At 71.7% G+C, this 114835-nt stretch carries 102 protein-coding genes, 1 rRNA gene and 1 pseudogene (1 of these 104 cut by a window edge); 33 read left to right on the top strand and 71 right to left on the bottom strand.

All coding sequences use genetic code 11. The features are described from left to right. The 3 genes from ACFY3I_RS20720 to ACFY3I_RS20710 all read right to left on the bottom strand — a co-directional run. Nucleotides 1-658, bottom strand: the 5' portion of a protein-coding gene (locus tag ACFY3I_RS20720; RefSeq protein WP_390861894.1) for a hypothetical protein. The gene continues 68 nt to the left of window position 1, outside the view; 658 of the gene's 726 nt are visible here — the first part of the coding sequence; its start codon is at nt 656-658; its stop codon lies beyond the left edge, outside the window. Nucleotides 659-963: 305 nt separating this feature from the next. Continuing rightward, nucleotides 964-1581 carry a TetR/AcrR family transcriptional regulator gene (locus ACFY3I_RS20715; RefSeq protein WP_365288036.1) on the bottom strand — a complete coding sequence of 206 codons (618 nt, stop codon included), beginning with the start codon at nt 1579-1581 and terminating at the stop codon, nt 964-966. Nucleotides 1582-1599: 18 nt separating this feature from the next. Continuing rightward, on the bottom strand, nt 1600-2187 hold the full coding sequence (locus ACFY3I_RS20710) for a hypothetical protein (RefSeq protein WP_390861893.1): 588 nt from the start codon (nt 2185-2187) through the stop codon (nt 1600-1602). Between the two features lie 157 nt (nt 2188-2344). Here ACFY3I_RS20710 and hmgA point away from each other — a divergent pair, with 157 nt between their 5' ends. From hmgA to ACFY3I_RS20690, 4 genes are all read left to right on the top strand, one after another. Continuing rightward, nucleotides 2345-3700, top strand: coding sequence for a homogentisate 1,2-dioxygenase (hmgA, locus tag ACFY3I_RS20705; RefSeq protein ID WP_365288040.1), 1356 nt, complete (start codon nt 2345-2347; stop codon nt 3698-3700). Between the two features lie 26 nt (nt 3701-3726). Then, nucleotides 3727-4476, top strand: a complete 750-nt coding sequence (locus ACFY3I_RS20700; RefSeq protein ID WP_390861892.1) for a GntR family transcriptional regulator — start codon at nt 3727-3729, stop codon at nt 4474-4476. A 12-nt stretch (nt 4477-4488) separates the two neighbouring features. After that, nucleotides 4489-5643 carry a type ISP restriction/modification enzyme gene (locus ACFY3I_RS20695; RefSeq protein WP_390861891.1) on the top strand — a complete coding sequence of 385 codons (1155 nt, stop codon included), beginning with the start codon at nt 4489-4491 and terminating at the stop codon, nt 5641-5643. A gap of 63 nt (nt 5644-5706) precedes the next feature. Beyond that, on the top strand, nt 5707-6897 hold the full coding sequence (locus ACFY3I_RS20690) for a CaiB/BaiF CoA transferase family protein (protein WP_390861890.1): 1191 nt from the start codon (nt 5707-5709) through the stop codon (nt 6895-6897). A gap of 14 nt (nt 6898-6911) precedes the next feature. Here the strand turns inward: ACFY3I_RS20690 and ACFY3I_RS20685 are convergent, their stop codons facing one another. From ACFY3I_RS20685 to ACFY3I_RS20675, 3 genes are all read right to left on the bottom strand, one after another. After that, nucleotides 6912-7184 (bottom strand): hypothetical protein, encoded by a 273-nt coding sequence (locus ACFY3I_RS20685; RefSeq protein ID WP_365288048.1) that lies wholly within the window; start codon nt 7182-7184, stop codon nt 6912-6914. Between the two features lie 126 nt (nt 7185-7310). Then, on the bottom strand, nt 7311-8114 hold the full coding sequence (locus tag ACFY3I_RS20680) for an anti-sigma factor domain-containing protein (protein WP_390861889.1): 804 nt from the start codon (nt 8112-8114) through the stop codon (nt 7311-7313). Next, complete coding sequence (locus ACFY3I_RS20675; protein WP_390861888.1) at nt 8111-8653, bottom strand: sigma-70 family RNA polymerase sigma factor; 543 nt, start codon at nt 8651-8653, stop codon at nt 8111-8113. The genes ACFY3I_RS20680 and ACFY3I_RS20675 overlap by 4 nt, the downstream gene beginning before the upstream one ends. A gap of 206 nt (nt 8654-8859) precedes the next feature. Here ACFY3I_RS20675 and ACFY3I_RS20670 point away from each other — a divergent pair, with 206 nt between their 5' ends. Genes ACFY3I_RS20670 through ACFY3I_RS20655 form a run of 4 tightly spaced genes read left to right on the top strand, consistent with a single transcriptional unit; the run spans nt 8860 to nt 15321 of the window. Continuing rightward, nucleotides 8860-10383 (top strand): DUF4331 domain-containing protein, encoded by a 1524-nt coding sequence (locus tag ACFY3I_RS20670; RefSeq protein WP_390861887.1) that lies wholly within the window; start codon nt 8860-8862, stop codon nt 10381-10383. Between the two features lie 25 nt (nt 10384-10408). Then, nucleotides 10409-11965, top strand: a complete 1557-nt coding sequence (locus tag ACFY3I_RS20665) for a tetratricopeptide repeat protein (RefSeq protein ID WP_390861886.1) — start codon at nt 10409-10411, stop codon at nt 11963-11965. Beyond that, nucleotides 11962-13662: a nickel transporter gene (locus ACFY3I_RS20660; protein WP_390861885.1), complete on the top strand. Its 1701-nt coding sequence runs from the start codon at nt 11962-11964 to the stop codon at nt 13660-13662. The genes ACFY3I_RS20665 and ACFY3I_RS20660 overlap by 4 nt, the downstream gene beginning before the upstream one ends. A gap of 45 nt (nt 13663-13707) precedes the next feature. Next, the gene (locus ACFY3I_RS20655) at nt 13708-15321 is read left to right on the top strand and encodes a serine/threonine-protein kinase (protein WP_390861884.1); all 1614 of its coding nucleotides are present in this window, start codon (nt 13708-13710) and stop codon (nt 15319-15321) included. 55 nt (nt 15322-15376) lie between these two features. Here ACFY3I_RS20655 and ACFY3I_RS20650 read toward each other — a convergent pair whose 3' ends face one another. Beyond that, nucleotides 15377-16174 (bottom strand): SGNH/GDSL hydrolase family protein, encoded by a 798-nt coding sequence (locus ACFY3I_RS20650; protein WP_365288062.1) that lies wholly within the window; start codon nt 16172-16174, stop codon nt 15377-15379. A gap of 259 nt (nt 16175-16433) precedes the next feature. On the opposite strand from ACFY3I_RS20650, the gene ACFY3I_RS20645 reads away from it, so the two are divergent. From ACFY3I_RS20645 to ACFY3I_RS20625, 5 genes are all read left to right on the top strand, one after another. Next, nucleotides 16434-16880 carry a hypothetical protein gene (locus tag ACFY3I_RS20645; protein ID WP_390861883.1) on the top strand — a complete coding sequence of 149 codons (447 nt, stop codon included), beginning with the start codon at nt 16434-16436 and terminating at the stop codon, nt 16878-16880. Nucleotides 16881-17306: 426 nt separating this feature from the next. Further along, nucleotides 17307-18128 (top strand): glycosyltransferase family 2 protein, encoded by an 822-nt coding sequence (locus ACFY3I_RS20640; RefSeq protein WP_390861882.1) that lies wholly within the window; start codon nt 17307-17309, stop codon nt 18126-18128. After that, nucleotides 18125-19165, top strand: a complete 1041-nt coding sequence (locus ACFY3I_RS20635; RefSeq protein WP_390861881.1) for a glycosyltransferase family 2 protein — start codon at nt 18125-18127, stop codon at nt 19163-19165. Before ACFY3I_RS20640 ends, ACFY3I_RS20635 begins: the two co-directional genes overlap by 4 nt. Next, nucleotides 19158-19958 carry a polysaccharide deacetylase family protein gene (locus ACFY3I_RS20630; RefSeq protein ID WP_390861880.1) on the top strand — a complete coding sequence of 267 codons (801 nt, stop codon included), beginning with the start codon at nt 19158-19160 and terminating at the stop codon, nt 19956-19958. Before ACFY3I_RS20635 ends, ACFY3I_RS20630 begins: the two co-directional genes overlap by 8 nt. After that, a complete protein-coding gene (locus tag ACFY3I_RS20625; protein ID WP_390861879.1) occupies nt 19951-23736 on the top strand; it encodes a lipopolysaccharide biosynthesis protein in 3786 nt (1261 codons plus the stop codon). The genes ACFY3I_RS20630 and ACFY3I_RS20625 overlap by 8 nt, the downstream gene beginning before the upstream one ends. Nucleotides 23737-23763: 27 nt before the next feature. Here ACFY3I_RS20625 and ACFY3I_RS20620 read toward each other — a convergent pair whose 3' ends face one another. Beyond that, on the bottom strand, nt 23764-25185 hold the full coding sequence (locus tag ACFY3I_RS20620) for a xylan 1,4-beta-xylosidase (RefSeq protein WP_390861878.1): 1422 nt from the start codon (nt 25183-25185) through the stop codon (nt 23764-23766). A gap of 176 nt (nt 25186-25361) precedes the next feature. Here ACFY3I_RS20620 and ACFY3I_RS20615 point away from each other — a divergent pair, with 176 nt between their 5' ends. Both ACFY3I_RS20615 and ACFY3I_RS20610 read left to right on the top strand, forming a co-directional pair. Further along, complete coding sequence (locus ACFY3I_RS20615) at nt 25362-26456, top strand: DUF5925 domain-containing protein (protein WP_365288076.1); 1095 nt, start codon at nt 25362-25364, stop codon at nt 26454-26456. 15 nt (nt 26457-26471) lie between these two features. Then, complete coding sequence (locus ACFY3I_RS20610) at nt 26472-27242, top strand: DUF72 domain-containing protein (RefSeq protein ID WP_390861877.1); 771 nt, start codon at nt 26472-26474, stop codon at nt 27240-27242. Nucleotides 27243-27248: 6 nt separating this feature from the next. Here ACFY3I_RS20610 and ACFY3I_RS20605 read toward each other — a convergent pair whose 3' ends face one another. After that, nucleotides 27249-27617, bottom strand: coding sequence for a GntR family transcriptional regulator (locus ACFY3I_RS20605; RefSeq protein WP_365288080.1), 369 nt, complete (start codon nt 27615-27617; stop codon nt 27249-27251). A gap of 81 nt (nt 27618-27698) precedes the next feature. Here ACFY3I_RS20605 and ACFY3I_RS20600 point away from each other — a divergent pair, with 81 nt between their 5' ends. After that, nucleotides 27699-28628 (top strand): GNAT family N-acetyltransferase, encoded by a 930-nt coding sequence (locus ACFY3I_RS20600; RefSeq protein ID WP_390861876.1) that lies wholly within the window; start codon nt 27699-27701, stop codon nt 28626-28628. Beyond that, a complete protein-coding gene (locus ACFY3I_RS20595) occupies nt 28609-29109 on the top strand; it encodes a DUF402 domain-containing protein (RefSeq protein ID WP_365288084.1) in 501 nt (166 codons plus the stop codon). Before ACFY3I_RS20600 ends, ACFY3I_RS20595 begins: the two co-directional genes overlap by 20 nt. A 61-nt stretch (nt 29110-29170) precedes the next feature. On the opposite strand, the gene ACFY3I_RS20590 is transcribed toward ACFY3I_RS20595, so the two are convergent. Then, nucleotides 29171-29785, bottom strand: a complete 615-nt coding sequence (locus ACFY3I_RS20590) for a class I SAM-dependent methyltransferase (RefSeq protein ID WP_390861875.1) — start codon at nt 29783-29785, stop codon at nt 29171-29173. A 141-nt stretch (nt 29786-29926) separates the two neighbouring features. On the opposite strand from ACFY3I_RS20590, the gene ACFY3I_RS20585 reads away from it, so the two are divergent. Beyond that, a complete protein-coding gene (locus ACFY3I_RS20585; RefSeq protein ID WP_390861874.1) occupies nt 29927-30061 on the top strand; it encodes a hypothetical protein in 135 nt (44 codons plus the stop codon). Between the two features lie 26 nt (nt 30062-30087). Here ACFY3I_RS20585 and ACFY3I_RS20580 read toward each other — a convergent pair whose 3' ends face one another. The 18 genes from ACFY3I_RS20580 to ACFY3I_RS20495 form a co-directional block, all read right to left on the bottom strand. Beyond that, on the bottom strand, nt 30088-30537 hold the full coding sequence (locus ACFY3I_RS20580) for a GNAT family N-acetyltransferase (RefSeq protein WP_390861873.1): 450 nt from the start codon (nt 30535-30537) through the stop codon (nt 30088-30090). A 158-nt stretch (nt 30538-30695) separates the two neighbouring features. Beyond that, the gene (locus ACFY3I_RS20575) at nt 30696-31889 is read right to left on the bottom strand and encodes a tyrosine-type recombinase/integrase (RefSeq protein ID WP_390861872.1); all 1194 of its coding nucleotides are present in this window, start codon (nt 31887-31889) and stop codon (nt 30696-30698) included. Between the two features lie 65 nt (nt 31890-31954). Further along, the gene (locus ACFY3I_RS20570; protein ID WP_390861870.1) at nt 31955-32227 is read right to left on the bottom strand and encodes an excisionase family DNA-binding protein; all 273 of its coding nucleotides are present in this window, start codon (nt 32225-32227) and stop codon (nt 31955-31957) included. A gap of 113 nt (nt 32228-32340) precedes the next feature. Continuing rightward, nucleotides 32341-33597 carry a DUF3631 domain-containing protein gene (locus ACFY3I_RS20565; protein ID WP_390861869.1) on the bottom strand — a complete coding sequence of 419 codons (1257 nt, stop codon included), beginning with the start codon at nt 33595-33597 and terminating at the stop codon, nt 32341-32343. Continuing rightward, complete coding sequence (locus ACFY3I_RS20560) at nt 33594-33935, bottom strand: hypothetical protein (protein WP_390861868.1); 342 nt, start codon at nt 33933-33935, stop codon at nt 33594-33596. Before ACFY3I_RS20560 ends, ACFY3I_RS20565 begins: the two co-directional genes overlap by 4 nt. 206 nt (nt 33936-34141) lie before the next feature. Beyond that, nucleotides 34142-34795, bottom strand: a complete 654-nt coding sequence (locus tag ACFY3I_RS20555) for a hypothetical protein (protein WP_390861867.1) — start codon at nt 34793-34795, stop codon at nt 34142-34144. Nucleotides 34796-34928: 133 nt separating this feature from the next. Then, nucleotides 34929-35831: a bifunctional DNA primase/polymerase gene (locus ACFY3I_RS20550; protein ID WP_390861866.1), complete on the bottom strand. Its 903-nt coding sequence runs from the start codon at nt 35829-35831 to the stop codon at nt 34929-34931. 89 nt (nt 35832-35920) lie between these two features. Further along, nucleotides 35921-37201, bottom strand: a complete 1281-nt coding sequence (locus ACFY3I_RS20545; RefSeq protein WP_390861864.1) for a DNA cytosine methyltransferase — start codon at nt 37199-37201, stop codon at nt 35921-35923. An 89-nt stretch (nt 37202-37290) separates the two neighbouring features. Further along, nucleotides 37291-37746, bottom strand: coding sequence for a single-stranded DNA-binding protein (gene ssb / locus ACFY3I_RS20540; RefSeq protein ID WP_390861863.1), 456 nt, complete (start codon nt 37744-37746; stop codon nt 37291-37293). Between the two features lie 2 nt (nt 37747-37748). Beyond that, complete coding sequence (locus tag ACFY3I_RS20535; RefSeq protein ID WP_390861861.1) at nt 37749-37919, bottom strand: hypothetical protein; 171 nt, start codon at nt 37917-37919, stop codon at nt 37749-37751. An 11-nt stretch (nt 37920-37930) separates the two neighbouring features. Then, nucleotides 37931-38434, bottom strand: coding sequence for a hypothetical protein (locus ACFY3I_RS20530; protein ID WP_390861860.1), 504 nt, complete (start codon nt 38432-38434; stop codon nt 37931-37933). Between the two features lie 19 nt (nt 38435-38453). Next, the gene (locus ACFY3I_RS20525) at nt 38454-38645 is read right to left on the bottom strand and encodes a hypothetical protein (RefSeq protein ID WP_390861858.1); all 192 of its coding nucleotides are present in this window, start codon (nt 38643-38645) and stop codon (nt 38454-38456) included. Nucleotides 38646-39015: 370 nt separating this feature from the next. After that, a complete protein-coding gene (locus ACFY3I_RS20520) occupies nt 39016-41136 on the bottom strand; it encodes a hypothetical protein (RefSeq protein WP_390861857.1) in 2121 nt (706 codons plus the stop codon). Nucleotide 41137: 1 nt separating this feature from the next. Beyond that, nucleotides 41138-42706, bottom strand: coding sequence for a hypothetical protein (locus ACFY3I_RS20515; protein WP_390861856.1), 1569 nt, complete (start codon nt 42704-42706; stop codon nt 41138-41140). A gap of 297 nt (nt 42707-43003) precedes the next feature. Beyond that, nucleotides 43004-44002 (bottom strand): hypothetical protein, encoded by a 999-nt coding sequence (locus tag ACFY3I_RS20510; RefSeq protein ID WP_390861855.1) that lies wholly within the window; start codon nt 44000-44002, stop codon nt 43004-43006. A gap of 16 nt (nt 44003-44018) precedes the next feature. Beyond that, a complete protein-coding gene (locus ACFY3I_RS20505) occupies nt 44019-44384 on the bottom strand; it encodes an RRQRL motif-containing zinc-binding protein (protein ID WP_390861854.1) in 366 nt (121 codons plus the stop codon). Beyond that, on the bottom strand, nt 44384-44710 hold the full coding sequence (locus ACFY3I_RS20500; protein WP_390861853.1) for a hypothetical protein: 327 nt from the start codon (nt 44708-44710) through the stop codon (nt 44384-44386). Before ACFY3I_RS20500 ends, ACFY3I_RS20505 begins: the two co-directional genes overlap by 1 nt. Further along, nucleotides 44707-45000: a hypothetical protein gene (locus tag ACFY3I_RS20495; RefSeq protein WP_390861852.1), complete on the bottom strand. Its 294-nt coding sequence runs from the start codon at nt 44998-45000 to the stop codon at nt 44707-44709. The genes ACFY3I_RS20500 and ACFY3I_RS20495 overlap by 4 nt, the downstream gene beginning before the upstream one ends. Nucleotides 45001-46164: 1164 nt before the next feature. Here ACFY3I_RS20495 and ACFY3I_RS20490 point away from each other — a divergent pair. Further along, entirely contained in the window at nt 46165-47172 is a 1008-nt protein-coding gene (locus ACFY3I_RS20490; protein ID WP_390862162.1) for an XRE family transcriptional regulator, read from the top strand. Here ACFY3I_RS20490 and ACFY3I_RS20485 read toward each other — a convergent pair. The 4 genes from ACFY3I_RS20485 to ACFY3I_RS20470 form a co-directional block, all read right to left on the bottom strand. Next, a complete protein-coding gene (locus tag ACFY3I_RS20485) occupies nt 47156-47944 on the bottom strand; it encodes an NUDIX domain-containing protein (RefSeq protein ID WP_390861851.1) in 789 nt (262 codons plus the stop codon). The genes ACFY3I_RS20490 and ACFY3I_RS20485 overlap by 17 nt on opposite strands. A 520-nt stretch (nt 47945-48464) precedes the next feature. Next, entirely contained in the window at nt 48465-49199 is a 735-nt protein-coding gene (locus tag ACFY3I_RS20480; protein WP_390861850.1) for a hypothetical protein, read from the bottom strand. Nucleotides 49200-49638: 439 nt separating this feature from the next. Continuing rightward, complete coding sequence (locus ACFY3I_RS20475; protein WP_390861849.1) at nt 49639-50040, bottom strand: hypothetical protein; 402 nt, start codon at nt 50038-50040, stop codon at nt 49639-49641. Nucleotides 50041-50788: 748 nt separating this feature from the next. Beyond that, nucleotides 50789-51649: an esterase/lipase family protein gene (locus ACFY3I_RS20470; RefSeq protein ID WP_390861847.1), complete on the bottom strand. Its 861-nt coding sequence runs from the start codon at nt 51647-51649 to the stop codon at nt 50789-50791. Between the two features lie 477 nt (nt 51650-52126). Here ACFY3I_RS20470 and ACFY3I_RS20465 point away from each other — a divergent pair, with 477 nt between their 5' ends. Next, nucleotides 52127-55579 carry a DNA polymerase III subunit alpha gene (locus ACFY3I_RS20465; protein WP_390861845.1) on the top strand — a complete coding sequence of 1151 codons (3453 nt, stop codon included), beginning with the start codon at nt 52127-52129 and terminating at the stop codon, nt 55577-55579. A 370-nt stretch (nt 55580-55949) separates the two neighbouring features. Here the strand turns inward: ACFY3I_RS20465 and ACFY3I_RS20460 are convergent, their stop codons facing one another. The 6 genes from ACFY3I_RS20460 to ACFY3I_RS20435 form a co-directional block, all read right to left on the bottom strand. Then, nucleotides 55950-58037 (bottom strand): SpoIIE family protein phosphatase, encoded by a 2088-nt coding sequence (locus ACFY3I_RS20460; protein ID WP_390861844.1) that lies wholly within the window; start codon nt 58035-58037, stop codon nt 55950-55952. 145 nt (nt 58038-58182) lie between these two features. Next, on the bottom strand, nt 58183-59262 hold the full coding sequence (locus ACFY3I_RS20455; protein WP_390861843.1) for a S1 family peptidase: 1080 nt from the start codon (nt 59260-59262) through the stop codon (nt 58183-58185). Nucleotides 59263-59532: 270 nt separating this feature from the next. Continuing rightward, complete coding sequence (locus ACFY3I_RS20450; RefSeq protein ID WP_390861842.1) at nt 59533-60387, bottom strand: slipin family protein; 855 nt, start codon at nt 60385-60387, stop codon at nt 59533-59535. 122 nt (nt 60388-60509) lie between these two features. Then, entirely contained in the window at nt 60510-61409 is a 900-nt protein-coding gene (locus ACFY3I_RS20445; RefSeq protein WP_365288106.1) for a S1 family peptidase, read from the bottom strand. Between the two features lie 479 nt (nt 61410-61888). After that, nucleotides 61889-62704: an LLM class flavin-dependent oxidoreductase gene (locus ACFY3I_RS20440; protein ID WP_390861840.1), complete on the bottom strand. Its 816-nt coding sequence runs from the start codon at nt 62702-62704 to the stop codon at nt 61889-61891. An 81-nt stretch (nt 62705-62785) separates the two neighbouring features. After that, on the bottom strand, nt 62786-64564 hold the full coding sequence (locus tag ACFY3I_RS20435) for an FAD/NAD(P)-binding protein (RefSeq protein ID WP_390861838.1): 1779 nt from the start codon (nt 64562-64564) through the stop codon (nt 62786-62788). A gap of 934 nt (nt 64565-65498) precedes the next feature. Here ACFY3I_RS20435 and ACFY3I_RS20430 point away from each other — a divergent pair. Then, a complete protein-coding gene (locus ACFY3I_RS20430; protein WP_365288112.1) occupies nt 65499-65939 on the top strand; it encodes a cell division protein SepF in 441 nt (146 codons plus the stop codon). 37 nt (nt 65940-65976) lie between these two features. On the opposite strand, the gene ACFY3I_RS20425 is transcribed toward ACFY3I_RS20430, so the two are convergent. Then, the gene (locus ACFY3I_RS20425; RefSeq protein WP_365288114.1) at nt 65977-67170 is read right to left on the bottom strand and encodes an acyl-CoA dehydrogenase family protein; all 1194 of its coding nucleotides are present in this window, start codon (nt 67168-67170) and stop codon (nt 65977-65979) included. An 80-nt stretch (nt 67171-67250) separates the two neighbouring features. After that, nucleotides 67251-68852, bottom strand: coding sequence for an MFS transporter (locus tag ACFY3I_RS20420; protein WP_390861837.1), 1602 nt, complete (start codon nt 68850-68852; stop codon nt 67251-67253). Between the two features lie 259 nt (nt 68853-69111). Here ACFY3I_RS20420 and ACFY3I_RS20415 point away from each other — a divergent pair, with 259 nt between their 5' ends. Together ACFY3I_RS20415 and ACFY3I_RS20410 are read left to right on the top strand one after the other, a co-directional pair. After that, on the top strand, nt 69112-70443 hold the full coding sequence (locus ACFY3I_RS20415; RefSeq protein ID WP_390861835.1) for a hypothetical protein: 1332 nt from the start codon (nt 69112-69114) through the stop codon (nt 70441-70443). A gap of 238 nt (nt 70444-70681) precedes the next feature. Next, nucleotides 70682-71710: a phosphatase PAP2 family protein gene (locus tag ACFY3I_RS20410; protein ID WP_390861834.1), complete on the top strand. Its 1029-nt coding sequence runs from the start codon at nt 70682-70684 to the stop codon at nt 71708-71710. A 107-nt stretch (nt 71711-71817) separates the two neighbouring features. On the opposite strand, the gene ACFY3I_RS20405 is transcribed toward ACFY3I_RS20410, so the two are convergent. Together ACFY3I_RS20405 and ACFY3I_RS20400 are read right to left on the bottom strand one after the other, a co-directional pair. Further along, nucleotides 71818-72033: an I78 family peptidase inhibitor gene (locus tag ACFY3I_RS20405; RefSeq protein WP_365288122.1), complete on the bottom strand. Its 216-nt coding sequence runs from the start codon at nt 72031-72033 to the stop codon at nt 71818-71820. Nucleotides 72034-72496: 463 nt separating this feature from the next. Beyond that, nucleotides 72497-73189: a transglycosylase family protein gene (locus ACFY3I_RS20400; RefSeq protein WP_390861833.1), complete on the bottom strand. Its 693-nt coding sequence runs from the start codon at nt 73187-73189 to the stop codon at nt 72497-72499. A gap of 542 nt (nt 73190-73731) precedes the next feature. Between ACFY3I_RS20400 and ACFY3I_RS20395 the strand changes: the two genes are divergently transcribed. Together ACFY3I_RS20395 and ACFY3I_RS20390 are read left to right on the top strand one after the other, a co-directional pair. Continuing rightward, on the top strand, nt 73732-74514 hold the full coding sequence (locus tag ACFY3I_RS20395) for a hypothetical protein (RefSeq protein ID WP_390861831.1): 783 nt from the start codon (nt 73732-73734) through the stop codon (nt 74512-74514). Between the two features lie 132 nt (nt 74515-74646). Continuing rightward, the gene (locus tag ACFY3I_RS20390; protein ID WP_390861830.1) at nt 74647-75054 is read left to right on the top strand and encodes a hypothetical protein; all 408 of its coding nucleotides are present in this window, start codon (nt 74647-74649) and stop codon (nt 75052-75054) included. A gap of 57 nt (nt 75055-75111) precedes the next feature. Here the strand turns inward: ACFY3I_RS20390 and der are convergent, their stop codons facing one another. The 6 genes from der to ACFY3I_RS20360 form a co-directional block, all read right to left on the bottom strand. Beyond that, the gene (der, locus tag ACFY3I_RS20385; protein ID WP_365288130.1) at nt 75112-76590 is read right to left on the bottom strand and encodes a ribosome biogenesis GTPase Der; all 1479 of its coding nucleotides are present in this window, start codon (nt 76588-76590) and stop codon (nt 75112-75114) included. A 62-nt stretch (nt 76591-76652) separates the two neighbouring features. Next, nucleotides 76653-77360, bottom strand: a complete 708-nt coding sequence (locus tag ACFY3I_RS20380) for a lysophospholipid acyltransferase family protein (RefSeq protein ID WP_390861828.1) — start codon at nt 77358-77360, stop codon at nt 76653-76655. Continuing rightward, entirely contained in the window at nt 77318-78004 is a 687-nt protein-coding gene (cmk, locus tag ACFY3I_RS20375) for a (d)CMP kinase (protein ID WP_365288134.1), read from the bottom strand. Before cmk ends, ACFY3I_RS20380 begins: the two co-directional genes overlap by 43 nt. Before the next feature lie 96 nt (nt 78005-78100). Continuing rightward, on the bottom strand, nt 78101-79186 hold the full coding sequence (locus ACFY3I_RS20370) for a prephenate dehydrogenase (RefSeq protein ID WP_390861826.1): 1086 nt from the start codon (nt 79184-79186) through the stop codon (nt 78101-78103). Further along, a complete protein-coding gene (aroH, locus tag ACFY3I_RS20365; RefSeq protein ID WP_390861825.1) occupies nt 79183-79545 on the bottom strand; it encodes a chorismate mutase in 363 nt (120 codons plus the stop codon). The genes ACFY3I_RS20370 and aroH overlap by 4 nt, the downstream gene beginning before the upstream one ends. Before the next feature lie 226 nt (nt 79546-79771). Continuing rightward, nucleotides 79772-80167: a YidB family protein gene (locus ACFY3I_RS20360; RefSeq protein WP_390861824.1), complete on the bottom strand. Its 396-nt coding sequence runs from the start codon at nt 80165-80167 to the stop codon at nt 79772-79774. Between ACFY3I_RS20360 and ACFY3I_RS20355 the strand changes: the two are divergent. The 3 genes and pseudogenes from ACFY3I_RS20355 to ACFY3I_RS20345 all read left to right on the top strand — a co-directional run. After that, nucleotides 80142-80384 (top strand): annotated as a pseudogene (locus tag ACFY3I_RS20355) (hypothetical protein); the annotation flags it as partial. The gene ACFY3I_RS20360 and the pseudogene ACFY3I_RS20355 sit on opposite strands and share 26 nt — an antisense overlap. A gap of 97 nt (nt 80385-80481) precedes the next feature. Next, nucleotides 80482-80943, top strand: a complete 462-nt coding sequence (locus ACFY3I_RS20350; RefSeq protein WP_390861823.1) for a Rieske (2Fe-2S) protein — start codon at nt 80482-80484, stop codon at nt 80941-80943. 22 nt (nt 80944-80965) lie between these two features. Continuing rightward, on the top strand, nt 80966-81709 hold the full coding sequence (locus ACFY3I_RS20345; RefSeq protein WP_390861821.1) for a DNA polymerase beta superfamily protein: 744 nt from the start codon (nt 80966-80968) through the stop codon (nt 81707-81709). Here the strand turns inward: ACFY3I_RS20345 and ACFY3I_RS20340 are convergent. The 12 genes from ACFY3I_RS20340 to ACFY3I_RS20285 form a co-directional block, all read right to left on the bottom strand. Further along, a complete protein-coding gene (locus ACFY3I_RS20340) occupies nt 81635-82387 on the bottom strand; it encodes a DNA polymerase beta superfamily protein (RefSeq protein WP_365288146.1) in 753 nt (250 codons plus the stop codon). The genes ACFY3I_RS20345 and ACFY3I_RS20340 overlap by 75 nt on opposite strands. Nucleotides 82388-82391: 4 nt before the next feature. Next, nucleotides 82392-83414, bottom strand: a complete 1023-nt coding sequence (locus tag ACFY3I_RS20335; protein ID WP_390861819.1) for an ADP-ribosylglycohydrolase family protein — start codon at nt 83412-83414, stop codon at nt 82392-82394. Beyond that, a complete protein-coding gene (locus tag ACFY3I_RS20330) occupies nt 83411-84163 on the bottom strand; it encodes an NUDIX domain-containing protein (protein ID WP_365288150.1) in 753 nt (250 codons plus the stop codon). The genes ACFY3I_RS20335 and ACFY3I_RS20330 overlap by 4 nt, the downstream gene beginning before the upstream one ends. 136 nt (nt 84164-84299) lie before the next feature. After that, entirely contained in the window at nt 84300-85424 is a 1125-nt protein-coding gene (locus ACFY3I_RS20325) for a pseudouridine synthase (RefSeq protein ID WP_390861817.1), read from the bottom strand. Nucleotides 85425-85435: 11 nt separating this feature from the next. Continuing rightward, nucleotides 85436-86086 (bottom strand): SMC-Scp complex subunit ScpB, encoded by a 651-nt coding sequence (gene scpB, locus ACFY3I_RS20320; protein ID WP_390861816.1) that lies wholly within the window; start codon nt 86084-86086, stop codon nt 85436-85438. Next, complete coding sequence (locus ACFY3I_RS20315; protein ID WP_390861814.1) at nt 86083-87219, bottom strand: segregation and condensation protein A; 1137 nt, start codon at nt 87217-87219, stop codon at nt 86083-86085. The genes scpB and ACFY3I_RS20315 overlap by 4 nt, the downstream gene beginning before the upstream one ends. An 18-nt stretch (nt 87220-87237) precedes the next feature. Beyond that, the gene (locus ACFY3I_RS20310) at nt 87238-87861 is read right to left on the bottom strand and encodes a hypothetical protein (protein WP_390861812.1); all 624 of its coding nucleotides are present in this window, start codon (nt 87859-87861) and stop codon (nt 87238-87240) included. Then, nucleotides 87846-88973: a ParA family protein gene (locus tag ACFY3I_RS20305; RefSeq protein ID WP_365288160.1), complete on the bottom strand. Its 1128-nt coding sequence runs from the start codon at nt 88971-88973 to the stop codon at nt 87846-87848. The genes ACFY3I_RS20310 and ACFY3I_RS20305 overlap by 16 nt, the downstream gene beginning before the upstream one ends. A 411-nt stretch (nt 88974-89384) precedes the next feature. Beyond that, nucleotides 89385-90509, bottom strand: a complete 1125-nt coding sequence (ald, locus tag ACFY3I_RS20300) for an alanine dehydrogenase (protein ID WP_365288162.1) — start codon at nt 90507-90509, stop codon at nt 89385-89387. A 135-nt stretch (nt 90510-90644) separates the two neighbouring features. Beyond that, nucleotides 90645-92702: a tetratricopeptide repeat protein gene (locus ACFY3I_RS20295; protein ID WP_390861810.1), complete on the bottom strand. Its 2058-nt coding sequence runs from the start codon at nt 92700-92702 to the stop codon at nt 90645-90647. A 190-nt stretch (nt 92703-92892) separates the two neighbouring features. Further along, complete coding sequence (locus tag ACFY3I_RS20290; RefSeq protein ID WP_365288166.1) at nt 92893-93519, bottom strand: NUDIX hydrolase; 627 nt, start codon at nt 93517-93519, stop codon at nt 92893-92895. A 99-nt stretch (nt 93520-93618) separates the two neighbouring features. Then, nucleotides 93619-95289, bottom strand: a complete 1671-nt coding sequence (locus tag ACFY3I_RS20285) for a CTP synthase (protein WP_365288168.1) — start codon at nt 95287-95289, stop codon at nt 93619-93621. A 511-nt stretch (nt 95290-95800) separates the two neighbouring features. Here ACFY3I_RS20285 and ACFY3I_RS20280 point away from each other — a divergent pair. The 3 genes from ACFY3I_RS20280 to ACFY3I_RS20270 all read left to right on the top strand — a co-directional run bounded on the left by ACFY3I_RS20280 (nt 95801) and on the right by ACFY3I_RS20270 (nt 100788). Further along, nucleotides 95801-97603, top strand: a complete 1803-nt coding sequence (locus ACFY3I_RS20280; protein WP_365288202.1) for a glycoside hydrolase family 15 protein — start codon at nt 95801-95803, stop codon at nt 97601-97603. A 118-nt stretch (nt 97604-97721) separates the two neighbouring features. Then, nucleotides 97722-99104: an FAD-binding oxidoreductase gene (locus ACFY3I_RS20275; protein WP_390861809.1), complete on the top strand. Its 1383-nt coding sequence runs from the start codon at nt 97722-97724 to the stop codon at nt 99102-99104. Between the two features lie 43 nt (nt 99105-99147). Beyond that, on the top strand, nt 99148-100788 hold the full coding sequence (locus tag ACFY3I_RS20270) for a PucR family transcriptional regulator (RefSeq protein WP_390861807.1): 1641 nt from the start codon (nt 99148-99150) through the stop codon (nt 100786-100788). 184 nt (nt 100789-100972) lie between these two features. Here ACFY3I_RS20270 and ACFY3I_RS20265 read toward each other — a convergent pair whose 3' ends face one another. From ACFY3I_RS20265 to ACFY3I_RS20245, 5 genes are all read right to left on the bottom strand, one after another. Continuing rightward, complete coding sequence (locus tag ACFY3I_RS20265) at nt 100973-102106, bottom strand: glycosyltransferase family 4 protein (protein WP_390861805.1); 1134 nt, start codon at nt 102104-102106, stop codon at nt 100973-100975. Nucleotides 102107-102644: 538 nt separating this feature from the next. Beyond that, on the bottom strand, nt 102645-104363 hold the full coding sequence (recN, locus tag ACFY3I_RS20260) for a DNA repair protein RecN (protein ID WP_390862160.1): 1719 nt from the start codon (nt 104361-104363) through the stop codon (nt 102645-102647). A 162-nt stretch (nt 104364-104525) separates the two neighbouring features. Continuing rightward, nucleotides 104526-105431 (bottom strand): NAD kinase, encoded by a 906-nt coding sequence (locus ACFY3I_RS20255; RefSeq protein WP_390861804.1) that lies wholly within the window; start codon nt 105429-105431, stop codon nt 104526-104528. Then, a complete protein-coding gene (locus tag ACFY3I_RS20250; protein ID WP_390861803.1) occupies nt 105428-106243 on the bottom strand; it encodes a TlyA family RNA methyltransferase in 816 nt (271 codons plus the stop codon). Before ACFY3I_RS20250 ends, ACFY3I_RS20255 begins: the two co-directional genes overlap by 4 nt. A 7-nt stretch (nt 106244-106250) precedes the next feature. Continuing rightward, entirely contained in the window at nt 106251-106580 is a 330-nt protein-coding gene (locus ACFY3I_RS20245; RefSeq protein WP_390861802.1) for a hypothetical protein, read from the bottom strand. 42 nt (nt 106581-106622) lie between these two features. Here ACFY3I_RS20245 and ACFY3I_RS20240 point away from each other — a divergent pair, with 42 nt between their 5' ends. Next, nucleotides 106623-106970: a sterol-binding protein gene (locus tag ACFY3I_RS20240; RefSeq protein WP_390861800.1), complete on the top strand. Its 348-nt coding sequence runs from the start codon at nt 106623-106625 to the stop codon at nt 106968-106970. On the opposite strand, the gene ACFY3I_RS20235 is transcribed toward ACFY3I_RS20240, so the two are convergent. The 4 genes from ACFY3I_RS20235 to ACFY3I_RS20220 all read right to left on the bottom strand — a co-directional run bounded on the left by ACFY3I_RS20235 (nt 106954) and on the right by ACFY3I_RS20220 (nt 111114). Next, nucleotides 106954-107820, bottom strand: a complete 867-nt coding sequence (locus ACFY3I_RS20235; RefSeq protein WP_390861799.1) for an ABC transporter ATP-binding protein — start codon at nt 107818-107820, stop codon at nt 106954-106956. The two genes, ACFY3I_RS20240 and ACFY3I_RS20235, sit on opposite strands and share 17 nt — an antisense overlap. Then, entirely contained in the window at nt 107817-108884 is a 1068-nt protein-coding gene (locus tag ACFY3I_RS20230) for a FecCD family ABC transporter permease (RefSeq protein WP_390862158.1), read from the bottom strand. Before ACFY3I_RS20230 ends, ACFY3I_RS20235 begins: the two co-directional genes overlap by 4 nt. 41 nt (nt 108885-108925) lie before the next feature. Then, nucleotides 108926-109969 carry a FecCD family ABC transporter permease gene (locus ACFY3I_RS20225; protein ID WP_390861798.1) on the bottom strand — a complete coding sequence of 348 codons (1044 nt, stop codon included), beginning with the start codon at nt 109967-109969 and terminating at the stop codon, nt 108926-108928. A 116-nt stretch (nt 109970-110085) separates the two neighbouring features. Continuing rightward, nucleotides 110086-111114 (bottom strand): HAD-IIA family hydrolase, encoded by a 1029-nt coding sequence (locus ACFY3I_RS20220; protein WP_390861797.1) that lies wholly within the window; start codon nt 111112-111114, stop codon nt 110086-110088. Nucleotides 111115-111199: 85 nt separating this feature from the next. On the opposite strand from ACFY3I_RS20220, the gene ACFY3I_RS20215 reads away from it, so the two are divergent. After that, complete coding sequence (locus ACFY3I_RS20215) at nt 111200-112483, top strand: DUF1015 family protein (protein WP_390861794.1); 1284 nt, start codon at nt 111200-111202, stop codon at nt 112481-112483. A 61-nt stretch (nt 112484-112544) separates the two neighbouring features. Here the strand turns inward: ACFY3I_RS20215 and ACFY3I_RS20210 are convergent, their stop codons facing one another. Then, the gene (locus tag ACFY3I_RS20210; protein WP_390862157.1) at nt 112545-113372 is read right to left on the bottom strand and encodes a hypothetical protein; all 828 of its coding nucleotides are present in this window, start codon (nt 113370-113372) and stop codon (nt 112545-112547) included. Nucleotides 113373-114748: 1376 nt separating this feature from the next. After that, nucleotides 114749-114835: ribosomal RNA gene (gene rrf, locus ACFY3I_RS20205) — 5S ribosomal RNA — on the bottom strand; the annotation flags it as partial.

The following is a 114835-nucleotide window of genomic DNA, read 5'->3' as shown; positions in this document are numbered from 1 at the left end:
CCACGGCGGTGGCGGCGGCCAGGGGCGAGAACGCGGCCGCCGTGTCGGCGAGGCCGCCGCCACCCGCGTGCACACCGCCCTGCGGGCCGCCGTGGTCGTCGCCCTGCGTCCAGGAGTCGCCCCGCTGGTTGTCCTCGATCTGCCCGCCCGGGCCGCCGCCCTGGCCGTTCTGATCGTGCTGGCCGCCGGGGCCGTTCGGGCCGCCCTGGCCGTTCGGGCCCTGCGCCCCGTCCGGCTTGACGTCATGGCAGTTGACCCGGAAGACCTTCTCCTTCAGCGCGCCGCCCACGACCCACGCGATCTTGTACTGGCCGTCCGCCAGACCCAGCGGGTCGGTGTGCCCGGCACCGCCCGCGAGTTGGACGGTGCCGGCGACGGTGGCGGCGGTCGGCAGCGGCGGCTGCGGGGTGATGGTGTAGGCGATGGCGGTGAGGACGTCGAAGTTGACGGCGTCGAGGTAGAACCTGCAGACCGCCGGGTCGTCCTTCGAGACGCCGAAGGGCACGCCCACCCGGTGGATCCGGATGTCGCCGTTCTCCCCCTGCGCCATCGCGATCGGCGCCGCCACCCACGACGCGCCGGCCGCGGCGATGGCGGTGAGGACGACGGTGGCGCCCGCGCGGGTACCGGCGGCGCGTGGCATTGTGAGCGTGGGCATGCAAGCTCCTCCGAGTTAGACGATTTTCATACAAATCGACCTTTCGTCTGGACTGTCACCCATGCACTCCGCGACCCGCGGCAACGACATCCGACGCGCCGTCAGATATCGCTCAAGCGGCGCAACGCCGAGCCCCATGCCGAGCCCCCACGCCGCGGCCGCCGCGCCGGTCCGCGGTGCCGGACCGCCGTTCCGGCGCCCTCCGGCCGGCCCCCGTACCTGCCGGGCGCCATGGTGAAGTCCTCCGCGGAGCGGGCCGGACGGTCCCGGACACGATTCCCGCCCCCCCCGCCGACGCCGGGGGGTCAGTCCAGTACCCGCGCCAGGTAGGCCCGCAGCAGCTCCCGGGTCTCCGAGATGATCGTCTCGTCGCCCTCCGGGTCCATCCGGAAGGAGAGGTGGACCAGAGTGTCCGCGGTCTCCACGGCCACCAGGAAGGTGCGGCGCAGAGCCTCGTCCGGGGCCCGGCCGATGTAGCCGGAGAGCAGGTCGGTGAGGCGGTCGGCGACCCTGCGGTTGGGTTCGGCGTGGCGGGCGCCGACCGGGATCTGGTTGCCGAAGTCGACGAGCGAGAAGCCGGGCGCGGTGCGCTTCATCGCCAGGTACTCGTCCAGCACCGCGTCCATGGCACCCCGCCAGTCGCCCTCGGGCGCGTCCTTGAGCCGCTCGGCGACCTGCTCGGTGTAGCGCTCCAGGTTGCGCTGGGCGAGGGCGTCGACCATCTGCCGCTTGTTGCCGAAGAAGCGGTAGACCGAGCCGATGGGCACCCCGGCGCGCACCGCGACGGCCCGGGTGCTCAGCTCCTCGTAGCCCACCTCGTCGAGGAGGTCGGCGCAGGCGTCGAGAATCCTGGTCAGCCGTTCCGCGCTGCGGCGCTGGACGGGAGCTTTGCGAAGCGGGGGCGCTGGGGGCACGGGCTTCATGATGCCTTTCCGCGGGGATCAGGTGAACCTCGCCCCCAGGTACGGAGACGGATGGCCCATGCACTCATCCGGGCGGTGCGCCGCTGCCGCCGTCGGGGTGGCCCGCTCCGCGCCGGACGCCGTGATGTCCGCCGTGCTCTCCACCGGTTCGCCCCGGACCGCCCACACCGTGCCGTCGTCCGCGTAGAGGCGGGCGGTGACGCGGTGGGTGCCGTGCGGGACGAGCCCGGCGGGGAGGTGGTATCCGGGGGTGCGCAGCCGGGTCACCAGGCCGTCGTCCACGAAGAGGTAGGCGAGACCGCGCCCGGCGACCGCCCGCGCCGCGGTGCCGGCCCGGGAGAAGCGGAAGCGGTGCACGTCGAGCCGTACGTCCCAGCCTCCGGCGGCGTCGGGCGTGATCACCGTGTCCACCTCGGGCGCCTGCTTGCCGCCGGCCTCCCGGTAGTGGCGTCCGTCCTCGTCCGTGTCGTCGAGGATCCTGCCCACCGGCGAGGGCGACCCCGTCCCCCGCTCCCCGTGCGCCGCTCCGGACCCGCAACCCGCCGCCGCGACCGGCAGCAGCACGCAGACCGCGAGCGCGCCGGGCAGTCCGCGCGTCCACGACATGCCCGGGAGCGTAGAACAGCGCGCCGGAGACCGGATCCCCCTGGAGTCGGGTTCCCGCCGTCCCCCGCGGGGATGATCCCGGCCCTCTTGCACCTGCCCCGCCGCAATCCTACGGTGATGCATAGGAATCAGGTACGTACCGGTCCAAGGAGCGATCATGAGCGATGGGGGCACCTCCCGCGCGAGCGTGTTCGAGCGTGAGGAAGCGCGCAAAACCGCCGAGGGGCTGACGTACCTCTCGGGGTTCGGCAACGAGCACGCCTCCGAGGCCGTGCCGGGCGCCCTGCCCGAGGGCCGCAACTCCCCGCAGCGCGCCCCGCTCGGCCTGTACGCCGAGCAGCTCAGCGGTACGGCCTTCACCGAACCGCGGGCCGCCAACCGCCGCTCCTGGCTGTACCGGATCCGCCCCTCTGCCGCGCACCCCGCGTTCACCCGGGCCGCCGGTGACGGCGCGCTGCGCACCGGCCCCTTCACCGAGGTGGCGCCGGACCCGAACCGGCTGCGCTGGAACCCGCTGCCGGATCCCACGCCGGGCACGGACTTCCTGGCGGGACTGTGGACGCTCGGCGGCAACGGTGACGCGACCCAGCGGACCGGCATGGCCGTACACCTGTATCACGCCGACTCCTCGATGGAGCGCGTCTTCTCGGACGCGGACGGCGAGCTGCTGATCGTCCCCGAGCGCGGCGGGCTGCTGCTGCGCACGGAGTTCGGGCTGCTGCGTGTGGAGCCGGGACATGTGGCGCTGATCCCCCGTGGGGTCAGGTTCCGTGTGGACCTGCTGGACGCCACCGCCCGCGGTTATGTGTGCGAGAACTACGGCGCGCCCTTCCGCCTGCCCGACCTGGGCCCGATCGGCGCCAACGGCCTCGCCAACGCCCGGGACTTCCAGGCCCCCGTGGCCGCCTACGAGGACCTGGAGGGTCCGGTGGAGGTGGTCAACAAGTTCTGCGGCCACCTGTGGACCGCCACCTACGACCACTCCCCGCTGGATGTCGTCGCATGGCACGGCACACATGTGCCCTACCTCTACGATCTGCGCCGCTTCAATGTGATCGGCAGCATCTCCTACGACCACCCCGACCCGTCGATCTTCACGGTGCTCACCTCCCCGTCGGACACACCCGGCCTGGCGGGGGTCGACTTCGTGGTCTTCGCGCCCCGCTGGCTGGTCGGCGAGAACACCTTCCGGCCGCCGTACTTCCACCGGAACGTGATGAGCGAGTACATGGGTCTGGTCGAGGGCGCCTACGACGCCAAGGCCGAGGGCTTCGTGCCGGGCGGCGGCTCCCTGCACAACATGATGTCGGCGCACGGCCCGGACCGGGAGACGTTCGACCGGGCCAGCACGGCCGAACTGCGTCCGCACAAGATCGACGACGGCCTCGCCTTCATGTTCGAGACCCGCTGGCCGGTGACACTCACCGAGCAGGCGGCGTCCGCCGGGCACCTGCAACAGCGCTACGACGACGTGTGGCAGGGCCTGGAGCGCCATTTCCGGCCCTTGCACTGAAGATCCCCTACCGGTACGGATGGCCCGTGACCTCCTTCGCCCCGGACTCGATCGTCCTGAACCGCAAGCTGCCGCTCTGGTATCAGGTGTCGCAGTCACTGCGCGCCTCGATACTGGGCCGCTCGCCCCGGGACCCGCTGCGGCTGCCCACCGAGGAGCAGCTGGCGGAGCACTACGGCGTGAGCGTGCTGACCATGCGCCAGGCACTGAAGGAGCTGGAGGACGAGGGCCTGATCAGCCGGCACCGGCGCCGGGGCACGTTCATCGAGCCGGACGTCCGGCGGGGCACTCCGGTTCGGCTCCTCGGCTCGGTGGACGCGATCGTGGCCCAGCAGTCCGGCATGACGGCCGAACTGCTGGACCACGGCACGGCACCGGTGTCCGGGGAACTGACCGAGTTCTTCCCGGACCTCGACGAGGTGGCGACGTACCACCGGCTGCGCATCGACGAGCAGACGGGCGAGCCGACCAACCACGCCCGCAACCACGTCCGCCCCGAACTGGCCGCCCGCATCGACCCGGAGGACCTGGCCCGCCGCCCCATGACCAAGGTGCTCCGGGACGTGGTCGGCGCGGACATCAGCCGTATCACGGACACGGTCGAGGCCCGGCTGGCCGACCCGGAGACGGCCCGGCTGCTGCGGGTCCCCCTCCTCAGCCCGATCCTGCACTACACGGGAGTCACCTACGACACCGCCGGCCGGGTCCTGGACCTGGCCGTCATCCACTACCGGGGCGACCGCTTCTCCTTCACGGTCACCCTCGACGCCACCTGAAGTCGTCGTACGATGCCGGGCGTGACGCACGACGACGCTCCGCTGCTGGCGGACCTCATGCCGTGGTCCGTCGCACCACTACGGCTCGGCCGGGGGTGGCCGACGGCCCCCGATCCGGCGACCCTCAAGGCCCGTTGGAGCGCGTTCCTGCGGGCCGAGGGCGCCGAGCGCGAGGCCCTGTTCGAGCCGACGCGCGCCCGGACGGTCCACTCGGCGGTGCCCCAGCTGCCGGGGCAGCCGACCGGCACCGAGCGGCTGGCGCGGGCCTCGGGCCCGTGCGCGGACCCGGTCCGTGTCCTCGCCGCCCCCTTCGACGAACAGTGGCTGATCCCGGACCACCGCCTGATCGACGCGGCCCGGCCCGAGTTGTGGCGGGTCGCCGACGGCCACCAGGTCTTCGCGGTGGAGTCGGCGGAGGGCATGCCGCTGCTGGCGACCTCGCTGCCGCCCACGCTCCGGGCGGGCCGGATCCGCCCGCTGTACCGCCGGCCGGGCGGGGCGGAACCCAACCTGGCGCCGGGCCTGCTGGAACACCTCGCCGGCCGGCTCGGCCACGACCTCGCCGCGCCTGACGTACTGGCCTGGGCGCTGGCGACGGCCCGGCCGGACCACACGGTCCCGCTCACCGCGGACCCCGGTCTGTGGGCCCGGGGCGTCCGGCTGGGCCACCGGGCCCTGTGGCTGCTGCGCCGCGACGGCGAACGCCCGAAACTGCCGGGCGGCCGCCGCCCCTACGTCCGCGCCCCGCTCCCGGCCCGGCCGCTCACCGTCCGCTACGTCCCGGAGGAGGAGGCCCTCCACATCGACGAGGGCCGCGTCTCTCCGGTGCCGCAGGAGGCCTGGGACTTCACGGTGGGGGACGCACGGGTCCTGGAGTCGTGGTTCACCGCGCGGACGGCGGGGCCGGCGGCCCCGGGGACGCTGGCGGCGGTCACCGCCGCGGCCTGGCCCCAGTCCTGGACGTCGGAACTGCTGGAGCTGATCACGGTCCTCGCGCTGCTGGCGGAGGTACGGTCCCAGCAGGCCGGGCTGGAGTTCGACACCGGGATCACGGCGACGGACCTGAGGGCGGCGGACGTGCTCCCGCCGCCGGAGGCGTCCCGCAGGCCGGCCTCGATCCTCGAGCACACCGAGGAGGGACCGGCGGGTCAGCTGACGCTCCTGTGACCCCGGGACCGGCACCGGGAACCCGTGACGAGCCGCCACCCACCGCAGACAAGGACGCCGCCCATGGACCCTCTGCCCCTCCAGGGCATCACAGTGGTAGCCGTCGAACAGGCGGTGGCCGCTCCCTTCGCCACCCGGCAGCTCGCCGACCTCGGCGCCCGGGTCGTCAAGGTCGAGCGGATCGACGGCGGCGACTTCGCGCGCGGCTACGACACCGCCGCCCGGGGACTCGCCTCGCACTTCGTGTGGTGCAACCGGGGCAAGGAGTCCATCGCGCTGGACCTCAAGGACCCGCGCGGACTGGACGTCGTACGACGCCTCGTCGCGGGCGCCGACGTGTTCGTGCAGAACCTCGCCCAGGGGGCCGCGGCCCGGCTCGGCCTCGACGCGGCCACGCTGTGCGCGGCGCACCCCCGTCTGGTCGCCGTGGACGTGTCCGGGTACGGCGCGTCCGGGCCGTACGCCGGCAAACGCGCGTACGACATGCTCGTGCAGTGCGAGGCGGGGCTGGTGTCGGTCACCGGGACGCCGGACGAGCCGGTGAAGGCCGGGATCCCGGCGGCGGACATCGCGGCGGGCATGTACGCCTTCTCGGGTGTCCTCGCGGCCCTGGTGCGGCGCGGGACGACCGGGCGGGGCGGGCCGGTGGAGGTGTCCATGCTGGAGGCGCTGGCCGAGTGGATGGGGCATCCGCTGCACCACACCCTGCACGGCGGCACCGCGCCCGAGCGCACCGGTCTGGCGCACGCGGTGATCGCGCCGTACGACGCCTATCCGACCGGGGACGGCGGGCGGGTGCTGCTGTCGGTGCAGAACGACCGGGAGTGGCGGCGACTGGCCGAACAGGTGTTGGGGAAGCCGGAGTTGGGTTCGGATCCGGCGTTCGCGACGAACGCGGCGCGGGTGGCGAACCGGGCGCGCACCGACGAGCTGGTCGGGGCGGCGCTCGGCACGGTCGGCGCCGACGTGGCGGTGGCGCGGCTGGAGGCGGCGGGCATCGCCTGCGCGCGGCTGCGGGACCTGGCCGAGCTGGCGGAGCACCCGCAGCTGGCGGCCCGGGAGCGGTGGCGGGAGGTGGGTTCGCCGGTCGGGCCGTTGCGGGCGCTGCTGCCCCCCATCACGCTGCCGGGCGGGGACGAGGCGCGGATGGGGGAGGTACCCGCACTCGGACAGCACACCGATGCGCTGCTGCGTGCCGTGGGGATGACGGACGCGGAGACAGCAGCGCTACGCCGGGACGGTGTGGCCGCCTGAGCGCGGGCCCGGAGTCAGTGCTTGCCGCTGCCGCCGAAGAGCGAACGGCGCAGTCGGCGCAGCGGAGCGAAGAGGGAGACACGGCTGACCCGCGCGCCCCGGTCGCTGCGCCGCGCGGGTTCACGCGCGGTCAGCTCACGCATCAGTGACGTCGCCTCGATCGCCTGCTGCTGCGGTATGGCGGGACCCGCCAGCACCGACAGATGGCGGTCGAGACGCGAACTGGTCGCGCTGGTCCCGCAGGTGATCGCAGGAACCCTCGCCCTGCTGCGTGTTATCTGATCCATGTCACTCCCCACCCGTACGAGTCCACCCGGCCCGGGCAGGGTAACCCTATCGCCCCGATGGGGCACTCGTGTATCGCGGTCACAGGATTCACCTTCCCCGCAAGGCTGTTGACGACCCCTCTTTGATTACTCTCCGAATCCAACCGATTTCAGGGCGAGTTGGACAAGTGGCTGGCTGGTGGGCTGCGGAGAGCCGCCCGCGGGCTCCACGGTTACGGCGAGTGACGTCGCGGATTTGTCGAGACCCGTGGCGACCAAGGGCGTGTCGGGCCGGAAGAGCCCGAGGGAGCGCGGTTGCGCGTGGGGGCGCATGAGCCAGAGCTGATGCACGCGCCCCTTCGAAAGAGTGCCGTATCCGCTGAGCGTGACGACGGCCTGCCCCTCCGATGCGGAGGCCACCGCTCCGATACTTCGCCCCTGAGCGTCCCTGCCGCTGACCGCGCGGGCGTCGGTCGCGGCCAGGACGTGGGCGATCTCACGTGACTGGGCCCGCTCGGCGTCCAGCCGGTCCTGGGTCCGGCCGGCCTGCACCGCGAAGAGCGAGGCGACGACCAGCGCGGCGGCCGCGGTGGCGGTGGCGAACGGCACGAACAGCGGGCGCTGCCGTCTGCGCGGCGGCGGGGGCTGCGCGCCCCAGACGTGCGGCGGCAGGTTGGGGACGTGCTCCCGGGCGGGGGCCGGGGCCTGCGGGGTGGCGCGTACGGCGGCCAGCACCCGGTCGCGCATGGCGAGGGGCGGCGGGGCGGCCGTGGACCAGGCCAGCCGTACCGCGTCCTCGGTCAGCGCCCGGACCTCGGCGGCACACCGGTCACAGCCCGCCAGGTGTTTCTCGAAGCGGCGCCGTTCGCCGGGCTCCAGGGCGTCCAGGGCGTACGGCGCGGCCAGCGAGTGCAGGTCCTCGCGGTGCAGCAGACGGCCGACCAGGCTCATGCGGCACCTCCCAGGCAGTCACGCAGCCGGGTGAGTCCGTCACGCATCCGCGTCTTGACCGTGCCCAGCGGGAGTTTGAGCCGCTCGGCCACCTCACGGTAGGTGTAGCCGTCGTAGTAGGCGAGGGTGACCGACTGGCGCTGGAGGGCGGTGAGGCGGTCCAGACAGCGGCGCACCCATTCGCGCTCCAGGCCGGCCTCCACCTCCTCGGCGACCTGGTCGAAGGCCGGTTCGCCCACGCGCAGCGCCTCGCGCTGCTCGCGTTCGCCGGCCGCGCGGGCGCTGCGCACCCGGTCGACGGCGCGACGGTGGGCCAGGGTGAGGATCCAGGACAGGGCGCTGCCCCGGGCCGGATCGAACTTGGGTGCGGAGCGCCAGAGTTCGAGGAGCACCTCCTGGGACACCTCCTCGGACTGGGCGGGGTCGCGGACCACACGTCGTACGAGTCCGAACACCGGGCCGGACACCAGTCCGTAGAGGTCCTCGAACGCCTTCTGGTCGCCGGCCGCGACGAGCACCAGCAGTTCGTCCGCCTCCACCCCGCTCCCCCTCCTGTGGCCGCACCCGGCCCGTCCCCCCACACCAGGCATTCGCAACTGACGCACCTCCGGCAGAAGTACGTACGCGGGGACCGAAAACGCGGGTCGAGCAGGAAGAAAAGAATTTTTTCTTCCGACCAATCCAAACGGCCGCCCCGCTCCGTATACCCGTCCGTCAAGCAAGTTGGGACCGAGGGACGGACGGCATGACACCTCTTATCTCCAGGAGCGGCGCGGGGCGCAAGGGCCTTGTCACGCTCATATGTGGGGCACTGGCCACCGGCGGGATCACAGCCGCCGGCGTCGCCGCGCTGGCTCCGGGAGCGGCCTCCGCCTCCTCCCACCGGGAGGCCCCGCTCATCTCGGGCACTCCCCAGTACGACAACACCGACCTGTACGCGTTCGTCAGCCCGGACAAGCCCGACACGACGACCATCGTGTCGGACTACATCCCCTTCGAGGAACCGGCGGGCGGCCCGAACTTCTACCAGTTCGCGGACGACGCGCAGTACGACATCCACGTCGACAACAACGGTGACGCGAAAGACGACCTGATCTTCCGTTACACCTTCCGCACCCAGATCAAGAACAAGAAGACGTTCCTCTACAACACCGGGGTGGTCGACAACCTGACCGACCCCGACCTGAACGTCACCCAGGCGTACAACCTCGATCTGATCAAGCTCAGGAACGGCCGCCAGCAGCACACGACGAGGATCGCCAGCGACATCCCGGCGGCCCCCTCCGACGTCGGCAAGGCGTCGATGCCGGACTACGGGAAGCTGCGTTCCCAGGCCGTCTACAAGACGGTGGGCGGCGGCGCGACCTTCGCCGGGCAGGCGGACGACCCGTTCTTCGCCGACCTTCGCGTCTTCGACCTGCTGTACGGCGGCAACCTCAGCGAGGTCGGCCGGGACACCCTCAAGGGCTACAACGTCAACACGATCGCCCTCCAGGTGCCGAACTCCCTGATCCGGCAGTCGGCTTCGCGTCCGACCGTCGGCATCTACGCCACGACCCAGCGCAGGAACGCGCAGGGCTACTACACGCAGGTCTCGCGACTCGGCAACCCGCTGGTCAACGAGGTCGTCAACCCGCAGAAGGACAAGGACAAGTTCAACGCGTCCCAGCCCAAGGACGACGCGCAGTTCCTGAAGAACGTGACCAACCCGGAACTGCCCAAGCTCATCGAGGCGATCTACCACATCAAGGCGCCGAAGGAGCCGCGCAACGACCTCGTCGACGTGTTCCTCAAGGGCGTCAAGGGCCTCAACCAGGAGCAGCCGTACGCGACTCCCTCGGAGATGCTCCGCCTGAACACGTCCATCAAGCCCACCGCCGCCCCCAAGCGGCTCGGTGTCCTGGACGGTGACAACGCGGGCTTCCCGAACGGCCGCCGGCTCACCGACGACGTGATCGACGAGGCGCTGCAGGTCGTCGAGGGCGAACTGGTCGGTTCCAAGAACGACCTGGGCGACGCGGTCGACAAGAACGACAAGGGCTTCGAGAAGTACTTCCCCTACGTGGCCGAGCCCACGTCCGGTTCGCGCGGGGCTCTCGCCAAGGCGGCCGGGAGCAGCACGAAGAGCGCGCTGGGCGACGCCCTGACCACCTCCGACAGCAGCAACACGACGCTGATCGCCGGGTCCGCGGCCGCGGGTGCGGCCGGCGTCCTGCTGATCGGTACGGCGTTCGGCTGGTGGCGCCGCCGCATGCAGCGGCCGTACTGAGCGCCGTCGCGGTCGAGGCAGCGGGGTGACTGCGGGCCCGGTCGTGGCTGATCGCGCAGTTCCCCGCGCCCCTTCAGGGCGCTCGACACCCCCCTTTGCCGGCGCGGCCCGCTTCCCACTCAATCCCCCACGGCAGCGGGCCGCGCCACCCGTGCGACAGCTACTAGGAGAGGGCATGGCCCCGGGTACGAACGACAAACAGCCCGCCGATCCCAAGGACGACGAGCGGATCACGGCGCTGCGCCGCTTCGCCGCCGCCGGGCGGAACTGGCGGCGCGCCCAACTAGCGGGCTCCGCGGTGCTGCTGGCCATCGCGCTGACCGGCGGGGCGATCGCCTTCGGGGCGTCCGGGCGGGCCGGGACGCCGATGGCCGCGTCGAGTGCCGTGTCACCCGCGATGCTGGCGAGCGGCGACCTCGACACGACGATCGCCTCCCTCCAGGCCCATCTCCGTACCCAGCCGAAGGACTCCGACAGCTGGGCCACCCTCGGCCTCGCCTACGTCGAACAGGCCCGCACCAAGGGCGATCCGTCGCGCTACCCGCAGGCCGAGAAGTCCCTCGGGCGCGCGCTGCGGATCACGCCGGACAACGACCAGGCGCTGGCCGGCGAGGCCGCGCTCGCCGCGGCCCGGCACCAGTTCGCTCCGGCGCTCAGCTATGCGGACCGGGCGCTGAAGCAGAACCCCTACAACGCCGGCGCCCTGTCCTCCCGTATCGACGCCCTGGTGGAACTCGGCCGGTACGACGACGCCGCGAAGGCGGCCGACCTGGCGGACCGGCGCAAGCCGGGCGTACCGGTGTTCACCCGGTACGCGTACGTACGGGAGCTGCGGGGCGACGTGAAGACGGCCCGGCAGGTGCTCCGGCAGGCGCTGTCCACGGCCACCTCCAAGGGCGACATCGCGTACGTGGCCGCGCAGCTCGGCCTGCTCGCCTGGAACCAGGGCGACTACCGGAGCGCCCTGGACTACTACGCCCGCGCGCTGACCGCCGACGAGAACTACCTCCCCGCGCTGGAGGGCCGGGCCCGTGCCCAGGCGGCGACGGGCGACCGGGCCGACGCCGTCAAGGGCATGGAACTGGTCGTCTCCCGCTACCCCCTGCCCCAGCCCCTGGTCGAACTCGGTGAGCTGTACGAGGACCGGGGCGCCGAAGGCGACAAGGCGAAGGCCGAGGACCAGTACGCGCTCGTCGAGGCCTGGATCGCGCTCGCCCGCGCCAACGGCGTCAACGCCGACCTCGACACCGCCCTCGCGGCCGCCGACCACGGCGACAAGGGCGAGGCCCTGAAGGCCGCCCGCGCCGAGTGGGCCCGCCGCCACACCGTGCACACGGCCGACGCGCTGGCCTGGGCACTGCACGTCAACGGCAAGGACGAGGAGGCGCTGCCGTACGCACGCCGGGCCACCGCGACCGGCTACCGCAACGCCTCCTTCCTGTACCACCAGGGCATGATCGAACTGGCCGACGGCGACCGGACGGCCGGCCGGGCCGCGCTCACCGAGGCCCTCGACCTCAACCCCGGCTTCTCCCCGCTCGGCGCCCGTGCGGCCCGCAAGGCGCTGGAGGCCTCGAAGTGAACCGCCGCCGTGCCGCCGCCCTGTTCACCGTGGTCTGCGGCCTCACGCTCCTGCCGGCCACGGTCGCGAGCGCCCACCCGCTCGGCAACTTCACCGTCAACAAGTACGACGGTCTGGTCGCCGCCCCCGGACACCTCCGCGTCGACCACGTCGAGGACCTGGCCGAGATCCCGGCGACCCAGGCCAAGCCGGACCTGGAGCGGCTGGGCACGGCCGGGTGGGCCGAGCAGCGCTGCGCCACGGCGGCCGGGGGCAGCACCCTGGCCGTGGACGGCAGGGCGACCCCCCTCGCCGTCGCCGCCAGTCACGCGGAACTGCGGCCCGGCCAGGCCGGGTTGAACACCCTCCGGGTCGAGTGCCGGTTCACCGCGCCGCTCCCCGAGGGCGGCACGGCCGCCCTGTCCTTCCACAGCGCGGGCACCGACACCGGTCCCGGCTGGCGGGAGATCACCGCGCGCGGCGACCGGATGACGCTGACCGGCACGGACGTGCCGAAGACGTCCGTCTCCCACGAACTCACCAGCTACCCCAAGGATCTGCTCTCCTCCCCGGCCGACGTCACGACCGCGTCCCTGCGCGTGCGGCCGGGCGGGCCGGCCCTCGCCGAGGAACGGCAGGACGCCCCGGGCGCCGCGATCCTCCCCCGGGGCGTCGACCACTGGACCCAGGCCCTGACCGACCTGGTCGCCCGCAACCACCTCACCGTCGGCTTCGCCGCGCTCGCGCTGTTCATCGCGATCGGCCTCGGCGCGATGCACGCGCTGGCACCCGGCCACGGCAAGACGCTGATGGCGGCGACGGCTGCGGCCCGCGGCGGCCGCGCCCGCCTGCGTGACGTCCTCCCGCTGGCCGCGTCGGTCACGGTCACCCACACGCTGGGCGTGGTGGCCCTGGGCGTCCTGGTGACGGCGGGGTCGGCGGCCACGCCGTCGGTGATCGCCTGGCTGGGCATCGCGAGCGGCCTCATGGTCCTGGCGGCGGGCGCGAACCTGACCCGCAGGGCATGGCGGAACCGCGCGCACGAGCAGACACATTCCCAGGGCCACGACCACGGCCACGGCCACGCCCATGACCACGCCCACGCCCACAGCCATGACCACCACCACGACCACGGTCATCAGCACGCGCACGGCCATCAACACGCGCACGACCACCGGGACGAGCCGGCCGGAGAGCGGGAGCCGGCCCTGGTCGGCGCACCCGAGCACGCCCGGGCCCACTCCCCGGTCCGTCCGGGGTCCGAGGGCAAGGCAGTTCAGGCCGACGGGGGGTCCGGAAGCGCGGCCCCCGACGCCGGCCACTCCGACGTGCCGCACAGTCACGGCGGGTTCACCCACACCCACGCCACGGCCCCCACCCTGCGCGGCACCATCCTCCTCGGCTTCGCCGGGGGCCTGGTCCCGAGCCCCTCCGCGGTCGTCGTGCTCGTCGGAGCCGCCGCCCTCGGGCAGGCCTGGTTCGGACTGCTGCTGGTCGTCGCCTACGGCATCGGTCTCGCACTGACCCTGACCGCCGCCGGATTCGCCGTCGTCAAGCTGGGTACGGGAATGACCCGGGTGCTGGACGGACGCCCGCGGTGGACCACCCACCCCATGGCCACACTGGTCCGCAGGACCACCCCGCTCGCCTCGGCGCTCGTGGTCGTGGCCCTGGGTGCCGGATTGGTGCTCAAGGGCGCCGCATCCGCACTGCTCTGAGTTACGTTTGTGATGAATCAGCGCGAGCTGCCGTGGGGAGCACCCGTGACCGAAGAGCCGGGCCGTGAGCGAGTGATCGCGGGCCGCTACCGACTGTTGGCCCCCCTCGGCGAGGGCGGCATGGGCACCGTGTGGCGGGCCCGGGACGAGGTGCTGGGCCGAGAGGTCGCCGTCAAGGAGGTGCGGGCGCCGGGCGGGTTGCCCGGCGCCGACGTCGAGCGGATGTACGCCCGCCTGGAGCGCGAGGCCTGGGCCGCGGCCCGGGTCGCGAACCGCAACGTGGTGACGGTGTACGACGTGGCGATGGAGGGCGGACGGCCCTGGATCGTCATGGAGCTGATCCGCGGGGTGTCCCTCGCCGACGTCCTGGAGTCCGAGGGCCCGATGTCCCCGCAGCGGGCCGCCGGCGTCGGCGCCGAGGTGCTGTCCGCGCTGCGGGCCGCGCACGCGGCCGGGGTGCTGCACCGGGACGTGAAGCCGGGGAACGTGCTGCTGTCGAACGACGGACGGGTGGTGCTCACCGACTTCGGGATCGCGACCGTCGAGGGCAGTTCGGCGCTGACCATGACCGGCGAGGTGATCGGCTCTCCCGAGTACCTGGCCCCGGAGCGGGCGTTGGGCCGCGCGTTCGGTCCCGAGTCGGACCTCTGGTCCCTCGGGGTGCTGCTGTACGCGGCGGTGGAGGGCACCTCGCCGTTCCGGCTGGACACCCCGCTCAACACGCTCCGGGCCGTGGTGGACGAGGAGTTGCCCCCGCCCTACCGCGCGGGTCCGCTGGCCCCGGTCATCGAGGGGCTGCTGCGCAAGGATCCGGCCCACCGGCTGTCGGCCGAACAGGCGGAGACGGATCTGCGGTCGGTCGCGGCGGGCGGCACGCCCTCGGCCGGGGGCCCGCCCGGCACCGCGGCCACCGTCCCGCTCCCGGGGCGGTACGACTCCCCCACCCGGGTCGCCCCTCTGCAGCAACCTCGGTCGCCCACACCGCCGTTCCCCACGCCCACCACCGCGGACACCAGGCCGCCCGGGTCCGGTCGCGACGGCACCCGCAACGCAGGAACGCTGCTGCTCGTCGGCCTGCTGCTGGTCGTCCTCGCGCTGGGCGGGCTGACGTACGTCCTGCTCGACCAGGGCGGTGGCGACGGCGGCGACGACAACGCGGGCCCGAGTCGGTCCGCGAGCAACCTCAGCTCCCCGGCGCCCGGTCGCAGCGGCGACCACCACTCCACGTCGCCTTCGCCGTCCGCGAGCAGCAGCGCGCCCGCGCAGAGCGTGAAGGTCGACGTGGCCGGATCGCGCACCGACTACTCGGGAAGCTGTCCGCCGCCGAACGCGCAGGCCCCCTCCTTCACGGCGACGTTCACGGTCGGGAGGGTGCCCGCGGAGGTGCAGTACCGATGGGTGCTGAAGAAGGGGTCGCTCGACGACCAGGGATGGAAGACGTTGTCCTTCCCGGACGGCGGCGGCCGGACCCGGCAGACCCGGGTGACGGTGACGACCTGGTCCGACAGCGGGACGCTGAACGACGCGATCGCCGTCGAGGTGCGCAGCCCGGTGACGGGCACGTCCGACCCGGTGCCGTTCTCGGTGACCTGCACCCGGGCGACGGAGACCCCGACCGACGGGGCCTCCTCCTCGCCTTCGCCATCGAGCTCGGGCTGATCCGGCGCGGACTGATCCGGCGCGCACTACCCGGCGCGCGCCGACCGAGCCCGAGTCACGCGTTGCCGGTCAGGACCGGCAGGTAGCCGCCGGAGTGCCCGGACGCGGTGGGGTGGTACGACTCGCCGATGTCCAGCCAGTTGACGCTGTGCAGCCAGGAGTTGCCGGAGCAGATCTCGTGGCCGGTGAACGTGGTGCGGATGTCGCCGAAGACGAAGCCGTGGTCGGCGGCGCGCTTGGCGATCGCGGCGTCGATGTAGTCGGCGGCGTTGTTTATGGCGGAGCGCTTGGTCGCGGAGAGGCCGAGACAGGTCGTGCCCAGCTTGTAGAAGCGGGGATAGCCGAGGACGACGACCCGGGCGTTGGGAGCCTTGGCGCTGATGGCGTCGTACACGCTGTCGAGCCTGCCGGGGAGGGTGGAGTCGACGTACGCCCTGGCGGTGTTGATGCGGGACAGGCAGGTGCTGTCGGAGCTGAGCACACAGGTCGTCATGACGTCGGCGAAACCGGCGTCGTTGCCGCCGATGGTGATGGAGACCAGGGTGGTCGAGGAGCTGAGGGTGCCGAGCTGGCCGGAGAGGACGTCGCTCGTGGTGGCACCCGAACAGGCCAGGAACGAGAAGGTGGACGGGCTGTGGGCGGCGTTCCACAGGTACGGATAGGCCTTCGTGCTGCGGTCGCAGCTGCCGCTCGAACCGATGTAGCTGCCGGCGCCCACACCGGAGGAGTACGAGTCACCGAGCGCCACGTAGCCACCGGTCGCGGCCTGCGCCTCGGTTGCGGCGCCGGCGAGGCCGAGGCCGGTGGCGAGGAGGAGTGAAGTCACGTATGCCGTAATTCGGGAACGTCTCATGGAACCTCCCTTTAGCAGGATCTCTGCCACAACTGTCGTACCAACTACGCATGTTGACGGGAAGTGTCCATGCCAAGACTTTTCCGGGCCTCAACCAGTGCGCACCGGACCGATGTCGTAAAGGAATTGGACGGCTTTTCCCCAGGAGACATCAGGTGTCTCCGGGGAACGGTCAGGTCCGGAGACCCGCTTGACGCCCCGCGTTCGCCTGCGCGACATTGAAGCCCGGCATCCGACGCCTTGGGGGGCAAAGTCGGCCATGCAGACCATACGGCCCAAGACACCACCGCCAGAGGGCGACACACGGGTACGGCCAGGGCCGGGGAGGGACCTGGGACCACTGCTCGCGGGCGCGGCGACCGCCGTCGCCGGGACCGGCGCGCTGCTCGCCCTGACCGACTCGGGCCTGCCGCTGCGCGGCCCGTTCACGCTGCTCTTCCTGATCGTCGCGCCGGCCGCGGCGATCGGTCCGGCGCTGCGCGGGCTCGACCCGTTCGCCCGTGCGCTCACCGCGCTGGCGGGCGCCGTCGCCATCGACATGCTGGTCGCCCAGGGCATGCTCGCCACGCACCGCTGGTCCTGGCGCGGCGGAGTCGTCGCCGTGACCGCGATCAGCGTTCTCCTGCTCCTGCTGGTACGACTGCGGCCAGTGGAACGAATTACCGAGCGAATGTCCCGACGGGCCGGGAAAATCCGTTCGAGTTGAAGTACGGGTGCGGCCAAATGTACGTAAAGGCCGAACCGACAAAAACGTGAGGCGCACTTCCAGGCCTTGCCATACTGGTCCAATCATTAATACCGTCGTACAACTCACTCGCGTCGGAACGTCATCCAGCGGATCCAGGGGAGGGCTCAGGGGCCGCGATGTTCCGGAGTGAGGCGCGGTAGGGGGGTGCCGTGCCCGGTGACCGCAATGACCACTGCCGTTTCGGGTGGGTCCGTTGCCGTCTTCCGGGTCGTGCCGCGCGATCGGTTGCCGTTTTTCCGGTGGGCCGATCAGCTTTGCCAGCTCACCTGGGCATACGGAGACGCCTGTTGTTCCGTGCCGTGGGTGAGAACCCCCCTTTCGAACCGGACACAGAAGCGGGCCGCCCAGGGGCGGGCGGCCCACCGGACGAGAGGGAAAAGACTCGTGAGTTCCGTTCTGCGTCAGCCTGCTTCGGAGCAAGATCCGTTAATGGCTGCCGAATACCGACCGATCTCCTCCCACCTGGCGATCACACCACCGGTGAGCGTGGTGATCCCGGCCATGAACGAGGCGGAGAATCTCCCCTACGTCTTCAAGACACTTCCCGGCTGGATACACGAAGTGGTGCTGGTGGACGGAAATTCCACCGACAACACCGTCGAAGTCGCACGGGAGTTGTGGCCCGGCGTGAAAGTCGTCGAACAGAGCGGCAAGGGCAAGGGGGACGCCCTGATCACCGGGTTCGAGGCGTGCACCGGCGACATCATCGTCATGGTGGACGCGGACGGCTCGGCGGACGGCCAGGAGATCGTGTCGTACGTCTCCGCCCTGGTCTCCGGCGCCGACTTCGCCAAGGGCTCGCGGTTCGCCAACGGCGGCGGCACCGACGACATGACGTTCATCCGCAAGCTCGGCAACTGGGCGCTGTGCACGATCGTCAACCGCAAGTTCGGCGCCCGCTACACCGACCTCTGCTACGGCTACAACGCCTTCTGGCGGCACTGCCTCGACAAGATCGACCTCGACTGCACCGGCTTCGAGATCGAGACCCTGATCAACGTCCGGGTGGTCAAGGCGGGCCTGAGGGTGCAGGAGATCCCCAGCTACGAGTACCTCCGCATCCACGGCACCAGCAACCTGCGCGCCGTGCGGGACGGCCTGCGGGTCCTCGGGGTGATCCTCCGCGAGCGCTCCAACCGGCGGGCGCTGCGCCGGCGGGTGCGGCGGTCCCCGATGCTCGGCACGGGCCAGGGAGAGTCGTCTTGAGCGATCCCGGCATCTCCGTCGTGATCTGCGTGTACACCGAGGACCGCTGGGAGGACATCCTCGCGGCGGTCGCCTCGGTGCGCGCCCAGTCGTATCCGGCGCTGGAGACCCTGCTGGTGGTCGACCACAACCCGGTGCTCCTGGAACGGCTCACGAAGGAGTACGAGGAGTACGAGGAACACGAGGAGTACGAGGAGACCTCCCGGGTGCGGGTGCTCGCGAACACCGGCCCCCGCGGCCTGTCCGCGGGCCGCAACACCGGTATCGCCGCCTCCCGCGCCGAGGTGATCGCGTTCCTCGACGACGACGCCGTGGCCGAACGGGACTGGCTGCGCCGCTTCGCCGAGGGATACGCCGACCCGCGGGTGATGGCGGTCGGCGGCCGGACCGTGCCCGTCTGGGCCTCCGGCCGCCGGCCGCGCTGGTTCCCCGAGGAGTTCGACTGGGTGGTCGGCTGCACCTACCGCGGGCTGCCGCCGGGCCGGGTCCGGGTCCGCAACGTCCTCGGCGGCAACGCTTCCTTCCGGCGCACCGCCTTCGACGCGGCCGGCGGGTTCGCCACCGGCATCGGACGGGACGGCGACCGGCGACCGCTGGGCTGCGAGGAGACCGAGCTGTGCATCCGGCTCACCCGGGCCCGCCCCGAGGCCGTGCTGCTCATCGACGACCGCGCGGTCATCCACCACCGCGTCCCCGAAGCCCGCGAGCACTTCGGCTACTTCCGCAGCCGCGCCTGGGCCGAGGGCCTCTCCAAGGCCCTGGTCGCCCGGAGCGTGGGCGCCGGCAGGGGACTCGAGTCCGAACGCCGGTACACCACGCGGGTGCTGCCCGCGGGGATCGCCCGTGGCCTGCGGGACGCGCTGCTGGCCCGGCCCGGAGGGGCCGGCCGGGCCGGCGCGATCGTCACCGGGGTGCTCACGGCGGCGGGCGGCTACGTGGTGGGGAGCGTGCGGGCGCGACGCGGCGGGGCCGCGTTCCGCGTCGCCGGGATCGGAACGGTACCCACGGCCGCCCCCAAGGAGGGAACCCATGGCTGAGGCGCCGGTACCGATCCTCATGTACCACTCGGTCGCGACCTCGCCGAACAGGGCCACCCGTGCGCTGTCGGTGGCACCGGAGGCGTTCGCCCGGCAGATGGCGCTCGTCGCGGACCTCGGTCTGACCCCCGTCACCACGGCCGCTCTGGCCGCGGGCTGGCGCCTGGGCGGCCCGCTCCCCGACCGGCCCGTCCTGATCACCTTCGACGACGGCTACGAGGGCGTGCACCGGCACGCGCTCCCCGTCCTCGCCAAGCACGGCTTCGCGTCCACCCTGTTCGTCTCGACCGGCTGGATCAGGGGCCCTTACGACACCGGAGGGGGTCTGGACGCCATGCTCGACTGGGACCAGGTCCGCGAACTCGCCGACGCGGACTGCGAGATCGGCGGGCACAGCCACACCCATCCACAGCTCGACCAACTGGACGACGACCGGCTGCGCGCGGAACTGGTGTGGTCCCGGGACATCGTCGCCGAGCAACTGGGCGTGTCACCGGCCTCGTTCGCCTACCCGTACGGCTACTCCAGCCGACGGGTCCGGCAAGCCGTGCGGGACACCGGCTACGCCCAGGCGCTGGCCGTCGAGAACGGTCTCGCCCGCCGCCGCCAGGGTCCCTACGCACTGCGCCGCGTCACCGTGCGCCGCAGCACGGACGCCGCGGAGTTCGCACAGCTGCTCCAGGGCCGCGCGATCGCCCGCACCTTCGCCAGGGACCGTGCCCTCACCAAGGGGTACGCCGTCCTCCGCAGAGCCCGCCAGGTCCGCCGGAAGGCCATCCGTTCCCGTGTCTGACACGACCACCACCACGACCGGGACCGCGACCGGGACCGCGGCCGACGACTCCGCGGCGCCCGGGCGGCCGGGGCGCCGCCTCCGGCTGCCCGGCAGAGGCAGACCGTCCGGCGGCAGCCCGCTGTTCCGCAACGCCTACGCCCTGATGCTCAACACCGGCATCTCCGCGGTGCTGGGCCTGGGCTTCTGGCTGGCCGCGGCCCGCTACTACTCCGAGTCGGCGGTCGGCCAGGGCTCCGCCGCGATCGCCGCCATGAAACTCCTCGCGGGCCTGACGGCGGTGACCCTCACCGGCGCCCTGGCCCGCTTCATCCCGGTGGCGGGCAGCGCCACCGGGCGGCTCATCCTCCGTACCTACGCGGGCAGTTCCCTGATCGTCGCGCTGGCCGCCGGCGTCTTCCTGGCGACCCTCGGGATCTGGGGCCCGTCGTACCGCTTCCTGCACGGGCCGCTGCCCGGACTGGGGTTCGTCGTCGCGGTCGTCGCCTGGAACCTGCTCACCCTCCAGGACGGCGTACTGACCGGACTGCGCAACGCGCCCTGGGTACCGGTGGGCAACACCGTGTTCTCGGCGGTCAAGCTGGGCCTGCTGGTCGCGTTCTCGGTGGCGGTCCCGCTGGCCGGCGTGTTCGTCTCCTGGGTCGCGGCGATCGCCACCTCGGTGGTGCCGCTGGGCTGGCTGGTGTTCCGGCGCCTGGTGCCCCGGCACGTCAGGGCGACCGAGGCGCACGCGAGACCGCCCACGCTGAAGGAGATCGGCAGGTTCCTGGCCGGCGACTATACCGGTTCGCTGTTCTCCCTCGCCGTGGTCTACCTGGTCCCGGTGATCATCGCCGCGCAGGTCAGCTCCGAGGACAACGCGTACTTCTACATCACCACCACCATCGGCGGCACCACCAACCTGCTCGCCATCAACATGGGCGCCTCGCTCACCGTCGAGGGCTCGCACGACCCGGCCCGGCTGGCCGCCAACACCCGGGCCGCGCTCAGGCGGATGGCCCGGATCATGGTGCCGGTCTGCTCGGTGCTGTTCTTCGGGGCGCCCTGGATCCTCGGTGTGTTCGGCGCCGGCTACGCGGACGCGGCGACCCCGCTGCTGCGCTGGTTCGCGGTCGGCGCACTGCTGCGCGTCGTGATGGAGACGTACTTCGCGGTGCTGCGCGCCCAGAGCCGTACCGCCGGACTGGCCTGGCTGCAGGGCCTGTTGTGCGTCCTGGTGCTCGGGCTGACCCTGCTGCTGCTGCCCCGGATGGGACTGACCGGTGCCGGCGTGGCCGAGATCTCCAGCCTCGCGGTGATCGTGACGATCGCGGCACCCAGGCTGTGGCGGACGCTGCGCGCGGCACCGGCCGACGTCCCCGAGGACGCGGCACCCGACGGGGACCTCGCCGACCTGGGGACGCGCGAGGTCCCGCGCGCCGCGGCGGCACCGCGCGGGCGCGGGACGGCCCGGGCGCCGGACTCCGACACCCTCGCCCTCGCCCTCCATGTGGACCTCGACCACGCGGAGCGCCGCCCGGACGTCCGCCCGGGTCCGGGCACCCCGCCCACGGGCACCCCGCCCACGGGCACGCCGCTCGTCCCGCCGGCGGCGGAGCGGGAACCGGGCGCGGAGGCGTCGCTCGGACCGGCCGAGGCCGCGCTGCTGCGGGAGGCGGAGGCCGGTACGCCCGGCGAGGAGGCGGTCGCGCCGGAGGAAGGGCCGGTACCGGAGGAAGGGCCGGTACCGGCCGGTCCCCCGGCGCTCCCGCTCCGGCCGTGGTCGGCCCCGACCCGTCAGGGGGTCGTCCTCGGCTGCCTGCTGACCGCCGCTCTCCTGCTCTACTGGGTGCCGGCCGCCCGGCTAGGCGACGCCGACCTGGACCGGATGGGCGGACTGGGGCTGGTCTCGGTGCTGCCGCTGCCGACGCTGGCCGGGGCGGCGCTGCTGGTCACGGTCTTCGCGGCGCTGCTGTGGCTGCGCCGCGAGCACCGGGCGCTGCTCCTGCTCACCCTGCTGGCGACGGTCCTGTCGCTGCACGCGCTGCCCGCCGTCATCGAGTCGGAACCCCGGTTCCCGACGGCCTGGCAGCACCTCGGGTTCATCGACTACATCGACCGCACCGGGTCGGCCGTGCCCGACCTGGACGCGCGCTGGAGCTGGCCGGGCTTCTTCGCGACGGCGGCGTTCGTCGGCCGGGCCTGCGGGGTGACGGACTTCACCGAGGTCATCCGCTGGTGGCCGACGTTCATCCAGCTCGCCTACCTCGCGCCCATGTTCCTGCTCGTGCGCTCGCTGCGGGCGAGCTGGCGGGCGAAGTGGGCCGGCATCTGGATCTTCGCGCTGTGCGGCTGGGTCGGCCAGGACTACTTCTCCCCGCAGGGGTTCACGTACCTCCTGTACCTGATGTTCGTGGCCGTCCTGCTCGTCTGGTTCCGTGCCCCGCACGTCGTCTGGACGCGGCTGCGACCGGGTGAGGCGGAGGTCGAGCCGGTCGACCGCCGCCGGCAGGCCGTGCTGCTCATGGTGGTGATCGGCCTGTACGCGGCGACCGTCCCGGCGCACCAGCTGACCCCGTTCGTGATGCTGGGCGTGCTGGCGGCCCTGGTCCTGGTCGGCAGGTCCGAACTGCGCGGCCTGCCGCTCCTGTTCGGGGTGGTCGCGGCCGTCTGGCTGGGCTTCATGGCCGAGCCGTACTGGTCGGGGCACTTCGACGACCTGTTCGGCGGGGTCGGCGGGGTCGGCAGCAATGTCTCCACCTCGGTCTCCGGCCGTATCCAGGGCGGCAGTTCGGCCCACAAGCTGGTCCTCTACGTCCGGGTCCTGCTGGCCGGCGGCATGATGGCCTCCGCCGTCTGGGGCTGGTGGCGCCGCCGCTCCAACGCGTACCGCGAGCGGTCCCTGCCGGTCCTGGCCTTCGTGCCCTTCCTGGGCTTCGGCATGCAGTCGTACGGCGGCGAGATGGCCCTTCGGGTCTTCATGTTCGCGCTGCCGGGCGCGGCCCTGCTCGCGGGTCTCGCCCTGTTCCCGCGCACCGGCGCCACCGCGCAGGAGCGCGGCAAGGGCCGGGGCCGACTGGCCCCGGTGGCCGCGCTGCTGACGGGCCTGCTGCTCATGGGCGGTTTCCTGGTGGCCCGCTGGGGCAACGAGCCGTTCGAGCGGGTCCGGCCCGGCGAGGTCGCCGCGATGGACTGGGTCTACGCCCATGACCGGCCGACCGTACGGCTGCTGTGGCTGAGCAACGACACGGTCGACGACGTGACGCCGGCGATGCCGTGGGGCGCCAAGGACATGGAGCGGGTGGACTACGTGCCGACGCTCGCGCCGACCGATCCGGTGCTGGTGTCGGGTCTGGTCGGGAACCTCAGGGACGCCGGCCCGAACTCGTATCTGATCATCAACAGGAGTCAGATGGTCTATCTCCGGATGGACGCCGGTTATCCGGCGGCCTGGGAGAGCCGGCTGATCCGGAACCTGGACGACCGGCAGGATCTGACGAAGGTCCTGGTCAACGACGACGTGACCATGTACGGACTGCGTTCGCGGCCCGCGGGGGCGGTGCCGCGGCCGGATCCCGGACCCGTCGGGCCGCGGATCACCTGGACACCGTGGTCGGTGGTGGGTGCCCTCGCCGCCGTGGTCCTGATCCTGCTGCTGACGGCGCGCGAGGTGGTCCGGATCGCGGTCCGGCCCGGGGTGCGTCAACTGCGGTGGCTGCAGGGCAGCTTCTGGTTCTCGCTGCCCCTGCTCACGGTGGTGGTGGCGTCGCTGGTGCTGCGGTTCCTGACATTCGAGTAGGAGGGTCCCCGAAGCGGCTCGCCCGGCTCACCGGGTGAGCCACTTCACCTCGTACCCCTTCAGGTCGAACCGCTTCCCGTCGACCCGCGCGCTGATGGTCCGGCCGAGGGTGTTGACGACGAGGACGGTCCTGTCGTCGGCGAGGACACGCACGTTCGGCACGTCGTCCTCGGCGACCGGGACCGTCTCGTACCGGGTCCCCGGCGGGAACGCCTTCCCGAACCTGGACAGCAGGTCGTACATGGGCAGTGGCCGTCCGCCGTCCGCGCCGTCGGTGGTGGTCCACAGGCAGCCGGCGCAGGCGCCGCCCTTCTCGGACTCCGGATTCCAGTAGAAGCCGGATTCCGCGCCGCCCTTCACCATGGCGATCATGCCGGTGGCCTGGACCGCGACCCGGTGCGGTTCGGTCCAGCCGTCCCGTTCGTCGCTGCCGTCCGCGGGCTCGACGTAGTACTCCGCCCACCACAGCGGCAGGTCGTGCGTCCGCCCGCGCACCCACCGGCTGACGTAGGTCAGCTTCTGCGTGGCGGCGAACTCGTCCGGCAGCAGGTCGCCGTCGTCGGTATAGCTGGAGCCGTCGACGACCACGAAGTCGGCGCCCGCCTTGTGGGTGTTCCAGTAGTCGAAGGCGTCGACGACCCGCTGGTCCAGCACCCCCCAGGGGCCCTTGAGGGTGGGTGAGGCGTTCTCGGTCCGGCGCGGGTCGAAGCTGTCCATGACGAGGTACGGCCCGCCGACCATGATGTCCTCGTCCACCGCCTTCAACGCCTTGTAGACGAGGTTGTACAGCTCGGTGTAGCCCTCGTAGTCCCAACGGGCCCTGCCGTCGTTCCAGAAGCCCTTGAACTCGTTCCAGACGATGAAGTGCCGCACGTCCGGATAGCGCCGGGCGACCGTCGCCGCGAGGTTCGCGTAGTCCTGGTAGTGACCGGGGGTCGGGGCGGTCTCCAGGGCGGCCCGGCTCCAGTCGGTGTTGTCCACCCCGGGCTCGCCGCCCTTCATCCAGTCCGGTGAACAGCACAGGGTGATCACCGGGGTACCGCCCGACCGGCGCATGAAGTCGACCCGGCGGTCCAGGGCGCCGAAGTCGTAACGGCCCTTCACCGGCTCGGGGTTGTCCGCGCCCCAGCCCATGACGGCCTGGTCCTGGGGCAGCCCGGCGGCACGGGACAGCAGTTTCCCGACCCGGGCGCCGGCGGCGGCGCTGCCCTGGTCGGCGCTGTACTGGGTGTGGGTGAAACCCCAGCCCACCGACGGCTCGACGGTGTCCGGCGGAGTGCCGGGAGTCCCGTGCACCTTGTCGCCGTCGCGGGTCGTGCCCGCGGTGCCGCCGCCTCCGGGCAGCGTCCAGACCAGTGTCACGATCAGGGCGAGTGCGGCCGCGCATGCCCCCGACAGGGCGGTGAGCCGCCACCGCCGAGCCCCCGAATTCCACTCATGACGTCCCATCAAGGACAACAGTAGTGGCGGGAATCGCCCCCGGGGCGGGTATCCGGCATCGCCGGGCGCGCGGCCCGACGGGGGGGTGCACTCCGGACACTCCGGAAACTCGGCACACACCCGACACTCTCCGCCCACTTCGGAAAACGGGTGCGCGCCGGGCCCCGGTGACGGATCATGGCGGCATGTCTGCCAAGCCGCACGAGACGCTGCCGATCCGGCTCAACGTCGACGACTCCGACTCACCGTCCGACGTCGTCGACGCGCTGTTCCTCGGCCGCTTCGCGACGGGCGAGCAGCCGTACTCGCACGCGGCCAACATCGACCGGGTGCGCAGCGGGGCGACCCTGCTGCCGAAGGAGGCGCGGGTGCTGCGGGTGGCCCGCGACGACGACCGCAGCGCGACACTCGCGGAGGGCGACGGCTGGACCCTGCTCGTCTCCCGCTGGAACCGGGGCGCGGACGTCACGGTCACCGCGACCACCGCCGAACTGGCCGCGAAGGTGCTGAACGAGGCGACGGACGGCGCGGCGGACGAGCCGGAGCCCCAGCCGGACAACGTGACCATGGGGTTCTGGTACGTCTCCCCCAGGCGCGGCCCGCACCGAACCACCCGGCAGATCTCCGCCGGCACCTGGGACGAGGTCCGCGCCAACTACACGGCACCGGTGGCGGACGCGATGGACCGCCTGATGAAGACGACCCCCGAGGACATCGCCGGCCGGCTCCTGCTGCTGCACGGCCCGCCGGGCACCGGCAAGACCTCCGCGCTGCGCACGCTCGCCCGGTCCTGGCGGGACTGGTGCCAGGTGGACTGCGTCCTCGACCCGGAGCGGCTCTTCTCGGACGTCGGCTACCTGATGGACATCGCGATCGGCGAGGAGGACGGCGCCGGCAAGGGCCGCTGGCGGCTGCTCCTGCTGGAGGACTGTGACGAGCTGATCCGCGGCGAGGCCAAGCACACCGCGGGCCAGGCGCTGTCGAGGCTGCTGAACCTCACCGACGGGCTGCTCGGACAGGGCCGCAACGTCCTGGTGGGCGTCACCACCAACGAGGACCTGGAGCGCCTGCACCCCGCCGTGGTCCGCCCCGGCCGCTGCCTCGCCCGCATCGAGGTGGGCGCGCTGACCCGCGCCGAGGCGGTGGGCTGGCTCGGCACCGAGGAGGGCGTGGGCCGCGAGGGAGCGACCCTGGCGGAGCTGTACGCACTGCGCCGGGGCACGGCACCGACGTCGGTGCCGGGCGCCCGGGAGGACGCGGACGCGGGGCTGTACCTGTAGTGCTTTGATGGGCTCATGCCCTTGTTCGTCGGAACCTCGGGCTGGCAGTACAGGGACTGGCGGGGCGTCCTGTACCCGCCCGAGGTACCCGTGCGGCGGTGGCTGGAGGAGTACGCGGCGCACTTCGCCACCGTCGAGCTGAACAACGCGTTCTACCGCCTGCCGAGCCGCGGGAACTTCGAGTCCTGGCGGGACCGGGTCCCCGCGGACTTCGTGATCGCGGTCAAGGCGAGCCGGTATCTCACCCACGTCAGGCGCCTGAAGGACCCCGCCGAGCCGGTGCGGCGCCTGATGACGCACGCGGCCGGCCTCGGCGGCCGGCTGGGCCCGGTCCTCCTCCAGCTCCCGCCGACCCTCAGGGCCGACCCCGCCCTGCTGGACGCCTGCCTGGGCTGCTTCCCGCCCGGCACGAGGGTGGCGGTGGAACCCCGGCACGACTCGTGGTGGACACGGGAGACCCGAGAGGTCCTCCGGTCCCGGCGAGCGGCCCTGTGCTGGGCCGACGTCCAGGGCCGTCCCGTGACCCCGCTCTGGCCCACGGCCGACTGGGCCTACGTCCGCTTCCACGAGGGCCGGGCCGCTCCCCGGCCCCGCTACGGCCGGCGCGCGCTGGAGACCTGGATCGACCGCATCGCCACGGCGTACCCCGGGAAGGCGGACGTGTACACGTACTTCAACAACGATCCGGGCGGTGCGGCGGTGCGGGACGCGGTGGCGTTCGGGAGGGCGGCGGCGCGGGCCGGGCTGCCGGTGGCACGGACGCCGCAACCGAGCACCGTCGGCTGACGCCCGTCACCCGCCGTAGGCCGCCCGGAGGGCATCGCGCACCGCGGCCAGCGCGGCCTTCTCCGGCAGCCCCAGCCGGCGCACCCGCTCCGCGTAGGCCTGGGCCGCCGCCGACGCCTCGCGTTCCGCGGCCGAACCGGCGGCGGCCACGAACGTGCCGTTGCGCCCCCGCGTCTCGATCACCCCGTCCGTCTCCAGCGCCCGGTACGCCTTGGCCACCGTGTTCACCGCCAGCCCCAGCGACTCGGCCAGGCCGCGCACCGTCGGCAGCCGGTATCCCACCGGCAGTACCCCGCCCCGCGCCTGCTCGGAGATCTGCGCCCTCACCTGTTCGTACGGCGGCGCGCTGTCATCGATGTGGATCTTCAAGGTCACGGCCCGATTCTCCCGTATCCACCGGAGAACGAACCGGAAAATGAGAGGCATCCCGCATTCGCTCCCGCATAGCGTGCGCCCATGACAGTGATCGTGCGCGATCTACGCCCCGGCGTCCGCGCGGACGCCGAAGGCTTCGCCCTGGTCCGGCAGCTCGCCCTGCCCTACATCCTGTTCACCCCGGAGTCCCTGGTCCACGACCTGACCCGCACCCACCCCGACGCCCGCTTCCGTCAGCTGGTCGCGGAGGAGGACGGCGAGATCATCGGCACGGCCCAGGTCGGGCTCGCCCACGAGAGCACCGAGCCGGGCCAGGGCTTCGCCAACGTGTACGTCCGTCCGGACCGCACCGGCCGGGGCGCCGGCGCGCTCTTGGTCCGTACGGCGGAGGCGCACCTGTCGGACGTCGGCGCGACCACCTCGTACGCCTGGGTCCTGGACGCCCCGTCCCACCGCGCCTTCGCCGAGCGCCGCGGATACCGGGCGAGCCGCTCCGCCCACTTCCTCCGCCTCGACCTCGCGCACGGCACGCTCCCTCCGCACCCCGCTCCCCCGCCCGGAGTCGAACTGCGCACCGCCGCCGACTTCGCCGGCGACCCGCGCCCGCTCTTCGCGCTGGACGCCGAGACGACGCTGGACGAACCGAGCGACATCGGCACCGAGTTCGCCGACTACGAGGCCTGGCTGGAGGGCACCTGGCGGCATCCCCTGTTCAGCCACGAGCTGACCTCGGTGGTCCTGGTCGACGGCCGGCCTGCGGCGTTCAGCGCGGCGCGCACCGACGGCGGCACCCGCTACGGGACCGTCATGACCGGCACCGCCCGCGCCTTCCGCGGCCGGGGCCTGGCCAAACTCGCCAAGAACGACTCCCTGCACCGCGCCCGCGCCGCCGGCTGCACGGAGGCGTTCACGGGCAACGACAGCGGCAACGGCCCGATGCTCGCGATCAACAAGTGGTTCGGGTACGACATCTGCGCGACGGAGGTCAGGTATGTCCGCGAACTCGGCTGAGCCGCCGGCCACGGTGGACGTGGTCCTGGTCAAGGCGGGCCGCACGAAGATCCGTTACCCCGCCGAGCTGCTGCACGACGACGGCACCCGGATCGCCGTTCGCGCGCCGTGGGCCGGTGACACGCCCCGCGACTTCGGCTTCGTCCGCTTCGAACAGGGCGACGTCTTCACGGAGTTCTACTGGCGCGACCGCTGGTACGCGGTCAAGGAGGTCCGCGCCGCCGACGGCACGCCGAAGGGCTGGTACTGCGACATCACCCGTCCGGCGACGCTCACCGCCGGTGAGCTGGTCGTCGAGGACCTCGACCTGGACCTGTGGCGGTCGGCCGACGGGACGGACGTACGACGGCTGGACGAGGACGAGTTCGCCGAGAGCGGGCTCGCCGAGCGGGACCCGGCCGCCGCGGCCGCCGCCGTGACGGCGCTCGACACGCTGGAGACCCTGGCCCGCGAGGGCGGCTTCGACGCCCTGCTGTCGTGACGCCGGTTCCGCCGCCCCCCGTTCCGCCGACCCCCGGTGTCCTGACGTCCCCCGCCCGCCCTCACACCGTCGCCACCACCGCGTACCGCTCGTCGTCCACCTCCTTGCCCCACAGCGCCGGCTGCGACGACAGCGACTCCACGCGCACGTCCACGGTGAGCGGCGCCAGCAGCGCGGTGAGCCGACCGGCGGGCAGGCCGACCGGGGGCACGGTCCCCCACACCCCCTCCACCAGCACGAACCGTCCTCCGGGCCGCAGCAGGCCGCGCCAGTGCCGCAGCACCCGGGCGGGGTCGGGCAGCGCCCACAGCACGTGGCGCACGAGCACGGTGTCGAAGAGCAGCTCGCCCACCGGCGGCGCCGCCGCGTCGCCGAGGAGGAACACCGCGTCACGGCCCGCGAGCTTGGCGCGGGCCCGCTGCACCATCGCCGGGGAGCCGTCGACCCCGGTGACGTGATGGCCCTGCTCTGCGGCGAGGAGGGCCAGGCTGCCGGTGCCGCAGCCGAGGTCGAGGACATCGGCGGGGTGGTCGGGCAGCCACGCCCGCAGCCGCCGCGCCCAGGCCAGACGGACCTCGGGATCACGCAGGCCATGATCGGGTTCGTCGTCGAAGGCGACTGCTTCCGCATCCCAGTCGATACGCACCGCGACACCGCGGTCACTCTCGTTCGTCATGCCCCAAGAGTGACACCCACCACTGACACTCGGCCCATGTGACAGCGACCACTGACAGACCGGCACAGATGAGGAACTCTCCACAAAAGGGTCTACCACCGTGACAGCACGGAAACTCGGTAGGCACTGAAGGAGGCAGCCATGCGCCGCACGACCGTGCAGAAGCCCCTGAAGAGGACGGACAGCCGCCGGATCCGCGAGAAGGCCGACGAGCGCCCCTCCGAACGCCCTGAGGTGCGGAAGGACATCGCACGCACCTGGTGGCCGGACGGCTGAACGAGCCGGTCCGCCGGCACCCTCAGTCACTCCACCAGCCGCTTGCGGTAGTGGACGCGGTCGTAGGCCCCGGCCAGCCGCCGCCCGACGACCTCGTAGCCGTACTTCGGGTAGAGCTCCTGGTTCTCCCACATCAGCGCGTTGGTGTAGAGCCTGACCTCGGACAGGCCGAGAGCACGCGCGTGCGCGTCCACGAACTCCAGCAGCCGCCGTCCCACCCCCTGGCCCCGTGCGTCCGGGTGGACGGCGATGCTGTCGAGGAACAGATGGTCGTCGCGGGCCTCGACGACGACGAGCCCGACCACCGGTTCCCCGACGACGAACACCTTCCCCGCGGCCACGTCGGCCGCGTGGTCCGCCTCCATGGGCTGCGGCACCACCCCGATCCGCGCGATGTAGTGGCGGTAGGCGGCGTCGGTCACCGCCCGCACGGCATCGGTGTCGGCGGCGACGGCCCGCCGGATCTCGTCTCCCATGTGCCGCACGGTACCTACCTGATCCCAGTCTCAGCGCTTCCTTAACGCGAGCGTAAAGGCCCAAGACCGCCCCTGAGCGGCGTTTACACAGCTCAGGGGCGGTCCTTCGGGGGAGCCGATCGATTCAGGGAGCCAAACCGGGAGCCAAGGTCGAAAAATTAGCCCTGCTCGCCGGGCTGGTCTTTAGCCGCTGCTTCGCCCCCGAAGATCTCATCCATGGCCTCCGCCCCCTCGGAGATAACGGGTCGCAATTGCTTGCGGTAGACCTGCTCGGTCGTACCGCTGCCGTTGTGTCCGACCAGCCTTGAGATGACCTCAATGGGGATTCCGTGATCCGAGAGCACGGACACGAAGCTGGTTCGGAGCTCCCGCGGCGTCCACTCGTTCGGGCTACCGAAGCCGGCGTCTTTCAGGAGCGCCCTGAAGTTCCGGCGGACGTTGAGCGCGCTGCGCAGCTCGCCGGCGTCTGTCGGGAAGACGAGCCGGTCTTCGGTCCACTCCTCGCCGGCGGCCACGCACTCCGCCAGCTCACGTCGCTTGTGCGCCCGCATCACGGCCACCGTCTGCTGCGGCATGGCCAGCGAGCGCCTGCTTCGTCGCGTCTTGGTGTCACCGTGGCGCCGCACCGACCGCCATACGTCCACGTGCGGCTTCTCCTTCCCTGAGCGCGATAGGTGCACATGTGACCAGGTCAAAGGGCGCGCTTCCTCCGGCCGAACTCCCACGAGCAGCGAAAGGACCACGTAGGCGTGAATCCAGGTGCCCTGCTTTGCTCGCAGAACGGCCTCCCCCTGCTTCAAGGACAGTGATTTGCTCGGTCGCCCAGCCAGCCCGTCAGGCACTTCGACCAGCTCCGCGACGTTGCGGACCGCCCTGCCTCTCCTCTGCGCGTGACTGATCGAACGGCGAAGGACCGAGTGCACCATCTTCAGAGACTGCGTCGCGAGGATTCTGGCCTCAGCCTCCAGCCATTCGTCCAGGTCGTCGGCTTCCAGGTCTCGAAGCTTGCCCTTTCCCAGGTGCGGAATGATGTGGTTGTCCGCGAGGCTCCTGTACGTGTCAACGCTGGTGACCTCTCTCCCCTTCAATCCTTGGGCAAGCCAGTCCGCCACTGCCTGGGCAACGGTGTAGTTCGCTGGCGCCTTGCTGCCTTCGGCCAACTGCTTCCGCAGCTCACGCAATTTTTCGCGGACTTCGGCCTTCGTCTTGCCCGACACCTTCGGTCGATGCCGCTTGCCACCCGGTGTGTAGCCCAGCGAAACGGCACCGATGTACCTGTTCTTCGACTTGTCCCAGTAGATCGAGTCGTCACCGTGTCCAGCTCTCGTACTCCTCTTGGGAGTCTCACCCATGCGTTCTCGCCTTCACAGATGCAGGGGCCACCCCAGACGGGGTGGCCCCTGCGTGGTTCTTCAGGTCAAGCGGCGGCTTCGGCCTCGCGCTTGAGGAGTTCGACGTACTCGTCAATCCACTCGGTGGGAACAAGCCGCCGGCGGCCGCACCGGACGGTACGAAGCCGCCCCAAGCGGATCTCGTCATACGTCGCTGTACGGCCAATGCCTATGAGCGCGGCTGCGGCTTCCACACTGTGCAGACGGCGCGGCACCGGAGCGCCGGCAGTTGCGGTATCCAAGGGCCTCTCCCGCGTAGGTGGCTCGCTCTCCAGACCCCTCTGGGGGATCCGCAACATCCGCCACGCCGCAACATTGCTGGTCAGCGGCTTGAATCTGTGGCGGATGCCGTTTGTGTTGCGGATAGATGCCGCCGCACGGGATGCGCGGGGGCACCTGGGGGTGTGGCCGGTCAGCCGACGCTGCGGAGGGTGCGTGTGTCGGATTCCGCGAACATGTGGCGGGTCTCGGAAGGGCCTTCCGCCACAACTTCACCCCCGTTGACCTGCGATGTTGCGGCTGTTGCGGCTGTTGCGGACTTTCCGGGGGGAGGGGGGCAGTACCGGGCCCAGGCGTCGCTGAGGTCTTCCGCGTAGTAGCCCTTGGGGGTGTTGCTGCCGACGCGGATTCCCTTGGGCTTGATCGGTTTGTTGTCGGGGCGGACGTACTGGCTCAACAGCTTGGCCAGGGCGCGGGCGTTGAGGGGCTTGATGTACTGCCCGTCCTCGCTCATGTCGGCCCACGGCGCGTCATCGATCCCGTGGAGGACTTCGAGGATCGCGGCGGTGGGCAGCTTGTCGACTCCGCAGAACACGCGGTCGCGCAGGTCGGTCAGCAGCCGCACCCCGAGCGAGGCTTCCTCACCCTCCCCCGCAGCCTTGATGAGCGCGACGCAGGCGGCGCGGGCCCGCTCGGGCCAGTGTCCGCCGGCCGCGTCCGCGACCGCGAGGAGGGGCTCCCACACGTCGGCCGGCCGGTCGGTGATGCCTTCGGGCATGTCCGGCCAGGCGTTCGCAATCTGGTCGTGCAGGGGAGCTGCCCAGTCGGCGAGCCGGTCGCGCAGGGCGTGGCCCTGCTTTTCGTGGACGCGGCGCCGGTAGGGCTCGCACTTTTCGTTGGGTGCCTTCTTGCGCATGCGGATGATGACGGAGCGGGTCAGGATCGTGTCCGGCAGGGAGCCGAGTCCGGCCATGGCGACAGCGCAGAACGAGGGCAGGAACGCGGCTTTCTGGTCGGATCCGTCCCCGATGCAGCGCAGGGACTTGGCGCCACGCCGGTAGCCGGAGTTCAGGAACCCGCGAACTTCCTCGTTGCCGCCGGCCTTCGGCCCGAACACGGTGTCGATCTCGTCGAAGAGCAGGGTTGGGGTGCCTTCGTCTGCGGAGACGAGCCGGAACAGGGCGTTGGCGGAGGCGTTGACGGTGGTCGCGGAGCGCGGGGTGAGGGTCTCGATGATCTCCAGGGCCCGTGACTTGCCCGAGCCCGGTTCAGGGCTGAGGAAGGCGATGCGGGCGGTGCCGTCGAGGGCGTCCATGAGGTGCGCGTGCGCGTCCCACAGGGCGACGGCGACGTAGGCGTGCTCGGTGGGGAAGATGTTGAAGCGGCGGTGGAAGGCTTCCACCTCATCCAGCAGTGCGGCGCCGTCGATGGGGGCTTGGGGCCTGGTCATGCGGCGTTCCTCCTTTCGGTGCGGAGGGCGGGTGCGCCGGTGCAGAGTTTCTTGTGTGCTTCGTACTCGGTGACCAGGTCGGCCACGGCGTCCTGTCCCTTGGCGGTGTCGGACCGGCCGCAGGGGCAGGTGTAGGCGGCGGTGGGGGTGTCGCCGTAGCGCTTGGACCAGCGGGCGCCGTCGTAGTGGTGGCGGTAGACCGGCGGGGCGTAGATGCAGATCCCCGGCCGGTCCGGCGTCGGATCCTCGCGGTCCTGGCGAGGATGGCCGGTCGGGTGCGGGTCAGAACGGAGAGCTGAAAGGACGCCCTTGCGGGCGGCCTTCTTTCGGCCGCTCACGCCGTTCGTGGATCGGGGACCGCTGGCGGCTGAGGGTTGGGGCGTTCCCACTGCTTGGGGTCGCCGGAAGGGGACGGGGTCGGTCATGCTGGATGTCTCCTGATCTCTGCGTGAGGGCAGGGGTGACCGGAGCGACCGCGTGTCTTTGGCGAGATGGGGCGGTCGCTCCGGGAATTTGAGGGGTTACGGCACGACTGGTGGCGCCTCTACCTGCGATGTCCCGTGCGGGGGCGCAGGCTCCAGTTCTTGCCGTTGGAAACGCCGCGGCGCTCGTACCAGATGGTGTTCATGCCGTACATGAGCATGGTGAGCCCACTGCCGTTGAAGACGGTGAGGTAGCCGACGTTGTACTGGCCGAGAAGTCCGTCGATGAAATGGCCCAGGTCGTCCACGCCGTCGCCGGGGAGGTTGCGGTTCCGGACGAAGGGGTCGGGGCACATGAGGACCGGCAGACGTCCGTAGCCGTCCCAGTCGACCATGGAGTAGTCGATGGCCTGGGCGACCCAGCCGATGCGGTCTTTCCTGCTCGCGTCCCCGACGTGGGTTTCCCAGGCCTTGAATTCGACTCCGAGCGCTATCTGTGGGTTCTTCCAGACGTGGGCGTCACGGGGTCTGAGGACGGCGTCTATGCGGCAGGGGTTGCCGGTGGGGTGGGTGCCGGTGACCTCGCGCTGGATGTGGAACCAGGGGGCCAGGCGTCCCAGCACGGCCGTGGCGAGTGCGGCTTCGTCGGCGTAGCCGGCCAGGGGGACCTGTAGACCGGCGAGCGGGTAGCCGGGCGGCTGGCCGAACGGGGAAGGCTCACCGGCGAGCGGCTGAAAGGACGCGGCAGCCTGCTGGAGCAGTAAGGCGGTCTCCACAGGGGCATCTGTCGTCACGGAGGGGCTCTCCCGATGGGTCATGGTCCGCCGGGACCGGCGAAAAGACGGCTGCAACATGGTCGGGGGGATGGCCCCCCAACCATGTTGCAGCCGGTTGGCGCAGCCAACCGTGTCAACTACTCATCCGACGCGGCCGTTTGGCACCCGCCCGCAGGCCTGAGGCGATGGTGGCGCGTGCTTCGCGTTCGCCCTGGCCGACGCTGCTGCTCGCGGTGACAAGCCATTCGGTCACCTCGTGCGCGGCGAGTTCGCCTCCCGCGACCAGCTGTCCCAGAGCCACCGACGCGCGGTAGAGCGCGGTGTTGTGCTGGTTGGGGCCTGAGCGCGTCACACGCTGGAGTTCGTCTTCGACCGCTGCTCGCAGGTAGCGGGCTGAGCGCGAACGACTGGCCAGGGAAACCCGCACGTCCCGCTGCGGCGGCAAGGCTGCCGGCTGGAGGGGGGCGAGCAGCCATGCCGGCAGTTCCGCGACGGACCAGGGGGACGTGACCGTGTAGGGGGCGCCGTTGACGGTGCTGCCAGGGGCGACGACGTAGCCGCCCCAGGCACGGGTGTCGACCAGAGGCGCGAGCTTGCCCGCGGTGTTGGTCAGCCGGGTGCCAGGCGGGGCGGTGAAGTACAGGTGCATGCCGCCGCTCGAAGTCCGCACCGTGAAGGTGGTGGGCCAGGGCTGTCCGGCGCGCTCGCAGAGCGCCAGAAAGAAGGTCACGCCGTCAGGCGTGCCCGCACTGCTCTTCTCCTTCGGCACGTCCAGGTCGACCACGACCAGACCGGACGGCCCGGTCGCGATGGCGACGTTGGCGAGACTGGTCTCCCAGCACGGCACGATGCGCCGCGGGTCGGTGGTGGCCCGCTGCTCCCACTTGAGGTGTCCGCCGACGCAGTCCCCGGTGCTCTGGCACCGGTCGGCGCCGTGCAGGGCCGGTTGCTTGCTGCCGGGACGGAGCGGGAAGACGTGCCAGCCGCGTGCGGCCGCATGGAGCGCGGCATCGCGCAGGGATTGCTGATGGGTCAAGCTGGATACCTCCAACAGGTCTGTTGCGGACTGGTTGGCCGGGGCGGTCGCGTGTCTTTGGCGAGATCGGGCGACCGCCCCGGGCGTCTTCAGGCGATGTCCAGGGCGAGCTGCGACGCCACAGCCGGAGCCGCGGTCTCTGGGGCGAGGGTGGCGAGCAGCGCGCGGTAGGCGTAGTGGGCCTGGTGGATGACGACGCCGTTGCCGAGGATCTTGAGCTGGTCGGAGCGGGACAGCCCCAGCTCCGCATCGGTGACCCAGCCGGGATCGGCGCCCATCATCCATTCCACGAACGCCGGGGACAGCCGACGGTTGCCCTTGGTCCCGGCCTCGGTCGGCTCCGGCGCGGACCGCCCCAGCACGGTTTCCCAGCGGCGGATCGCGGGCCCGTAGTCGGTGCCGTTGGTGGCCACCCACCGGCCGTCCAGACGGACGGCCTGGCCGGGGAGGTAGTAGTTCCCGGCCGTGTCGCGCTGGTTGGGTCCGCCGTGCGGTCCGTCCGAGGCCTTGGGGGTGGGCAGCAGGTTGACCACCACCTCGTTCAGCGGCCGGGAGTTGACGCCGATCAGGTTGGAGGCGCCGGACTTCCAGTCCCGTGCCGCCGGGGTCGGCAGCAAGGTGACGGCGGTCCGCAGGTTCATGCCGCCCTTGCGCTTGGCTGAGATGCCGGGGCCGCCGGTTCCGTCCGCGGCGGCCGGCGTGGGCAGCAGCCTCAAGGCCGCGTCGGGGGCAGCAAGAACACCACTTCGTCCTCCAGCGTGGGCCCGTGCCCGCCCGCCCGGCGTTTGTCCGGGTGCTGCGGTCCGCCGTTCCTGCCGAGCTGGGAGGTGGGGGTCTTCAGCAGCGGGATACGCGACGGCGAACCAGCGGTCGCGGCGGTGGCAGGCTCCGACCTCGGGGTCTCCAGCGCGTAGGCACATCCAGCGTGCGTCATACCCGATCGCGGCCAGGTCGGCGGCGACGACGTCGAGTCCGCGGCTGCGGATGGCTGCGACGTTTTCCAGGAAGACGAGCCGGGGTCGAAGGTGGCGAACGGCTTCGGCGATGGTTTTCCAGAGTCCGGAGCGGTCACCGGCAATCCCTCCCCGAGGTCCGGCGTTGGAAATGTCCTGGCAGGGAAACCCGGCGGTCAGCGACGCCGGTCGCGGCGACTGGGCGGCGAGGGCGGGCCAGTCGACGGTGGTGATGTCTCCGAGGTTGCGGGCGTGGGGCAGGCGCGCGGCCAGCAGCCGGGAGGCGGCCGGGTCCTTCTCACCGACCATGACCGTGGGCAGGCCGGTCGCGGCTTCCACGGCCTGGTCCAGCGCGGCGGAGCCGGTGCACAGGCTGACGTTGCCGCCCTCGGGCAGCGCGGCGGGGGGATGGGGCATGTTCGGGTGCCTCCAGCAGGTCTGTTGTGGACTGGTTGGCCGGGGCGGCCGTGTGTCCTGGCGAGATCGGACGGCCGCCCCGGGCACAGCTAGAACGGCGGTTCGGCGTCCGCGCCGCCCGCGGCCGAACCGCCGGTGGCCCACGGGTCGCCGTCGCCGGCCGGGCCGGACTGGCCGGCGCGCTTGGCGTTGACGGTGACGGTGGTGAAGCGGACGGACGCTCCGATGTCGTCCACCTCGACGGCGAGCATGGAGCGCTTCTCGCCCTGGTCGGTGGTCCAGTCGTGCTGTCGCATCCGGCCGGTGGCCACCACCCGGGATCCCTTGGTCATGGATTCGGTGACGTGTTCGGCGAGGGTGCGCCAGGCGGCGCAGCGGTAGAAGGCGGTAGTGCCGTCCTTCCACTGGCTGGTGGTGCGGTCGAAGGTGCGCGGGGTGACGGCGATGGTGAACTTCGCCAGGGCGGCGCCGCCTTCGGTGAACTTCAGCTCGGGGTCGTCGGTCAGGTTGCCGACGAGGGTGATCGGGGTCTCTCCGAACGACATGGTCACTCGCTCTCAAGGCTGGTGGGCTGGCGGTCGGCGGTGAAGTACAGGCGCACGCGCTGGTGGTCGCGGGTGGGGTACTGGCGTGCCGGGCCGGTGTCGAACACGGCCGTGAGGGCTTGGGTGATGCGGTCGGTGTCGGCCGGCTCGCAGATGACGCGGATCTCGAACACGGTGCTCCTGGTCAGGTGTTGAGGTGGTTGCGGTTGCGGGCGATCAGCCCGTACGCGGGCGCGGTAATGCTGTTGGTCTCCTGCCGGACCGGACCGGCGTAGTGGTGGTGGGTTTCGGTGTGGACGTCCCTCAGGGAGCGCAGCGCGGATCCCACGGCGGCGACGATCCCGGCCACGCCCGCGATGGGCAGGGTGACGAACAGGACGCTGGTCAACGTGACGGCGGCGAAGCCCTGGCAGGCGAGCCAGATCCCGCACCCGATCCCCACACAGGTGGCACCGACCCCGATGCCGGCCACGGCGGTGCCCGCGGCCCACCCCGGGACGATCCGGCGGTCGGGCTGCGGGACGGGCGGGGTGCTGCCGTAGGCGGGCAGCGGGCTGGTGTCGCGGTACGCGGTCGGCATCTGAGGCGCGGGCTGGTAGGCGTCAGCGATGATGCGGCGGGCTTCGGCGGTGGCTTCGGCGTCGGTCATCCGCGGCTGCCAGGCCGCACTCGGGTCGTACTCGGGCATGACGGGAACTCCCGGCGGGTCAGGTGAGGTGGCTGGCGGCTTCGGCGAGCGCCAGGCACATGGCGCGGACGGGTCCGGCGGCGCCGGTGCCGGCGGTGAAGAACCCGAACAGGAAGAGCACAAGCGCGCTGAACGGTCCGAGGTAGCGGCCGCGCAGCAGGACGAAGGCGAGCACCCCGAAGAGGGCGACGGCGGACAGGGAAACGATCACGAGCGGCCTCCCGGAAACGAGGGCGGGCAGCGCCCGGCGTCCGGGTGCTGCCCGCGTGGTGGCTTGTCGCGTTACTTGTCGTCTGTCTTGTCGTGCGGCTTGTCGCTTGTCTTGTCTTGTCGCTTGTCGCCTCCCAGGTCACAAGCCGTTTCCGGCCCTCGCAGAGCCGTCCGGGGGCCTGTGCTGTGTGCCTGCGCGACAGGCGACAAGGGCCGCGCTGCGGGCTCTGTCAGTGGCTCTGGTTACTGTGCGGATGTTGGGCCGGACGGAGATCGTTGGGGACTCGCGGCCATGGGGGGTGGGTAGGAAGGTCCCCGGCATCCAGCCCGGGACTGGAATTGGGATCCGTGCTCCCACCCCCCTTCTCCGTTCACCCTTCGGCACCGGATTCCGGGGCGTGCCGGCGGTGGACGTAGCGGGCTTTGGTGCCCTCCCCGACGCGGACGGCGGTGCCGTCGCTGACCCAGGTCTTGAGCCAGCCGACGACCGTTTGCCGGGTCGTGCCGTGCTCGTCGGCGAGGGCGCGGGCGATGGCGGATGCTCCGGTGCCCTCGGTGCCGGCGGCGAGGAGCAGGGCGAGCGCGGCCTGTTGAGCCGAGTTGTCCTGCTCGCCTCGCAGTGCCGACAGGTTCAGCCCGCCCGGCGCGGCTGGCGGGGCCTGCTCGGTCGGACCCTGCGGGTCCGGGGCGGTCGCGAACTGCGCGTCGATCTCGGCTCGAAAGCGGGCGAGCATCTCGTCTTCCGGCGAGACCGGTCCCGTGCCCTGACTGTCCAGGGCGGACAGCTTCAGCCCGGACGCCGGCCCGTACGCCCCCGCGTCGGTGTCGGTGTCGAGGGTGTGGTCGCGCATCCATGCGGTGCGCTCTGCGTCCCAGCGCCGTGCGTAGGCCGGGCCGGCGGCTTTCACGGACACGTCATCGAGCCGGGGGTGTCGGTTGGAGGTGGCGGCGATGATGTCGCGGATCTGGTTGGGCAGGATCCGCCACGCCTTGAACAGGGCGGCCGGCGACTCCGGGGTGCCCATGAACCCGGCGCCCTTGTAGGGGGCCTGGTCGACGCGCAGGCCGCGGGTGCCGGGGAACATCTTGCTCAGGTCCATGCCCTCGGTCTCACCCCCGGTCAGGGCAACGCGCACCTTGCCCTCGCGACGGATCATCAGATTCCCGAGCACGCTGCCGGTGGCTCCGAGGGCGGTCAGGACGGTGCGCAGGCCCATGGCGCGGGCGATCCGGATGACTTCGAGGATCTTCTCCGCGAGCTTGCGCATCTGCCGGTCCGGGCTGGCCAGGATCTCCGCACCCTCATCGATGACCAGCATGATCTGAGGAATCCGCGCGCTGATCGGCAGCAGGTCGGTGTTGGCCTTGGACAGCAGGTCCTGATAGCCCATCTTCCGGTGCTTGGCGACCTGTACCGCGGTGTCCAGCATCAGCAGGGCCTCATCGAACGTGCCCGCGAGCCAGTCGACCCCGGGCCGCACGGACTTGCCGTCCGGGGTCTCGATCTGCCCGTTCAGTGCGGGCAGCACCCACGGCAGGCCGGCGGATCCGGCGTTGAGGTCGATCACCCACGTCAGGACGTCCTCGGCTCGGGCGAACCCGGCGAGGATCGTGTGGACCATGTTGGTCTTGCCGGATCCAGTGGGGCCGACGACCAGCGCGCACTGTTCGCGTAGGTAGGCGAGGATGTGCTCCGCGTTGGTGCGGTACCCCCACGGGATACCCGTGTGGACCGAGAGCGGGCCGTAGTCGGCGGGGTAGGTGCGTTCCTCTTCCAGGACGTTGACGGTGGTCACGTCGATGATGACCCGGCCCTGGTGGATGCCCGGGGTGGCGACGGCGGTGCAGCCGTGCGGCAGGCGGGCGTCCGCGGACAGGCGCGGCGATTCGGAAGCGATCCTGTTCCAGGTGGCGCCGCCGGGCGGGAGTTCGGCGTCGATGGAGAACCCGGTGCCGGTGGCCCACGTCTCCACCCCGACCACGCGCACGGTGATCGAGCACACCCGTTGGATGCGGTCGACCCATTCCGCTGCGATCGCCCGGCGCTCCGCGGACAAGTCGGCGGCGATCTGCCGTTGTTCGGCGGCGATGGCTTCCTCTTCCCGCGCCTCCTCGAACAGCGCGGCGGAGCGGGCGGCGGCGCCGATCCCGACGCCGATCGTGGCCAGCGATCCGAGCGCAGCCCAGGTGAGAGGGCCGTGAGTCATGGCCCAGGTGGTCCATCCGGCGCCGACGAGCCAGGACGCGGCGCGGGTGGCGAGGGTGCGGCCGGCGTTGCGCACGCGCAGCCCGGCGATGGTGTGGCCCAGCGCGCCGGCGGCGCCGACCGCGATAGCCCATGCGGGGGGCATGTGGGTGGCGGCGCCGGTGGTGGCGACGGCGAAGGCTCCGGTGGTCGCGGACAGGGCGCCGGTCACGGGTCCGTGACCGGCAGCCCAGTCCAGCACCGGGCCACTGCTCGCGTTGTGGCGGGTGGTGGCGGTGCTGCTCATCTCAGACGTTCCAGCCCTTCTCTGCCTCGGTGCCGTTGCGGGGGTCCTCGTGGCGGGCGATGTCCTGCTCGTGGGCCTGCCGGAACAGCGGACCCATGTCTTCGGCGACCGCGACGGCGCTCATCAGGGCGCCGAAGATGTCGTTGAAGCCGTCCGCGACTTCCTTCTCCAGCGGGAACTCGGAGTCGGAGCGCTCCGCGAGGGTCTTCATCACGTTGGCCACGCTGGTCAGCGCGGCCGGGAGCCCCTCGACCATGGCGAGGATCTCCATGGCGCTCTCGGGCTCGTAGGCGTTGGCCGCCTGCTCCATCTCCTCAGCGGCCTCTTCGAACCGGAAACCGGACACGTGCTCTCCTTCACTGACCTCGGATGTGCCGGGGGTGGGGACCTTGGATGCGGGCCGCTCGATGCCGTCCGCGATGCCGTCCGTGCCATCGGTGGCGGCTTCGGCGTCGGCGGCGGCTTCCTGCTCGCGTTGGGTCTGGCGGGTCATCTGGTCGCGTGCGGTGCGCTGCTGGGTGGCGTTGCGGACCTGGCCCCAGAACAGGCGGCGGCCGGGATACATCAGCCACGGAAGGTCGAACTTCCGGCCGATCGGCGTGGTCAGACAGCCCAACAGGCCGACCGGCAGGGCGAGCAGAGCGGCGAGAAGGCGGCGGCCGTGGAAGCGGGCCGCGGACCTGCGCAACGCCTGCCGCGCCGCCTTACGAGCCGGGGCCTTGCGGACCTGCGCCCGCTGCGCGGCCACCGTCCCCGCGTTCCGGGCGTCACGCTTCGCACGCTGCGCGGCCACGGCCGCATCCCGCCCGGCGCGGACCTTACGGACGGTCGCACCGGCCAGGCGGCCGGTCACACCGGGCCGCTTTCCCGAACGCGTCTTGTGGGTGGGGGTGTTGGCGTTGCGGCGGGCATCGGCGACCGCACGCCGCGCGCTGGTGGTCTGCGCCCGCTGCCCGGAACGCGAACCGGCCGCCGCCTTCTGCGCCGCCCGCAGGGCCTTGACCTGCCCGACCCGGCCCGCGGCCGTGCTGCCCGTGGCGTGCTTGGACGCGTGCCGGGCGCCGTTGCGGGGCGTGTTCCCGCTGATGGAGGTGTTGCCGCGGCTACCGGCGCCACCAGCCCTACGGCGGTGCTGGCCGGGCACCGTGCCCGGCCGGCCACCGGAGCGACCGGCGCGTAAACCGGCCGAACGGGTGCCCGAGGGGCTGGTACCGCTGCTGCGCAGTCCGGCGGTGCGGGCGGCGGAACGGCCGGCGGCGCGGGCCGCGGCCCTGCGTACCTCGCGGCGCGAGTTGGGCCTGCGGGAGCGGGCGGCGGCGATGGTGCCGAGGACGACCATGCCGGTTGCGGCGACGGCCGCGGCGATCGGGCCGCCGGCCAGGGACGCGGCGGCGACCGCGCCAATGGTGCTGTTCGCCCCGGTCAGGGCGAGGGGGACGACCGGCCAGCCGCCGGGCGTGTGCTCCACCTCCTTCCCACCCTGCCCGGCGTTCGGCGGGGTGTCGGGCGGCGGAGGCGGTGCGGTGGGGGCAGCCTCAACGGCTACCGGCTCGGTGGTGAGGTCCGTCATGCTGTGAGCACTCCTTAGGGGAGTAGGGCCCGGCCGGTGCTGTAGGAGGCGATTGGCCGGGCCTGCCGAATCAGGCGGGAATGCGCTGTTCAGAAGGGTTGAAGGCGGGCGCCCCGGTACGGTGGACCGTGGGGGTGTGGTCAGCTCGCCGGGTCTGCCTGCGGGTCTGCGAGGGTGCCGCTCGCCGTGGGCTTGCCGGGTCTGCTTCACTGGTGCGGTCGACTGCTCCGGCAGTCGCAACGAAGGCCAGCCCAATTGCCCTGGGCTGGTCTTCATTGATGTGTGCCGGACGCTGGGTCAGGGCTGTGCGTCTTCCGCGTCGATCAGTGCGGCGTACGCCTTGCGCACCCGCTCCTCCTTCGCGGAGAACCCGGCCGCGCGGTAGGCGGTCAGGGCCTTGCGGTAGGACAGCGGCGGGTTGTCGGAGTGCCGCAGCCACCGCAGGACGACCGTGAGCTGTTCCTCGGTCAGCGGCTCGCCCGGCTCCGGGGTTGCGACGCCGGCCACGGCCGCGACTTCGGCGAGCCCGGTCAGGTCGACCGGGGTGTGTCCCGCATCCTGCGGAGCGGTGAGTTCACCGGCCGGGGACACGGGGGCGACCTGCGGGGACACGGGGGACACGCCGTCCTGTGTCCACTGCCCCAGCACACGGGCCAGATCGTCGTCCGAGAACAGCGCCGGGACGTCCTGCGGGTCGGTGTCAACGGGGTGGTCGGTGGTGAGCTTCGCGAGTTCCTCGGCTGCCTCGTGGCGGACCTTCTGGGCCTGGCCGCGGGCCTTGCGCTCCTCGCGCTCCAGCACCGCGGCTGTCTTGTGTCGATCGGCCTTGGCGCGGGTGACGGCGCGGCCGATGGCCACCTGGTCCCGGGTCGCGCTGCGCACCGCGTCGATCTGCTGCTGCGCCCCCGAAGAGATCCGGGTGGACTCCCGTTCCACCGCCATGATGAGCGTGGCTTTCGCGGCGGCCGGTACGACGGCGCCGATGACGGCGACGGCGGGGGTGGCGTACATCAGGCCGTGGGTGAACAGCACCCCGACCGAGGTCACCAGGAACACCCACCCGAGGACGGCGGGCAGGGTGCCCTTGGAGCCCTGGCGGCGGTGCGCGGTCTCCATCGCCAGCGCGTAAAGCCACACCGCGTCGTAGATACCGGCCACCGTCATCGCGAGCGCGGGCGGCGCCTGACGGGAGAGGATCTCCCCCACCGCGTAGACGGTCCACCCGAGGGACATGCCGGTCAGTGCGACCGGCAGGCTCCAGTGAGCCGCCTTCCGCACCACGTACTTGGCTTCCATGTTCTTCACTCCGTTTCTACTGGTCGGGGTAGGCGCAGGGGACACAGACCCCGAGGGACTGGGGGATGACGTATCCGGCGTCGTTGCGGCACTGCGGGCAGGTCCGGCGGGCCCGCATCGCGCACTCCAGCGCCCGCCGCTTGGCCGGCGTCATCGGCCGGACCGGCAGGGCCTTGTCGAGCCGGTACAGGTAGGCGACCAGCGGGCCACGCCGGTAGCGCGGGCGCAGAATCTGCCCGACGACCGGCTGCCCGCCGGGCCGCAGGCCGCGGGCCCGTAACTGCCGGCGGGTCGCCAGTCCGTCCGGGGCGTAGCGCCAGGGATAGGTGGGGATGCCGTGGCGGGCGCCGTTCGGGTCGTAGCACTTGCCCCACGCGGCCATCAGCCTGCGGTCCCGGCCAGCGCGGGGGCGGGTAAGTCGCCGTAGCCGACCAGCTCCAGCACGGCGCCCGCGTAGTCCACAGAGGCCCTCAGCACGCTGGTGGTGCCGCTCTGCTCGCGGTACGCGACGTCGTCCGGGGCGATACCCAACGCGTCCCGCCAGGTCTCGAAGTCGGCCAGGTTCCCGTGGAAGTGCAGTCCCAACCGCTCCGGGAACACCGTCGACACCTCGATGTCCGGCGCGGGCAGGTGCCCGAAGTCCGCGGCGAGCAGGCGCAGCACCCGCACCGGCACGGCCAGACCATCCAGGGTCAGTTCCTGGCTCATGCCGCGGCCCCCCGGCGTGCCGGACGGCGGCGGGCGGGGCGAGGCAGCGGGACCACGTTGAACAGCTCCGGGTGGTCGTCGACCACCTGCGCGGCCAGCCGGATCAGGTTGTCGGGCCCGCTCGCGTACTCGGGGTCGGTCAGGATGTCGCGGGCTGCGTCCAGACGTGCCGCACGCTCCATCTCGCTCTCGCCCTCGACTCCGAGCCAGAGTTCGACCGGGGTGCCGAGGGCGAGTTCGAGGAAATCCTGTGGACTGTCGGCCCGGTGGCCAGACACGAAAGCATGCATGGGAGCTCCCAGCTCGAAGGGAAAGGAGAGAGCCGGAGACCGCGGCGAAGCCGAGGGCGGTCGATCCGGTGGAGGCGGCCGGCGCCGCGAGTGTGGCGGGCCACAGCGCCCCGGCCGGGAGTCGAACCCGGCCTGCGACCATCGGGGCGGTTGAATTCAGCGGCCGTCAGACCGCGTACGGGTGCGGACCACGCGGACGCGGCGGCAGCGGGTCCTTCGTCTTCTCGTGCTCCGAGCCGGCCATCAACGGCCGCCCCGGACACGAGCGTTGTCCTCGCTGCGCTTGTTCGCGCCCGCGGCCTTGCGGGCCAGTTCGTCCCGCTCCGCGTCTGTCAGACTGGTGAACACAGGTTCCTCCACATCAGGTGCCTGTACGCGGTCCCCCGGGTCGCACCCCGAGGGGCCGCACTGGCTTCCTCATCAAACGGGCAGGCCACCGGCGACCGGTGTCCTGCCCGCATGACGAGTGACGGGAAAGCCCGCCACTGTCTCTCGCGGCTCCGTACGCGCCCTGCTCCCTTCCGTTTGGCCGGCGCGCGGTCACCGCGTCACTCAGACGTCACTCGCTGAGTCGATCTCCCTGGAATGGCTACCTGTCATGGACCGGGTGCAGCCCAACCACCGGGATCCCCGCCCATCCGGTCCCCGGGACTACGCCCGAGGGTCAGACCAGCGGCTTAGCCGATGACACCGATCAATCCGTGAAGACGACGGACTTTGACGTCTCCCATGCCGCCCGGACCGCGTGTAAGCGGCTCCAGCGGGGTCTTGCAGCGTCGTGCGTGCTTGCCCACCGCGAATGGGATGCGATCCCGTGAACTGGTGCGCACCAAAAGAATGGCAACTGGTGCGCACCAGAGTCAAGGTGGTTCGCCGTTTTACTTGGCGAGTCCCTCGCGGTGCATCTCCAGAAGACAGCTCGCGACAGGGGCCCTGGTAGCCAACAGGGCTTAACTTCCGTCCTGTTAAGCCCTGTTGACCTGCGGCAATGTGAGGCACCATGGACGGAACATTGATCGGGACTAAGCCGGGCGGTGGTCTGTGAGTTCAGGACTTCGGAGCGCGCGCACGGCGCGCGGCTGGTCGCAGGAGCGACTGGTGCGCGAGATCGAGCAGTACGCCCGGCAGAACCTCACGGACGTCGCTTCAACCGCAAGTTTGCGTGTGTACGTGTCCGAGTGGGAGAACGGCAAGCGCGCCATCTCGGACCGGTACGCGGGGATCCTGCGGAAGCTGCTCGGTGTCACCGATGCGGAGCTGCGAGGGGTCACGACCGGTCAGGCGCCGCCGATGGCCGGCGGTTACGACGAACTGCTCACCAGGATCGATTCAGCCACCAGCATCAGCGAATCCATGGTCACCGCGTTCAACGCTCAGACCGAGCTACTGCGTACCATGGACCGCCAGATGGGGGCTGCCGGTCTCGTAGACCAGATGACTGGGCACCTCGATGCCCTCGAAGAGGCGCTGAACTTCGCCGTACTGCCGTCCGCCCGCCGGCCGGTAGCACTCGCGCTCGCCGGGGCGTCAACCCTTGCGGCGTGGCAGGCAATTGACTCCGGGGCGGTTGAGCGGGCATGGCGGCATTACGAACTTGCGAAACGGGCCGCGCGCGACGCTGAGGCGCCGATGTATCTCGCCCATGCCATGGGGGAGCAGGCGTATGTACTTTGCGAGGCGGGACGGCCAGCGCTTGGGGTCGAATTGGTCCGCGACGCTCAGAACTCTCTTGGGCGGAACGGCTCACCTCGACTCAGGGCGTGGCTGCATGCCACCGAAGCGGAACTGTGCGCACATGCCGAAATGGTTGATGATTGTCGCCGCGCACTGGAAAGGGCTCAGGAGTGCATTCCTGATGGGCCTGAGGATCGTGATCCCGACATGCTGAGTATTTTCCTGAATGGTTCGCACCTTGCCCGCTGGCAGGGGAATGTTCTCGCGCTACTTGGAGATGAGGGGGCCGTAAAGAGCCTCTACGATGCCTTGAAGGTAGCGGACCCTACCTTTGTGCGGGCAAGGGGCGGAATGCACGTGGACTTGGCTCAGGCTCATTTGGCCCGCGCGGAGTACGACGACGCCCAAACCCACTTGAGGCAAGCGCGACTGTTGGCGAGCCGTACCGGTTCGGTACGGCAGCGCCGTCGAGTCGACCTGCTCAGTGAGCGGTTGTAGCCCGCTGCTTGCTCCGGCTGGCAAGGATGTGCAGCAGGGCAACAAGGGTGCCGGACCCCATCAGCTCACCGCGCGCCATAAGCCCAGGAATATCGGCCAACGGTACCCATTCGATGTGTCCCGATTCTTCGAGATCTGTCGGGGAGCCGACTTTTTCGGCGCCATGGGCGACGAAGATTTCATGAGGGGAGTCCACCATGCCAACCATTGGCTGGTAGGTGACTACGTGCTCAATGGAATTCGGACGCCATCCCGTCTCTTCGACGACTTCTCGAAGCGCGGTCTCTGAAGGTTCTTCGCCCCCGTCGACAATCCCGCCGGGAAGTTCCCAACCGAATTGCTGAGGAACGAACCGGTAGCGCCAAAGCATGAGTACGCGGTCCAGGGCGTCAATAACGGCCGTGACTGCCACGCGGTGAAGCTTCACTACGTGGTGCTCGAATCGCTCCACACCGGGTGGCTCCACGTCCCAGACCTGAAGTTTGACCCATTCATTGTCGTAGACGTCACGTTTACCATGGATCTGCCACGGCGCCAGGTCATTGGGGGCCTTCACGCTCACTGCGCCTGGCACCCGGTACGAACTCCGACCGTGAACCTCCAATGCGCCCTCCGCGACGAGACGCGCAAGAACCTGCCGAAGTGCCGTCCGGCCGATGCTCAGTTCCTCAGTCAGCGTTCGCTCAGAAGTGAACTTGTCGCCGGGGGCGTACCGGCCTGAGGTGAGCCGATCGCGGAGCGTCTCATAGACCTTGGTTGTCTTCGGTCCCATGCGCGGGGCACTCCGTTCTGCCGGTGGTGCACACCAGCCTATAGGCTGAGCGTGACAGGGGGACAAGGCGTGGGACGGCGCTTCATCCGGTCACGCTGAGGGATGTGTACCCGGCCTGCGAACGACGACGCGAGAAGGATTCATCGGACGCGCTGTTGTGGCCAAGTACCAAACAGCAGCGAATGCGAGGAAAAGAATCCCAGGCAAAAGCGCCCAAAGGTTTCCCATTACGATCAATGTAATTGTTGCTATTCCTGCGCCGCTTGTTGCGGCTGTAAGGCCAGGCCGCGTACCCGGCAGCGCCGCGTATGCCTCTGCGGTTCTGGCGTCGACCGTCTCGCTTGCTTGTCGAAATGCGTCACCGCGAGTGGTCGCAAATTCGGCAGGAGAATGGAAGCAATCTTCTAGATTTCCGAGCTGCCATGAGAATCCGCTCTCGTCTGGATCGGGACCGGGCCTTCGTGGCGACCTTATGAATCGCCTGGGCAGACTGCTCATACCCGCACTCCTTGTCGTTCCGTCATGACCCTAGCCCGGCGGCGAGCATGTCAGCGTAAATCAGCAGCTCGCGTACGTGGCGTGATGAAAATCCCGCCGAAGATGGAAAAGTTTTCATCTTGGCATCCATAGCCAGAATCCCGATGGTCTTATCGTTGCTGATCACTTGTACTACAACGACAGAGTCGTCGGCGGCTGTTGGAGTTGTAGAGTGGAAAGGCGATGCCGTATTGTGTCGGATTAGCACCTGGCCTGTCGTTGCTGTGATCTCAAGGGCACTGTAGGCGGCGTGAGTTCCGTTCTTTATTTCCCTCTCGGCCGTAGTTGGCCATTGGGATACAAGGGAAAATATGGAGGTGCCAGCATCCCAGCGGTAGAAGATTCCTCGCGCACCTTCCGATATCTCTGAAACTCCTACCACTATGGACTGGTCCAGTCGGCCGCGCCTCACGTCTCGCTCCAATTGGGGGAGTGACACGTCTGCGATGACAGCGGCCTGTTGAGCGCTTGGTGCCAAGTTGGCCACTAGATTTTGGTAGTTTTCTTCTGCCTCTGTTGCTAGGCGTTGCATCCTGTTCCGATATTCCGTCAGGCGCATTTTTTCGCTGTTCCCGACGTATACGGCTAGGGCGGATGATGCGACGCCTGTTGCAATCCAGAGTTGCTGGTGAGGCCCTTCGTTGCTTCCGTAGATACTGGCCAGGAAGGCATAGGCTGTGGCCAGTAGTGTTGCTAATCCGAGGGTGAGATTCACCATCTTGTCTTTAAATTGCGGTGACATTTACCCCCCGACTGCCGCAGATGAGGACCAAGGTACGCCTTACGGTGCGCTTATGTTGGGGCTTCCCTCCAAGACGTCTGGTCAACCGGTCAGCGAGGTCGTGGATGGCGCGCCCTGGCTCCATCGCTGTTGCCCCTGCGGGCTGCTGCGTCCGTGCAACCCGAATGACGGGGGTGAGCGCCACGGTTTGGGTGTTGGGAGGCAAAGATCGCTGCCGCGCAACTCTGGACGAGACGTGGACGGGATCGTCCCGCGAGGACCTCGCCCGTGGCCAAGGCGCAGGTCAAGCGGTATATGGAGTGGCGATTTTGAGAGGACTGTAAAGCTGACCGTCATTGCCTGTGGTCCCCCCACTCGGAGGCGTGAACGTGTCGATGGCCGGGGCGAGCCTGCGCTGCTGGCCGGCCATCGGGCATCACAGGCTGGCGACGCGAATCCTCTGCTGCTCTTGCAATGCCGCGCGGTACAGCGTGCACACATCGCTGTCCCTTAGCTGTGTGGCCTGGGTGCGGCTTCCCGCGGCCTCGCTCAGCGCGCGAACGCGGTCGAGTAGCCCTGTGCCCGGGGTTCCCGGCTTCCAGACGACGATGTGGTCGTCTTGGTTGCGGGTGAGCTCGATGGGCAGGTGGTGCACCCCCCGGCCGCGGAGTATGCCGTAGATGTCCTGCAACGCGACGCCGCGCAGGCTGCGATGCTTCCCGATTTCGCGAAGCTGCCGCATCTGGAAGAGCCCGAGGGCGTCGTTCCCGGCGAACGCGTGGACGATCCGGAATGCTCGGGATTCGGAGAGAAGGCGTTGCTCGGCAGCGGTAGGCATGATCCCCCAGATGTTGTGACAGATCGGCAGCCTATCGATCCGCTCGTATTCCCTTCCAGGGAACGGCCAGCTTCGTCGGGTGGTCCGCGGTGGTGTCTGCGTGCAGAGTGTCAACGGGCCTGTGGGGCCGGTGTGGGGCAGGCGGGAGAATGCACTCGTTTTTCGCTGGTCAGGGCCGCGCGGTCGCGCGGTCTGTAAATCTGCCGTGCTGCTGCAGGGCGGGGCCGTCCCTGGGCCGTCGAAGGGCGGCCCAGGGCAACCGGCAACGACCAATGACAGCCGTCCGATCGCAGGCCAGCGCTGCACCGACGTCGAACGCGTGAGGTCGCTCCGGACAGACGCCACTTCCTGCGCAACAAGTCCGGTCATGCTCCCCCAGGCCGGCAGTCCGCGCACAGGGCGCATACCGACCACGACGCGGGGAGCCAATCTGGGAGCCAACCCAGGCGTCTGACCGCGGACGAACACGAACCCTCACGGACAGCAGCAGCGTTCAGACCCAGGTGAGCCGGGGTCTCCCGACCCCGCTTCCTCAGACGCCGGTTAGCCCCGCCTTAACGCGAGCATAAGGATCTCCCCCAGCCGCTCCCGGCAGGCGATTCCGCGGTGTCGCGGGGCTAGTTTCGAGGTGCCCCCACGGGATCCGCCCCGCGCCGGCGGGCGTGCCGGCGCCGATCCCTCACGGCTCGGGGCCTGACCGGCGGCTCAGGCCGGACAGGCCCCGGCGGCGTTCAGCCGGGCGGGCCGCTCAGCTGAACGCCGACGCGCAGCTGGTGGCGGTGGCGTGTGCCGGGTCGAGCGCGTTGGCCACCTCGTGGAAGGCGATCCGGTCGAAGAGCCCGATCGCCACGTGTTCGGAGAGGTCGAGCGAGCACAGGTCCTGGAGCAGGACGTTGTGGACGTCCGAGCCGCTCAGGTACTGGCTCTGCCAGGGGGTGGCCACCTCGTCGTACTTGGTGGAGATGACCGTGTAGTGCACTCCGGGGACGGTGTCGCCGCCCGCGTTGAGTTTGGTGAGGAACGCGGAGCCGGGGATCTGGTCGGCGAGGCCGGGGGTGGTGGCCTTGATCAGGTCCGAGGCACCGGGGAAGTACGGCAGCAGGTTGGTGAGGCCGCTGAGGGTGGCGCCGTGGTTGTCGGGGGCGAGGCCGACGAGGGCGTTCACCTTGGCGGCGCCGCCGAGGAACCTCAGGTAGTAGCGGGGCATCATGCCGCCCTGGGAGTGGCCGACGAGGTCGGCCTTGGCGGCGCCGGTCGCGGAGAGCACCTTGTCGACATAGGCGGAGAGTTGCTCCGCCGACTTGTCGATGGGGCCGAGGCCGTAGAAGACGGGGACGCCGGACAGCTGGCCGTAGTCGAGGGAGAAGACGCAGTAGCCGCGGTCCTCCAGGTACGGCGCGAGGGAGAGCCAGTTGTCGACGGAGTTGCCCAGCGTGCCGTGGACCAGGATCACGGGACGGGGGTGGGCGGCGGAGGGACGGCAGGAGTAGTCGTTCCAGCCGGTGCTGGGGGCGCTCGACGCGTGGGCGGTGGCTGCGGGGACGGTGGCGACGGCGGCGGCGAGGAGCAGTGCGGTCAGGGGTCTGAGCGCTCGTTTCCAGGGCAGCATCGTGTGATCTCCTTGCGGCTCAAGGGAGGTGCGACGGCCTTACGCCCTGTGATCCGGATCACGAGGATGCTGTTCACCCATCAAGTTACGGACGAGTAGTGCAAGCGTGAAGTTACGCGTCGGTAAAACTTCTGAGTAACCGGTCGCGCACCACTCGCCTGACGGGATGTCACGAGCCGGGCCCGAAGGGGACGATAGGGCGCCGCCCGCGCCGGACCGCCCCGCAACACGCCGCGCCGCAACACGCCACTGCCGGACCCCGCGGCCGGGCACCCGTCGGCAACGTCCGCCACCCGGCCCCCTGGACGGCCGCCGTGCGCCACCAGCACTTCCACCCCTGCAGCCCTTTCGAAAATCGCAGACGCGTTCGAATCAGATGTCGCCGACCGATGCTGATGAGGTTAGAGTAATCGAACGAGCGTACGATGAACATATCGGGCTAGCGCGGCAAAAGGGGTGGACTGATGGAGGTGCGGCATGGCGGGCTTCGCCCACGTGCACGTCGCGTCCGGTTACTCCGCCCGCTACGGCGCCTCCCATCCCGAGCAGCTCGTCCGGCGGGCGGCGGACCGGGGCATCCCCGCGCTCGCGCTCACCGACCGGGACACCGTCACCGGGGCTGTTCGATTCGCGCGGGCCTGTGCGAAGGACGGAGTCCGGCCGGTCTTCGGCATCGATCTCGCGGTGGAGGCCCTCGCCCCCGCGCCGCCCGGCCCGCGGCGCCGCACCCCGGCACACGGCGGCGCGCACGTCGTCGAGCCGCCGCTGCGGTTCGTGCTGCTCGCACAGGACCGGGCGGGGTGGGCCCGGCTGTGCCGGATCACGTCGGCCGCCCACGTCGGCGCCGTGTCCGGCGTCCCGCCGGTGGTGCCGTGGCAGGCGCTGCGCGAGTACGGCGGCCCGGGGCTGACCGTGCTGCTCGGTCCGCTCTCGGAGCCGGTGCGGGCGCTGTCGGTGGGGCGGGAGGACGTGGCGACGAGGCTGCTGGCGCCCTGGCAGGAGATCTTCGGGAGGGACGTCCGATTGGAAGCCGTCGCGCAGAAACGTTTCGGCACGGGACCGGGATCCCTGCGCCTGGCCGCCCGCACCCTCGCGCTCTCCGACCGCACCGGCACCACCGCCGTGCTCTCCAACGCCGTCCGCTACGCCGACCCCGACCAGCACCGCCTCGCCGACGTCCTGGACGCCGCCCGGCTGCTCAGACCGGTCGACCGGCGCCACCTGGACAGCGGACAGCGCTGGCTCAAGGACGAGCGCGGCATGGAGACCGTCGCCCGCATGGTCGTCGAAAGCGCCGGAGGAGACCTCCACCGGGCCCGCCGGCTGCTGGCGGACACCGCCGCCACCGCGGCCGCGTGCACCCTCGACCCGAAGGCGGACCTCGGACTCGGCACCCCGCACCTCCCCGAGCCGGCGCTCTTCGGCGCGGCGCCGGAGGCGGGCGGTGCGGCCCGGCTGCTGCGGCAGAGGTCCGAGGCCGGTCTGGCGCGACGCGGCCTCGACCGCGACCCGGACGCACTCGCCCGGCTGGACGAGGAGCTCGCCGTCATCTCCCACTGGAACTACGACGCGTACTTCCTCGCCGTCGGCCAGGTCGTCGCCGACATCCGGGCCAAGGGCATCCGGGTCGCCGCCCGCGGCTCCGGCGCCGGCTCCCTGGTCTGCCACGCCCTGGACATCGCCACCGCCAACCCGCTCGACCACCACCTGCTGTTCGAACGCTTCCTGAGCAGGCGCCGGGAGTCCCTGCCCGACATCGACATCGACGTGGAGTCCGCCCGCCGACTGGAGTGCTACGACACCATCTTCGAACGGTTCGGGAAGGAGCGGGTCGCGGTCACCGCGATGCCCGAGACCTACCGGGCGCGCAGGGCCCTGCGGGACACCGGCCTCGCGCTCGGCCTCCCGCCCGCCGACGTCGACCGGATCGCCAAGAGCTTCCCGCACCTGCGGGCCTGCGACATCACCCGTGCCCTCGCCGAACTGCCCGAGTTGCGGCAGCTGGCGGGCGAGGCGGACCGGTACGGGCCCCTGTGGGAACTGGCCGAAGGTCTCGACTCCCTGGTCCACGGCATGGCGATGCACCCGTGCGGTGTGGTCATCAGCGACGCGACCCTGCTGGACCGGCTGCCCGTGCAGCCCACGCCGCAGGGCGACTACCCCATGGCGATGGCCGCGAAGGAGGAGATCGAGGCGCTCGGCAACATCAAGCTCGATGTGCTGGGTGTTCGTATGCAGTCCGCGATGGCCCACGCGGTCACCGAGATCGAACGCGCAACCGGGAACCGTATCGACCTGGACGACCCCGGGCAGGTGCCGCTCGACGACGTCTTCGCGTTCAAGCTCATCCAGTCCAGCCAGACCCTCGGCCTGTTCCAGCTGGAGTCCCCCGGCCAGCAGGACCTGCTCTCCCGGCTCCAGCCCCGGGACGTGCAGGACGTCATCGCCGACATCAGCCTCTTCCGTCCCGGCCCGGTCGCCGGCGGCATGCCCGAGCGCTACATCGCCGCCCGGCACGGCGGCACGCCCGGCTACGCCCACCGGGACCTGGAGCAGGTGCTCGCCGACACCTACGGCGTGACCATCTGGCACGAGCAGATCATCGAGACCCTGCGGGTGCTGACCGGCTGCGACCGGGCCTTCGGTGAGATCACCCGGCGGGCGCTCGGTGACAAGGAGCAGCTGCCCAGGATCAGGGACTGGTTCCACGAGCGGGCCGGCGCGCGCGGCTACGGCGCGGCCGTGCGGGAGGAGGTGTGGAAGACCGTCGAGGCCTTCGGGGCGTACGGCTTCTGCCGCGCCCACGCGGTCGCCTTCGCCGTGCCCGCGCTGCAGAGTGCCTGGCTCAAGGCGCACCACCCGGCGTTCCTGCTGGCCGGGCTGCTCGAACACGACCCCGGGATGTGGCCCAAGCGGGTCCTCGTCTCCGACGCCCGCCGTCGCGGGGTTCCCGTCCTGCCCGTCGACGTCAGCCGCTCCCGGGTACGGCACACCGTGGAGAAGGCCGACGGGGACCGGTGGGGCGTGCGGCTCGCGCTGTCCGCGGTGCACGGCATCAGCGGGGACGAGTGCGCGCGCATCGAGGCGGGGCAGCCGTACGGATCGCTGTCGGACTTCTGGCAGCGGGCACACCCCAGCAGGCCGGTCGCCGAACGCCTCGCCGCGATCGGTGCCCTGAACTGTCTGCACGACGGCCGGCTCACCCGCCGCGACCTGCTGCTCCAGATCACCGAACTGCACCGGCAGTCCCGCAACCGGACCGCGCACGAGGGCCAACTGCCCATCGACACCGGCGCGGTCGGCGGGGCCGAGCCGAGCGGGCTGCCGGAGATGACCGGACGCGAGGCGCTGAGCGCGGAGCTGAACACCCTCGGCATCGACGTCTCCCGGCACCTCATGGACCACCACCACCGGCTGCTGCGCGAGATCGGCGCGACCGACGCGGCCCACCTGGCCGGCCTGCGCGCCGGACAGCAGATCCTGGTCGCCGGGGTGCGGGCCTCCACCCAGACCCCGCCGATCGCGAGCGGCAAGCGGATCATCTTCGTCACCCTGGAGGACGGCTCCGGCCTGGTCGACCTCGCCTTCTTCGAGGACTCCCACCCGGCCTGCGCGCACACCGTCTTCCACAGCGGGCTGCTGCTGGTGCGCGGCACGGTCCAGGTGCGCGGCAGCCGTCGTACCGTCGTCGGCACCATGGCCTGGGACCTGGACGAGATCGCCACCGCCCGCCGTGACAACGGCCCCGAGGCCGCGCTCGCCCTCCTCGGCCGGAGCCGCCCGCACCCGACGCCCGCCCAGCCGCGGCGCACCCTGGCCGACGGGACCGCGGGCGCCCGGCTGCATCCGTACGCCGATCTCCAGCCGGCCGGTACCCGCTCGGCGGACCTGAAGAAGTTCGGCCACCGCAGTCCGGGGAGCGCGGGATGAGTGCACGGCAGCGGCGCACCGCCCGCACCGGCGAGGCCGCCACCGCTCCCGGCGAGGGTGTGTGCCGCAGGTCACCACGGCGGGGCCCGCCGGCCGGGAACACCGGCGGCCCGCGGGCCGTTCATCTGTACGTGGCTGCGGAGGGGACAGTGTCCCCGGGCCTCACCTACAGCCCATGGGGACGATCGTCCGGCTGAAGCCCCATGGAGCCCCTCGCCGAGAGGCGACCGCCCTCCGCACGCCACCACGTACCGCTCCGGCTGGTCTCCCCCGTCCAGCCGGGGCTTTCTCGTACGCCCGGCGACGGACCGGACCCCACGGCAGCACGCGACGGCGCCGGCCCCATGGCCGCACGCGACGGCTCCGGGCCCTACGACAGCACGCGACGGCGGGGCGGGGGCGGGAGGGTCTGTTCGGCCCAGACGGTCTTGCCGTCGGCCGTGTGCCGGACACCCCAGTTCTGGGCGAGCTGGGCGACGATGAACAGGCCGCGGCCCCCTTCGTCGGCGGTCTTCGCATGCCGCAGCCGGGGTGCGAGGGCGTTGCTGTCGTGGACCTCGCAGGTGAGGGTGCGGTCCTTGATGAGCTGCAGCCGGACGGGCGGGGTGCCGTAGCGGACGGCATTGGTGACCAGCTCACTGACGATCATCTCGGTGGTGTACGCGGTCTCCTCGTCCACGCCCCACCGGGCGAGCTGGCGATGGGCCTGGCCGCGGGCGGTGGCGACGGCCTTGGGGCGGTGGCCGAGATGCCAGGTGGCGACGTCCTCGGCGGGGAAGGGATGGGTGCGGGCGAGCAGGAGGACGACGTCACTGTGACGGCAGTCGTTGCGCCGCAACCGGTAGAGCACCTCGTCGCACAGGTCCTGCAACGGCCGCCCGGGGTGGGCCAGCACCTGCCGCAGGATGTCCGGGGCCGGTCCGATCTGCGGCAGGGCCGCGGTGTAGAAGGCGAGGACGCTGCCTTCGGCGACGGAGATCGTGGTGGCGGCGAAGGGCGGGCCCGCCGTGCTGCCCAGGGGAGGTCCGCACGGCAGGTCCAGGACCTCGGTGGTCCCGTCGGGGTGGGCGACCACGGGCGCGGGATGCCCGGCCAGGGCGATGGTGCAGGTCTGGGCGAACGGGTCGTGGACCGCGTACAGACAGCTTCCCGTCAGGGGCAGGGGCTCGCCGGGGGGCAGCGTCACGCGTTCCTCGGCGAGGCTGAGGGCCGTGTCGTTGAGGCGGGCGAGGAGTTCGTCGGGCTCCAGGTCCAGCGCGGCCAGGGAGTGCACGGCGGTCCGCATCTGCCCCATCGTGATGGCCGCGTGGACGCCTTCGCCCGCGACTTCGCCGACCACCAGCGCGGTGCGGGCACCGGACAGGGCGAAGGTGTCGAACCCGCCGCCCCCGCCCGCCGCGGAGGGTACGTGCAGGTAGGCGGTCTCGACGGAGCTCCGCGGCGCGGGCTGGGGCGGCAGCAGGTGCCGCTGGACGGTCAGGGCGATGGTGTGTTCGCGGGTGTAGCGGCGGGCGTTGTCGATGCACAGCGCGGTGTGCGCGGCCACTTCGAGGGCGAGGGCGACATCGCCCTTGTCGTAGAAGTCGGCCTGGTCGGTGCGGTACAGGCTCAGCAGTCCCAGCACGGTGCCGCGCACGGTCAGGGGCACCGTGATGAGCAGGCGGGCGCCGGAGGCTCGGATGGCCTCGGCGCGTGGCGGGTCGGCCGCCAGCCAGGGCGTGTCGGGGCCCAGGGCGACGAGGCGGGGCTTGAGGTCGGCCAGTGTCTGGGCGTAGGGAGTGGCGAAGGGCAGGGCGCGCACGTCGCCCACCGGATGCGCCTGGGTCTGCTCCTCGCCGCCGCTGTGGCCGTAGGCGGCACGGCGCAGCGGCACCTCCGGTCCCAGCGGGCTCAGCGGTGGCTCCTCGCCGCGTATCACGGCGTCCACCACCTCCACCACGACGATGTCGGCGAGATCCGGCATCACGGCCTGTGTCAGTTCCTCGCAGGTGGCGACCACGTCCAGGGTCCGTCCCACGTGCTCGCGCACGGCGCCGAGGACCCGCATCCGGCGAGTCACCCGTTCACACTCGGTGACGTCGAGCATCTCCGCGAGCACTCCCCAGGCCTTTCCCCGGGCGTCCTCCAGACGGAACGCCGAGACGGAGAACAGGTACTCCGGCCCCGTACTGCCCTTGCGCCGCACCCCCACGAGCCGCCCCCGCACCGACTCGCCGCCGGCCAGCACCCCGCGCAGCATCGCCTCGACCTCGCCGGGAACGGAGAGGTCGTACACGTCGGTGACGTGCCGGCCCACGATCTGTTCCCGGGCCGCTCCGTGCAGATCCGGCGCGGTGAGGTTGATCCGCAGGATGCGCAGATCCGTGTCCAGGACCAGCAGGCCAGTGGGCGACTGGTGGAACAGTGCTTCCAGCACTGCGGCACCCCTGCCCGGCGAGACGGCTTCGTTGTGCGCCACGGCAACCCACCTCCCTAGTCCAGCCTGCACCGACCCTTGGTGCGGCGCTCCCCCGCGCCGAGTGTCCGGCGCTCCCCGCGCGCACGGCAGCGAGCTGCCCCGCCCCCCGGGACGGGGGCGGGGCAGCTCGGCGATTCGGTGCGGGTCAGCCGATCTGGGTGCCGGTGACCGACAGCGCCTCCGTCACCGGCTGGAAGAACGTCTCCCCGCCGGAGGTGCAGTCGCCGCTGCCGCCGGAGGTCAGCCCGACCGCGTCGCTGCCGGAGAAGAGCGAACCGCCGCTGTCGCCGGGCTCGGCGCACACGTCGGTCTGGATGAGCCCGCTCACCGTGCCCTCCGAGTAGTTCACGGTGGCGTTGAGGCCGGTGACCGTGCCGTCGTGGACCTGGGTGGTGGAGCCGCTGCGGGTCACCTTCATGCCCACGGTCGCCTCGGCGGCACCGGTGATCTTCTGGGTGGAGCCGTTGTAGAGGTCGACCTCGCTCGGGTGGTCCACCTCGGAGGTGTACTTGACCAGACCGAAGTCGTTGCCCGGGAAGCTGGACTGCGCGTTCGAGCCGATCACGCTGCCGGAGGAGTCCGACCAGCTGGAGATGGCGTCGGTGCAGTGGCCCGCGGTCAGGAAGTAGGGCTCGCCGCCCTTGACCACGTTGAAGCCGAGCGAGCAGCGTCCGCCGGACCCGCTGATCGCGTCGCCGCCGGCGATGAAGGGTTTGAACTCACCCTTCGAGCGGCGCAGTTCGGCCTTCTCGCCGAGTCCGTCGACGACCTTGGCGAGCTTGTCCAGCGCGGTGCCGGCGACCGTCCTGTCGGCGGTGACGACGACCCTGTCGGTGACCGGGTCGGTGGCCCAGGAGGTGCCGGGGATGGTGGCGTCCTGCTTCAACGTGGTCCGGGCGCCGTCGAGTTCGGCGAGGGAGTTGGCGACGAGTCTCGCCTTGGCCCCGGCGGCCTCGACGGTCCGCGCCGCGGTGTCGTCGAGCACGTTGACGACCAGGCTCTTCGTCCTGGCGTCGTAGTACGTGCCGGCCGCGCCGGTGCCCAGGTCGGCGGCGAGTGCCGAGGCGAGCTTTCCGGCCGCGGGCACGGACAGTGTCCGTGGTGCGGCGGACTTGGCGGGCTCGCTGGCGTTCGCAGTCTGGAAGGTCACGCCGGCTGCGACGAGCGCGGCCGCGCCCGCGCCGGCGAGGACCGCCCGGCGCCCGGGTATGCGTCGGTGCTTCAACTCATGTCCTCCTGTGGGGGGTCGGCCCTTCAGGTTGTGGGGACCTGGGGGCCGGAAGGCTGGTTGACGGGCGCCTACTATTCCGACTCCCACAGGGAGTACACAAGGTCGACTTCAGGACGCGCGTGCGCGGATGTTGTGCGCCCCCTGTGCCCGAACCGTTCGCAGTCACCCCCGGAGGATTCGCACTGCAAACACTACGGGCGAGTAACCAAGGGCGGAGAGTGACCCCTGCCCCTGGCCGGAATTCAGCCCTCCTGGCGCTGCCGGCTACTCCGCCCCTCGCGGATCTCCCGGCCGCCCCGGCCCGCCGGCCCCGTCCCCCGCGCCGTTCGCCGCGGACCCGTCGGCCACCGCCGGCGGTTGCTGCTGGGCCCGCTCCAGGAACCTCAGGAGTTCCACCGGGAACGGCAGCACCAGCGTCGAGTTCTTCTCGGCGGCGACCGCCACCACGGTCTGCAGCAGCCGCAGTTGGAGCGCGGCCGGCTGCTCGGACATCTCCTTGGCCGCCTCCGCGAGCTTCTTGGAGGCCTGGAGTTCGGCGTCGGCGTTGATGACCCGGGCCCGGCGCTCCCGGTCGGCCTCGGCCTGCCGGGCCATGGACCGCTTCATGGTCTCGGGCAGCGAGACGTCCTTGATCTCGACGCGGTCGATGGTGACGCCCCACTCCACGGCCGGGCTGTCGATCATCAGCTCGAGCCCCTGGTTGAGCTTCTCCCGGTTCGACAGCAGGTCGTCCAGCTCACTCTTGCCGATGATGGAACGCAGTGAGGTCTGCGCCATCTGCGAGACCGCGAACCGGTAGTCCTCGACGCGGACGATCGCCTCGGCGGCCGCGGTCACCTTGAAGTAGACGACGGCGTCGACACGGACGGTCACGTTGTCCCGGGTGATGCCCTCCTGCGCGGGCACGGGCATCGTGACGATCTGCATGTTGACCTTCTGGAGCCGGTCCACGAACGGGACGATCATGGTGAACCCGGGCTCGCGCACCTCCGGCCGCAGCCGGCCGAGGCGGAACACCACGCCTCGCTCGTACTGTCTGACGACCCGCGCCGCGGCCAGCGCGTAGACCGCGCCGACGGACACGAGAGCGGCTCCGGCCGCCACCAGCGCCTCGACCATGCCGACCCCCAGGGGGTGACTCCGATGGTCCTTCGACGGTAACTCCGGCACCCGTCAAAGGGGAGCCCCCGCACGCCGGTTGCGTGCGGGGGCCCACTGGGAGAGCTGATCCGGGAGGACCGTCAGCCGACGCTCACGCCGTAGTAGCTCAGCGCCTCGGTGACCGGCTGGAAGAAGGTCGTACCGCCGGAGGTGCAGTTGCCGCTGCCGCCCGAGGTCAGACCGTAGGCGACGGAACCGCCGTAGAGCGGGCCGCCGCTGTCGCCGCCCTCGGCGCAGACCGTGGTCTGGATCATGCCGTAGACGACGTCACCACTGCCGTAGTTGACGGTGGCGTTGAGCGCGGTGACCCGGCCGCTGTGGGTGCCGGTGGTCGAACCGCGGCGGTACACCGTCGTCCCGACGGACGGGGTGGCCGCGCTGGTGATGGTCTGGCTGCCGACCGCGCTCGGGTGCGCGACGGAGCTGTTGGTGTAGCGGACCAGCGCGAAGTCGTTGGTCGGGAAGCTGTAGCTGACGTTGGTGCCCAGGACCGTGGTGTGGCCGGAGTTGCTGTACCAGGTCGAGGCCACCTCACCGCAGTGCCCGGCGGTCAGGAAGTAGTACGTGCTGCCGCTGTGCACGTTGAAGCCGAGCGAGCAGCGGTAGGAGCCGCCGTAGATGGCGTCGCCGCCGGTGATCAGCTTCTTGAAGGTACCGGGGGTCCGCTTGACGGTGATCGCGCCGGCGTCGGAGCCCGCCTCCTGCTTGATCTTGGCGATCTCGGCGGCGGAGACCGTGGAGTCGGCGGTGACGACGACACGGTTGGTCTTGCTGTCGACGGCCCAGGCCGTGCCGGGGACGTCCGCCTTCAGAACGGAGCTGTTCACGGCCTTCAGTTCACTCGCGCTGAAGGTGTGGACGGTACTCGCGCTCGCGGTGGGGACGGCGAACGCTGCCGCGGCCAGGAAGCCGGTGCCCACGGCGATCAGCCGGGTCCGTCTCGTGATACCGCTGCGGGGGGTCGTGCGCTTGATCCTCACTTTTCGTTCCCTCCCAGGGGAATCAGGGGGCCCGCGTGGGGTCGGGGCCCGTGAGGCGCAGCCGGGGGTGGCGTTCGGGTTCCGAACACGCAATGCCCCTGACAAGCGCTGTGGGGGAGTATTCGGGCGAACGACCGGTACCCGCAAGAGTGCCTTTCGGCCGTGCGACCGTGTTCGAACCATGCCGACTTTGTGGGATCTCGTCGTGGTCCGGGCGGGATGACACCGGGTCACAATTCCCGCCAAACCCTCGGGTCACTGTGTGCTCCCCCGCCTCGATCGCGGAGCCCGGCCCGCGGCCAGGTCGCGGCAAGGGGGCAGCTGAACGGGTCCGCGACGGCCGCACGTCGGCGACGGCGCCCGGGGTGGGGCCGACGGCGTCGGGACCGTCGGCGCCCCGGGCGGCCGAATAGAGAATCCCGAAACGGCGACCACCGGCCCGTCCGATGCGCGGACGGCCCCCCGCGCTGCCGCCCGGCTCAGGGGGTCGCCGACCGGTCGGCGGCCCGGGACAGGCCCAGGTGCTCGCGCAGGGTGCTGCCCGGATAGAAGGTGCGGAACAGCCCGCGGTGCTGGAGCAGTGCCACGGTGCCGTTGACCAGCCGCTCCAGGTCGCGGCGCGGTTCGACGGGGACCAGGTGGAAGCCGTCGGCGGCGCCCTGGCCGTGCCAGCCGGCGATCAGCTCCGCGAGGTCCACCGGACCGCCCCGGTACCGGGGCCCCCGCGCGGTCTGCCGGGGCCCGCCGCCACCGTGCCCCGGCTCGGCCGCGCGCTCCCCGTCCCCCAGGTCCACCAGCAGACTCACCAGCACCCGCAGCACATCCGGATTCCTCCCGAACTCCCGGGCGCGGTGCCGTAGTTCGTCGCGTGCGGCGGCGGCCTGCGCGGAGCTCGCGGCCCGCACCAGGACGACGTCGGCGTACCGGGCCGCGGTCCGCCGGGCGGCCCCCTCGGTGGCGTCGGCCACCCGGACCGGATGCAGGGGCGAGGGTTCCGGCGCCTCGCTCCACCAGCCCGCCCGGCCCCGGCTGGCCCGGTCCAGGGGGACGACGGCGGCCCGCGGGACGGTGACCAGCGGCACCAGGCCGATCCGCCGGGTGGCCGGGGCAACCTGCGACAGCGCGTCGATCGGGTCGCCCTGCGCCTGTCCGGACCGGCCGTCGAGCGTGACGAAGTCCAGGGCCCCGCTCTCGGCGAGCCGCGCGAGTTCGACGTGCCGTTCCGTGTCGAACACGTCGGTCTGGTCCACGGCGGCGGCCAGGTGCAGCAGTCCCCGGCCGTACGAGCCGGTCATGAGGAACCGTCCTCTCCACACATCGCGGGAGCCTGGAAGACGACGACACCGGGGCCGGCGGCCTCCCGGGCGCACCCGCTCTCACGGTTCACCACGGCCGCCGGCTCCCCCCGCCGTGCCGGAGCCCCCGGTCAGGAAGGCCAGGACCGCACGGGCGGTGGCGTCGTTCTGCCGGAACGCGGGCCCTCCGGTGCGCGGCCGGGTGAACGCGCCGGGCGTACGGGCGTCGGTGAACGGACCGAGCGCGAACCGCCGTGGGTGCGGCCGCCCGGCCCCGTCGAGGATCCGCCCGTCCACGGGGTCCACCCTGAGCAGCCCTTCGGGGCTCTCGGCGGCCCCGTCGGTCCGCAGCTCGCGCAGCAGCGCGTCCCGGGTGCGCCCGAGGGCCGGTTCGGGCAGCCGCGCCTCGACCAGCGCCCGCGCCGCGACGGAGTACCCGGGCACGGTGGCCGAGGACGCCCGGAACACCCCGTCGCGCGCCGTGACCGTCATCCCGGCGCCGACGAACCGGACCACCCCGGCCCGGGACAGCGCGAGCAGCTGCCGCAGCCGGGGTCCGGGCGGCCCGGAGGCCAGGTAGCTGAAGAACCCGTGCCACCAGGACCCGATGTCACCTAGCCGCACCAACTGCCCGTAGACGGAGAGCAGTCCGAGGAAGACCGCCAGGTCGGGGCTGTGCCGCGGGTCGTGACGACGGCTCAGGTCCTCGGTCACCCGGGCCCGCAGCGCGTCCTGGAACTCCTCGTGCGATCCGTACCGCACGCCGTCCAGGGGGCGGTCCAGTGCCGCGAGGTCGAGCCGGTCGGCCGGGCCCGGTACGGCGGCGGCCACCAGGGCCCGTATCTCGGCGTCCCCCTCGGCGGCGGCGTACTTCTCCTCGAAGTCCCCCCAGGCGACGGCCGTCCGCTGCGGGTGCGCGGCGAAGAGCCGGTGGTAGTGGGCGAAGCCCAGCTCCTTCTCCACCAGCGGCCACACGTCCCGCCGGAAGTCGAACCCGCCCGGGCGGGCGCGCAGTTCGTCGATCTCGCCGGGTCCGAGGAACCGGGGCAGCGGCGGGCGGTCACCGGTCCAGTCGTAGCCGATCTTCGAGTGGTACGGCACTCCGCGCCGCGACCCGACGTACAGCACCGGTTCCCGTCCGGACGGCAGGTAGGTGTCTTCGTGGTACCGCCCGCCGCGGCCCTCCGTGAGCAGCACCATCAGGTCGACGAAGGCGAGCCCGAAGCCCCGCACCAGGACCGGCTCGCCGGGCCGCAGCGCGGACAGGTCGCTGTCGGCGGTGAAGTCCGGCGGCAGGTGGACCAGGCCGTGCGTGTCGGCGTACGCGGCCAGGGCGGCCTGTTCGGGGTCGGGTTCGGCGTCCAGGTGGCCGAGGGCTAGCACCACGAGGTCGGCGGGGATCGGGCGGGTCCGGCCCTCCAGCCAGACCCGCTGGCGCCCGTCGCGCGGTCCGCTCACCCGCAGGGCACGGTGGGGGTGGTGGTGCACGGTGACGCCCTCGGGCAGGTCGGCCACGGCCCGGTCGTGGACGTGCCGCAGATACCGGCCCTGGATCCGCCGGTCGGCGAAGACCCGGCCGTCCAGTCCCGCCCACTCGTGCAGGGTCGGCCCCGCGCGTACCGGGCCGGTCATCCGCACCGTCTCGTCGGTGAACATGGTGACGTCCTCGGCGTGCGAGTTCATCCACAGCAGCGGTGACTGGGCGGCCCGCCAGATCCGCCCGGCGCCCGGTGGGTGCGGGTCGACCAGGTGGATGTCGAGGCCCGTACCGGCGTACAGCTCGGGCGCGTTGGCGGCGATGCGGTCGAGCAGCCCGGTCCCCCGCGGACCGGCTCCCACGATCACCAGCCGGGGCCTCATCGGGCCGTCCCCGTGCCGCGCGTGTCGTACGTGCCGGGGTGCGGCCGGCCGGTGCGGACCGCGGTGGTCCCGCCGGGCGGGACGATCCGTCTCGGACGCGGCAGGACGGATCGCGGAACGGATCCCGGAACGTCCGCGTACTCGGGTGTGCCGGGGCGGGCGGGGGTTTTGGGAAGGGTGTCGCATGACATGCGAAGGCTCCGTGGCGGATCAATCGAACACGGTGGACGCGCGCACGGTGGTGCGGCGGGTGCCTTCACACGGAACGCCGTCGGACGGCGCTCTCACGGCCGAGCCCCTCAGCAGGGCCGTTCCTCGACTGTACGGGGCCGTTTCCCGTCCCTGTCAAGGCTGTCCAGACTGTGAGCGGCACGTCTCAGGCCTGTTGACGGAAAACCGGAGACCTGTTCCACTTGGCCCATGCGCCCACAGCAGTGGCTGGTCACCCGCTCCCACATCGACTTCGGTCGCGTGTGGTCCTGTTCCTGTTGAGCTGCCCCACTGCGCGCCCCGCCGACGGCGGGAGTTCTGCGCTTCTCCCTCGCGTTCCTCGCCCCGCCTTCACACGTGCGCCCCTCCCCTCGCGCCTCCCCTCGTGGATCTCCCCGTCCGAGCCCGAGAACTGACGACGCGTCAGAGCGGAATGAGCCCTGAGCTGCGTTGTCGTATCGGCCTATTGTCGGTTCGTCACCCGTCGCCGGTTCACCCGAACGCACCGCTCGTCACCCATACGCCCGGAACAATCATATTTCACTCACAGTCAGCAGCCGTGTAGGCGAAGACCCTTGGGGTACCTGGGCTCTCGACGTATGCGCTCTGCACCAGTACCGTCACAAACCCCCCGCGCGGCGTCTATCCACTTGGCGCGCCATCCGCATCATGGACGACCATAGGGGTGCGGAAGCATGAAAGACCGCTGTGAGAGGAGGCGTCCATGGGATCGGTACGCAAGGCGAGTGCCTGGCTTGGCCTCGTCGACGACAACGATGACGAGCGCTACTACGACGACGACTACTCCGAAGGGACCGAGCAGCCCGGGGATGCCTGGGTCACCGACCCCCGGGTCAAGGTGGCCTCGGACACCGCCGAGGAGACGGGCCGCCGGATCGGCACGGTCACCCCGGACAGCTTCCGGGACGCCCGCGCGATCGGCGAGCTGTTCCGCGAGGGCGTGCCGGTCATCGTGAACCTCACCGCCATGGAGGCCGGCGACGCCAAGCGGGTCGTCGACTTCGCGGCCGGGCTGATCTTCGGCCTGCGGGGTTCGATCGACCGGGTGTCGAACCGGGTCTTCCTGCTCTCCCCCGCCAACACCGAGATCGTCAACGGCGAACCGGCCTCGCGCCGGGAGAACGGTTTCTTCAACCAGAGCTGAGGCAGGGCCGCTCGCCGGCCCTGCCCCCGCGCAGGGGTCACCGGAAGGCGTCGAGCCCGGTGAGCGCCTTGCCCAGCACGAGCTGGTGCATCTCGACGGTGCCCTCGTAGGTGAGCACCGACTCCAGGTTGGTCGCGTGCCGCATCACGGGGTACTCCAGCGAGATCCCGTTCGCCCCGAGGATCGTCCGGGCGGTGCGGCAGATCTCGATCGCCTCCCGCACGTTGTTGAGCTTGCCGAAGCTGACCTGCTCGGGACGCAGGCGGCCGGCGTCCATCCGCCGTCCCAAGTGATGGGCGAGCAGGATCCCCTTGTGCAGTTCGACCGCCATGTCGGCGAGTTTGGCCTGGGTGAGCTGGAAGCCGCCGATGGGCCTGCCGAACTGCTCCCGCGACTTCGCGTAGTCGACGGCCGTCTCGAAGCAGGTGCGCGCCGCGCCCATGGCACCCCACACGATCCCGTACCGGGCGTGCGACAGACAGCTGAGCGGTCCCTTGAGCCCGGTCACCCCGGGCAGCACGGCGTCGGCGGGCAGCCGTACGTCGTCCATCACCAGCTCGCTGGTGACGCTGGCCCGCAGCGACCACTTGTGCTTGATCTCCGGCGCCGAGAACCCCGGCGTGTCGGTGGGCACCACGAACCCGCGGATGCCGTTGTCGGTCTGCGCCCACACGACGGCCACGCCGGCCACCGAGCCGTTGGTGATCCACATCTTCCGGCCGTTGAGCACCCAGTCGCCGCCGGCCTCGCGCTTGGCGTGCGTCCGCATGGCGGCCGGGTCGGAGCCGTGGTCGGGCTCGGTGAGGCCGAAGCAGCCGATGACGTCGCCCGCGGCCATGGCGGGCAGCCAGCGCGTCTTCTGCTCCTCGCTGCCGAACCGGTGGATGGCGTACATGGCCAGCGACCCCTGCACGGACACCAGCGAGCGGATGCCCGAGTCGGCGGCCTCCAGCTCCAGGCAGGCCAGCCCGTACTGGACGGCGGACGCGCCGGCGCAGCCGTACCCGGTCAGCGACATCCCGAGGGCTCCGATGCCGCCCAGTTCCCTGGCGAGCTCCCTGATGCCCGGCAGTTCCCCGCTCTCGTACCAGTCGGCGACGAAGGGCAGGACCCGGTCCGCCGCCCAGCCGCGCACGGTCTCCCGGACGGCGAGGTCCTCCGGCTCGAGAAGGTCGTCGATACCGAGCGGATCACCGGTGTCGAACGGCGGCAGCTTTCCGGACGCGGACATGAGAACCTCCTAAAACTAGCACCGCTAGTTGCATCAGACTACGCGCAGTCCCGCCGTTCGCCCAGCCGCGCCGGGGCGGGTCACGCCGAGACGCGGGACATCTGGGGCTCCCTGGGGGCCGGGAGTTCCACCGCCGGCTCCTCGCACTGCATCACCCGGGGCAGGCGAAGCGCCATCACCGCGCCCAGGAGCAGCAGTCCCGCGCTCACCAGCAGCGTCACGTGCAGACCATGCACGAAGGAGTCCCGCGCGGCTCGGCGCAGCGCCGCACCGGCCGGCCCGCCGAGCCGACCGGCGACCTCGTACGCCTCGCCCAGGGAGTGTCCCGCCGCCACGGACGCCGACTCCGGCACCCCGGGCACCCGGGACAGCCCCGGCGCGTACGCCGCGTTCATCACACTGCCGAGCAGCGCGATCCCGATGCCCGCGCCCAGCTGGTACGAGGTCTCGCCGATCGCCGCCGCCCCGCCGGCCTGCGCCGCCGGCGCCTCGCTCAGCATCGACTCGTACGCCCCGAAGAGCGTGGTCTCCAGGCCGAAGCCGAGCAGCACGAAACCGCACAGCAGCAGAGCGGCGTTGTCCGCCCCGCCCATCGCGGTCAGCGTCAGCACCGCCGCCGCGGTCAGGCAGAAGCCGAAGCACACCATCCGGCGTGGCCCGACGCGCCGCAGCAGCCGGGCCCCGGCCAGTCCGGCCGCCATCGCGGCGAGCGTCAGCGGCAGCAGCCGCAGCCCCGTCTGCAGGGGCGACAGCCCCAGCACCAGTTGCAGGTACTGCGCGGCGATCAGTTCGAGGCCCACCAGCGCGAGCATCGCCAGCACGATGCAGCACACCGCGGTGCTGAAGGCCGGGCGCGCGAACATCTTCAGGTCCACCAGGGGGAACGTACGGCGCCGTTGCCGTCGTACGAACAGGAACAGCAGCAGCGCCCCGAGCACCAGCGGCGCCACCGTCAACGCGTCGGCGGCCGGTTCGCCACTGCCGAGCCGCTTCACGGCGAACACCACGCCGAACAGTCCGACGGCCGCCATCAGGGCGCCCACGACGTCCCAGGGGCCGTCGCGGTCGCCGCGCGACTCGGGGAGCAGCAGCCGTCCCACCGGGAGACTGACCAGCATCAGCGGGATGTTGACGAGGAAGACCGAGCCCCACCAGAAGTGTTCGAGAAGGAAGCCGCCCAACAGCGGCCCGACGGCGGCGCCGACCGCCGCCACCGCGCTCCACACGCCGATGGCCAGGGCCCGTTCACGGCGGTCGGGGAAGACCTGCCGGAGGATGGACAGCGTCGCCGGCATGATCATCGCACCGCCGACACCGAGCAGCGCCCGGGCCCCGATCAGTGCCTCGGCGGTGGGCGCGACGGCGGCCAGCGCCGAGGCGACCCCGAACAGGGCGTAACCGAGGAGCAGGACGCGCCGCCGGCCGACACGGTCGCCGAGCGTGCCGAACAGGATCAGCAGCGAGGCGCAGACCAGCGGGTAGACGTCGACGATCCAGAGCAGTTCCATAGCGCCGGGCTTGAGGTCCTCGGTGACGGCCGGCACGGCGACGTGCAGGACGGTCGCGTCGAGGGCGACCAGCAGCAGGCTGACGCAGAGGACGACGAGGACGACCCAGCGGTTGGCACCGGCACCGGTCGCCCGACGGCGCGGCCGTACGGCTGCCGTGGTCGTCCCGGACATGTACGTACCTCCCAGATGATCCCTCGCGTGCGGCGGATCGACGGGCGGGGACTCCCCGTCGTACGGCCGGAGAGGAGCGGGATCTCCGGCCCGCGCATACGAACGCGAGTGACACGTCAGCGTACGCGAGTTCGTTCCGGGGGCACGTGGCGGACCTCTCACACGCTCCACGCAAGTCGTGTGGCGTACGCCACTGACCCCGTTCCCCGTCACGACGCGGTGCGCCGTCCGGTTCCGCGGCCCGTCGATAATCGAGCCCGTGACCGATCTTGAGACGCCCGTGGCCGCGCCACGCGCCCCGGCCCTTCGCCGGGCCGCGCCGGCCCTGCTCGGGTACGCCGCCGTACGCGCCCTCGGCCTGCTCGCGCTGGCCGTGTGGAGCGGGGCGCGCGGCAAGAGCGCGTACACCTTGCTGACGGCGCGCTGGGACTCGCTGTGGTACACCCGCGTCGCCGGGCTGGGATACGGCTACGAGGTGCGGCTGCCGAACGGCGACGTCCACTCCGATCTGGCCTTCTTCCCGCTGCTGCCCTGGCTGGAGCGCCTGCTGCACGCGCTCACCCCCCTGTCCTACGGGGGCGCGGGCTTCACGGTGGGGCTGCTCGCCTCGCTCGCCGCGGCCTGGGGGATCTTCGCGGTCGCCGACTTCGTGTACGGCGCCCGGGTCGGCCTCTGCGCCGTACTTCTGTGGGCCGCGCTGCCGGTCGGAGTCGTGCAGTCGATGGCGTACAGCGAGTCCCTGTTCACGGCGCTGGCCGCCTGGTCGCTGTACGCGGTGCTGACCGGCCGCTGGGTGGGCGCGGGTGCGCTGGCCGCGCTCGCGGGGCTGACCCGGCCGGTGGGGCTCGCGGTCGTGGCGGCGGTGTGGGCGGCGGGCGTGGTCTCGTTCGTGCGGGACCGAAGTGGGGGCGCGCGAGAACGTGGCGAGAAGCACGATCCCGGCGCGCGGATCGACGAGTACGCCCCTGAACCGTCCAGCGCCCCCCACGCCCGGCGCACTCCCCCGACGACCGGCGCACCCGGAACCGCCCACGCCCCGCGCGCGACACGCACCCCGTCCGCCCTGGGCTGCGCGCCCGCCTCCGGCGCACCCCCCTGGCGACGCGCCCTCGGCATGCTCCTCGCCCCTGTCGGCGCCGCCGCCTACGTCCTGTGGGTCGGCCGGCGCACCGGCAGGGGACCGCTCGGCTATCTGGACGTCCAGGCGGGCTGGCGCAACGGCTTCGACGGCGGCTACGCCTTCGCACGTTTCGTGGGCGACAAGTTCACGTCATTTCCGTCCGCTCTGGCCGGCGCGGGTTTGGCCGTCGGCGTGGGCGTGCTGCTGTGGCTCTACGTGACCGGCGTCCGGCAGCGCCAACCGCTTCCCCTGCTGGTCTACACGGGAGTCGTCGTCGCGCTCGCGCTGTGCGCGTCGAGCTACTTCGGCTCCAAGCCGCGCCTGCTGATGCCGGCCTTCCCGGTGCTGCTCCCCCTGGCCAGGGCCCTCGCCCGGGCACGCACCCGACGATCGGTGCTGGTCACGACCGTGTTGGCGGTGGCCTCCGCGGTGTATGGCGCGTTCTGGCTGAACGGGTCGGGGCCACCGTGATCGCCGGCGCGGCGGCGGTGAGCAGCCGGGGGACTCCACACCACGCCCTGGTTAACGAATTCATAAGTGCCATAAAACGGCCGCCCGGCATGATCAAAGGAATTGAAGGACGCGCACGCCGCGGATTACGGAATCCTTAGAATTCGGAGGCCTCCTGAGAGGTTTCCCACATCACATCGTCATCACAAAGCCCCAGTTTCGACCGGGAACAGAGCTCACTCGCTGTAACGTCGATTGGGTGCGTACCGAACGAAACCTCACCCGTCTGGACCGGGTGTTCGCCAGGCTGGACCGTGAGCCGGAACGACCGGCCCACATTGATGTGCCGAAGATGAGCCGGCACCGGGTCGTGTTGTTCACCGCGACCCTCGCCTTCTACCTGGCGATCGTGTGGGCCGTCGTGATCACGTCCTGGCTGGTCCGGCTCGACTGGCAGGTCATGTTCTTCCGGCCGTACCAGCAGTGGTCGGAGATCCACTGGTTCGTCGACTACTACGTGGTCCTCGGCCAGCGCGGTCCGACCGCCGTGATGGTGGCGGCCTGGCTGGGCTGGCGCTCCTGGCGGCAGCACACGCTGCGCCCGCTGCTGACCCTCGGTGCCTCCCTGCTGCTGCTCAACATCACGGTCGGTGCCGCCAAGCTCGGCATGGGGCGTCTCGGACCGCACTACGCGACCGTGATCGGCTCGAACGAGATGGGCCTGGGCGGCGATATATTCCCCAGCGGCCACACCGCCAACGCGGTGGTGACCTGGGGAATTCTGGCATATCTGGCCTCCACCCCGAGGGCCCGCCGGTGGCTCTCCGCCGCTTCCGCGGTCACCTCGCTCGGCGTCGGCATGTCCACCGTCTACCTCGGTACGCACTGGCTGAGCGACGTGTTGCTGGGCTGGGCCGCGGGGCTGCTGATCCTGCTGGCGCTGCCGTGGTGCGAACCGTTCATCGCCCGCGCCGAGACCTGGCTCTTCGACCTGCGCGACCGCTGGCGCACCGGCCGCGGCAGTACGGCGCCCGTACCCGCGCCCGTCCCGGTCTCTCCGGTGGTGCTCAAACCGCGCACGGCGGCCCCCGAGGACGCGCCCGCCCCGGAACGCGAGCCGGTCTCCCCGTCCCGCTCGCCCCGGGCCCCGATCCATCTGGCCCCCGGGCCGCACACGGCCCGCTCCGAGCGCACGCCGGTGACCCCGGCGGGCAGCCGCCGGCCGCCGCACCCGGAGCGCCAGCCGCGCGGCGGCGCCCAGCCGGCCCGCCCGCTGACGGGCGGCTGACGGCCGGACGGACCCGACGGCGCGGGCACCCGGTACGCACGGCCGGCCCGCACTCTGAAGGCCCCGGCCCCCCGACTGCGGGGGCCGGGGCCTTCGCAGTGCCGCGGTCAGCCCTTCCAGGCGCGTGCCACGACGCCGTCGCGTACCTCGAAGTTGAGCCGTCCCGCGCGGTACTCCATGGTGATGATCGCGCCCGGCGGCAGCGGGCGGACCGTGGCCCACCCCCGCCGCCGGGCAAGCCGTTCCGCGTCGCCCGCGTCGAGGCCGACATACCCCTGCGGGCTGTCCTGGGGCTCCTCGGACGGAGCCGGATTCGGTGCCATGCGGCCACGCTAGGCCGCTTCCCGCGGCGGCGGAAGTCGAGAACGGCCGGCGAAGTCAGCCGTCCCCCTCCGGTCACGCTTCTGTCACAGGTTCACGACACGCGTTTCAGTCGAACTCCGTCACACGTATGTGCGGTTCAGTACCTCTTCCCGGCTCATTCCCGCGCAATTCCCTGTTGCCGGTAGGGTCTTCCGAAAAGCCTGCCGGAATGAACCGGAAGCACGGACCGAGGCGGCTCGGCGGAGCCCATTCCATTCCGAATCCGCGGGCCGCCGGGGAAGCTGACACCACATAAGAGTTTCACCGCTTCGACACAGAACCCCCGGCGGGACCGGCCCCGGGGCGGTTCCCGCGGCGCGAACTCGAAGCCGGCCGTCGGCCCGTGAATCCCCCTCACGACGTGCCGCGCCCCGCCCGGAGGGAACCGGGCGGGGCGTGGTGGTACAGGGGCAGGGGCGCGCGTCAGAGCGCGAGGCGCTGCCCGGGCACGATGAGGTTCGGGTCGCCGCCGATGACGGTCCTGTTGGCGGCGTACAGACGCTGCCAGGTGGTGCCGTGGCGCTCGGCGATCTCACTGAGGGTGTCGCCCTCACGGACGGTGTAGTCACCCCGGGCGGAGGAACGGCCGGTGTGGCTCACCGGGCGCTGCTCCTTCTTCCGCGCGGGCGCCGACCCGTTGGACGACCCGGTGGTCGATCGGCCGGTGGACCCGGTCGCCGACCCGGTGCTGCTCCTGGTGGTCGCGGAGGCGTCCTCGGGCGCCGAACCGGCAGCGCCGGCCCGCCCCGAGCAGACCGGCCAGGCGCCCCAGCCCTGAGCCTGCTGAACCTTGGTGGCGACGGCTATCTGCGCTTCCCTGGAGGCCTGGTCGGCCGTCGACGCGTAGGCGGAGCCGCCGTACGCGCGCCAGGTGGAGGCGGAGAACTGGAGTCCGCCGTAGTAGCCGTTGCCGGTGTTGATGTGCCAGTTGCCGCCGCTCTCGCACTGGGCGATGCGGTCCCACACTCCGTTGTCCGCCGCCTCGGCGTTGCCGGTGGCGGCCAGCAGGCCCAGCGGGGCGAGCAGCGCCGCTCCGGCCAGGGCAGCCGTCGTACGGCCCTTGCGGGAGCCGCTCCTGGCTGCGGTCTCACGGGTGGTATCGGCACACTCGGACATGTATTTCCCTCTCCACATACCCGGGTTCCCCCAGGCGGGACGCGGCCCCCCACGCGATGGACGCGGTTCGTCGCGCTCGCCCCGTCCGCCGCGGCCGGTACTGCGATGGCGCTCTGCCTGTGCCGGCCGGCGGACGTACCCGAGCGGTGCTCGTTGCACACGGCGGAGGAATCTAGGGACCGGGAACGCCCGAAATCAACCAACTCCCTGTCCGGGCAGGCCAGTTCGGCGTTACCGTAGGTAGCGGTGACTTTCAGCCACCCACTACATAACTTGATTTCACGATTTTTCGACCATCAGACTGATAGATCTGTGATTCACTTCACCATGTCAAACTCCTTTGGCATGCGAAGAGTTGACGGGGAGTGCCGCATTCCGCACGGCGGGTGACCCTGCGCTACGGATGGTTGGATCCCGATCCCCCCGGGGCGTGACCACCACCACAGATCACCCGTTGTCTTCTTCATGAGCCCGCAACCCCCCGGGGCTCATGGGCCGGGATCCACCCGGGCCTTCACGTACCGCATCCCGAGGGAGCCACCGTGCCGCGCATGCTCGACGTCAGCGACGAGGTACGCGCCGAGATCGGCGACGAAGAAGCCGACCGGCTGCTCGCCGGAGACAACGCCCCAGGCAGTTACGACTGCACCTCCTGCCGCACCCCGGGCGACTCCGAACAGGAGCGCACCAGCACCGTCCTGTTCATCGGGGACGAGACCGCCGTCCTCGCCTTCGCCCACGCCGGCTGCCTGCCCTCGCAGGTCGTCCAGGTCACCGAGGAGCAGTTGCAGGGCGCGGTCCGCTCCATCAACGGGGACAGCGCGCCCGGTGGCGGAGCGCGGAACGTGCCCGAGCAGGCGGTGCTCGGCGTGACCAGCGGACTCGTGCTGATCGCCGGCGAACTGCACCCCGCGCTCGTCGTCGAGCCGACCTCGCCGATCGTGCGGCCCGGCACCGACGGGGTGGGCGACGACTTCCTGCCGCTCCTCATCGAACAGGGCTTCATGCCGGTGACCCAGCTGGCCGCGGTGCCGCCGGTGCTGCACGGCTGGTCGGTGCTGCTGGCGGTGGGCCAGCTGCACGCGGTGCTCCAGCCGGGGAACAACGGCGGGCAGCCGGTGGCCTGGTGGCAGGCGCACCAGCCGCTGCAGGTGACCGACGGCTGGCGTGCCGCCGCCAACAAGCACCAGCAGGTCCTGATGTTCGCGGCACCGGTGGGATCGATCGGGCGCCAGCCGCGCGAGGACCTGCTGCGCGACGCGCTCGACAAGGCCGCGGCGAACGGCAAGCTGGTGGCGGCGGCGCTGCCCCTCGCGGGCGTGTGAGGCCGCCCGCCCGAGCGGTGGCGGATGCCGGGCAGCGCCCACATGGCGGAGCGCACGGGGAATGCGGCGGCGCACCCCCAACGGGGCGCTGCCCGACCGCATCCCTTTGGTGACCGGGTCGTTTGGACATACGTGCACGCATACGACTTTTCGCCCCGCCGGCCTTCGTTCTCCACCGTTCCGTCCGCCCGGGCGGGACAGGAGAGCCTGGGCGCGCTCTCGGCCACGCCCATCTACGACGCGATCTACGCGGAGTGGGTCAAGGCCTTCCGTACGCTGCCGGGTGACCGCAGCGGCGAGGAAGAGCTGGGCTTCGTCGCCTTCGGGACCGCCCCGTTCAGCACCGGCACCCACGGTCTGGGGATGTACGGAGGAAGCTCGTACGGCGCGTACAGCGCGGGCGCCTACAGCGCCCGCAACGGCGGTGACCAGCCGCAGCAGCCGCAGTGGCAGCGGATCGGGACGATCGGGCGGTCCCAGGACACCGGGATGCTCCCCGTGCCGGCGGCCCTTCCGCCGGGACCGCGCCGGGGTCAGTGACGGAGATATGCCCGAGGGGCGGCCACCGATGTCGGTGGCCGCCCCTCGGGCGTGTGGTCACTTCTTCTTGCCGCGCTTCTCGCGCACCCGTACGGACATGTGGATCGGGGTGCCCTCGAAGCCGAACTCCTCGCGCAGCCGGCGTTCGATGAAGCGCCGGTAGCCCGCCTCAATGAAGCCGGAGGCGAAGAGGACGAACCGCGGCGGCTTGGTGCCGGCCTGGGTACCGAAGAGAATGCGGGGCTGCTTGCCGCCCCGGACCGGGTGCGGGTGGGCCGCGACCAGCTCGCCGAGGAAGGCGTTCAGGCGGCCGGTGGGGACACGGGTCTCCCAGCCGGCGAGGGCGGTCTCGATGGCGGGGACCAGCTTCTCCATGTGACGGCCGGTCTGCGCGGAGACGTTGACCCGGGGTGCCCAGGCGACCTGGCCGAGCTCGGTCTCGATCTCGCGTTCCAGGTAGTAGCGGCGCTCCTCGTCGAGCGTGTCCCACTTGTTGAAGGCGACGACGATCGCACGGCCCGCCTCGACCGCCATGGTGACGATCCGCTGGTCCTGGACCGAGATGTTCTCGGAGGCGTCGATCAGGATGACCGCCACCTCGGCCTTCTCGACGGCGGCCGCGGTGCGCAGCGAGGCGTAGTAGTCGGCCCCCTGCTGGAGGTGGACCTTCTTGCGGATACCGGCGGTGTCCACGAACTTCCAGGTGACCCCGCCGAGCTCGATCAGCTCGTCGACCGGGTCGCGGGTGGTGCCGGCGAGTTCGTTGACGACGACCCGCTCCTCGCCCGCCACCTTGTTGAGGAGGGAGGACTTGCCGACGTTCGGGCGGCCGATGAGCGCGATCCGGCGCGGACCGCCGACCGCCGTGCCGAAGGTCTGCTCGGGCGCCTCGGGCAGCGCCTCCAGGACGGCGTCGAGCATGTCGCCGGTGCCGCGGCCGTGCAGGGCGGAGACGGGGTGCGGCTCGCCGAGACCGAGGGACCAGAGGTAGGACGCGTCGGCCTCGCCGCTGGGGCCGTCGACCTTGTTGGCGGCCAGCACCACGGGCTTGCCGGCCTTGCGTAGCAGCCGTACGACCGCCTCGTCGGTGTCGGTGGCGCCGACCTTGGCGTCCACCACGAAGACGACCGCGTCGGCCGCCTCGATCGCGTACTCGGCCTGGGCGGCCACGGAGGCGTCGATGCCGAGGACGTCCTGCTCCCAGCCGCCGGTGTCGACGACCTTGAAGCGGCGGCCGGCCCACTCGGCCTCGTAGGTCACCCGGTCGCGGGTGACGCCGGGCTTGTCCTCGACGACCGCCTCGCGGCGGCCGATGATGCGGTTCACGAGTGTCGACTTGCCGACGTTCGGGCGGCCTACGACGGCGAGCACGGGCAGCGGGCCGTGACCCGCCGCCTCGATGGCACCCTCGACGTCCTCGATGTCGAAGCCCTCTTCGGCGGCGAGCTCCATGAACTCCGCGTACTCGGCGTCGCCGAGCGCCCCGTGGTCGTACTCGTGCTCAGCCGAGTCGCCGGGCTGGCTGTGGTCGTTCATGAAGTCCGTACCTCGTCGTTCATCGTGGTGATCGGTGGACAGGCCCGAACCGGGCCGATCCACTACTTAAGTGTCGCCTGGCGTCCGGTCTGGCGCCTGGCGTTTTCCAGGTGGCTGGTGAGCTGCTTCTGGATGTGCTCGGTGGCCTGGTCCAGGGCGCTGCGGGTGCGCCGCCCGCTGCCGTCGCCCGCCTCGAAGGGGTCGCCGAAGACGACGTCGATACGGGCGCGCAGCGGCGGCAGCCCCTTGACCAGGCGGCCGCTCCGCTCTGAGCTGCCCAGCACGGCCACGGGCACGATCGGCGCCCCCGAGCGGACCGCGAAGTAGGCGAGACCGGCGCGCAGCGAGGCGAAGTCGCCCTCGCCCCGGCTGCCCTCGGGGAATATGCCGAGCACTCCCCCGGCCGCCAGCACGCCGAGCGCGCGGGTGATCGCCGTGCGGTCGGTGGACTGCCGGTCCACCTTCAGCTGGCCGATCCGGTTCAGGAACGGGTCCAGCGGCCCGACGAACGCCTCCTTCTTGATCAGGAAGTGCGTGGGCCGGGGCGACACGCCCATGACCATCGGGCCGTCGATGTTGTGGGAGTGGTTCACCGCGAGGATCGCCGGGCCGTGCGCCGGCATCCGCCAGGCACCCAGCACGCGCGGCTTCCACAGCCCGTTCATGAGGCCGACACCGATGCGCCGCCCCACCTCGGCACCCCGCTGCGAGGGGATCGACGGGCCGCTCACTGCCCCGCCCGCTTCTCCTCGACGAGGGTGACGACACACTCGATGACCTGGGCCAGCGTCAGCTCGGTGGTGTCCACCTCGACCGCGTCGTCCGCCTTGGCGAGCGGCGAGGTCTTGCGCGAGGAGTCCGCCGCGTCCCGCTTGACCAGGGCCTCGCGGGTGGCGTTGACGTCGGCGCCCTTGAGCTCGCCGCTGCGCCGGGCCGCGCGGGCCTCCGCGGACGCGGTGAGGAAGACCTTCAGGTCGGCGTCGGGCAGCACGGTCGTACCGATGTCGCGGCCCTCGACGACGATGCCGGTCTCGGTGCCGGTGGCCAGCGACCGCTGCAGCTCGCTGATCCGGATGCGCACCTCGGGGACGGCGCTGACCGCGCTGACCTTGGAGGTGACCTCCTCGGTGCGGATCGGGCCGGCGACGTCCACACCGTCGACGGTGATCGTCGGGTGGGCCGGGTCGGTTCCGGAGACGATCTCCGGCTTACCGGCGACCGCGGCGATGGCGGTCGGGTCGGTGAGGTCGATGCCGTTGTTCACCATCCACCAGGTGATCGCCCGGTACTGGGCACCGGTGTCCAGGTAGCTCAGGCCCAGCTGCGCGGCCACGGCCTTGGACGTGCTCGACTTGCCGGTGCCCGAGGGGCCGTCGATCGCGACAATCACGGGCTTTACGGCGCCGTTTTCCACGGGGGGACACCTTCCGGGTGCAGGGTGGTGGGTGGTGTGCGGGGCGCCGTCGCGCCCCGCACAAGGTTACCGGCCCCCGCGACCACCTGATTCAGCCTATTGCCGCAGCGCCCAGCCGCGGTCCCGCAGCGCCGCCGTGAGCACCGGCACCGCCTTGGGCTCCACCCAGATCTGGACGTGACCGGCCTGCTGCCCGGTCGCGTGCTCGATGCGCACGTCCTCGATGTTGACCCCGGCCGCGCCGGCGTCCGCGAAGATCTTGGCCAGCTGGCCGGGCTGGTCGTCGATGAGGACCGCCACGACCTCGTAGGCGCGCGGCGCGGACCCGTGCTTGCCGGGCACCCGGACCTGGCCCGCGTTGCCGCGCCGCAGCAGGTCCTCGATGCCGGCCCCGCCCTCGTGCCGCTTGGCGTCGTCCGAGGACTGCAGGGCCCGCAGCGCGCGGACGGTCTCGTCGAGGTCGGCGGAGACGTCGGCGAGCAGGTCGGCGACCGGACCGGGGTTCGCGGAGAGGATGTCGATCCACATCCCGGGATCGGACGCGGCGATCCGGGTCACGTCCCGGATGCCCTGCCCGCACAGCCGTACGGCCGCCTCCTCGGCGTGCTCCAGACGGGCCGCGACCATGCTGGAGACCAGGTGGGGCATGTGGGAGACCAGGGCGACCGCGCGGTCGTGGGCGTCGGCGTCCATGACGACCGGCACGGCACGGCAGTGCGAGACCAGCTCCAGGGCGAGGTTCAGCACCTCGGTGTCGGTGTCCCGGGTGGGCGTGAGCACCCAGGGGCGGCCCTCGAAGAGGTCGGCGGTGGCCGCGAGCGGCCCGGACTTCTCCCGGCCGGACATGGGGTGGGTCCCGATGTACGACGCCAGGTCCAGGCCCCGCGCCTCCAGCTCGCGGCGCGGGCCGCCCTTGACACTGGCCACGTCGATGTAGCCGCGGGCCAGGCCCCGGTCCATCGCGTCGGCGAGGACGGCGGCCACATGGGCGGGCGGGGCGGCGACGATCGCCAGGTCGACGGGGGCCGCCGGGATCTCGTCGGTGCCGGCGCCCAGCGCGGCCGCCGTTCGGGCCTGCTCGGGGTGGTGGTCGGCGAGGTGGACGACGACACCCCGCTGGGACAGGGCGAGGGCGGCGGAGGTACCGATGAGACCGGTGCCGATGACGAGCGCGGTCCTCACTGGGCGATGTCCTTGCGCAGGGCGGCCGCGGCGCCGAGGTAGACGTGGTTGATCTCGGTGCGGGGCCGGTCCGACTCGATGTGCGCGAGGATCCGGACGACCCGGGGCATGGCGCCCTCGATGTCCAGTTCCTGGGCGCAGATCAGGGGCACGTCGACGATGCCGATCTTGCGCGCGGCGGCCGCCGGGAAGTCGCTGTGCAGGTCGGGGGTGGCCGTGAACCAGATGCTGATCAGGTCGTCGGCGGTCAGCCCGTTCCGCTCCAGGACCGCGGTGAGCAGCGCTCCGACCTGCTCGTCCATGTGATCGGCCGTGTCCCGCTCCAGCTGGACGGCCCCCCGGACCGCTCGTACCGCCACGTCGCTGCTCCTGTTCCGGTGTCCGCGTCCTGCGTCCGCGCCTTGGTCCGTCCAGCCTAAGGGCTGTCCCGTAGTCCCCGGTGGATCGGGCCACGGCGTCGGACGCGGTGCACCGCGGGACGGAAGTTCGCCCTCGTACCGGGCTGCGTCCGCCGGGGATCGCGGGACGGCGCCCGGTCAGGCCGGTGCCGGGCCGTTGCGCGGTGCCCGCCCGCCGGGACGCGGCTCACCGGGTCTGCCGGCGGACGAGTTCCTCGATCGAGGCCTTCGGCACCTCGCCCCCGGGGGTGAGCCGGTCGACGACGTCGGGCAGTTCCCTGGCGATCCGGTCCGCGGCCAGCTGCGGACTGACGCCGGCCACCTCGGCGACCTCCCGGAGGGTGTCGTCGGGCAGGGCGTGCCGGATCTCGTCCCCGGTGACGGACTGGTTGGTGCCGGTCCCGACCCAGGAGTCCTTCTGCGCGGTGAGGCCGGATCTGGCCAGGCCGTCGAGGAGGCCGTCCAGCGAGCCGCCGCCCTGGCCGTGGCTCAGGGAGCCGATCAGCGCGCCCAGGAGCCCGGCGTCCTTGCCGTCGCCGCCCAGGAGGCTGCCGAGCATGCTTTCCAGATCGTTGCCTGCCATGGCCGTGACCGTGCCTTTCGGGTCTCCGGGATCACGGGGCGACGCCTGCGGACGCGGGCCGCCCCCTGGCCAATGTCGTCCGAATCACCGTGTCCCGCTACTCGGAGGAAGGGCGGTTCCACGGCAGCGCCGTCCGGACGCGTTGGGCTATCAGGCGTACGGAAAGCGCGTTTTGCCACACTCCGTCACGCCTTGCTTCTTCCTGGGTGGTTTCGGTGCCAAGATGCTGGTGCTCCGCTCGGAGCGACTTCCTGGCGTCCGCCTCCCGGCCCTTCCGGCCCTTCCGGCTCTTCCGCACGTTCGGAGTGACGAACATGACCGAAGGATCCACCCGCCGCACCATCCTCACGACGGGCGCGTCGGCGCTCGCCGTGTGCTGCGTGGGATGCGGCAGCGACAACGGCAGCAGCTCCTCCGGCTCCTCCGAGTCGGCCGCCGCCTCCGGGCCCGCGTCGGCGTCCGCCTCCGGGTCGGCGAGCGCGCCCGCCGGGAAGGCGCTGGCCCAGACCAGCCAGATCCCGGAGGGCGGCGGGGTGATCTTCGCGGAGCAGAAGATCGTGGTGACCCAGCCGACGAAGGGCCAGTACAAGGCCTTCTCGGCGATCTGCACCCACGAGGGCTGCACGGTGGCCCAGGTGGCGGACGGCACCATCGACTGTCCCTGCCACGGCAGCAAGTTCCACATCGCCGACGGCTCGGTCGCGCACGGTCCGGCCACCCGGCCGCTGCCCGCCGAGTCCATCACGGTGAACGGAAATTCGATCACCATGGGATGACCGGCCGCGTACGCTCCCGGTCATGCAGCCCGAGGACCTGGTACGCGACCACACGATCTACAGCTGTGTCATGGGGTCGCGGGCCTTCGGACTGGCCACGGAGGGCAGCGACACCGACCGCCGGGGCGTGTTCCTCGCCCCCACGCCCCTGTTCTGGCGGTTCGAGAAGCCGCCGACGCACGTGGAGGGTCCGGGCGAGGAGCGGTTCTCCTGGGAGCTGGAACGCTTCTGCGAACTCGCGCTGCGGGCCAACCCGAACATCCTGGAGTGCCTGCACTCGCCCCTGGTCGAGCACGTCGACGACACCGGCCACGAGTTGCTGGCGCTGCGTGGCGCCTTCCTGTCCCGGCTGGCGTACGGCACCTTCACCCGCTACGCCCTCGGCCAGCGCAGAAAGCTCGACGCCGACGTGCGTACCCACGGCGCCCCGCGCTGGAAGCACGCGATGCACCTGCTGCGGCTGCTGACGAGCGCCCGCGACCTGCTGCGCACCGGCGAACTGACGATCGACGTCGGCGACCGGCGGGCGGAGTTCCTGGCGGTGAAGCGGGGCGAGGTCTCCTGGGCCGAGGTCGAGTCCCGGATGGCCCGGCTGGGCGAGGAGACCGACCGGGCCCTGGCCGGCAGTCCGCTGCCCGCCGAGCCGGACCACGCACGCGTGGCGGACTTCCTGTTCCGCACCCGGCGCGCCTCAGCCCTCCAGCCGTACCCGGACCAGCAGGTCGTGCAGGGCGTCGTACCCGGCAGGGGTCTCGGGCAGCGCTGAGATCCGCTGCGCGTCGTCGAGGAGGCCGTGCAGCCGTTCGACGTCGGCCGCCACGCGCGCGTGCTCGACATCGGCGCTGCCGTGCTCCCGCTCGGCCTTGGCGGCGATCAGCTCGGGCAGGTAGGCGGGGCTCTCCGCGACCTCCGCGACGAGGCTGGGCAGATGGGCCTGCACCTCGCCGCCGCGCATCAGGTGGATGCCGGTGAGCAGGACCCGGAACGTGTAGAGCAGCGGTTTGAGCTCGCCGGTCTTCTCGAAGAGCCGCCACTGGGTGACCGCGAAACCGCGGTAGTGGTGGGCGTGGTGACTGGTGAGCACGCCCGGGGCCAGGGCGATCAGCTCGCGGTGCGTGTCACCGGTGTGCACGACGAGCGGCGACAGGAGCTGCTCCAGCACGTAGCCGTTGCGGCGCAGCAGCAGGCGGACGAACTTGCGCAGGTCGTGGGTGACCAGGTCCATCTCGACGCCCTGGTCGACCCACATCCGCGACCGGGTCTCCTCCGGCTCCCGCAGTCCGACCAGGTCGGCGGCGGGCAGCAGATGGACACCCCGCAGGTCCACGTCGGAGTCCCGGGACGGGAAGCCGTACAGGTGGGCGCCGGAGACGGTCGCGAACAGCAGGGGGTGGGGCTGCTCCTCGACCACGCGTGTCAGGTCGATGTCCAGGTCGTCGAACATGGGGCTAAGAGTCCCAGAGCGCTCCGAGGGTCAGCAGGTCGCCCCCGTACTCGATCCGGTCGGCCCACTCCGCCGGCCAGGCGTCGGCGCCCAGCCAGGCACCAGCGAAGGCGCCGGTGAGGCAGGCGATCGAGTCCGAGTCGCCGGAGGAGCAGGCGGCGCGGCGCAGCGCCGTCACCGGCTCGTCGGGGAAGAGCAGGAAGCACAGCAGCCCGGTCGCCAGGGCCTCCTCGGCGATCCAGCCGGCGCCGGTGGCCAGGCACGGGTCGGCCTCCGGGTCGGCGGTGCGCGCGGCCTCCCGGAGGCGGTCGAGGACCGCCAGGCACTCGTCCCAGCCGCGCGCGGCGAACGTCTCGGGGCTCGCGTCGTGGCTCCTGGTCCACAGGTCGCCGAGCCAGGCCTGCCGGTAGTGGGTGCGGTTGGCGACCGCGTACGACCGCAGCTGATCGATCAGGGCGCCCGGCTCGGTCCCGGTCGCCAGCAGCCGCACGGCACGCGCGGTCAGGTCGGAGGCGGCCAGGGCGGTGGGGTGGCCGTGGGTGAGGCCGGACTGCAACTGGGCGGCGCCAGCGCGCTGTTCGTCGCTCAGCCCGGGCGCGAGCCCGATGGGCGCGACCCGCATGTTGGCCCCGCACCCCTTGGAGTCGATCTGGCTGGCGTCCTGCCAGAGCCGCCCCTCCTCCTTCAACAGGTTGCAGGCCCGCAGGCAGGTCCGGCCGGGCGCCCGGTTGTTCTCGGGCGACTGGTACCAGTTCACGAACTCCTCGCGCAGCGGCCGTTCCAGCCGCTTGGGCGCGAGGACGCCCCGGTCCATGGCGGTGCGCAGTCCGTGCCCCACCGCGAGGGTCATCTGCGTGTCGTCGGAGACGAAGGCCCGCGCGGGCAGTTCCATCTCCCGCCACGGACCGCACTTGGCGAGGATCGAGGGCACGTCGTTGAACTCGGTCGGGAAGCCGAGCGCGTCCCCGAGGGCGAGGCCGATCAGGGAGCCGCTGGCGGCACGCTTGTACGCGAGGTTCGAGGTCATGCGGGGCGTCCTTCCCGGGACGGGCGGAGCAGGGGCGGGTGGAGCGTGGCGGCGGTGCCCGCGCGGTAGAGCGCGGCGGGCTTGCCACGGCCGCCGGTCAACCGGGCGCCGCCCGGCACCGGTTCGACGAACCCGGGCGTGGCGAGCACCTTGCGGCGGAAGTTGGGGCGGTCCAGTTCGACGCCCCAGACGGTCTCGTAGACGTTCTGCAGCTCGCCGAGGGTGAACTCGGGCGGGCAGAAGGCGGTGGCCAGGCTGCTGTACTCCAGCCTGGCGCCGACGCGTTCCTGGCCGTCGGCCAGGATCCGCTCGTGGTCGAAGGCGAGCGGCCGCGCCGGGTCCCAGGGCAGCCAGCACGCCTTCGCCGCGTCGCCGCCGCCGCGCGGTTCGGGCGCGTCGGGCAGCAGCGCGGTGAAGGCGACGGAGACGACCCGCATCCTCGGGTCGCGGTCCGGCTCGCTGTAGGTGCGCAGCTGCTCCAGGTGCAGCCCCGACACGTCCGACAGTCCGGTCTCCTCGGCGAGTTCCCGCCGGGCCGCCGTCTCGGCCGACTCCCGGGGCAGCACGAAGCCGCCCGGCAGCGCCCACTGTCCGGCGTACGGCTCCTGCCCGCGCTCGACGAGCAGCACGTGCAGGGCCCCCGCGCGGAGGGTGAGGACGGCGAGGTCGACGGTGACGGCGAAGGGTTCGTAGGCGTGCTTGTCGTAGCCCCGCACTGGTCCGTCCACCTCCTCGGTGACAGTTCCCACTAATAGTCGTTACGACTATAAAGAGCGGGAGGGTCACGCGCAAGGCTCCAGCGGCCGCTGGAGCCCCGTTCACGGGAACGACGACGGCCGGTCCCGTCATGCGCGGGACCGGCCGTCAGGGAAGGCACAGGGGCGTCTAGAGGTCGACTTCCTTCATGAGCATCCCGACCTCGGTGTTGGACAGCCGGCGCAGCCAGCCCGACTTCTGGTCGCCGAGGGTGATCGGACCGAAGGACACCCGGACCAGCTTGTCGACCGGGAAGCCGGCCTCCGCCAGCATGCGCCGCACGATGTGCTTGCGGCCCTCGTGCAGGGTGACCTCGACCAGGTAGTTCTTGCCGGTCTGCTCGACGACCCGGAAGTGGTCGGCGCGCGCGTAACCGTCCTCCAGCTGGATGCCGTCCTTGAGCTGCTTGCCCAGGTCGCGCGGGATGGGACCCACGATGTGCGCGAGGTAGGTCTTCTTCACGCCGTACTTGGGGTGGGTCAGCCGGTGCGCGAGCTCACCGTGGTTGGTGAGCAGGATGACGCCCTCGGTCTCGGTGTCCAGGCGCCCCACGTGGAAGAGCCGGGTCTCCCGGTTGGTGACGTAGTCGCCGAGGCACTGCCGCCCGTCCGGGTCCTCCATGGTGGAGACCACACCGGCCGGCTTGTTCAGCGAGAAGAACTGGTACGACTGCGTGGCCACGGTCAGCCCGTCGACGCGGACCTCGTCCTTCTCCGGGTCGACCCGCTTGCCCTGCTCGAGCACGATCTCGCCGTTGACCTCGACCCGGGACTGCTCGATCAGCTCCTCGCAGGCGCGCCGGGAGCCGTAGCCCGCGCGGGCGAGGACCTTCTGCAGCCGCTCGCCCTCCTGCTCGGCGCCCGGGAAGGTCTTGGGGAGCTTCACGTCCGGCTTGCCCGCGTACCGCTCCCGGTTGCGCTCCTCGGCCCGGGCGTCGTACTCACGGGAGCTGGCCGGAGCCGTACGCCCCCGCCCCGTGCCCTGCCCCTGTCTGGGGCCGCCCTTGGCGCCACCGCGGGCCGACGCGCCCCGGCCCGACTTCGGGCCGTCCTGGGTGGCGTTCGGGCCCACGTCGTAGCGCCGCTCCTCCGGGCGCGGCTTCTTCGGCCGCCCGGCACCCTGCTTGTCGTCGCGGGCGTTGCCGGCGCCGCGGTAGTCACCGCGGCCACCGCTGCTCCCGCCGCGGCCGCCGCTGTTGCCACCACGGCTCCCGCCGTTGTTTCCGCTGCTGTTCCTGCCGCTGCTGCTTCGCATCAAATTTCCGTCTAGTCGTCTGCGTCGTCTGCGTCCGGCGCATCGGGTGCGTCCGGATCGAACGACGGCACGCCCTCCTGGGTCTCGGCCTCGATCGCCTCCGCCTCCGGGAGGAAGGGCGCGAGTTCCGGGAGCTCGTCCAGGCCGCGCAGGCCCATCCGCTCCAGGAAGTAGTTCGTCGTCCTGTACAGGATCGCACCTGTTTCGGGTTCCGCGCCCGCCTCCTCGACCAGACCGCGCTGGAGCAGGGTGCGCATCACACCGTCGCAGTTGACTCCCCGCACGGCCGACACGCGGCTGCGGCTGACCGGCTGGCGGTAGGCGACGACCGCCAGGGTCTCCAGCGCGGCCTGCGTGAGCCGGGCCGTCTGCCCCTCCAGGACCAGCCTCTCCACGGCGGGCGCGAACTCGCCCCGGGTGTAGAAGCGCCAGCCGCCCGCGACGAACCGCAGCTCGAAGCCGCGGCCCTGGGCGGTGTACTCCTCGGCCAGGGCCCGCAGCGCCTTGGTGATCGTCTGCCGCGGCCGCTCCAGGATCTTCGCCAGATGCTCGGCGGTGGCGGGCTCGTCCACGACCATGAGGACGGCCTCCAGGGCCGGCTTGAGGTCGAGTTCCGCGACCGGGCGCAGCCCGGCCGGCAGCTCTGTGGTGTCCTCGCTCACGCCTTGTCCTCCTTGGGCGGCTCCGGCGGCCGGTCGAACTCGTCGGTCACCATCGACCCGGGCTCCTCGTCCCCGCCCGTCCACCGCACGATCAGATCACCGAGCGCGGTCTCCTGGTCCAGGGCGACGGCCTTCTCGCGGTACAGCTCCAGGAGGGCCAGGAAGCGGGCGACGACGGTGAGGGTGTCGTCCGTGTCCTCGACGAGCGACTGAAAGCTGGCCTCGCCCAGCTCCCGCAGGCGGGCGACCACGATCCGGGCCTGCTCCTGCACGCTGACCAGCGGGGCGTGGATGTGGTCGACGTACACCTGCGGCTTGGGTCTGGGCTGCATCGCCTTGACCGCGAGCTTGGCGAACCCCTCCGGGCCGATGCTGATGACCACCTCGGGCAGCAGCTCGGCCAGGTGCGGTTCCAGGCCGACGGTGCGTGGCCAGCGGCGGGCCTCCTCGTCCAGGCGCCGGTTGAAGATGTCGGCGATCTGCTTGTACGCGCGGTACTGCAGCAGCCGCGCGAACAGCAGGTCCCGGGCTTCGAGGAGTGCGAGGTCCGCCTCGTCCTCGACCTCGGCGGCGGGCAGCAGCCGGGCGGCCTTGAGGTCGAGCAGGGTGGCGGCGACGACGAGGAACTCGGTCGTCTGGTCCAGGTCCCAGTCCGGCCCCATGGAGCGGATGTGCGCCATGAACTCGTCGGTGACCTTGGAGAGCGCGACCTCGGTGACGTCCATCTTGTGCTTGGAGATCAGCTGGAGGAGGAGGTCGAAGGGACCCTCGAAGTTGGCGAGCCTGACCTTGAAGACACCGTCGGGAACGGGCTCCGGCCCGACGGGCTCCGCGGCCCCGGGTTCCACGGCTGCGGGTTCCGCGGCTGCGGGCTCGGGTTCCACTGCGGCCCTCGCGGGCTCGGGCTCCGCCGTCGTGGGCTCGGGTTCCGCGGCTGCGGGCTCGGGTTCCGCCGCGACCACCGTGCCCTCGGGTTCCGGCGCGGCAGGCTCCGGCTCCGCCTCGGCCGGCCCGGGCGTCGTCTCCGGGTCCGCGGGGGTGGGGGCGGTCGGGGGCACCGTGCCCGGTCCCCGTCCCAGCGCACGCCGACGGCCGCCCGAGGGGCCGGGAACGGGAGCGTCGGTCGAGGTCATGGCCCCCGCAGGCTACCCCTACCGGCCGCGCAGCCGTCGTACGAGGATGCTCGCGTCCCCGCGGGACTCCAGGTCGGCCAGGACCACGGCGACGGCCTCGCGGACGATCCGGCCCCGGTCCACGGCCAGGCCGTGTTCGCCGCGGAGCACCAGGCGCGCGTGCTCCAGGTCCATCAGTTCCTCGGCGGAGACGTAGACGGTGATCTTCTCGTCGTGCCGCTCGCGGCCGCTGGGCCGCCGCGCGGGTGCCCGGCCGCCGCGCTTGCGGGGCTGGGCCTGCTCGGCGGCGCCAGAACCTTCCTGCGCCGCCTGCCGCCGCCCGGACCGGTCCGCCGACGGCGTGATCGTCGCCGAGGCACCGGCCGGCGCCGGGACATGGTTGCGGGACTCGCCGGTGTCGGCCGGCTCGGCGTCCGCCGCCGTGTGCTCCGCGCCCTCGCCGTCGCCGCCCTGGACGGGCACCGACTGCGGCGCGTCGGCGGCCCCCTCCGCCGCCGTGTCGTCGCTCTCCGCGGGACTCGCGGGAGCCGGCACCCGGGCCTCGCCGTTGGCCGGGCGCCTGGGGGTGGACGGCTGCAGTGCCATCCCCCCGGTCGTACGGAACAGTTCGTCGGCCCCCGGCAGACTCACTCGGCGTGACACCGGGCGAGCACCTCCCTGGCGAGCTGGCGGTAGGCGGCGGCACCGACGGAGTTGGAGGCGTACGTGGTGATCGGCTCACCGGCGACCGTGGTCTCCGGGAAGCGGACCGTGCGGCCGATGACCGTGTGGTAGACGTGGTCGTCGAAGGCCTCGACGACACGCGCGAGCACCTCACGGCTGTGCACGGTGCGGGAGTCGTACATCGTGGCGAGGATGCCGTCGAGCTCCAGCTCCGGGTTGAGCCGCTCCTGGACCTTCTCGATGGTCTCGGTCAGCAGGGCGACACCACGCAGCGCGAAGAACTCGCACTCCAGCGGCACGATCACCTTGTGGGCGGCCGTCAGCGCGTTGACCGTGAGCAGGCCGAGCGAGGGCTGACAGTCGATCACGATGTAGTCGTAGTCGGGCAGCAGCGGTTTCAGGGCGCGCTGCAGCGTCGACTCCCGGGCGACCTCGGAGACCAGCTGGACCTCGGCGGCCGACAGGTCGATGTTGGAGGGCAGCAGGTCCATGTTGGGGACCGCTGTCTTCAGGAGCACCTCGTCGGCCGCCATGCCCCGCTCCATGAGCAGGTTGTAGACGGTGAGGTCGAGCTCCATCGGGTTGACGCCCAGACCGACCGAGAGCGCGCCCTGCGGGTCGAAGTCCACGAGCAGGACCCGCCGGCCGTACTCCGCGAGCGCGGCACCCAGGTTGATGGTCGACGTGGTCTTGCCGACGCCGCCCTTCTGGTTGCACATCGCGATGATCGTCGCGGGGCCGTGACTGGTCACCGGCCCCGGGATGGGGAAGTACGGCAGCGGGCGCCCGGTGGGGCCGACGCGCTCGCGGCGCTGTCGGGCCGCGTCGGGCGCGAGTGTGGCCGCGTACTCCGGATCGGGCTCGTACTCGGCGTCGGGGTCGTAGAAGTGCCCGTCGGGCAGTTCGTCGTATTCGGCGAACTGGCCGCGAGACGCGCCACTTCCGTCGCCGGCCATGGCGTTCACGTGATGGCCATCCATGCTCTGGTGTGCTGTCCGCGTGGTCGGCGAACTCTGATGGGCTGCGAAGGTGCGCACCGCGACGGAGCCGACAGCCTCGAACCCCGCGGGACCCTGGTCCCTCACCGGCATTCCTGGTTGACCACCCCCGGGAGAAAATGTCGACTCATTCACAAGTCGTCTTACCTCCTTGGTGACCAGGAAACTTCTAGACAGGTCAGCGTGGCACCATGCCGACAGTCGGCGACTCTATGGCGTGTCGGGCGTTCGCAGCAACACAATCCGCCGGACCCGGCAGGATGTGTCGGCAATGAAACATCTCGCTGTCAAGGGCGTACGGCCGTCGCACAGCAGGTTTCACCGGTGCACGAATCGGTCGAAGGGTTACGTTCGAGGCGAGTTGACCGAGCGTCGCAAAGTGACCATACACACATCCGGCCGGACCTTGTCGACAAGGTCCGGCCGGGTGTGCGCGATTGACGCGGCTTGTTGACGTATCGCCTTTACGAAAAGGTGACTTAGTCACCTACCAGGCGGAACGTTTCAGTCCAGCAGGGTGTCGAGCTCCACGTGCTCCAGGCCGTGGGCCTCGGCGACCTCGCGGTAAACGACCTTGCCGTCATGCGTGTTGAGACCCCGGGCGAGCGCGGCGTCGCGGCGCAGCGCCTCGACCCAGCCGTTGTCCGCGAGCGACACGATGTAGGGCAGCGTGGCGTTGGTGAGCGCGTAGGTGGAGGTGTTGGGCACCGCGCCGGGCATGTTGGCGACGCAGTAGAAGACCGACTCGTGCACCCGGAAGGTCGGTTCGGCGTGCGTGGTGGGGCGGGAGTCCTCGAAGCAGCCGCCCTGGTCGATCGCGATGTCGACAAGGACACTTCCCTGCTTCATCCGGGACACCAGCTCGTTGGTGACCAGCTTCGGGGCCTTGGCGCCCGGGATGAGCACCGCGCCGATCACCAGGTCGGCCTCCAGACAGGCCTTCTCCAGCTCGAAGGCGTTGGAGACGACGGTCTGGATCTTCGTACCGAAGACCTTGTCGGCCTCCTTGAGCTTGTTGATGTCCTTGTCGAGCAGGGTGACGTGGAATCCCATGCCGATGGCGATCTGCGCGGCGTTCCAGCCGGAGACGCCGCCGCCGATGACGACGGCCTTGGCGGCCAGCACGCCGGGGACGCCGCCGGGCAGCACACCGCGGCCGCCGTTGGCGCGCATCAGGTGGTAGGCGCCGACCTGCGGGGCGAGCCGGCCCGCGACCTCGGACATCGGGGCGAGCAGCGGCAGGGCGCGGCTCGGCAGCTCGACGGTCTCGTAGGCGATGGCGGTGGTGCCGGACTCCAGGAGGGCGTCCGTGCACTCCTTGGAGGCGGCCAGGTGCAGGTAGGTGAAGAGCGTCTGGTCCTTGCGGAGGCGGTGGTACTCCTCCGCGATCGGCTCCTTGACCTTCAGCAGCAGGTCGGCGGTGGCCCACACCTCGTCGGCCGTGTCCAGGATCTGCGCTCCGGCGGCGACGTACTCGTCGTCCGGGATCGACGAGCCGACACCGGCGCCGCGCTCGATGACGACCTGGTGGCCGTGGCGCACCAGCTCGTGCACGCCGGCGGGGGTGATGGCCACCCGGAACTCGTTGTTCTTGACCTCGCGGGGGATGCCGACCTTCACGTCGATCACGGTCCTTGGCTCAGAGGGTGTGGGGGCACAACAGCACATACCCGGCATGAAGGAGCACACCAGGAGACACCGCAGGAGAACCGGCGGCAGAGCCAGTTTAATGAAGGCGTTCCGGCTGTCTAGCCTTTCATTGCATCAATCTTCGCCGGACACGCTACGGATTTCGCAGGCGTTATCTCCCTGTTCCGGGCAGGAGTCCTGGTCGAGGGGCTCCTCACCCAGCATGCGCTCGGCGGCGGAGCGGTGCAGGCTCGCGGCGGTGGAGTCGCCCAGGCGCTCCAGCGTGTCGGCGAGCCGCAGCTGCAGCGCGGCCTGCAGCCGGGCGTCCTCGGCGCGGCGCGCCCACTCCACCGCCTCCTGGCAGGTGCGCAGCGACTCGGCGGGCCGGCCGGCGTACTCCTGGACCCGGGCCAGCTCGCTCAACGCCCGTGCCTGCGCGGCCACATCACCGTTCTTGCGATGTCCGGACACGGCGGCCCGCCAGGCCCGCAGCGCCTCCCCGTAGCGGCCCGCGTAGGTGTGCGCGCCGGCGATGCGGCCGTAGAGCCGGGCGGCCTCGGCCCGCTCGTCGCGGGCGAGGCGCTGGGCGAGGGCGCGGCCGAACCAGTCGGCCGCCCGGTCGTAGTCCCCCAGCTCCTGGTACGCGCCGCCTACGGATTCCATCGCGCGACCCGTCGCGTACGGGTCGTTCGCACTGCGACCCGCGTCCAGAGCCGACCGATAGCGCGCCAAGGCGTCCGTGGTGCGTCCGGTCTGCGCGTCCAGGTCGGCCAGGTTCAGCAGCGCGGCGGCCTGCTCACGGGGCAGGTGCCGGCGCTCGGCGACGTCGAGCACGAGCCGGTGGATCCCGTACAGGTCGGGAGCGGCCGCCTGGGTGCCGAAGTGCGCCGCCATGGCCTTGACCAGCTGGGACATCAGCCGGCGGGCCAGCGTGTCCAGCTCGCCGTCGGCGACCGCCGCCCGGGCCGCAGCGAGCAGGGCCGGACGCCGGATCCGCAGCCAGTCGGCGGCGGCCCGGGGGGTCGGGAAGCGCAGCTCACGGGGGAGCGCCTGGAGTTTGTCGCGGGCCTGCGGGTTGTCCGTCTCGGTGATCGCCCGGCAGGACTGCAGCAGCCGTACCGTGCGCTCCAGCATCCGGGCGCGGGCCAGCTGGAGCTCCCCGGCGCGCTCCTGGGTCTCGGCCAGCCCCCGGAGCATCGGGTGCAGACAGCCCGGGACCTCGTACTGGGGCAGCGAGGTGGCCAGGAGGTGCAGCAGGCCGAGACGGACCAGCTCGTCCAGGGTGGTGCGGGCGGTGTCGACCGCGCAGCCGGCCAGCGCGGAGGCCGTGTGCGGGTCGACGAGGCCCGCCGGGGCCAGCGAGAGCAGTCGCAGTATCCGGGCGGTCTGGGCGGGCAGGTCGCCGTGGACGAACCGGAAGACCCGGGCGAGGGCGGTGCCGTCCTCGGGATCGGCGTGCAGGCGCTTGGCGAGTTCGGAGACGGCCACCTGGGGATGTGCCGCCAGCCAGCCGCCGGCCAGGGTGAGCGCGGCGGGCTGCCCCTGGCACACCTCGGCCAGCGCCTCGGCGGACCGCGGGTCGACGGTGACGCGTACCGAGCCGGTGTACCGGGCGAGCAGCTCCACGGCCGACTTGGTGTCCAGGCCGCCCAGGGTGCACGGCCGGACGTCCGAGATCCCGGTGAGCGGGCCGCCGGACACGGTGACGGCCAGACAGCCGGAGGCGTCCGGGAGCAGCACGTCGACATGCTCGGCGCCGGGCGCGTCGTCGAGGAGGAGCAGCATCCGGCGCCCGGCCAGGGCGGTGCGCAGGGCGTGGGTGAGGTCGTCCTCGCAGGCGCCGGCCGGGGTGGGCAGCTTCAGGGCGGTGAGGAGTTCACGGGCAGTGCGCTCGACGGGGACGGGGGTGCCGTCGGGCTCGGCGAGCCGGGCGCGCAGCACCCCGTCCGGGTAGTCGGCGGCGACCCGCCGGACGAGTTCCCCGGCGAGGGCGGTGCGGCCGGATCCGGGTCTGCCCGCGATGAGCAGCACCCGGGCGCGAGGAGCCTTGCGGCCGGCGATGGTGTCCAGGCCCGCGCGCTCGATGTCGGCGCGCAGCTCCTTCAACTCTCTTGTGCGGCCCAGGAATTCGTCCTCCGTGGCCGCTGGAGCCGACACCCGCGCACCGCCTGTGTCCACCGCCTGGTCCGTCACGGGCCACACTCCCGTCCCACCGCACACGCATGCCCGCCGGAACCCCGGTCCGGGCCTTTCGGCTCAATCGCGTCGAGCCTAGTTCACGTGCGGGGACGTTCCGGGCGGAGCACGGCGGGCACATCGCCCGATCGGATCAGGCGATGGTCACACCGGCCCCTTTGACGAGGCGTCGGAAACTGATGGCACGTCAGGAGTCGAACGGGCGGGCCGGCCAGGGCGCGTCCGCCGGGCGCAGCGCGCCGAGGCCGTCGCCGGCGCGGGCGGCCACCAGCGACAGCACGCCCGTCACCAGGCAGTTGTTGTGCACGTCACCGGCGAGCACCAGACGCACCAGCTCGTCGACCGGCACGCGCGCGTACTCCAGGTCGATCTCCTCGTGCTCGGTCTCGAACCGCTCCCCCTCGGCCTCGGACAGGTCGCGGGCGAGGAAGATCCGCACCGCCTCGTCGCAGCCGCCCGGGGTGGTGTAGAGGTCGGTCAGCACCCGCCAGTCCTCGGCCTTGACGTGCGCCTCCTCGTACAGCTCGCGCTGGGCCGCGTGCAGCGGGTTCTCACCGGGGACGTCGAGCAGTCCGGCCGGGATCTCCCAGAGCTTCTGCCGGACCGGATGCCGGTACTGGCGGATGAGCAGCACCCGGTCCTCCTCGTCGAGGGCGAGCACGGCGACCGAACCGGGGTGCACCTGGTAGTCGCGGCGGACCACCGAGCCGTCGGGCATGACCACCTCGTCCGTGCGGACGGAGGTCTTGTTGCCCACGAAGGGGGTCTCCGTCGCCCGGATCTCCCACTCCTCCGGGGTGTCCTTGATCGTCATGCCGTGCCGCCCTTCCACGTGCCTGTCACGTGCGGAGAAGAAAGAACCGGGGTGCATGCCGTTGAAGGTATGCGCCCCGGCCACCGTACAACCGGTGTGCTACTTCGAATTCTCCTGCTCGGCCGCGCCCTGCTGACGGGCGACCGCGGCCTTCACCAGGCCCGCGAAGAGCGGGTGCGGACGGGTCGGGCGGGACCGCAGCTCCGGGTGCGCCTGGGTGGCGACCAGGTAGGGGTGGACCTCGCGCGGGTACTCGACGTACTCCACGAGCTTGCCGTCCGGGGAGGTGCCGGAGAACTGGATGCCGGCCTTCTTCTCCAGCTCCGCGCGGTAGGCGTTGTTCACCTCGTAGCGGTGCCGGTGGCGCTCCTCGACGTACTCCTTGCCGTCGTACACCTCACGCACGATCGAGCCCTCGGCCAGCTTGGCCGGGTACATGCCCAGTCGCATGGTGCCGCCCATGTCGCCCTCGCCGGCGACGATGTCCAGCTGCTCGGCCATCGTGGAGATGACCGGGTGACCGGTGGCGGAGTCGAACTCGGTGGAGTTGGCGTCCGGGATGTCGGCCAGGTTGCGCGCGGCCTCGATCACGATGCACTGCAGGCCCAGGCAGAGACCCAGCAGCGGGATCCGGTTCTCGCGGGCGTACTTGATGGCGCCGACCTTGCCGAGCACACCGCGGTCGCCGAAGCCGCCGGGGATGCAGATGCCGTCGACGTCGGAGAGCTGGGCCGCCGCGCCCGCCGGGGTCCGGCAGTCGTCGGACGTCACCCACTTGATCGTCACGCGGGCCCGGTTGGCGAAGCCGCCGGCCCGCAGGGCCTCGGTGACCGAGAGGTAGGCGTCGGGCAGGTCGATGTACTTGCCGACCAGCGCGAGGGTGATCTCGTGGTCGGGGTTGTGGACGCGGTCGAGCAGGTCGTCCCAGGTCCGCCAGTCCACGTCCCGGAACGGCAGGTCCAGCTTGCGGACGACGTAGGCGTCCAGGCCCTCGCCGTGCACGGTCTTCGGGATGTCGTAGATCGAGCGGGCGTCCGGGCAGGCCACGACCGCGGCCTCGTCGACGTCGCACATCAGCGAGATCTTGCGCTTGATGGCGGTGGGCACCTCGCGGTCACAGCGCAGCACGATCGCGTCCGGCTGGATGCCGATGTTGCGCAGTGCGGCCACCGAGTGCTGGGTGGGCTTGGTCTTCAGCTCGCCCGACGGGCCGATGTACGGAAGGAGTGAGATGTGCACCACGAAGACGTTGTCCCGGCCGACCTCGTGACGGACCTGGCGGACCGTCTCCAGGAACGGCAGCGACTCGATGTCGCCGACCGTGCCGCCGACCTCGGTGATGACGACGTCCACCTCGTCGGTGGCCATCCGGCGGATGCGGTGCTTGATCTCGTTGGTGATGTGCGGGATGACCTGGACGGTGTCGCCCAGGTACTCGCCACGCCGTTCCTTGGCGATCACCGTCGAATAGACCTGACCTGTGGTGACGTTGGCGGAGCCGTCCAGGTCGCGGTCGAGGAAACGCTCGTAGTGGCCGATGTCCAGGTCGGTCTCGGCACCGTCGTTGGTGACGAACACCTCACCGTGCTGGAAGGGGTTCATCGTGCCCGGGTCGACGTTCAGGTACGGGTCGAGCTTCTGCATCACCACACGCAGGCCGCGCGCCTTGAGCAGCATGCCCAGGCTGGAGGCGGTGAGGCCCTTGCCGAGCGAGGAGGCGACACCCCCGGTGACGAAGATGTGCTTGGTCGTCGTAGATTTCGGCGGCATGGCCAAGAGGGTGCTCCCGTGGTCGCGGTCTGTCATGCGGTACGGCCGCCCGCCGGAGTTCCGGGGGTGCCGTCGCTGCGGTTCGGGGGTTTCGTGCCCACCGGTCCACGGGCTACCAGGGTATCAGCGCCGCGGAGAGATGGCTTCCGGCCACGCTCCGTACACATACCGGCACAGACGTGGGGCCTGGCTTACCGGGTTTTCACTCAGGGCTCACCCATTCGGCCCACACAGGTTGCCCGGAGCGGCACGCAGATCATCTACGTGCGTCGTATCCTGCTCGGACACTCGCTGCCGAGCCCGACCGGAAAACACGGCACACCCCCGCCCGTCACCCCCGGAACACGAGAGCTTGGCAGTTCGTTGAGCTATGACTGTCGTTTTGCCTCCGGGCGCGGCGGGCTGCTTTGCTTCACCGCTTAACGACGCACAACAACAACCCCCCTTGACCGCACTAGCGACAGCCCCCTTTTGCCTGGGGGGTGACGTGGCCGTTCGACTGGAGTTGCACGTGGCCGGGCGCATCGAAGACTACGCACTCATCGGAGACATGCAGACCGCCGCATTGGTCTGCCGGGACGGCACGGTGGACTGGCTGTGCCTGCCCCGCTTCGACTCGCATGCCATCTTCGCCGGCCTGCTCGGCACCGAGGAACACGGCTTCTGGCGGCTCGGCCCGGCGCACGCGGCCGACTCCCAGCCGCCGACCGCGGCCCGCCGCACCTACCGCGGCGACTCACTGATCCTGGAGTCCGAGTGGGACACCCCGCGCGGCACCGTCCGGGTCACCGACTTCATGCCGCCGCGTGACGGGGCGCCCCAGCTGATCCGGATCGTCGAGGGCGTCACCGGCCGGGTGCCGATGCGCTCCGTGCTGCGCATGCGGTTCTCCTACGGCCGGGTGGTCCCCTGGGTGCACAAACACGAGGGCCGCACGGTCGCCGTCGCGGGCCCCGACTCGGTGTGGTTCGACACGGAGGCCGAGACCTACGGCAAGTCCCTGACCACCTACGCCGACTTCACGGTGGCCCCGGGCGACCGGATCGCCTTCACGATCTCCTGGGAGCCCTCGCACAAGGAGCCGCCCGCGCTGCCGGAGCCGGAGCAGTCGCTGCAGGCGACGGAGGACTTCTGGCGGGACTGGGTCGAGCACTGCACGTACCACGGCCCCTACCGCGAGGCCGTGGTCCGCTCCCTGATCACGCTCAAGGCGCTGACCTACGCCCCCACCGGCGGCATCGTCGCCGCGCCCACCACCTCACTGCCCGAGGACATCGGCGGGGTGCGCAACTGGGACTACCGCTACACCTGGCTGCGCGACGCGGCCATCACGCTCTCCTCGCTGCTGCGCACCGGCTACCGCGAGGAGGCCCGCGCCTGGCGCGAGTGGCTGCTGCGCGCGGTCGCCGGCGACCCGGAGAACCTGCAGATCATGTACGGCATCGCGGGCGAGCGCGAGCTGGGCGAGGCGGAGCTGGACTGGCTCCCCGGCTACGAGCACTCCGCCCCGGTCCGGGTCGGCAACGGCGCGGCGCACCAGCTCCAGCTGGACGTCTACGGCGAGGTCACCGAGGCCCTGCACCTGGCCCACATGACCGGACTCGCCCGCAACGACTACGCCTCCCTCCTCCAGCTGAAGCTCATCCGCTACCTGGAGGACCACTGGGACGAGCCGGACGAGGGCATCTGGGAGGTGCGCGGCCCGCGCCGGCACTTCGTGCACTCCAAGGTGATGGCCTGGGTCGCGGTGGACCGCACCATCAAGCTGATCGAGTCCGGTGACGCGGACGGCCCGCTGGAGCGCTGGAAGGAACTGCGCGACGACATCCACCGGGACGTCTGCGAGAAGGGCTACGACAAGGAACGGAACACCTTCACGCAGTCGTACGGCTCGCAGGAGCTGGACGCGTCGCTGCTGCTGATCCCCCAGATGGGTTTCCTGCCGCCGGACGACAAACGGGTCATCGGCACCATCGAGGCGATCCAGCGCGAGCTGTCCACCTCGGACGGCTTCATCCTGCGCTACCCGACCTCGGGCGGCGAGGAGGGCGTGGACGGTCTGCCCGGTGACGAGGGGGCGTTCCTGGCCTGCTCGTTCTGGATGGCCGACGACCTCGCGATGATCGGCCGCGTCGACGAGGCCCGCAAGCTGTTCGAGAAGCTCCTCGCGCTGCGCAACGACCTCGGACTGCTGGCGGAGGAGTGGGATCCGCGGCTGCAGCGGCAGGTGGGGAACTTCCCGCAGGCGTTCAGCCATGTGCCGCTGATCGACACGGCGCTTCGCCTTACGGCGTCGGGGGCGTACGGGGGCTGAGGAGCGTCGTTCTTCGGCTGCGGGTGCGTGGGGGCTGGTCGCGCAGTTCCCCGCGCCCCTGCGGGGCGCTCTGCCTAGGCTGGTCGAGAGACTCCTCCTTTTCCGGAAGGGGACGGTCATGGCTTCCCCGTCTAAGGCAGGTACGGCGCTCGTCGAATTGCGTGAGGATCTGGCCGGTGCGGTGTTCGCGCCGGGTGACGTCGGGTACGACGACGCCCGTGCCGTGTTCAACTCCATGATCGACCGGCGGCCCGCGGTCATCGCGCAGTGCGCCGACGAGGCCGACGTGGTCCGTGCGGTGCGGTTCGGCCGCGATCTGGACCTGGCGATCGCGGTGCGCGGCGGCGGCCACAGCGTGGCGGGTTCGGCCGGCGGCGACGGCGCGCTCGTGGTGGACCTGCGCCCCATGCACTCGGTGACCGTCGACCCGGCGGCGCGGGCCGTACGGGTGCAGGGCGGCGCCACGATGAGCGATCTGGACCGGGCGACCGAGCCGTTCGGCCTGGCCACCACCGGCGGCCGGGCCTCCACCACCGGCGTCGGCGGTTTCGTGCTGGGCGGCGGCACCGGCTGGCTGGACCGCGCCTTCGGCCTGGCGGTCGACAACCTGCTCGGCGTCGAACTGGTCACCGCCGACGGACGGCGGGTGCACGTCAGTGCCGACGAGAACCCGGAGCTGTTCTGGGCCCTGCACGGCGGCGGCGGCAACTTCGGCGTCGCCACCGCCCTCACCCTCGAACTGCACGAACTGCCGGCGTTCTCGGTCGCGGCACTGGTGTTCGCGCCGGAGTCGGGACCGGACGTCGTGCGCACCTTCCGCGGGGTGATCGGCGCCGGACCCGACGAGGCGGCCGGCGCGGTGCAGTACCTGACCGGCCCGCCGCTGCCGTTCGTACCGGAGCACCTGGTGGGCACGCTGGTGTGTGTCGCCCTGGTGACCTACGCCGGCCGCGAGGACGACCTGCGGAAGGTCGTCGAGCCGTTGCTGGCGCTGCCGCACGAGGCGGAGATGGTCGGCCCGATGCCGTACACCGTGATGCAGTCCATCCTCGACTTCCCGCACGGGCAGCGGAACTACTGGTCGGCCGAGTACCTGGACGCGCTGCCCGACGAGGCGGTCGACGCCTTCTGCGGCTGCGCGGACGGCGTTCCGGTGCCGTCCGGCACCCAGCACGTGCTGTTCCCGCAGGGCGGGGCGATCGCGGCGGGGCCGCCCGAGTACCCGGTGCCCTACCGGTCCGCGGCCTGGGCCGTGCACCCCTTCGGCATGTGGTCGGAGCCGGCCGACGACACACGGGCCGTCGCCTGGGTGCGGGACGTCCGGGCCGCCGTACGTCCCTGGTCCAACGGCGCGGTCTATCTGAACTTCATCGGTGACGAGGGCGGCGACCGGGTGCGGGCCGGGCTCGGCGCGGGGAACGCGTTGCGGCTCGGCAAGGTCAAGCGGACCTGGGACCCCGACAACGTCTTCCGCTTCAACCACAACATAGAACCCCTGTAGGGGAAGGTGCCGGGAAGGCGTTCGCCCAGGTAGCGTCCGCTCCATGGACAGCGGTACGGGCAGCGGATTCGACACCCAGGGCGGGATCACCGTGCAGCGGGCGCTGGAGCTGCCCGGGCTGCGCAGCGGGCTCCCGGAGATCCTGGCGGGCGCCGACCGGCTGGGGCGGACCGTGCGCTGGGTGCACGCCGGCGAGGTGCCGAACATCGCCTCGCTGCTCAAGGGCGGCGAACTGCTGCTCACCACCGGATACGGGCTGGGCACCCGGCCCGGCGACCAGCGGGCGTTCGTGCGCACCCTCGCCGAGCGGGGCATCGCCGCCCTGGTGGTGGAGCTGGGGGCGCGCTTCTCCCGGCTGCCCGCCACCCTCGTCGACACCGCGCGGGCCACCGGGCTGCCCCTGGTCGTACTCCACCGCGAGGTGCCCTTCGTCACGGTGACGGAGGAGATCCACACCGAGATCGTCAACCACCACTACACGCTCGTCCAGCGCGCCGAGGAGGTGCACCGCCGCTGCACCGAGGCGCTGCTGGACGGTGGCGGGGTCCCGCAGGTCCTCGCGATCCTCGGCGACTTCAGCGGCAACCCGGTCTTCCTGGAGACCCCCGACGGCCAGCTGCTGTACGCCGCCGGCTCCGGGCCCGAGGGCGCGGACCCGCTCCAGGTCTGGGAGGGGCTGCGCGGCCAGCACAAGCACGCCGCCCCGCCGGCCGGGGCCCTCCTGGTGGACGTGCCGGGCGGCGGTCCGGGCAGCTGTTCGGTGCGGGCCCGGCTGGTGCTGCTCCCGGTACGCGGACCGCTCACCCCCGTGCACCGCATCGCCGCCGAACGGGCCGCGGGCATCCTGGCCGTCGTCCTGATGCAGGCCCGCCAGGAGGAGGAGCTGGCGGCCCGCGGCCGCGGCGACTTCCTGACCGACCTGGCCGAGGGGCGTATCACCGCGGCGGACGCCCCGGCCCAGGCCCGGGTGCTCGGCTTCAAGCCCGCCGGCGGCCCGCTGCTGCCGGTGGTCATGCGGGTCGGTGACGCCCTGTCGCCGGGCGGCGGCTGGGCGGTGCTGGCCCGGGCGGTCGGCGAGGAACTGGCGGCCGTGGGCGTGCCCGTGCTGCTCGGCGTGCGGCCGGTGGAGGGCCGGGTGCCGCTCCTGCTGGGCCTGCGCTCGGAGGCGGAGCGGGCCTCGGTCGCGGACCGGGTCGCGGCGGCGCTGCGGGCGGGCGTGGAACGCGCCGGGATGCGGCGCCCCGGGACCGCGCCGCCGGTCGTGGTGGTCGGGGCGGCCGGCGGCTGGGCGGCCGCCTCGGCGGGTCTGCGGCACGCGGCCGAGACGGCGACGGCGGCCCAGGGCCTGTCCGACCGGCCCTGGTACGACGCCCGCCGCCTCGACATCGACCTCCTCCTGTGGCGGCTGCGCGACCACCCGGACCTGGCGGCCTTCGTCGACCGCGCGATCGGCCCGGTCCGGGACCACGACAGCCGTTCCAAGCCGCCGCTGCTGCCCACCCTGGAGACGTACCTGGCGCACGCGGGCCGCAAGGCGGAGACGGCCCGCGAGCTCCACCTCAACCGGCAGACCCTCTACAACCGCCTGGCCCGGATCGGCGAGTTGCTGGGCACCGACCTCGACGACCCGCAGGTGGTGCTGGCGTTGAGCCTCGCGCTACGGGCCCGACGACACGTCCAGTAGCCGCTGGTGCCGCGACCGCGCTAGTGCTGTGACCGGAAAGGTTTGCCGGAAGGCTCGCGGCGTCCGGTGCGGTGCATCGCAAGGCGGAGCATCGCCCGCGTACTGGATGTACTCGGGTGGTGCGACAACGCGGCGAGGTGCCGTGCCGGGCGTCGCGAGCCGGTGAACCTTTCCGGTCGCAGCACTAGAGCGGTCGGGGCTGGGTCAACTCGTCGTAGACGCTCAGCACTTGGGTGACCGTCTCGTCCTCCGTCGGCCAGCCGGCGGCCTGCCGGGCTCCCCGCGCGCGCAACTCCGCACAGCGCGCGGGATCGCCGAGCAGACGCAGCACGGTGCCGGCGAGTGCCACCGAGTCGCCGTAGGGGACGAGTTCGGCCGCGTCTCCGACCAGGTCGGGGATGCCGCCGACGGCGGTCGCGACGAGCGGCACGCCGACGTGCAGGGCCTCCTGGGCGAGCACCGAACGCGGCTCCCAACTGCTGGGCAGCACTGCCAGGTCGGCGGCGGCGAGCAGTTCGGGGACGTCGTCGCGGCTGCCGATGAGCCGGACGGGCAGCTCCTCGTCCTCGATCCGCCGCTGCAGCTCCGCCCGCAGCGGCCCCTCTCCCGCGATGACGAGCAGCGGTACCGGATCGAGCCGGCACCAGGCGCGCGACGCGTCCAGCAGGACGTGATATCCGCGGTGCCGGTCGAGGGAGCCGACCGCGATCAGCAACGGCCGCCCCATGGCGCCCAGTTCGGCCCGCACCTTGGGCGGCGGCCGGTCCGCCTCGTCCGGCTCGACGGACGGTCGCAGTCCGGGCAGTGTGACGGCGGCGAGCCGCGCGTCCCGGGCTCCGGTACGGCGGGCCCGGTCCACCAGGTCGGAGGTGGTGCCCAGCACCACGGAAGCGGCGCGCACCACCCGCCGCTCCAGCATCCGCAGCAGGTGCGCCCGGGCCCCCTCGGCCTCCGCCCGGCTGTGCCAGGTGACGACGAGGGGGGTACGGCGGCCGCCGAGCGCCAGCACGGCGCGGAAGGAGGCGTGCAGTCCGTGCGCGTGCACCAGGTCGGCGCCGGTGCAGGCGGCGCGCAGCGCGGCCACCGACGCCGGGTCGCTGCTGCGCGGTACGTGGACGTGGTCGGCGCCGACACCGGTGAAGTCGTAGGCGTGATCGGCCTCGGCGGGAGCGCACACGGTGACCCGCACGCCCCGTGCGACAAGACCGGCGGCGAGCGAACGCACGTGCGCACTGCTGCCGGCGTTGCCGCCGCCCAGCACCTGCACGGTGCGCAGCGGCGACTGACCGTGCGATGCGTTGCTGCTCACGGTGCTCACGCAGCCGGGCTCCTGTGTTCGGCGTCGGGGCGGTCACGAGGGTACGTACAGACGGTATCGGGCCGAGGGGGGCGGTGCGGGGCTACCGGGAGGGGCATACCGGGGCGGGACGGGGCACGCGCCGGAGTGTGTCACCCGTGAGAGTGACAGTACGGCAAGCCGAGCGGGCGCGGGCGTCGGCTCGCGCGGGGAGGACCGGCTCGTGACGGACGCGGATCGGCCGGGGAGGGGCTTCGGCTCGCACCGGGCCCCCGTAGTGGACGGGCGACGCTCGGGCGCGGGCTTCGGCTCGCGCCGGGAGGACCGCCCCGTAGCGGACGGGAACCGGTCGGGAGCGGGCGTCGGCTCGCGCCGGGTGGCCCCCGTAGCGGACGCGAACCGCCCGGGTGCGGCTCCGGCTCGTACGCGGACGGGAGCCGGTCGGGCGCCGGCGCCGGCCGGCCGGCCGGCACGTGGACGGGCCGGTCCCCGGTGGGCGCCCGCTCGGCGCGGGTCCGGTCCGCCGGCCCCGGTCCCGCGCCTCCCGGAAGGGCACGCGTCAGGCGTCCGCCCGCGCGGTGGCGAGCAGTTCCTCCGCGTGCGCCCGTGCCGTCTCCGAGTCCTCCTGTCCGGCCAGCATCCGGGACAGCTCCCGGACCCGCTCCTCGCCCTCCAGGACCTTCACGCCGGAACGTGTGACCGTGCCGTCGTTCGTCTTCTCGACCAGCAGCTGCCGGTCGGCGAAGGCGGCGACCTGCGGGAGGTGCGTGACCACGACCACCTGGGCCGACTTGGCGAGTTTCGCCAGCCGGCGGCCGATCTCCACCGCCGCCTTGCCGCCGACGCCCGCGTCGACCTCGTCGAAGAGGTAGGTCGGGACCGGGTCGGTGCCCGCGAAGACGACCTCCACCGCGAGCATCACCCGGGACAGCTCACCGCCGGACGCGCCCTTGGCGATCGGACGCGGCGGGGCGCCGGGGTGCGGGGCGAGGAGCAGTTCGACCTCGTCGGCGCCCGAGGGGCCGTAGGCGACCGCACGGCCGCCGACCTCCACGCCCTCAGAGTCCTCGGTCTGCCGGATGTCGAAGGACACGCGCGCGTGCGGCATCGCGAGGGAGCCCAGCTCGGCGGTGACGGCCGCCGCGAAACGTTCGGCGGCCTCCGTACGCGCGTCGGTCAACGCCTGTGCGAGCCCGCCCAGTTCCACTCGCAGGGCGTCCCGCTCGGCGGTCAGTTCGCCGATCCGATCGTCGTCGCCGTCGAGTTCGGTCAGCCGCGCGGCGCCCTGTTCGGCCCACGCCAGCACCGCCCCGACGTCCTCGCCGTACTTGCGGGTGAGCGCGGTGAGCGCGGCGCGCCGCTCCTCCACGGCCGCGAGCCGCAGCGGGTCGGCGTCGAGGTCGTCGGCGTACCCGGCCAGTTCCCCGGCCACGTCACCCAGCAGGATCCCGACCTCGCCGATCCGGTCCGCGAGCGCGGCCAGCGCCGGATCGTGCGACCGCACGGCCTCCAGGGCCCGGTGGGCGCCCGCGACCAGCGTGGCCGCGTCGATGCCCTCGGGGTCCTCGGGGTTGCCCGCGAGCGCGGAGTGCGCGGCGGTCGCGGCCGACGACAGCGCCTCGGCGTGCCCGAGCCGCTCGGCCTCCTCGGCGAGTTCGACGTCCTCACCGGCCCGCGGTTCCACGCCGGCGATCTCGTCGAGGCCGTAGCGGAGCATGTCCGCCTCCTGGGCACGCTCGCGCGCCCGGGTGACGATCTCCTCCAGCTCGACCGCCACGGCCCGCAGCCGCCGGTAGGCCTCGCCGTACTTGGCGAGCGGCACGGTGACCCCGTCGCCCGCGTACCGGTCCAGGGCCTGCCGCTGCCGGGACAGCTTCAGCAGGCCCTGCTGGTCGGTCTGCCCGTGCACGGCCACCAGGTCGTCGGCGAGCTCCGCGAGCAGCCCCACGGGCACGCTGCGGCCGCCGAGGTGCGCCCGGGAGCGGCCCTCGGCGGAAACGGTACGGCTGATCAGCAGCGCGCCGTCGTCCAGCTCGGCGCCGGCCTCCTCGGCCCGTAGGACCGCGGAGGTGCCCGGTGGCACGGTGAGCCGCCCCTCGACGACCGCCTTCTCGGAGCCGATCCGCACGAGGGCGGGATCGGCCCGCCCGCCGAGCAGCAGCCCCAGGCTGGTGACCACCATGGTCTTGCCCGCACCGGTCTCACCGGTGACGGCGGTGAACCCCGGCGACAACTCGACGACCGCGTCGTCGATGACTCCGAGCGACCGTATCCGCATTTCTTCCAGCACGGGGAAGACCTTACGAGGTAGGGCGGGAGAAGCGCGAGGCACCCTGTCACCCGGGCGGGTGGAGATACCAGGGGGCGCGAGGAACCGCGCGACAAGCCCACGATCACCCGCGGCCGCCGGAGCTCCCCAGGCACCCCCACCCACCAACCGCTACTGCGGCGCCCCCCGCCACCCCGACACCGGCAGCGCGAACTTCGCCACCAGCCGGTCCGTGAACGACGCGTGGTGCAGCCGGGCGAGCCGCACCGGCACCGCACCCCGGCGCACCTCCACCCGCGCCCCCGGCGGCAGCTCCACCGTCCGCCGCCCGTCGCACCACAGCACGCCCGGCTGGACGTGCGGCAGCACCTCCACCGCCAGCACCGAGTCCGGCGAGGTCACCAGCGGCTTCGCGAACAGGGCGTGCGCGGAGATCGGCACCATCAGCAGCGCCTCCACCTCCGGCCACACCACCGGCCCGCCCGCGGAGAACGCGTACGCCGTGGACCCGGTCGGAGTCGACAGCACGATCCCGTCGCACCCGAAGCCGGTCACCGGCCGCCCGTCGATCTCCAGGACCACTTCGAGGAGCTTCTCGGCGCCCGCCTTCTGCACGGCCGCCTCGTTCAGCGCCCAGTCGGTGTGCACGATGTCGCCGTTGCGGTGCACGACGACGTCGACGGTCATCCGCTCCTCGACCTCGTACGCCCGGCTCACCACCCGGTCGACGACCCTGTCGAGGTCGTCCCGTTCGGCCTCCGCGAGGAACCCGACGCTGCCGAGGTTGACGCCGAGCATCGGCACCCCGGAGGCCCGGGCGAACTCGGCGCCGCGCAGCAGCGTCCCGTCGCCGCCGAGGACGATCAGCAGCTCACACCCGTCGAGGCTGTGCGGCGACGCCTCCTCGACGAGTTCGACCTCGTCCGGCAGCGGCAGGTCCGCGGCCTCGAAGTCCAGTACCCGTACGCCGACTCCGGCCGCCAGCAGCCCCTTGACCACGAGTTCGGCGCTGCGGATCGCCGCAGGCCGCCCCGTGTGGGCCAGCAGGAAAACAGTACGAGCTCGGTTCTGTGTCAACGCGGCCCCTCCGCCACTGCACGGTCAACGTCGGCCGGGTCCAGTGGGGGTGCCCCGGCCCGCAGCCACAGAAAGTACTCGACATTGCCGGACGGCCCGGGCAGCGGACTGGCGGTGACCCCGTTCACCCCGAGTCCCAGCTCCCACGCCCTCTCGGCGACCCCCCGCACGGCCTCCGCCCGCAGCTGCGGACTCCGTACCACTCCCCCGCTGCCCAGTCGTTCCTTGCCCACCTCGAACTGCGGCTTGACCATCATCACCAGGTCGGCGTCCGGATTCACACATCGCGCCAGGGCAGGCAGCACCAGCCCCAGCGGGATGAAGGACAGATCACCCACGACAAGATCCACAGGCTCCCCATCGATCGCTTCAAGCGTCAACTCGCGTACGTTCGTACGGTCCTTGACGGTGACGCGTTCATCGCTCTGCAGAGACCACGCGAGTTGGCCGTATCCGACGTCGACCGCGACGACGTGCGCGGCGCCCGCGCGCAGCAGCACGTCGGTGAAGCCCCCGGTGGACGCCCCGGCGTCCAGCGCCCGCCGTCCCCCGACCGCGAGCCCCAGCGGTACGAACGCCGCCAGCGCGCCCGCCAGCTTGTGGCCGCCCCGGGACACGTACTCGGGGTCGCCGTCGTCGGACCGCACGACGATGGCCGCGGCGGTCTCCACCTGGGTGGCCGGCTTGGTCGCGAGGGTCTTGCCGACGGTGACCCGCCCGGCGGCGATCAGCTGGCTGGCGTGCTCGCGCGAGCGCGCCAGCTTCCGGCGGACCAGCTCCGCGTCCAGACGGCGGCGTGCGACTCCTGCCACGTTCGGTTCAGCTCCTGCTCTGGTGGTACGACGGCGCGGGCGCCCGGTATGCGCCCGGCGGCGCGGGCGCCGGGGGGCCCGGCGGTGCCGGGCGGGCGTCGAGCTCGGTCAGCGCGTCGCGCAGCCCCCGGTGTACATCCTCGTACACCTCCAGGTGCCCGTCCGTGGCGAGGTGGTCGGCGTCGCCCAGCCGGTCGAGCCGGCCGTCGACGTCGGCGTTGCCGGTGGGGGTGCGGGGGACGTTCAGCGGGGCCGGGGCGGCGGGGTCGTACTCGGGCTCGGCCGGTACCGCTTCCGCCGTCTCCGCGACCCGGCCCTCGGACACAGAGTCGGTCATGCCCCGACGCTACCTCGAACCGCTGGGGTACCGTCGATCGCGATGGCCACGATCGAGGAGTGCCGCGCCGCACTCGACAAGCTCTCCCACACCATGGGCGGCGCCGAGGGCGACGTCCGCGCGGCCGCCGCCATGGACCGCACCGTCAGCTGCCACATCACCGACCTGGACGTCACGTTCGCGGGGCGGCTCACCGGGGGCCGGATCGAGGTGGAGGAGACGTTTCCCGGACCGCCACGGGAGAAGGCCCAGATCGGGCTGGCCATGGCCGGCGACGACCTGGTGGCCCTGGTCGACGGCCAGCTGAACTTCGCCGGGGCCTGGGGGTCGGGCCGGGTGAAGCTGGACGCCAACCTGCTGGACCTGTTCCGGCTCAGGAAGCTGCTGTGAGCCGTGCCTTCCGGGCTGCCGGCACCACCAGCGGGGTCCCCGTCTCCGGATCGTCGATGATCTGACAGCGCAGCCCGAAGACCTCCTCGACCAGCTCCGCTGTGACGATGTCGTTCGGGGCGCCCTCGGCGACCACCTCGCCGCCGCGCAGCGCGATGAGGTGAGTGGCGTACCGGGCCGCGTGGTTGAGGTCGTGCAGCACGGCGACCAGCGTCCTGCCCTGCTCCTCGTGCAGCTCGGCACAGAGGTCCAGGACGTCGATCTGGTGCTGGATGTCCAGGTAGGTGGTCGGCTCGTCGAGGAGCAGCAGCGGGGTCTGCTGGGCGAGCGCCATGGCGATCCACACGCGCTGGCGCTGGCCGCCGGACAGCTCGTCGACGTAGCGGTCGGCGAGTTCGGCGACACCCGTCCGGGCCATCGCCTCCTGGACGACCCGCTCGTCCTCGGCGGACCACTGGCGCAGCAGGCCCTGGTGCGGGTACCGGCCGCGGCCGACCAGGTCGCCGACGGTGATGCCGTCGGGCGCGATGGACGACTGGGGCAGCAGGCCGAGGGTGCGGGCGACCTTCTTCGCCGGCATCGACTGGATGACCTGCCCGTCGAGCAGCACCCGGCCCTCGCTGGGCCTGAGCATCCGCGACAGCGCGCGCAGGAGCGTCGACTTGCCGCAGGCGTTGGGGCCCACGATCACCGTGAAGGAGTTGTCGGGGATCTCCACCGACAACCGCTCGGCGATGACGCGCTGGTCGTAGGCGAGGGTGACGTTCTCGGCGGACAGGCGGTTCACTGTGCTCCTCTTGCTGTCTGGCTGGGGGTCCGCGCTCAGGTCCGGCCCGCCCCGCGCTCTCATATCCGTCCCGCCCTGCGTTCGGTGACCAGGAGCCACAGCAGGTAGACCCCGCCCAGGACTCCGGTGACCACGCCCACGGGCAGCTGGTCGGCGCCGAAGGCACGCTGGGAGGCCCAGTCGGCGGTGACCAGCAGGGTGGCGCCCATGCACAGGGAGGGCAGCAGGTTGGGGCCGGGCGAGCGGGTGAGGCGGCGGGCGAGCTGCGGGGCGGTGAGCGCCACGAAGCTGACCGGGCCCGCGGCGGCGGTGGCGGCCGCGGTCAGCAGCACCGCCGACACCATCAACAGCAGCCGTACCCGCTCCACGCGCACTCCGAGGGCGTTGGACACGTCGTCGCCCATCTCCATCATCCGCAGGCCGCGCGCGTTGGCCAGCGACAGCGGGACGAGGACGGCGCACAGCGCGAGCAGCGGCCAGACCTGGTTCCAGTCCCGGCCGTTGAGGGATCCGGTCATCCACACGACCGCGCGGGTCGCGTCGACGAAGTCGGCCTTGGTGAGCAGGTAGCCGTTGACCGCGGTGACGACCGCGGAGACACCGATGCCGACCAGCACCAGCCGGTAACCGTGCACGCCCTGCTTCCAGGCGAGCAGGTAGATGGCGAGACCGGTCAGCAGACCGCCGGCCAGCGCGCCGAACGTGACCTGGGTGGCGCCCCCGGACGTCAGCACGATGACGACGAGCGCGCCGGACGTCGCGCCCTGGGAGAGGCCGAGGACGTCCGGGCTGCCGAGCGGGTTGCGCGAGATGGCCTGGAACAGCGCGCCGCCGAGGCCGAGCGAGGCGCCGACCAGCAGACCGACCAGGACGCGCGGCAGCCGCAGTTCGTTGACGATGAAGTCCTGGCCCGCCGTGCCGTTGCCGGCCAGCGTCTTCAGCACGTCACCGAAGGAGATCGGGAAGTCGCCGGTGCCGATCAGCACGACGCTGGCGGCACACGCGGTCAGCAGCAGCGCCGTCACGACGACCAGCGCGCGCGTGTCCGTCCGCAGGGAGAGCCCGCCGGGGGTGCGCAGCGTACGCGTTTTCCGCACGGCACTCTTCTCCCCCGCGGCGTTCTTCATGGCAGGTGTCTTCGCGGCGTTGTTCTTCACGACGGTGTTCTTCACAGCTGGGCCGTCCTGCGCCGTCGTACGAGAAGGATGAAGACCGGTCCGCCGATGATCGCGGTGACGATGCCGACCTGGAGTTCGGAGGGGCGGGCGACGATCCGGCCGAGGACGTCGGCGCCGAGCAGCAGCACGGGCGACAGGACCGTCGCGTAGGGCAGGATCCAGCGCAGGTCGGGGCCGGTGAAGGAGCGCACCACGTGCGGGACCATGAGGCCGACGAACGCGATCGGGCCGCAGGCCGCGGTGGCCGCGCCGCACAGCACCACGGCGGCCAGCATCGACAGGGCCCGGGTGCGCCCCAGGTTCGCGCCGAGGGCACGGGCGGTGTCGTCGCCCATGGCCACCGCGTTCAGCGGCCGGGCGAGGCCGAGGGCGAGCAGCGTGCCGGCCACGAGGAACGGCAGCACCTGCCTGATCGTCGAGTCGTTCGCGGCGGCCAGCGAACCGACCGTCCAGAAGCGCCACTTGTTGAGCGCCGCGCCGTCCGTGATCATCACGGCCTGGAGGTAGCCGTAGAGCGCGGCGCTGATCGCCGTGCCGGCCAGCGCGAGCCGCACCGGGGTGGCGCCCCGGCTGCCGCCCAGGAACCAGACCAGCGCGCCCACGGCCGCCGCCCCGAAGAAGGCGAACCACACATAGCCGTTCAGGGTGCTGACACCGAAGTAGGTGATGGCGGTGACGACCGCGGCCGACGCGCCCGCGTTGATGCCGAGCAGCCCGGGATCGGCGAGCGGGTTGCGGGTGAGTGCCTGGAGCACCGCTCCGGACAGGCCGAGGGCGGCACCGGCCAGCAGCCCGAGGACGGTCCGGGACAACCGCTCCCCGACGACCACGTCGCCGTAGGTCCCCGAGTCCTGGAAGAGGCCGTGCCAGACCTGGTCCAGCGGGAGCTCCTTGGCTCCGATCGCGATGCTCGCCAGGGCGACGAGCACCAGGATCACGACGGAACCGAGGAGCCCAAGGGCCCGGATCGCCCGGCGGGTTGGGGGCGCGGGGGCGGTCTCCGCGCGCTGTTCGGGAGGACTGTCGACCAACACCCGGTTAGGTTAGCCTATCCTGCCTGACACTCCCGATGCCCGGTCCCCGAAGGCAGGGGTACCCGGTCCCCCGCGAACCGCCCACGCGCGGCACGGACCGTGCCCGCAACCCCGGTTCACAGTCCGAGCCGCGCCAGCGCCTTGTCCCCGTCCAGCTCGCAGGAGCCGTCCCCGGCCGCCGTCCAGGCCGCGGCGCACAGCGCCCGCAGCCCGTCGAGGGCCTCGCCGTCCCCCTCCAGCTCCAGTCGGTCCGCCCGCGCCGTGGCCGTCCAGCCACCGCACCGGAACCCGCCGTCCGCCGCCGAGACCTCCGGCTGCCCGGTGAGCAGCCCCCGCAGGTCGGCGTCGACATACGTGGGCCGGTGCTGCGGCGGCGCGGCGAGCAGCTGCCGTCCGTCGGTGACACCGGTCAGCACGAGCAGCGAGTCGACCCCGCCGTTGAAAGCGCCCTCGATGTCCGTGTCCAGCCGGTCCCCGACCACCAACGGCCGCTCGGCACCCGTCCGCAGCACCGTCTCCCGGTGCATCGGCGGCAGCGGCTTGCCGGCCACCTGGGGCTCGGCACCCGTCGCGATCCGGACGACTTCCACCGCCGCGCCGTTGCCCGGCGCGATCCCACGGCCGCTCGGAATCGTCAGATCGGTGTTGGAGGCGAACCACGGCACCCCCCGCGCGACGGCGTACGACGCCTCGGCGAACCGCCCCCACGCCAGGTCGGGGCCGCCGTACCCCTGCGCGACGGCCGCCGGGTCGTCGTCGGCGGAGTCCACCGGCTCGAGCCCCCGCTCCCGCAGGGCGACCCGCAGCCCCTCCCCACCGATCACCAGCACCCGCGCCCCCGCCGGTACCTGCTCGCTGATCAGCCTCGCGACCGCCTGCGCCGAGGTGATGACGTCATCGGCGCCGGTCGGGATGCCCAACTCGGTCAGATGGCCCGCCACCGTGTCCGGCGTCCGCAGCGCGTTGTTGGTGACGTAGGCCAAATGCATCCCTCCCGCGCGAGCCGTCGCCAGCGACTCCACAGCGTGTGCGACCGCGCTGCCGCCCGCGTACACCACACCGTCCAGATCGAGCAGCGCCGTGTCATACGCCGTGCTCAGAGCCTGTTCGCTGCCCTCGGGAGCAGTCCTGACACCCTGGCTCATTCCTGATCGCTCCTCGTCACTCTTCGTTGTCCCGCCTTTCCCCGTCGATCATCCCGCACGCCACTGACACACGTACGATGCCGGGATGAACACTGCAGGTCACTCGGAAGCAACGGAGCGCCGAGGCCTGGAACTCAACCCGTTCCGAGGTCTCCGCTACGACCCCGACCGGGTCGGCAGCCTCGCCGCCGTCACCTCCCCGCCGTACGACGTCGTCGTTCGCCCCGACGGCGTACACCACCTCCAGTCCGCCGACCCGCACAACATCGTGCGCCTGATCCTTCCCCAGGCCGGTACCCCGAGCGCCGGTACCGAACAGGCGGCCGACACCCTGAAGCGCTGGCAGGCCGAGGGCATCCTCACCACGGACCCCGTACCCGGCCTGTACGTCTACGAGCAGCAGGACGGCAACGGCCTGCTCCAGCGCGGGGTCATCGGCGCCCTGCGGGTCTCGGAACCGTCGGAAGGCGTGGTGCTCCCGCACGAGGAGGTCATGCCCCCGGTGGTAGCCGACCGCGCGGCCCTGATGCGCGCGACCTCGGCGAACCTCGAACCCCTGCTCCTGACCTACCGGGGCGACGGCGCGGCCGCCGAGATCATCGAAGCGGCGGCCGACCGTCCCCCGCTGCTCGCCACCACCACGGAGGACGGCTTCCACCACCGCCTCTGGTCGGTCACCGACCCCGCCGAGGTCGCCCGTGTCCAGGACGACCTCTCCCACCACCAGGCCCTGATCGCCGACGGACACCACCGCTGGGCCACCTACTTGCGTCTACGCGCGGAGCACGCCTCTCCCAGCCCCTGGGACCACGGCCTGGTCCTGCTCGTCGACACCGCCCGCTATCCGCTGCGTGTCCGCGCCATCCACCGTCTGCTGCACGGTCTGCCGGTCGCGGACGCCGTGGCGGCCGTGCGGGACAACTTCCGCGTCCGGCGGCTCGACGTCGCCCTGCCGAGGGCCCAGGAGGCGCTCGCGGACGCGGCCCGCGACGGCAACGCGTTCCTGCTGGCCGGCGACGGGACCTTCCACCTCATCGACCGCCCGGATCCCGGTCTGCTGGCCCGCACGATCCCCGCCGACCGTCCGGCCGCCTGGCGCACGCTCGACGCCACCGTGCTGCACGCCACGCTGCTCGAACACGTCTGGCGCATCCCCGAGGACTCCAACGCGCACATCGCGTACATCCACGACACGGCGGCGACGGTCGCCAAGGCCGAGGACGCCGGCAGTACGGCCGTCCTCCTGCACCCGGTCCGCGAGGAGGTCGTCCGAGACCTCGCCCGTCAGGGCGTGACCATGCCCCGCAAGTCGACGTCCTTCGGCCCCAAGCCGGCGTCGGGGCTGGTGCTGCGGGCGCTCGACTTCTGACGGTCCGGGTACGACGGAGGGCAGGCCCCCGTGGGAACCTGCCCTCCGTCCGGCACCGCGATCAGTCCTTGTCGGCCTCTGCTTCGGCCGCCGCTTCGGCTTCGGCTCCCGTGACGGGCTCGGTCACGGGCCTGGACTCCGCCTCGGACTCGGACTCGGACTCGGGCTCGGACTCGACGTCTGTGTCGGCGTCCGCGTCCTCCTCCTCGTCGTTCAGCGCGTCCACGAACTCGACCCCGTCCATCTCGGCGAGCCGGTCGGAGGCGTCCGTGCTGCCGTCCCGGTCGGCCTCCACGGCCTTGGCGAACCACTCCCGCGCCTCGTCCACGCGGGCGGCCGCGAGAAGGGCGTCTGCGTAGGCGTACCGCAGCCGCGCGGTCCATGGCTGTACGGAGCTGGACGCCAGCTCGGGGCTCTGCAGCGTCACGATCGCCGCGTCCAGCTGCCCCATGTCACGCCGGGCTCCGGCGGCGACGAGCCTCATCTCGACCTGACCGGCCTTGTCGAGCTTGTGCACCTCGGGGGCACCGGCCATGTCCAGCGCCTTCTCCGGCCGCCCGAGCCCGCGCTCGCAGTCGGCCATGACCGGCCACAGGTCCACGCCACCGGTCATCCGCCGTGCGGCCCGGAACTCGGCGAGCGCCTCGCTGTACTTCTGGTTCGCGTACGCGGCGAAACCGGCGGCCTCGCGCACCGCGGCGACACGGGACGCGAGGCGCAGCGCCACCCTCGAGTAGCCGTAGGCACCCTCGGGGTCCTCGTCGATGAGCCGCGCGACCATCACCAGGTTCCTGGCGACGTCCTCGGCGAGCGTCTTGGGCAGGCTCTGCAGTTCCTGCCGGACGTCCTTGTCGATCTCGTCGCCGGTGACGTCCTCCGGGATGGGCAGCCGCTTGATCGGCTCACGGTCGCGGTCACGCTCGTCCCGGCGCCCGTAGCCGCCGCCTCGGTTGTCGTCGCGCCGGTCGTCACGGCCGCGGTACCCGCCGCCACCGCCGCCGCGGTTGTCGTCACGGCGGAAGCCGCCTCGGTCGTCACGACGGTCGTCGCGACGGGGGGCGCGTCCACGGTCGTCGGTCCGGGGGCCTCGGAAGCCGCCTCGGTTGTCGTCGCGCCGATCGTCACGGCCGCGGTACCCGCCACCGCCACCGCCGCGGTTGTCGTCACGGCGGAAGCCACCACGATCGTCACGGCGGTCGTCACGGCGGTCGTCACGGTCGTCGCGACGGAACGCGGGGCGGTCACCACGGTCATCACGGCGGTCGTCACGGTCGTCGCGACGGAACGCGGGACGGTCACCACGGTCATCACGGCGGTCGTCACGACGATCGTCGCGGCGGAAGCCACCGCGGTCGTCACGGCGGTCATCACGCTGGAACGCCGGACGCGAGCCACGGTTGTCGTCACGCCGGCCGTAGCCACCACCACGGTTGTCGTCACGCCGGTTGTCATCACGGCGGTCGTCACGCCGGTCGTAGCCGCCGCCACCCCGGTTGTCGTCACGACGGGCGTAACCGCTACCACCGCGGTTGTCGTCCCGGCGGCCGCCGTAGCCACCGCCACCGCCTCGGTTGTCATCGCGCCGGTCGTCACGGCCGCGGTACCCACCGCCGCCGCGGTTGTCGTCACGGCGGAAGCCACCACGATCGTCACGGCGGTCGTCACGGCGATCGTCACGGTCGTCGCGACGGAACGCGGGACGGTCACCACGGTCATCGCGGCGGTCGTCACGGCCGCGGTACCCACCGCCGCCACCACCACGGTTGTCGTCGCGGCGGAAGCCACCGCGGTCGTCACGCTGGAACGCCGGGCGCGAGCCTCGGTTGTCGTCACGCCGGCCGTAGCCACCACCACGGTTGTCGTCACGCCGGTTGTCATCACGGCGGTTGTCGTCGCGACGGACATAACCGCCGCGGTCGTCGCCCCGGCGCTCGTCACCGCGTCGGTCGTCCCGACGGCCGTATCCGCCACCGCGGTTGTCGTCTCGGCGGCCGTAGCCGCCGCCACCGCTGCCGCCACGGTTGTCGTCGCGACGGACGTAACCGCCGCGGTCTCCACGGTCGTTGCTGCGGTCGTTGCGGTCTCCGCGGTACCCGCCACGGTCACCGCGGTCACCACTGTCCCGTCGCCGCTGGTCGCGCTCCGGTCGCTCGTCGGGAGAGTTGGTGGACATGGTGACTCCTGTCTTCGGTACCGCAAGCATTGTAAAAACAAAAGGACCCCTGGTCCCAGCTGAACGCTGGTGACCAGGGGTCCTCAAAAATTGTTCGGCGGTGTCCTACTCTCCCACAGGGTCCCCCCTGCAGTACCATCGGCGCTGTAAGGCTTAGCTTCCGGGTTCGGAATGTAACC

Origin of the sequence: Streptomyces sp. NPDC001068 (assembly GCF_042897315.1) — a bacterium.
In the GTDB taxonomy this organism is placed as follows: Bacteria; Actinomycetota; Actinomycetes; order Streptomycetales; family Streptomycetaceae; genus Streptomyces.
This window is presented reverse-complemented; position numbering and strand designations above follow the sequence as displayed.

Excerpts from the sequence above, each read along its gene's own strand:
- ACFY3I_RS20715 (WP_365288036.1), bottom strand. The coding sequence starts at position 1,581 with ATGAAGCCCGTGCCCCCAGCGCCCCCGCTTCGCAAAGCTCCCGTCCAG.
- ACFY3I_RS20710 (WP_390861893.1), bottom strand. The coding sequence starts at position 2,187 with ATGTCGTGGACGCGCGGACTGCCCGGCGCGCTCGCGGTCTGCGTGCTG.
- hmgA (WP_365288040.1), top strand. The coding sequence starts at position 2,345 with ATGAGCGATGGGGGCACCTCCCGCGCGAGCGTGTTCGAGCGTGAGGAA.
- ACFY3I_RS20695 (WP_390861891.1), top strand. The coding sequence starts at position 4,489 with ATGCCGGGCGTGACGCACGACGACGCTCCGCTGCTGGCGGACCTCATG.
- ACFY3I_RS20690 (WP_390861890.1), top strand. The coding sequence starts at position 5,707 with ATGGACCCTCTGCCCCTCCAGGGCATCACAGTGGTAGCCGTCGAACAG.
- ACFY3I_RS20685 (WP_365288048.1), bottom strand. The coding sequence starts at position 7,184 with ATGGATCAGATAACACGCAGCAGGGCGAGGGTTCCTGCGATCACCTGC.
- ACFY3I_RS20680 (WP_390861889.1), bottom strand. The coding sequence starts at position 8,114 with ATGAGCCTGGTCGGCCGTCTGCTGCACCGCGAGGACCTGCACTCGCTG.
- ACFY3I_RS20670 (WP_390861887.1), top strand. The coding sequence starts at position 8,860 with ATGACACCTCTTATCTCCAGGAGCGGCGCGGGGCGCAAGGGCCTTGTC.
- ACFY3I_RS20650 (WP_365288062.1), bottom strand. The coding sequence starts at position 16,174 with ATGAGACGTTCCCGAATTACGGCATACGTGACTTCACTCCTCCTCGCC.
- ACFY3I_RS20645 (WP_390861883.1), top strand. The coding sequence starts at position 16,434 with ATGCAGACCATACGGCCCAAGACACCACCGCCAGAGGGCGACACACGG.
- ACFY3I_RS20630 (WP_390861880.1), top strand. The coding sequence starts at position 19,158 with ATGGCTGAGGCGCCGGTACCGATCCTCATGTACCACTCGGTCGCGACC.
- ACFY3I_RS20620 (WP_390861878.1), bottom strand. The coding sequence starts at position 25,185 with ATGGGACGTCATGAGTGGAATTCGGGGGCTCGGCGGTGGCGGCTCACC.
- ACFY3I_RS20615 (WP_365288076.1), top strand. The coding sequence starts at position 25,362 with ATGTCTGCCAAGCCGCACGAGACGCTGCCGATCCGGCTCAACGTCGAC.
- ACFY3I_RS20610 (WP_390861877.1), top strand. The coding sequence starts at position 26,472 with ATGCCCTTGTTCGTCGGAACCTCGGGCTGGCAGTACAGGGACTGGCGG.
- ACFY3I_RS20600 (WP_390861876.1), top strand. The coding sequence starts at position 27,699 with ATGACAGTGATCGTGCGCGATCTACGCCCCGGCGTCCGCGCGGACGCC.
- ACFY3I_RS20595 (WP_365288084.1), top strand. The coding sequence starts at position 28,609 with ATGTCCGCGAACTCGGCTGAGCCGCCGGCCACGGTGGACGTGGTCCTG.
- ACFY3I_RS20590 (WP_390861875.1), bottom strand. The coding sequence starts at position 29,785 with ATGACGAACGAGAGTGACCGCGGTGTCGCGGTGCGTATCGACTGGGAT.
- ACFY3I_RS20585 (WP_390861874.1), top strand. The coding sequence starts at position 29,927 with ATGCGCCGCACGACCGTGCAGAAGCCCCTGAAGAGGACGGACAGCCGC.
- ACFY3I_RS20580 (WP_390861873.1), bottom strand. The coding sequence starts at position 30,537 with ATGGGAGACGAGATCCGGCGGGCCGTCGCCGCCGACACCGATGCCGTG.
- ACFY3I_RS20575 (WP_390861872.1), bottom strand. The coding sequence starts at position 31,889 with ATGGGTGAGACTCCCAAGAGGAGTACGAGAGCTGGACACGGTGACGAC.
- ACFY3I_RS20570 (WP_390861870.1), bottom strand. The coding sequence starts at position 32,227 with ATGTTGCGGATCCCCCAGAGGGGTCTGGAGAGCGAGCCACCTACGCGG.
- ACFY3I_RS20565 (WP_390861869.1), bottom strand. The coding sequence starts at position 33,597 with ATGACCAGGCCCCAAGCCCCCATCGACGGCGCCGCACTGCTGGATGAG.
- ACFY3I_RS20545 (WP_390861864.1), bottom strand. The coding sequence starts at position 37,201 with ATGCCCCATCCCCCCGCCGCGCTGCCCGAGGGCGGCAACGTCAGCCTG.
- ssb (WP_390861863.1), bottom strand. The coding sequence starts at position 37,746 with ATGTCGTTCGGAGAGACCCCGATCACCCTCGTCGGCAACCTGACCGAC.
- ACFY3I_RS20530 (WP_390861860.1), bottom strand. The coding sequence starts at position 38,434 with ATGCCCGAGTACGACCCGAGTGCGGCCTGGCAGCCGCGGATGACCGAC.
- ACFY3I_RS20520 (WP_390861857.1), bottom strand. The coding sequence starts at position 41,136 with ATGAGCAGCACCGCCACCACCCGCCACAACGCGAGCAGTGGCCCGGTG.
- ACFY3I_RS20515 (WP_390861856.1), bottom strand. The coding sequence starts at position 42,706 with ATGACGGACCTCACCACCGAGCCGGTAGCCGTTGAGGCTGCCCCCACC.
- ACFY3I_RS20510 (WP_390861855.1), bottom strand. The coding sequence starts at position 44,002 with ATGGAAGCCAAGTACGTGGTGCGGAAGGCGGCTCACTGGAGCCTGCCG.
- ACFY3I_RS20505 (WP_390861854.1), bottom strand. The coding sequence starts at position 44,384 with ATGGCCGCGTGGGGCAAGTGCTACGACCCGAACGGCGCCCGCCACGGC.
- ACFY3I_RS20500 (WP_390861853.1), bottom strand. The coding sequence starts at position 44,710 with ATGAGCCAGGAACTGACCCTGGATGGTCTGGCCGTGCCGGTGCGGGTG.
- ACFY3I_RS20495 (WP_390861852.1), bottom strand. The coding sequence starts at position 45,000 with ATGCATGCTTTCGTGTCTGGCCACCGGGCCGACAGTCCACAGGATTTC.
- ACFY3I_RS20485 (WP_390861851.1), bottom strand. The coding sequence starts at position 47,944 with ATGGGACCGAAGACAACCAAGGTCTATGAGACGCTCCGCGATCGGCTC.
- ACFY3I_RS20480 (WP_390861850.1), bottom strand. The coding sequence starts at position 49,199 with ATGGTGAATCTCACCCTCGGATTAGCAACACTACTGGCCACAGCCTAT.
- ACFY3I_RS20475 (WP_390861849.1), bottom strand. The coding sequence starts at position 50,040 with ATGCCTACCGCTGCCGAGCAACGCCTTCTCTCCGAATCCCGAGCATTC.
- ACFY3I_RS20470 (WP_390861847.1), bottom strand. The coding sequence starts at position 51,649 with ATGCTGCCCTGGAAACGAGCGCTCAGACCCCTGACCGCACTGCTCCTC.
- ACFY3I_RS20465 (WP_390861845.1), top strand. The coding sequence starts at position 52,127 with ATGGCGGGCTTCGCCCACGTGCACGTCGCGTCCGGTTACTCCGCCCGC.
- ACFY3I_RS20450 (WP_390861842.1), bottom strand. The coding sequence starts at position 60,387 with ATGGTCGAGGCGCTGGTGGCGGCCGGAGCCGCTCTCGTGTCCGTCGGC.
- ACFY3I_RS20440 (WP_390861840.1), bottom strand. The coding sequence starts at position 62,704 with ATGACCGGCTCGTACGGCCGGGGACTGCTGCACCTGGCCGCCGCCGTG.
- ACFY3I_RS20435 (WP_390861838.1), bottom strand. The coding sequence starts at position 64,564 with ATGAGGCCCCGGCTGGTGATCGTGGGAGCCGGTCCGCGGGGGACCGGG.
- ACFY3I_RS20430 (WP_365288112.1), top strand. The coding sequence starts at position 65,499 with ATGGGATCGGTACGCAAGGCGAGTGCCTGGCTTGGCCTCGTCGACGAC.
- ACFY3I_RS20425 (WP_365288114.1), bottom strand. The coding sequence starts at position 67,170 with ATGTCCGCGTCCGGAAAGCTGCCGCCGTTCGACACCGGTGATCCGCTC.
- ACFY3I_RS20420 (WP_390861837.1), bottom strand. The coding sequence starts at position 68,852 with ATGTCCGGGACGACCACGGCAGCCGTACGGCCGCGCCGTCGGGCGACC.
- ACFY3I_RS20405 (WP_365288122.1), bottom strand. The coding sequence starts at position 72,033 with ATGGCACCGAATCCGGCTCCGTCCGAGGAGCCCCAGGACAGCCCGCAG.
- ACFY3I_RS20400 (WP_390861833.1), bottom strand. The coding sequence starts at position 73,189 with ATGTCCGAGTGTGCCGATACCACCCGTGAGACCGCAGCCAGGAGCGGC.
- der (WP_365288130.1), bottom strand. The coding sequence starts at position 76,590 with ATGAACGACCACAGCCAGCCCGGCGACTCGGCTGAGCACGAGTACGAC.
- ACFY3I_RS20360 (WP_390861824.1), bottom strand. The coding sequence starts at position 80,167 with ATGGCAGGCAACGATCTGGAAAGCATGCTCGGCAGCCTCCTGGGCGGC.
- ACFY3I_RS20350 (WP_390861823.1), top strand. The coding sequence starts at position 80,482 with ATGACCGAAGGATCCACCCGCCGCACCATCCTCACGACGGGCGCGTCG.
- ACFY3I_RS20345 (WP_390861821.1), top strand. The coding sequence starts at position 80,966 with ATGCAGCCCGAGGACCTGGTACGCGACCACACGATCTACAGCTGTGTC.
- ACFY3I_RS20340 (WP_365288146.1), bottom strand. The coding sequence starts at position 82,387 with ATGTTCGACGACCTGGACATCGACCTGACACGCGTGGTCGAGGAGCAG.
- ACFY3I_RS20335 (WP_390861819.1), bottom strand. The coding sequence starts at position 83,414 with ATGACCTCGAACCTCGCGTACAAGCGTGCCGCCAGCGGCTCCCTGATC.
- ACFY3I_RS20325 (WP_390861817.1), bottom strand. The coding sequence starts at position 85,424 with ATGCGAAGCAGCAGCGGCAGGAACAGCAGCGGAAACAACGGCGGGAGC.
- ACFY3I_RS20315 (WP_390861814.1), bottom strand. The coding sequence starts at position 87,219 with ATGACCTCGACCGACGCTCCCGTTCCCGGCCCCTCGGGCGGCCGTCGG.
- ACFY3I_RS20305 (WP_365288160.1), bottom strand. The coding sequence starts at position 88,973 with ATGCCGGTGAGGGACCAGGGTCCCGCGGGGTTCGAGGCTGTCGGCTCC.
- ACFY3I_RS20290 (WP_365288166.1), bottom strand. The coding sequence starts at position 93,519 with ATGACGATCAAGGACACCCCGGAGGAGTGGGAGATCCGGGCGACGGAG.
- ACFY3I_RS20285 (WP_365288168.1), bottom strand. The coding sequence starts at position 95,289 with ATGCCGCCGAAATCTACGACGACCAAGCACATCTTCGTCACCGGGGGT.
- ACFY3I_RS20275 (WP_390861809.1), top strand. The coding sequence starts at position 97,722 with ATGGCTTCCCCGTCTAAGGCAGGTACGGCGCTCGTCGAATTGCGTGAG.
- ACFY3I_RS20270 (WP_390861807.1), top strand. The coding sequence starts at position 99,148 with ATGGACAGCGGTACGGGCAGCGGATTCGACACCCAGGGCGGGATCACC.
- recN (WP_390862160.1), bottom strand. The coding sequence starts at position 104,363 with ATGCGGATACGGTCGCTCGGAGTCATCGACGACGCGGTCGTCGAGTTG.
- ACFY3I_RS20245 (WP_390861802.1), bottom strand. The coding sequence starts at position 106,580 with ATGACCGACTCTGTGTCCGAGGGCCGGGTCGCGGAGACGGCGGAAGCG.
- ACFY3I_RS20240 (WP_390861800.1), top strand. The coding sequence starts at position 106,623 with ATGGCCACGATCGAGGAGTGCCGCGCCGCACTCGACAAGCTCTCCCAC.
- ACFY3I_RS20235 (WP_390861799.1), bottom strand. The coding sequence starts at position 107,820 with ATGAGAGCGCGGGGCGGGCCGGACCTGAGCGCGGACCCCCAGCCAGAC.
- ACFY3I_RS20230 (WP_390862158.1), bottom strand. The coding sequence starts at position 108,884 with ATGAAGAACGCCGCGGGGGAGAAGAGTGCCGTGCGGAAAACGCGTACG.
- ACFY3I_RS20220 (WP_390861797.1), bottom strand. The coding sequence starts at position 111,114 with ATGAGCCAGGGTGTCAGGACTGCTCCCGAGGGCAGCGAACAGGCTCTG.
- ACFY3I_RS20215 (WP_390861794.1), top strand. The coding sequence starts at position 111,200 with ATGAACACTGCAGGTCACTCGGAAGCAACGGAGCGCCGAGGCCTGGAA.